This is a genomic window from Methylobacterium sp. Leaf93, from assembly GCF_001422345.1.
Taxonomy (GTDB): Bacteria; Pseudomonadota; Alphaproteobacteria; order Rhizobiales; family Beijerinckiaceae; genus Methylobacterium; species Methylobacterium bullatum.
Window position 1 is genome coordinate 281096 of record NZ_LMMS01000026.1, and the last position, 114114, is coordinate 395209.

The following is a 114114-nucleotide window of genomic DNA, read 5'->3' on the forward strand; positions in this document are numbered from 1 at the left end:
CCAAAGAATACTCAGCTTGTTCTTTCAAACCGTCACCTCATCCTGAGTACCGCGCAGCGGCCTCGAAGGAGGTTTCCAGGTATCGGTTTGCGGCTGGAGGGCGCCTTCGAGGCCTCCGCGACGCTCCGGCACCTCAATATGAGGTCGTCTGTCGGGAGGGTCCACTTTGGCGTGAATATCCGCTGAAAGACCCGGTCGAGCAGGCTCTCCGGGACACCTCAGGCGATGCAGCGCCCCGGGATCATGCGGCGCGCTTCGGGACCTGCCAGCGAACTGATCGCTCCCTCGCAGCCGTCGCGCATCGTCCGGCGCGGTTTCATCACCGGCTTGTCGGTCATAGCCGAATTCTGATCCGACGCCGCTGCAGGAGTCCGACGCTCGACGGAGAGCGCTGTCGAGACACGGAGTGTCGTACCCCCGGCCTTCGTAGCCCCCACTGGAGCGAGGAAGATCGCCCGAGCGACGCTCGCGGGCGCCTGCTGCGTGACGGTGGTGACGGGAAGTGACCGAAGGTCGGCCTCGCGCTGTAGGATGGGATGCACCAGCATCGTCATGAGTGCTGCAGGTCCACCGACACTCAGGATGAAACCGGACCGAAGCATTGTCGTAATCTCCAAACGGAGCTTGACAGGATGCTCGATAACCGGACTAGCCCGTTCCGGGTTCCTCGACTGGTCTAAAAACTTTATGACTAGTGAACAGGTCCCTCTTTGTTGCTAAAAATTTTCGGTCAACGACAAATGGTCCACAAGGCGGCGTTGCAAAAAAATCACGTCAATCCATGAAATGGCGGTCGAGGCATTTTGTGGAACCGTGTGGCATCCGGCTCGTTGTCAGATCACCCGGCCGCCTGGTCCTCCCCCGCATTCCCCTTGTGCATTGGCCGGAAACTTTTTTACGGGTCGGACTCAGTCCGGCCCGTTTTTTCATGGCCGAAGGGTTCGATCACCAAAAGAAAAGCCCCGGTGCGAGACCGGGGCTGCTTGCTTAGTTCGCGGCTTTCGCGGCGCCTTGGTCAGGCCGTCTTCTCGCGCCGCCGGGCGCTCTGCTGGAAGAACAGTGCCTGGCTGATCACCGCCGACACATTGGCGGGCTGGAACGGCTTGGCGATGAGGAAGGCCGGCTCCGGACGTTCTCCGGTGAGGAACCGCTCGGGATAGGCGGTGATGAAGATCACCGGGACCTCGAAGGTCTTCAACAAGTCGTTCACGGCATCGAGGCCCGACGAGCCATCAGCGAGCTGGATGTCCGCCAGGATCAGACCGGGGCGCGAGCCCTCCGACGCGATCTTGATCGCCTCGGACCGTGTGCGCGCCACGCCGATCACATTGTGGCCGAGGCCTTCCACGAGTGCTTCGAGATCCATGGCGATCAGCGGCTCGTCCTCGATGATGAGGATTTCCGTCGCCATGTCGGCGGCCAGCTCCCGACCCGCTTCGTCGACGAGGTCGCGCACCTGGCTGACGTCGACCTCGAGGATCACGGCGGCATCCTCCTCGGAGAAGCCTTCGAGGCACGACAGCAGGAACGCCTGACGAGGCAGCGGCGTGATCTGGCCGAGGCGCACTTCGGCGGGCAGATCATGCTGTACATGATCGCTCTGGCCGTTCACCGAGAGGGAGTTCCAGATGCGCGTATAGACGCGGAACAGGTCGGCCTTGACGTTGGTGCTGCGCCCCAACGTGTCCGGCTCGTTCACAAGCGTTTCCAGGGTGGCGGCCACATAGGCATCGCCGGCGACCTGGCTGCCGGTAAGCGCCCGCGCGTAGCGGCGCAGGTACGGCAGATGTTGCACGACGAGTTGAGCTGTCGACATTAGATCCCCTTAGGCTCTGCCGTTCTTTATGGTCGCCACCGCCACAACGCGGATCGATGGGCTGTGTTCCGCTAGGCCCGGAACCGATTGTATGGCGCTGCGTTGCAGGTGCAGCCATGACTTATGTCAAGCCGCAAAACAATCGCGGCGATGCCACCGAGTGGCATCAAGGGGATAACCGAATGGACGATGACGAGACGGACCGCATCTCCGTACCGGAGACGCGATCGGAGCAGGTACATGAGCCGAGACCAGAAGGCCCTGATTCTCACCGCTTGAGTGACCTCACTCAGAAGCGGATCGGCATGCACTTGCGAGCCATGTACGACACCATCGTTCAGCAGCCGGTCCCGGATCGCTTTCGCGACCTGATCGCCCGGATGGACGAATCCTCGGTTCAAACCCTCGACGACGTTTAGGCTACAATACGCATCATTCGTCTGACGTGTGCACCGGCACGATGGCAGTCGTCAGACTGGGCGACGATTGAAGAAAAGCCGCCGGATCATCCGGCGGCTTTCTCGTTTCGGTGCCTATTCGACGCCGTTGCGCCGACACGTCCGCCCGTTAGAGGGTCGGCGAGCGACCGCGCATCAAGCCGATCACGGCCGATATGGCGAACAGGACGATGGCGACGAAGAAGACGAGCTTCGCGGCTTCCATGGCGGTGCCGGCAATACCACCAAAGCCAAGCAGAGCGGCCACGAGAGCGACGACGAGGAATGTTACAGCCCAACCAAGCATGGTCCGGATCCTTTTGAAGCTGGCGCGACCTGTGCCGCAACCTCATGACAGCAATAACGCCAAGTTCTCCGGCCGGTTCCTCACTTTGACATAAAGCGGTCACGATTGATTTTCGGCCGTCGCTCGTCGTGGTCGCGGCTTGCGGGACTCCGGGTTTTCCCATTTGGACTCACGCCCTTCCTGCGTCTGTCTGGGGCGGATGTGACGTCCGTCCGGCCGCGCGTGCATCGCAGACATGCGTCATATCGACGGGTCTCTTGTCGGCGCCCGGAGGACAGACCCACATAGTTGTTGACGTCAGAGTGGAACCCGGTGTCCCATGTGGCGTTCGTCACCTGTTCCCGAACACGGATACAATCTGATGAGAGAGTCGCTGGCCGCATCAATCGCACGACGCTTCCTCGATGCGGTCGCCGCTGCCGCTCGCGGATTCGTACAGGTCGTTGAGGGCTCTTCACCCACTCCCCAACTGGTGCCGGTTCGGGTGCGTGGCGCGCGTCGGCGCTGATCAGTAGGTGAGCGTCGAGCGGAGGCCGAACACGGCGCCGCCCTTTATGCGCTGACCCGGGCGGTTCGGATCGGCGGCACCGCCGCCGGGGTTGAAGACGTATTGGATGTCCGGTTGGATCGTCCAACCGGGCGCTACCGCGAAAAGATAAGTCGCTTCGATCGTGGCTTCGTAGCTGCGCGGAACGTGGAACTCGGTGCCGAATGAGAGCCGGTCCAGGTCGTAGCGCCGGGCGTTCTCGCCGATCCGCGCGTAAATGACGCTCAGGCCGAAGGCGTCTTTCGGACGGCCGGGTGTCAGGCCCGTGACCACGATGCCCCCATCAGCCCAGAGATCGATGAGGTTCCGGTCCGAAGGGCTCGTCGAAAGGCGGGCATAGGCGGAGATTCCATCCGTCTCGCTTCCGCCCGCAGGCCGATAGAGCTGCGCGTCGACGACCGCATAGGCGCCGCTGGTGCCGGCGTGGCGCCGTGCCGAGCCGCCGCTGCGTGGGTTTGCCAGGGGGAGTCCCGTCCGGTCGTAGCGGTAATCGTCGAAACGTCCGAAATGCCGGTACCCGCCGAGCTTCAGACTCCGGCCGAACCCATCGCGGCCGGGCGCCGCGCGAAACTGGACCTCTCCCATCACCAGGGGCGCATCGTTGAGCCGAAAATTCAATCCGGTCCGGTTGACGCTGGCCTGATCGCCGGGATCGCCGTTGAAGATGGCAACGAGCCCGCTCACCGAAGCATCGGGCGTCCAGCGCAGCCTCATGCCGGGGGTCGAGATCGGATAGGCGGGGCCGCCGCTCGGAAGATTTGCCCCAGTGATGGTCGGCCAGTCGTTGCTCAGGAAGATCTTGCCGGTCTCGGACGAGAAGAACTCTCCATCCGCCACCAGTTGCCCGAAGCGCAGGCTCAGGTTCCGGTCCTCGGAGGCCCGCTCCAGCCAGAGTTCCGAGAGCCGCGTCGAGGGATAGGCTTCGATGTTGCTGACCGTGATGAGCCGCTGGAAACTCCGGTCGCGCAGGCCGCCGGTATCGTGGATCTGGAAGACGTTGGCGAAGCCGTGCCATCCGGTCCACCCGGCGAGACGATCGAAATCGACCGTGACGGCGGTCTCGAATTTGCCGGCATGGATCGCGCCCTGCCTCACCCCGCCGGACACATTGCCGAGGATTTCGTTCGTATAGAGCAGGTTGTAGTCGATGCCCCGCGCCGCCAGCATGCTGCGGAAGCCGCCCGGATCCCCGAATGCACCGAGTGACGTCTGGATGGAGGGGGGACGATCGGGCTCCAGCGGAGCCGATTGCGCCGGACGATCGTCCACGGCGCCCGTCTCGCCGGGGTCCGACCATGCGGGATCGGCCGCCAAGAGGGCGAAAACGGCGGCGGCGATACAAACCGGCGCCACGTGCCGCCGTGCGATCATCCTCATGCTGATCATCGACGCCTCATCTCGATAGTATAGCATATGCTATATAATTGGGCAAAGCTTCACCGTCCGGTGCCGCGGCGCGGCCCGGTGGGGGCTGTGTGGTGTCCGCTCGCCGCCCGTTGGGCCAGCGGGCGTCGGACCCTATGCGTCAGGCGCCCGTGACGGTGTCCACCAGGAGCTTGACGTTCAGGACGACGATGATGGCGGCGATGACCCAGGCGAGGAGCTTCAGCCAGGCGGGAATCACCAGAGCGCCCATCTTTCGCTTGTCCGACACGAAGCGCACGAGCGGGATCACCGCAAAGGGCAATTGCATGGACAGGACGACTTGGCTGAGCACGAGAAGGCGCGCAGTGCCATCCTCCCCGTAGAGCCCCGTCACGACGACCACGGGGACGATGGCGATGCCGCGCGTGATGAGGCGCCGCGCCCAATCGGGTATGCGCAGGCGCAGGAAGCCTTCCATGATGATCTGGCCGGCCAGCGTCGCGGTGACGGTGGAGTTGAGCCCCGAGGCCAGGAGCGCCACGGCGAACAAGGTGGAGGCGATGCCGGCTCCCAGGAGCGGCGACAGCAACTCGTAGGCCTGCTCGATCTCCTGCACGTCGGTGCGCCCGGTGGAATGGAACACCGAGGCGGCCATGATGAGGATCGCGGCATTGACGAAGAGCGCCAGCATTAGGGCGATGGTCGAATCCGTCACCGCGAAGCGCAGGGCGCCCCGCCGTCCTTCCTCGGTGCGGGGATAGGCCCGCGTCTGCACGATGGAGGAGTGCAGGTAGAGGTTATGCGGCATGACGGTGGCGCCGATGATGCCGATGGCGATGTAAAGGGCGGCCGGGTTGGTGACGATCTGCGACGAGGGGATGAAGCCCGCGAGCACCGCCTGAATTGGAGGCGCGGCGAGCGCGATCTGGATGCCGAAGCACACGAAGATCACCAGCAGCAGCGCGATGACGAAGGCTTCGAGTGCCCGGAAGCCGCGCCGCATCAGCAGCAGGATCAGGAACACGTCGAGGGCGGTGATGATCGCCCCGATGACGAGGGGGATGCCGAAGAGCAGCTTGAGGGCGATGGCGGTGCCGATGACCTCGGCGAGGTCGCAGGCGATGATCGCCGCCTCACAGGCGATCCACAGGATGAAGCTGACGGGCCGGGGATAATGATCGCGGCAGGCCTGGGCGAGGTCGCGGCCGGTGGCGATGCCGAGCCGGGCCGAGAGGGCCTGCAGCACGATCGCCATGAGGTTCGAGAGCAGGATGACGGCGAGCAGCGTGTAGCCGAATTGCGAGCCGCCCGCGATGTCCGTGGCCCAGTTGCCCGGGTCCATGTAGCCGACGGAGATCATGTAGCCCGGCCCGATGAAAGCCAGCAGCCGCCGCAGCCAGGATCCATGAGACAGCACGGGGACGCTGGCATTCATGCGACCGAGACTCGGCTGTTCGTTCGTTTCGCGGCTGAAGCGCCACCCCCGGTCTTCGTCGAGCCTGTCCATGCCGCGTCTTCCGTCGAGCTGAGTCGTGGGTACCGCACTGCACCCAGGACGGCATATAGCATCGGCTATAATGGAAAACAAAGGCTAAGATAGGGGCCGGCGGCGAGCGTCGTCTCCGTCCCGCGAGCGTTGTGGCGCGGGCATGAAACGCCCGCTGGCGAGGGCGGGCAGGTCCGCTCCCCAGTTCCCCCTGTCGGGCCTCCGGCCGGATGCGCGGACCGATACAGGGTGGGATCGGCCCTTCACCGATGAGCAAAGCTCGGTGGTCTACCCCCGTTGCGAAGGCATTCGCCTGGGCCTTAGGCAGGACGGGCGTCCTGGCGGATGGTTGCCGAAGGGTTAAGAGAACGATGCGGTCAACGAACCCCGGCAGGAGACGGACGAGTTTCGCGGCGCAGACGCGCGTTGTCGCCCCGGTCATGGCCGGGCTGGTCCTTGGACTCGGCGGTGTCGTTGCCGGATCGAGCCTGGTCCAGGCCTCCGAGCAGGGAGGCATCTTCAGTTTCTTCGAGGAGATTTTTCGCGGTCCGGCGGTGAAGCCGCAGCCCGCGCCCGCTTCGATGCCGCGTCCTGCCCGGCCCCGCTACGCCTCCCTTCCCACCACGAGCCGCATCGCGGCGGTGCAGGCGCCGCGCCAGACGCCACGCCTTGCGCGTCTCACGCGCCCCTCCCCCGCCCGTGCGAGCCGCGCCGCCTCCGCCGCGCTGACCGCCTCGGCACTCGGAGCCCGCACGGTCTGCGTCCGGGCCTGTGACGGCTACCTGTTCCCCCTTGGGCGCCTGGCGTCCCACGCCGACATTCCTCTGCACGAGGCGGCCTGTGCCGCTTCATGCCCCAACGCCGCCACCAGCCTCTACACGCTGGGTGCGAGGCAGAACGATCTCGACCGGGCCGTCGGTCTCGACGGGCGTCCCTACCGGGCCCTTCAGGTCGCCAACCTGTACCGCATCAAGCGTGTCGAGCAGTGCTCCTGCCAGCCCGAAGGCGTGGCGGCGGCGCCTCTGCCGATCGAGCGCGACCTGACCGCGCGGGTGGGCGACGTGGTCGCCACCCCATCGAGCGCCCGCGTGGTCGTCTCCACCCGGCCCGGCGGTTTCACGGTGGTGGATTTCCGCGAGGCCGGTCTCCTCTCACCGCGCGAGCGCCGCAGCATCGACCGCAAGATCGACGTCGTCCGGCGCGAGGCCGATGCCCGCGCCGCCGAGCAGGATATCCGTCAGGCCAGCCGAACGGTCGACCGTGCCCCCCGCATCCGTGTTGCGCAGATGAACTCCGGCGATGGCAACGGAGGCTTCGGCAGCGTCCAGCGCAGCCAGGACGTCAATGCGGGTTTCGCCATCGTCCGCGTCGTGGTGTCCTCACCCTTCACCCGCTGACGTCACTCATGGCGGGGCTTCCGTTGTGGCTCGCCCCGCGATGGCTTAGGGGCGGACACGAGTGTGATCGTTCCAGGTACCGCATGACCAAGACCAGCGACGACGGCGACACCGCGGCGGATCCGAACTTCGATGGGGCGGCCCCGGCCAACGGCGAGACGGTGAGCCTGTCGCCGCTGGTGCGCCGGCGGATCTGTCCCAACGCCAGTCCGTTCACGTCGAGCGGCACCTGCAGCTACATCGTCGGACAGGGCGAGGTGGCGATCATCGATCCCGGTCCCGCCGATGCCGCTCACGTGGCGGCGCTGATCGCGGCCATTGCCGGCGAGCGGCTCACCGCCATCGTCGTCACCCACACCCACCGCGATCACTCGCCGGGCGCCCGGCTGCTGCAGGCGGAGACGGGCGCGCCCATCGTCGGCTGCGGCCCGCATCGCGCCGCCAGAAACCTGGCGGAGGGCGAGTTTCCGCATCTCGACGCCAGCGCCGACCGGAACCACCGGCCCGACCGCCAGATGAACGAGGGCGACACGCTGGAGGGGCCGGGCTGGACCCTGCGCGCGGTGGAAACGCCGGGTCACACCATGAACCACCTCGCCTTCGCCCTGCCGGAAGAAGCGGCCCTTTTCTCGGGCGATCACGTGATGGCGTGGTCCACTACCATCGTGGCGCCGCCCGACGGTTCGATGCGGGCCTACATGGCGTCGCTCGAGGCGTTGCGCGGGCGCGACGAGACGATCTACTGGCCGGGACATGGTGGCCCGGTGCGCGATCCGCGCCGCTTCGTCCGGGGCCTCGCCGCCCACCGGCGCCAGCGCGAGAGCGCGATCCGCACGCGGATCGAGGCCGGGGACGGCGACATCCGCTCCATCGTCGGGGTGATCTATCAGGGCTTGAGCGCCCCCCTTCAGGGTGCGGCGGCGCTCTCGGTCTTCGCCCATCTGGAGGATCTGGTGGAGCGCGGGTTCGTCGTCACCGATGGCCCGCCGCGCCTCGACGGCGTCTACAGGCCGGCCTGAAACCGACATCGTATGATGGCCGCGGATCGAGCGGTCGCTCCAGGCCCCCTCTCCTTCCGACTATTGGATCTATCCGTTTCGCAGGAGGCGCCGCTCTCCTCTCCCTTGTGGGGAGGAGTTGGAGGTGGGGGTGGTTGGGCGACCCTCAGGTTACGGAGGCTGGCGGAGCCACCCCCACTCCTGACCTCTCCCCACAAGGGGGAGAGGGATGCGCTCTGACGGAAAGAGCGGGGGTGAATGTTGCAGCCTTCTGGAAGTGGAAGTGCGCGCTTCCCCTGCAGCCGAACCTGACCGAGCCGACAGCCTCGGCTCGACCGCTTATTTGACGGCGATGGCGAGGTTGGCGACCTCGTCGAGATAGCCCCGGATGGTGTCGGCATTGGCGCCGAAGTCTCGGTCGCCGATACGGGAGGCGGAGCGCACGTCGATTCGGGCTCCGTCCGCCCTCGGTCGGACACGGACCGTGATGTCGCTGGCGAGGTTCAGGATGAGGCCGCGCGTCACCGCTTCGATCCGGCCGTTGCCGACGCGGCCTCCGGGGCGGATCGCCTCCACGATCTGCCATTTGCGGTTCACCGCGGCCTTCCGGGCGAGTTCGAACGCGGCGTTGGCGTCGAGATCCAGGGTGAGCGGGGCGACCTGCAGATAGGAGGCGCGCTGCGCGATCCGTGCCTCGGGGCCGGGATCGGGGGGATAATGTCCTTCGCGCGCCGTGAAGGCGGCATGCGAGCGCGAGAAGGCGGGCGGGTTGTCGGTATCGGTGGTGACGTCGGTGATGGCGGGAAGGCGCAGGCCGCGCAGCCCGACGAAGGCCGGATAGCCGAGGACGATCGCCGCGAGCAACAGGCCAACGATTGCGCCGCCCAGTCCGCGCTCACCCTCGCGCCACACCCGGACGAAGGCGAAGACGGCAAAGGCGATCGCGATCACCGCCAGGACGAGGCCGGACGCCAGCGTCACCAGGGCGGGACCCTCTTCCGCCCGTGGGTCGCGCACCAGAACGAGGGCGAACAGGGTGGCGAGGACCGACAGGATGGCGGTGCCGCGCGAGAGCGGACCGGCGCGGGTGATGGGCTCCTCGATAGGCGAACGACGCATGATACGGATGGAATCGCTGTCCGGGAGATCGCTGCGCCATCGGGAGGTGGTGCCCGCGCGCCTGAGCCCAAAGCTTTACCGGGCCTGGCATTCCGACGCCACCCGCGAGTTGGCCGCGCTTTCGATGCCGCCCGCTTCTGCTATAGCGGCCTCCACATGAGTCTCACCGCAGCGCCCAGCACGCCCATGCCCGATGGAGGATCGGACGACCCGCTGAGGGTCTGGTTCCGCTTCATCCGCCTCAACCGGAGAGTGACCGCCGCGATGGCGGCCGAACTGCGCGGCCTCGGTTTGTCGATTCCGCAATTCGACGTGCTCTCGACGCTCACCGAACGCGAGGGATTGACGCAGCAGGATCTCGCCGCGCGCCTCTACGTCACCAAGGGCAACGTGTCAGGGTTGATCGACCGGCTCGTGCAGGCCGGCTTCGTCGAGCGCCACGCCATCCCCGGCGACCGGCGCTCGCACGCCCTCCGCCTCACTCCGGCCGGGACCGAGATCGCGGCCCGCGGCATCGCCACGCAGAAGGCCTATGTCGCCCGCACCCTCGGCACCCTGCCCCGGGACGACATCGCTGCCTTTGAGCAGCTCGTTCTCAAGTGGCGCGACGTGGCGCGTGCCGATTCTGAGACCTGATGCCGGATGGGGGTGGGGAGCCTTCATCCTCGTTCCCTCGTACGATGGCGGAGATTCGCCGCACGCGCCCATTTCCCGAATGGTCAGAGTGATTGACGGATCACCGGTCGTCCTTCGGCCTCCACCAGCGGGTCGATCTGGCGGGCGGCCCGCAGCCCCGCCTCGATCGCGCCCTCGACCCAGCCGGTCTTCAGGCTGGTGAAGTCCCCGGCGAAATGGATGCGATCTTCGGGCGTCGTCCATTCCCGGATCATCCAGCCGCCGCCCAACGGAGGCGAACCGAACGAGCCCCTGATCCAGGGCTGCTCGGTCCAGGCGAAGTCCTTCACCGTGATCACCTCGTCGAACAGGTCGGGCATGTCGGCGCGGAACTGATCGACGGTCACCTGAGCCCGCGTCTCGCGGGGGCGGGCCAGGATGGCCTCTGCATTGGCGCCGTTCAGGTAAAAGAAGACGTTTCCATGCGAACCGGTCTCGTTGCCGGTGATGTCGATGACCCGCTCCCAGGGGCGGTCACCGCCGGCCATCGGCCAGCCATGGACGTTCTTCGAGAGCCACGATGGTGTCTTGGTCTGGACGATGACCTTCACGGTCTTGTCCCATTCCATCTCCGCGAACATGCGCCGCTTGGCCTCCGACCAGCCGGGTTTCACGTCGATGCCGCCGAGGACGCTGAACGGGATCGTGGACACGATGGCGTCGCCGGAGAAGTCGCGGCCGTCGCGGGTGCCGACGCGGACGCCTCCGTCGGTCTGCTCGATGCTGACCACCTCCGCCTTCAGGACGATGTTTGCCGGGCCGATGGCCCCCGCCAGGGCCATGGGCAGGCGGTTGTTGCCGCCTTCGATGCGAAATACGTTCTGGTCGCCGAAATGATAGGCGAGGTCGGGAATGGCACCCAGGGCCTGCGAGCGACTGGTGAAGGTGCCGCCATGGGCATCGAGGAGCTGGCAGAAGGCATCTGATGCGCCGACGCCCTTCACGAGGTCGCCCACCGTCACGTTGTCGTAGCGCGCCAGGGAATCCGGGTCGGGCCAGCGGGAATCGAGCACAGAATCGGTGTCGAGCCCCGCCCTATAGAGATAGCGGTTGAGGCTCGTCGCGACGCTGACGTTGCGCTCCTCCCGTGAAACGGCCCAGGGCCAGTTGGCGAGGTCGGCGCCCGTGCCGGTCTGCCCGCCGACCATGTAGCGGGGAAGGCCGTCGTTGAGGCTGAGGAGCGGCAGGTTGAAGCGCCGGACGTAGCTCAGCACATACGGCATGTTGGATCGGAAATGCCCGCCGCCGGCCTCCGTGAACTGTCCGTTCTTGAGCGGAAGGGAGAGGAGCCTGCCGCCGATGCGGTCCTGATACTCGATGACCGTGACGCGGTGTCCACGGCGCAGGAGTGCCAGCGCCGCCGTCAGCCCGGACATGCCGGCACCGAGGACGAGCACGTGTTTTTGGGCCTTACCGGTCTGCGCGAGGGCGGGTGAGGCGATGATCGGTAACACGGCGGTAAAGGCCGTGCCGACGGCGCCACGGAGAATGTCCCGCTTCGTTGGGGCGTTCGGCTTGCTGCTATCGAGGCCGGCGCGGTCGTGGGGAGGCATCGTCGGAAACTCACGCAGTCAAGGTGATGATCGGGGAGGACGCGCGGGCGAGACATGCCTACACGACAGCGTCCTGCCGCCATCGCCGAACTGGCCGGATAGGCCTGGCCTGTCGTCGGGAAGCGACACGGTCAGATGTGACGTTTCCGGGTAAATATTCCCCTTCCATCAGGGGCGGCCGGATCGGTGAAGGCCTCACTTACCGTCCCGGTTGCGACCCGTCTGCACTCACTCGTGCCTGATTGGCGATCCCGGCGAGCAAGTCGGCGAGATCGCCGATCGAGGCGACCACATGGTCGGCGAGCGGCGTCATGATCTCGCGGGCTCCCTCACCCATGGGTCCGCTCAGAACGGCGATGGTCATGGCACCGGCCGCGCGCCCGGCGACGAGGTCGTAAGGCGAATCGCCGATCATGGCGATGTGTGTCGGGGCGACGCCGAGTTGCGCGGCGAAGGCGCTGACCATGCCGGGTTCCGGCTTGGACCCATGCCCTGAATCGTAACCCGCGACGTAGGAGAGATGGGGCGTCAGACCGAGGGCATCAGCCTGTGCCCGCGCCGAGGCTTCTGCATCGTTGGTGGCGATGCCGAGCGCGTAACCGGCACCGACGAGATGGCGTGCCATTCCGGCCGGATCACCGATCGGGCATAAATGCGCCAGACCTTCGCGGCGAAACAGCCGGTCCATCTCCCCGTAGAGGTCCGGTCCCGCCGGGCGGCCGAGCACCTTTGCCCAGATCGGGCCATAAGCGGCCGAAGAGCCCGCGATGAGGGGGGACGTCGGCAGGAAGCGGCGCTCCTCTTCGACGTAATGGCTCACTGCCATCAAGTCTTCCAGTCGGACGCGGTCGCCCCCGGCAAGGTCATCCATGACCGCATACGCTGCCGGACCCCAGGTCCGGTCGAAATCGATGAGGGTGCCGTCTTTGTCGAACAGGATGCCGGCGAGACGGCGTGGCGTCGTCACGGTCAAGCGCCGGCCCTCACCTTCTCGACATCGAAGACGCCGGCGCGATCTCGCCGCACGATCCTGTCGCCGGGCTCGAACACGCCCAAGGCCACGTCACGGTCCGGCAGGATGACGGTGGTGGATGTGTTGAGATGGACGAGGACGAGCCTGTCCTGCGGCAGCGATGCGGTGGCCCAGCGCCGCAACTGTCCGTAATACGGCTCGCGCCGCCAGGCGTTAGGCTGGCCGGGGTCTACCTGGACATTCATGTTCTTCGTCACCGGGTCGAGGGCGAGCACCATCTTGGCCTTCTCCGGCTTCCACTCGGCGCCGAGCCAGGCTTCCGTCATCCAGAGGCAGTGGAAGGCGCGGCAATGGTCCGGCCGTGTCGGATGGATGGCGCAGCCCCTGCCCTGCCTGGTGTGGCGGCACCATTGACCGGCGACGCTCTCCACCGCCGGGACGTCGTAGACCTTGCAGCACAGGGTGCAGGTTCCGCAGGAGCGGCCGGGCGCCGGATGGGCCACGAAGGTTGCGGGATCGAGCATGGTCCTGACATTCCGTGCGAGGCGCTGCGGTGACGGGATGGGTTTGTGAAGGCGCGCCGGGTCGCTAATGTGGCATCGCATGAACACGGGGCCGAACCGGCCCGCTTCCACAGGTAACGGCAGGCCCATGCTCTCGAACCTCGCGACCCGCGACGTCGAAACGCTGATCCATCCCTACACCAACCTCTCCACCTTCCGCGAGACCGGCCCCCTGGTGCTGGAGCGCGGCCATGGGGTCTGGGTCTACGACAGCGACGGCCGGCCCTATCTCGAAGGGATGGCCGGCCTGTGGTGCACGGCGCTGGGCTACTCCAACGAGGAACTGGTGGAGGCGGCGAGCGAGCAGATGTCGCGCCTGCCCTTCACTCACCTGTTCTCGGGCCGCAGCCACGATCCGGCCATCGAGCTCGCGGAGACCCTCAAGGAGCTGATGCCGATCCCGACATCGAAGATCTTCTTCACCTCGTCGGGCTCTGAGGCCAACGACACCCAGGTGAAGCTGACTTGGTATCTCAACAATGCGCTTGGACGCCCGGCGAAGAAGAAGATCATCTCGCGGATCAAGGGCTACCACGGCGTCACGGTCGCCACCGCCTCCATGACCGGCCTCACGGCCAACCATGCCGATTGGGACCTGCCGTTGCCGGGCTTCCTGCATGTGGGCTGCCCGCATCATTACCGCTTCGCCGAGGCCGGCGAGACGGAGGAAGCGTTCTCGCAGCGTTTGGCCGACGAACTCGAGGCCCTGATCCTGCGCGAGGGGCCGGATACCGTCGCGGCATTCGTGGCCGAGCCGGTCATGGGTGCGGGCGGCGCCATCGCCCCGCCGGCCGGCTACTTCGCCAAGATCCAGGCCGTGCTCGACCGCTACGACGTGCGCTTCATCGCCGACGAGGTGATCTGCGGCTTCGGGCGCCTCGGCACTTGGTTCGGCTCGGAAGCCCTGGGAATGCGGCCCGACAGCCTGTCCTTCGCCAAGGCCGTGACATCGGGCTACATGCCGCTGGGTGGCATCAGCATCGACGAGCCGCTTTACAAGGCGCTGGTGACGCAGAGCGCCAAGCTCGGCACGTTCGGCCACGGCACCACCTATTCCGGTCATCCCGTCGCCTGCGCCGTCGCACTCAAGACCATCGAGATCTACAAGCGCGACCGCATCGTCGAAGGCGTGGCGGAGAAGGCTCCTCATTTCCAGGCCCGGCTCTCGGCTCTGGCCGACCACCCCATCGTCGGCGAGGCGCGCGGACTCGGTCTCATCGGCGGCCTGGAGATCGTCGCCGACAAGCGATCCAAGCGTCAGTACGAGCCGAAGGCCGGTGTGGCGGCCCACTGCGTCGCCTTCGCGCAGGCCGAGGGTCTGATCGTCCGGTTCCTCGCCGGTGACCGGGTCGCGGTCTGCCCTCCCCTGGTCATCTCGCACGACGAGATCGACACACTGTTCGACCGCCTCTCTCGCGCTCTCGACCGGACCGAGGCCTGGATCGCGTCGGAAGGTCTGAACGCAGCGCTTTAAAGTGCCTCACAAAACTCCCGATCACGGTCGGTTCTCGCTCCACCCACGACAGCGCAGCGGGAGTTTTGTGAGAGACACTCAGAGCGGCGCTGCCACAGAAAAGTCCAGATCTTCCGCGTCGCAATGAAGGTCAGATTGCGTTGCGGAATGGTATTTTTTATTTTTCCAATATTGCTTGTGTGTGTCACAAGACACGCAGCGTGGCGAGATGAAACTCTACCCTGGTAAAGTCTCGCCTATCCTTAAGCTCCCGTTCATGATCCTTCGCCGCATATGGATCTCGTGCCGCACAGCGCCGGTCCGGGTCGAACCTCTTGCGGGTGCCCGAGAGACTGGCGTGATCGTCAACCAGACAAACGAGGATCTGGTGGCGTTCCGACACCGTGAAACAGGACCCGTTCCCATGTCCCGCCCCGAACAGAACCAGCGCGCAGCCATGTCGTCGACGCCCCGTGCGTCCGGTCTGGTAACCGATCGCGAAGGTTTCCGCCCCGTGGCACTGCCCGCCCTTGCCGCAGCGGTTCACGTCTCGGCGTCCGCTGCGAAAGAGGCGGCCCGGAAGATTGCCGCCCGCCGGCAGCTCTCCCGCTTCCAGCACGAGGATGCGCCCCTCGTCTGAGGCTTTTTCCTCCCGACCGAACGCCTCATGGCCAAATCGTGCGACCAAGCCTTTACGGGCTTGGTCACCGAGACTCGATCATCGGAAGCTCGATCACTGGAACTTGGCTACACCGGTTTCGTGATCCCAGGGCGATGAAGCCGCATCGGCTCTGCGGTCGAGGGGGATGACATGTTGATCCTGCCGACGAGACGGCAGTTCCTGACCGGGATCGGTGCGAGTACGAGCCTCGTGGCCGCCACGGGCGCTTATGGCTTCGTAATCGAGCCACGCCATCGACTTGTGGTGACGCGCTACGCTCCCTCTCTCCCAGGCTGGACAGAGGGGTTGACGCTACGAGTCGCCGTCCTCGCGGATTTCCACGTGGGCGAGCCAACCATGCCGCTCGACCGCATCGCCGAGATCGTCGATGCGACGAACCGGCTCGAACCCGATTTCATCCTGCTTCTGGGTGACTATCCATCCGGCCCCAGCGTGACCACGCGCAAGGTGCCGCTCGTCGAGTTTGCACGGGTGATCGGAGGCCTGCGAGCCCCGCTCGGTGTCCATGCCGTCCTCGGCAACCATGATTGGTGGGATGACGAAGTCGCGCAGGCGAGACGGCGCGGGCCTGTGGAGTCGCAACGCGCGCTGGAGGCACGCGGCATTCCAGTAATGGAGAATACGGTTCGCAGGCTGGAGAAGGACGGTCGCCCATTCTGGATTGCCGGGCTCGGAGATCAGGAGCCGTTCCTGCCGCGGGGCGATCGGCGCGGCCGCGACGATCTGCCCGGCACCCTGGCGCAGGTGACCGACGAGGCTCCGATCCTCCTTATGGCGCACGAGCCCTACATCTTTCCTACCGTTCCGGGGCGTGTCTCGCTGACCCTGTCCGGGCATACGCATGGTGGCCAAGTTCGGATCTTCGGCCTGTCGCCGCTGAGCCCATTCGCGCGCGGCAAAGATCTGACCTACGGCCATGTCGTCGTCGGCGGACGGCATATGATCGTCTCCGGCGGCTTCGGCGTCAGCCGTGTCCCGATCCGGATCGGGGTGCCGCCGGAAATCGTCCTTCTCGAACTCGGGAGCGTGGCGCCGCCGACGTCGGTCGAGGCAGCGCCGCCCGCCTGACGGAGCGCTACTTCTTGGCGCCGATGCTCACGGTGCCCTTGGTCGAGGGGGCCGCGGCGATAGTCTTGACGACGGGCTTTTTCGGCTTCTTCGCTTCGCGGCCACCGCGTGGTTTTTCAGTCGCCATGTTCGTCTCCTTGCGTCGTCGGGACACGAGCATGCCACGGATTCGGCCGCACGCGCCATGAAATCGCGCGACGTCGGCTAGGGTGCCTCAGGTACCCGCGCGATTGGGTGACACGACCGGGATCGCGTCGGCGATGGTGATCCCGGTCGGATCGATGCGGCAGCGATGGGCATGGATCTCGACCCCGCCCGCCGCCGCCCTGGCAAAGGCCCGGTCGAAGGCCGGATCGAGGTCCCGCGCCACGTCGAACCGCTCGGCCCGCATCTGCACCACGATGATCAGCATCGCCCGGCCGCCCTGGGCGACGACCTCCGTCAGGTCGTCCATGTGCCGCGCGCTGCGGGCGGCGACGCAATCGGGAAACTCGGCGAGGCCCGGCTGGCGCAAGAGGTGACAATTCTTCACCTCCACGTGGCAGGGCGGCACGCCCTCGCCCGTGGCCAGGAAATCGACCCGGCTGGCACGGCCGTAGCGCACCTCCGGACGCAGCGAACCGTATCCCGCCAACGGCGGGAGACTCCCCTCGGCGAAGGCCTCGGCGACGAGGGCATTGGGCCGTAGGGTGTTGATGCCCACCCATTGCGGACCGCCGGGGAGGTCCGCCTCCACCAGTTCCCATGAAAAGCCGAGCTTGCGCGCAGGGTTGGTTGAGGCGGAGAGCAGGACGCGCGATCCGGGCACGACGAGGCCGAGCATGGTGCCCGGATTGGCGCAATGCGCGGTGACGAGGCTGCCATCCGCCAGCTCGATATCGGCGAGGAACCGCTTGTAGCGCCGGACGAGCCGGCCCTCGATCAGCGGCGCTGCGAACTTCATTTGGTGAAACTCCACATCCGAGCGGGTGCCCCGCCCCTATCAGCAGCCTGCCGGCCGGACCAGGGAGCCGCCATGGTCAGGTGGGCATCGCCGCGCTACGTCGTGGTCCATCACCTCGCGACCGCCACGGATTCCGATGACAGACCCCGCTCCCTCCCCCATCACCGCCGCGATCCTCGTCATCGGCGACGAGATTCTGTCTGGGCGGACCAAGGACAAGAATATCGGCACCATTGCCGATTACTGCACGGCCATCGGCATCGATTTACGGCAGGTCCGCATCGTCCCCGACGAGGCCTCAGAGATCGTCGATGCGGTGAACGCATTGCGGACCCGCTACACCTATCTCTTCACCACCGGGGGCATCGGTCCCACCCATGACGACATCACTGCCGATTGCGTGGCGGCCGCCTTCGGCGTGACCATCGATGTCGATCCACGAGCGAAGGCCATGCTGCTCGAGCGGCACAAGCCGGAAGACCTCAACGAGGCCCGGCTCCGCATGGCGCGTATTCCGGCCGGTGCCGATCTCATCGCCAACCCGATTTCCAAGGCGCCTGGCTTTCGCATCGGCAACGTCTTCGTCATGGCCGGTGTGCCGGCGATCATGCAGGCCATGCTGGATGAGATCGGCCCCACCCTCGAGACGGGAGCGCGCGTCCTGTCGGAGACGATCGAAGCCGGAAACCTGCCCGAAGGCAATTATGCATCGGGCCTGGGTGAGATCGCGAAGGCCCATCCCGGCGTCTCCATCGGCTCCTATCCTTCGATGACGCAGCAGGGTTTCGCCAATCGGATCGTTGTGCGCGGCAAGGATTCGGATGCGGTGGCCCGAGCCCGGGTCGAGATCGCCGACCTCGTGGCGCAATTGAAGGCCGCCGCCGGCAAGGCATGACCGTATCGGGGTGGGGACCGCCGGCACCGAGACCGCGCGCACGGAGATGAATACTGCCCGACCGGTCGCGTACGCTTCGGTTCAGCGGCTCGATGGCAGGATGATCCCGTGCCGCAACCCCATGACGGGAGCGGTCCTCTCTCCGGAGACGTTCCGTGCCCGTGAAACCGCTATCACTCCTCGCTAGGCTTCGTATGCCGTCGATCCTGTCCGGATTCGTGGTCCTCGGCCTCGGCAGCGTACCCGCCCTCGCCGCCGATTTCCCCGATCCTTATGGACCGCCGCGCGATTTCCCCGCCGAGCGGCGGCTCCCGCCCTCGGTCGAGGAGTTCGGCCCCGAGCGCGGGGCGGCGCGGCTCATCGAGCCGTGCCGGGTCGTGGTCCGGCGCCGGATCACGCCCGACGGGGAAGAGATCGTGAAGCGGGTGACGATCTGTGAGGAGCGTTCGGACCGCTTCCGGCACGAGCCGGATCGCGGATACGGCGAGGTGAGGCCATTGCGCCGGCCCCCGCTGCCGCCTCGCGACCTTCCTTTCGCGGATGAAACTCGCCCCGGGCGGGGAGCCGATCACGGGGAAGATCGCCTGGAAGAGCGCCCAGCGGACGGGCTCGCCGGCGACGAGCGCCTGTCCGACGAGCCGCCGTTGGAAGAGCGCGGACGCGGCCCGCGCTACTGAGGCAGTCGCATCGGGCTTTGAGGTATCAGGCCCGTACGACGGGCCGGGCCTTCACGGCTGCGGCCAGCGCCTTGAGCTGGCGGTTCAGATCCGCCAGTTCGTTGAGGGCGATGGTCCGGTGGCCGTCCTTGACCGCACGCTCGATGTCGGCGACCTGCGCTGTGGCCATGCGCTTCAGTTCGGCGGCGAGTTGGTCCCGGGTCATCGGCGCTCCTGTCACGGCTCGGGGTGGTGGGACCGTGATAGGACCCGCATGCTTAACCGACGGTGTTCATCGGGTGCGGCGCACCCAATGAACCGTGTCCGTCACGCGGTCTTACGTCCGCCAGGGATGCGCGGGCAGCGCGGTGGCGCCGACCGTGCTGGCCCCGGCGAGAGCCACGGCGTGGTCGTTCTCCACGCTGGAGCCGCTGACGCCGATGGCGCCGGACATCTCGCCGTCCTTGTCGACGATCGGGATGCCGCCGGGGAAGGTGATGAGGCCCTCGTTGGAATGCTCGATGCCGAAGAGCGGGCCGCCCGGCTGCGACAGCTGGCCGATCTGCCCCGTCATCATGCCGAAGAACACGGAGGTCTTGGCCTTCTTCTGGGCGATGTCGATGGAACCGACCCAGGCCCCGTCCATGCGGTAGAACGCTTTGAGGTTGCCGCCGGAATCGACAACGGCGATACACATCTGGGTGTCGAGCTCCACCGCCTTGGCGCGGGCGGCCTCGATGGCCTTGTGGGCGTCTTCGATGGTCACATGCATGATGGTTTCTCCCTTGTCGGTCGACGAGATCGGAGCCGTGTGGCCGTCTTCGCGTAGCGGAAGCGAGTGGCCCCGGCGCCTGTTCTCACGGCGACACACCGTGAACGATAGGACATTCTGGGCTTAAAGCGAGGACGGCCGCCCCTTTCGGAAGCGGCCGTCCTGCCAAGCGAGGTCTACGAAGCGAGCGGATCAGCTGGCAGACATCGCGTTGGCCTTCTCGATCAGCGCCTCGGCCATGCGGATCGAGGCGATGTCGATGAGGCGGCCGTCCAGCGAGACGGCGCCCTTGCCGGCCTTGGCGGCTTCTTCCATGGCTTCGAGGATGCGGCGGGCCTTGGTGACTTCGGCTTCCGAGGGGGTGAACACCTCGTTGGCGAGATCGATCTGCGAGGGGTGGATCGCCCACTTGCCCTCGAAGCCGAGAGCGGCGCAGCGGCGGGCGGCGGAGGTGTAGCCGTCCGGATCGGAGAAGTCGCCGAACGGACCGTCGATCGGACGCAGGCCGTAGGCGCGGCAGGCGATCAGCATGCGGTTCTGGGCGAACAGCCAGGGATCCTGCCAATGGGTCTCGCGCTTGCCGGCCTCGTCCTTGTCGGTGAGCACCGAGAAGTCCTTGTTCACACCGCCGATGACGGTGGAACGGGCGCGGGTCGAGGCGGCGTAGTCGGCCACACCGAAGGACATGGCTTCCAGGCGCTTCGACGAGGTGGCGATCGCCTCCACGTTGGCCATACCCAGAGCGGTCTCGATCAGCACCTCGAAGCCGATCTTCTTCTCGCGCTTCTTGGCCTGCTCGATCTGGGTCGTCAGCACGTCGATGGCGTAGACGTCGGCCGGCACGCCGACCTTGGGGATCAGGATCATGTCGAGACGCGGACAGGCTTCGACGATGTCGACCACGTCGCGGTACATGTAGTGGGTGTCGAGACCGTTGATGCGGATCATCATGGTCTTGGTGCCCCAATCCAGGTCGTTGAGCGCCTGGATGATGTTCTTGCGGGCCTGCTCCTTGTCGTCGGGAGCGACGGCATCTTCGAGGTCGAGGAAGATCACGTCGGCCTTCGAGGAGGCGGACTTCTCCATGAAGGTCGGGTTGGAGCCGGGAACGGCGAGTTCCGAGCGGTGCAGGCGCGGGGTGGCCTGCTGGATCAGGGTAAAGCTCATCGGGAAATCCTTCCTTGTTTGGTTTCGTTGTGGGTGGTGAGGCCGCAAGACGCGGTCCACCATACCGGTCGTGGGGCGCTCGCGCGCCAGCCCCAGGGCCGTTTCCGACCCTCGGTATCCTTACAAATGCCTCAGCCCGTCGCGCCGAAGCCGACGGCGATGCAGTTGATCGACAGCAGCAACGCGGATTTCACCGCCTCGCGTTTGTCCTCGTCTTCCTCGCCCCGGAAGCGGCGGAGCAGCTCCACCTGCTCGCGGCTGACCTGATTGATCGTTGGCAGCCGGCCGTTGAGGCGGTCCCGGAACTGCGGGTAGCGCTCGGCCAGTTCGCGGTCGCCGCTGACACGCAGGGCCATCTCTCGAGTCAGATCGTACTCGGCCTCGATCAGTGGGAAGATGCTGTTGCGGGCGGCCTCGTCGGGCACGAGACCGGCATAGTCCTTCGCGATAGCCAGATCGACCATCAGCAGTGTCTTCTCGACCTCGTCGAGGATGAGGCGGAACGGCTTCGATTCGGCAAAGAGCCGCTTCAGCTGCGCTTCGCCCTGCGCCCCGCGCACGTCGAGGAAACTCTTCAGGCCGGAGCCGACGCCGTACCAGCCGGTAATGACGTGACGGTTCTGCGACCAGGCGAAGACCCAGGGAATTGCGCGCAGATCCGCTAGAGAGCGGGCGCCGAAGCGCCGCGCCGGGCGCGAGCCGATGTTGAGGAGCGCGATCTCGTCGAGGGGGCTCGCGGCCTGGAAATAGGTCACGAGATCGGGGTGCTGGATCAGGTTGACGTAGGCCGCGCGCGAGGCGCCCGACAGCGCTTCCAGCGTGTCGTCGAACTCATTACGCGGGATGTTGGCCACCTCGCGCTCCGATTTCAGCGCGTGGTCGAACACCGACGAGGCCAGGAGCTCCATCTGATAAGCCGCGGTGCCGCGGTTGGCGTATTTGAAGGAGACGACTTCTCCCTGCTCGGTGGTGCGGAAGCGGCCGTTGATCGATCCTGGCGGCTGGGCGGCGATGGCCCGGGCAGTCGGCGCCCCGCCACGGCTCACCGAACCGCCGCGACCGTGGAAGAAGGCGATCGGCACGCCCGACGACTTGCCGAGCTGGGTCAGCTTGTCCTGCGCCTTGTACAATTCCCAGTTCGAGGCGACGAAGCCGCCATCCTTATTCGAATCCGAGTAGCCGATCATCACCTCCTGCATCCCGCCTTGCCAGCGAGTGGAGCGGCGCACGACGGGAATCGAGAACAGCTCCTTCATGATGGCGGGCGCGGCGCGCAGGTCGTCGATGGTCTCGAACAGGGGCACGATCGGCAGGCAGCAGATCTCGGTGCCGGCGGCATCGAGGAAGTTGCCGGCTTCCTTGGCGAGGAGATAGGCGCCGAGAATGTCGGGGACCGAACGGGTCATCGACAGGATGAACGAGCCGAAAGCCTCGCGGTCGAGCTGCTCGCGCATCTCGCCGACGAGCGCGAACGTCTCGAGCGTCTCGCGGGCATCGTCGGGCAGGTTCTCGAACGAGCGCTCCCCGTGCATCGGCTTCGCCAGTTCGGAGAGCAGCCAGTTCTTCCACTCTGGGGATTCGAGGGCGGGCGGCGTCTTGTTCTGGCCGTGGCTCTGCTGCCACAGGGCGTGGAGCGTCTTCGTGGTGCGCGTGGTGTTCTCGCGCAGGTCGAGGCGCACGGTGGAGAAGCGGAAGATCTCGACCATGCGACGCACCGGCCGGACGAGGTCGATGGCCAGCGACGGGCAATTCGCGTCGCTGAGGCCGGCTTCGAGGTGGCGCAGATCGTTGATGAGGCCGTCGGCGCTCGGATAGTCGGGGCCGCTCGTGCGCTGCCCCTTGTTGCGCGCGATGGTGGCTTCGAGCTTGCGCAGGATGCAGGTGAGGAACTGGCGATAGGCCTCGCCCGGATTGCGGCTGGCGATGGCGCGGCCGTCGCCGCTCTCCGCGAGAAGCTGCGCGAGTTCGGACTTGAACGTCGCCGGCACAGGCAGCGAGCGCTCGGTGAGGGAAAGCGTGCGGCCAAGCGCCGTGACCCCGTCGCGGTAGCGCCGCAGGGAGGCCAGCGCGTTGCGCTGGAGCGTGGCACGGGTCACCGACGAGGTGACGTAGGGATTGCCGTCCCGGTCGCCGCCGATCCAGGAGCCGAACTGGAAGAAAGCCGGCACCTCGAACTTTTCGTCCGGGTAATATTCGGCGAGCGATTCCTCGAGCGAGTAAAGCACCTCGGGGAGCATCTCGAACAAAGTCTCGTCGAAGAAGTGCAGGCCCCAGGCGACCTCGCGCTCCACGGTGGCCTTTTCCAGATGGAGTTCGCCGGTCATCCAGACGAGCTCGATCTGGTCGCGCAGCTCGTTCATCAGGCCGTTGCGCTCGCGCTCGGTCCAGCGCGGCAATTCGAGCTCGCGCAGGACGAGGTAGATGCGGCGGAACTTCTCCAACACCGTCACGCGCTTGCCCTCGGTAGGATGCGCCGTGATCGTCGGGCGGATGCGCAGATCCTTCAGCAGGGCGTGAATCTCGGGCGCTTTGATGCCGTTCTTCACCGCTTCCGCCAGGACCGCGCTGAAGCTGCCGCCGAGCTCCGCACGTCCCTTCGTGCGTTCCAGGTGCCGGCGCCGGCGCATGGCGGCGTTCTGCTCGGCGATGGAGAGCAGCTGGAACCAGATGCCCTGCACCTGGAGGGCACGGGCGAGAAGCTCGGGCGAGAATTCCGAGATGTTGGCTTGGCCCAGAAGAACGGCCTCCAGTTCCGGCTCATGCCGGCGGGCGACTTCGAGCAGGGCGTGGAACAGGATGTCGACCGCCTCCTTCGACGACGTACCGGTGATGACCGGCGGCGCGAAGGGATGGTCAAGGGTTCCGACCGGGGCGTGGAGGGTATCGGTCATCGGATGGCCACCTCGAACAGAGTTGAGCCGATGGCCGCCGGGGACGCGCGGGCAACGGTGATGAAGCGGCCGCCCCAACAGCATGGAACGCAGCGTCGGGGCGATCAAGGGGTGGTTTCTGCGGCTGGGTCCGTCGGCGGCCGGGCGGCGCTGCCCCTTTCCCTGTCGCTCCGCGACCACCCTCCCCCGCTGAGGGGGAGGGTTTGCGCGATTCAGGCAGCGAGTTTGCGCATCACCTGCTCGACCGTGGACCCGAAATCGCCGGGGCTGGGGGCCACGGTCAGGCCATAGGACCGCATGATCTCGGCCTTCTCGGCGGCACTGTCGCCGGTGGCGGAGATGATGGCGCCGGCATGGCCCATGCGGCGACCCTTCGGAGCAGTGAGACCGGCGACGAAGCCGATGACGGGCTTCGACATGTTCTCCTTGATCCAGGCGGAGGCCTCGGCCTCCTGCGGACCGCCGATCTCGCCGATCATCAGCACGGCCTTGGTGTCGGGGTCCTGCTCGAACAGAGCGAGATGGTCGAGGAAGGACGACCCGTTGATCGGGTCACCGCCGATGCCCACCGAGGTGGTGATGCCGATACCCTTCTCCTGCATCTGCGCCGCCGCCTCGTAGCCGAGGGTGCCCGAGCGCGAGATCACGCCGACATTGCCCTTGAGGTAGATGTGGCCAGGCATGATGCCGAGCATCGACTTGCCGGGCGAGATGATGCCGGCGCAGTTCGGGCCCACCACCATGGTGCGCTTGTCCTTGGGGTAGCGGCGCAGATACCGCTTCACCCGCATCATGTCCTGGGCCGGGATGCCGTCGGTGATCGAGCAGATCAGCGCGAGGCCGGCATCGGCCCCTTCCATGATCGCGTCGGCCGCGAAGGGCGGGGCGACGAAGGTGATCGAGGTGGTGGCTCCGGTGGCCTCTACGGCCTCCTTGACGGTGTTGAACACCGGCACGCCGAGATGGGTCTTGCCGCCCTTGCCCGGTGTGACGCCGCCGACGATGTTCGAGCCGTACTCGATCATCTCCTTGGCGTGGAACGTACCCTTATCGCCGGTGATGCCCTGGACGATGATCGGGGTCTTCTCGTCGATCAGAATGCTCATGACGTATCCTCCCCTCGTCTCAGTGGTTGCGCTTGGCGGCGTCGCAGGCCGCGACGGCCTTGGTGGCGGCATCCGACAGGCTGTCGGCGGTGATGAGGTCGAGGCCGCTCTCGGCCAGGATCTTCTTGCCCGCCTCGACATTCGTTCCTGCGAGCCGGACGATGAGCGGCACGTCGATCTTCACTTCCTTCGCCGCCTGAATCACGCCCTGGGCGACCCAATCGCAGCGGTTGATGCCGGCGAAGATGTTGACGAGGATCGCCTTGACGTTGCGGTCCGAGAGGACGAGCCGGAAGGCCGTCGCCACGCGGTCGGGGCTGGCGCCGCCGCCGACATCGAGGAAGTTCGCCGGCTCGCCGCCCGCATGCTTGATCATGTCCATGGTGGCCATCGCCAATCCTGCGCCGTTGACGATGCAGCCGATCTCGCCGTCGAGGCCGATATAGCTGAGATTGTGTTCGGCGGCCTGGGCCTCGCGCGGGTCGCCCTGCGAGGGATCGTGCATGTCGGCAATGTTGCGCCGGCGGAACATGGCGTTGTCGTCGAAGGACATCTTGGCGTCGAGCGCCAGGACGCGGTCGTCCTTAGTGACGACGAGAGGGTTGATTTCCAGCATGGTGCCGTCGCAATCACGGAACGCCCGGTACGCGTTCATGATCGTCTTCACGGCCGCCGAGACCTGCTTGATGTTCAGGCCGAGCTGGAACGCGATCTCGCGGGCCTGGAACTGCTGCAGTCCGACGGCCGGCTCGACCACCACCTGGATCAGGGCCTCGGGCTCGTTGGCGGCGATCTCTTCGATATCCATGCCGCCGCGCTGCGAGGCGATGACGCGGACGCGCTCGGCCTTACGGTCGAGGACGTAACCGAGATAGAGTTCGCGCTCGAATGGATCGGCGGTCTCGATGTAGACGCGCTGAACCGGCTTGCCCTCGGGGCCGGTCTGGAGGGTCACGAGGCGCTTGCCGAGGAGGTCTTTGGCCGCGTCGCGGACCTCGTTGTAGGTCCGGCACAGCTTGATGCCGCCGGCCTTGCCGCGCGCACCGGCATGGATCTGGGCTTTCACCGCCCAGAACGAGCCACCGAGCTCGGTGGCGGCATAGACCGCCTGGTCGGGGCTGAAGGCCACCGCGCCCTTGGGAACCGCGACGCCGAACCCGGCGAGCAGCTCCTTGGCTTGATACTCATGCACGTCCATGTGCGTTCTCCTCGGCGTTTTTCCCTGGGACAGACACTCTCGTAAATTTCACTTCACGGAAAGAGCTTCTGCTGTAATATTTTTTTACATTCTCTTTCACTCCGCCTTTAACAGCGGCCGGAATGTATTTTTTAGACGAAAAGGCCGGCTGAGTTGGTTCTCGCCGGCCCTTCGTTGGTCTTAGTTCACCTTGGCCTTCACGACCTCGTAGATCTTCTCGTTCAATGGTCCTGCCGGCCTGAGCAACTCTTCGAGTTGTTTCAGGCGCTCATCGGCAAATCCGCGATCGTCCAGGCCCTTGGCGTTGACATAGACGTTGAGCGCGGCGCTGCGCAGGCCGGCATGAGCGGAGAGAACCGCGACACCCGCATCGGAGATGACGTTGAGGTTGCCCTTGTCGGCCACGGCCTCGGCGAGGTCGATGACCTCGCGGCAGGCACGGCAGCAGGCGAGGGGCACGTCGGTGGCGACCTTGAGGGCCTCCTGGATCCTGGCGGCACGGGCCGCCTTCTCCTCGTCGGTAACCTTCGGCAGGCCGTAAGCTCCCATCACCGCGTCGAAAGCCTCGACATCGTCCGCGATCATGCCGGTGAGTTCGGCCCGGAGCGCTTCAGACTTGCCGAGGATCTCCTTGAGCTCGCCCTCGACCTCGACGTACTTCTTCTTTCCGATGGTGAGGTTGCACACCATGCTGAGGAGCGCGGCGCCCATGGCACCGGAGATGGCGGCGGCTCCGCCGCCTCCGGGGGTCGGTGCCGAGCTTGCGAGCCCGTCGAGGAAGCTCTGGATGGTTTCGTGGGCCGGTGACGTCTTCTCGCTCATGGGTCAGGCCATCGTCTTGGCGAGGGCATAGATCTCCTCGGCGTCGAACACCTTCTCGGCACTGTCGAAGAGCTGGCCGACGCAGGCGCGGTGCAGCTTCAGCTTCAGGCCGCCGATGCCGAGGGCGCCGAACACCTTCTTGCCGTGGCGCTCCTTGCCCTTGTCCATGGCATCGATGCCGCCGAAGCCGAGCGGCGGCTGGGCATTGTAATCGGCGATGAACTCGATGCTGGCCTCGTCCTTCCAGTCGGCTTCGGCGAGAAGCTCAAGTCCGATGGCGCCTGCCGAGAAAACGAGGTTCTGGCCCTTGACGATGGCGGCGCGCGAAGCGGCATCCGGCGTCGCGGCGGCGCTGATCTGGACGTTGAAGCGCTTGTTGATGGCATCGGCGGCGGCCTGGGCCTTGTCCAGCGAACGACCGCAGAGGACGACGGTGGCACCCTCCTGCGCGAGGAGCGCGGCCGAGCGCATACCCACCGGGCCGGTGCCGGCGAGCACGACGGCCTTCTTGCCCTGGAGCGATCCAGCGGCCTTCTGAACCAGTGCGACGCCAGCGGCGGCGGTGGTGTTCGAGCCGTTCGAATCGAGCATGATCGACACGCGGAAGGGGCCGAAGAAACGCTTCTTCACGGCCTCGAACACCGCCTCGCCGGCCGCCATGCTGCCGCCGCCGACGAAGATCGCCGTGGACTTCTTCTCGGAACCGCCGCGGGTGTAGATCGTGCCGTCCACTAGCGCACCGACATTGTCGGGCGTCACGTTGCCGTAGCCGGTGATGCGATCGGCCCCGCCGTCATAACCGACGACCACATCGAACACGCTCGGAACGGTATCGGTATCGAATTGGAACAGCAGCTTCTTCGTCATGTCGTTTCCTCTGCCCGCGTCGCTGCGCGGTTATCATATGATTGGCGAGACTGCATTGAGTCGCGCGATGGTGTGCTCCGGCAACCCGGAGTGTCGGCGAGCTCACCATCCGAACACCTCGTCGGCACAGCCTCGATCGGCGCCCGACGATTTGGATCCCGGCCTCCGCTTCATGGACCCGTAAGGACGTCGGCGTCTCTCAGCCGGTTCTTCAGGTATGAAGCCCGTGCCTCACACCACGTTCTGCGGCTTGCCCGCAACATAGGCCTCGACGTTGTCCACGAGCTGGTCGGCCAGGATCTGCATGGCTTCCTTGCTCGCCCAGGCCACATGCGGTGTGACGATGAGGTTGGGCAGGTCGAGCTCGCACAGGATGTTGCCGTTCTTGGGCGGCTCGGTCATCACCACGTCGAAGCCGGCGCCACCGATCGTGCCGGCCTTCAGCGCCTCGGCAAGGGCTTCCTCGTCGACCAGGCCGCCACGGGCGGTGTTGATGAGGATGGCGTGCTTCTTCATCTTCGCAAGCTGCTCGGCGCCGATCATGTTCCGGGTCTCCGGCGTCAGCGGCGCATGCAGGGTGATGACGTCGGATTCGGTGAGGATCGTCTCGAAATCCACGAGGCCGTCCTGCGGGAACACGTCGTAGGCGATGACCTTCATGCCGAGCGCTTCCGCCCGCTTGGCGATGGACTTGCCGAGCGCCCCGTAGCCGACGATGCCCAGCGTCGAGCCGGCGATGTCGTGGATCGGATAGTCGAAATAGCAGAACTGCGTGGATTTCGCCCAATCGCCCCGGCGCACGGAGTTCGCGTAAGGCACGATGGCGCGCCGCAGGGCGAACATCAGGCCGATCACGTGCTCGGGCACGGTGTTGAAGGCGTAGTTACGGATGTTGACGACGGTGATGCCGAGTTCCTTGGCGGCGGCCTTGTCGACGACGTCGGTGCCGGTGGCGGCCACGGCGATGAGCTTGAGGTCGGGCAATTGCTTCAACGTCTCGGCCCGCATGGGCACCTTGTTGATCAGCGCGATCTCGGCCCCCTTCAGGCGCTCGACGATCTCCTCCGGCGTCCAAGTGGATTCGTATTCGGTATATTCGTGCGGGAAATTGAACTCACGCAACTTGGCGTCGAGGGATTCACGATCGAGGAAGACGATTCTGTGCGCCATTGGAACCCTCAAGCGACGTTCCGCGCCGAGCGCGACGTTACGCGATACACGCTTCTATAGACGATGCCCCGGGGCCGGCGAGATGCCGGCCCCGGGAAACAGCTTGAATCAGGACTTCGCGAGGGGATTTTCGCGCAAGTAGCTGGAGGCCGCGGCGACGCCGGAGCCCGGCTGCACCTTCACGCCGTTGTCGAGCATGGCCATTTCCGCGCCGGCGATGGCGCCGAGAAGCGAGAGCTCGTTCAGGTCACCCACGTGGCCGATGCGGAACACCTTGCCGGCCACCTGGCTGAGACCTGCGCCGAGGGCGAGGTTGTAGCGCACGAAGGCGTGCTTGATGATCGCGGCGGCGTCGACACCCTCGGGGACGAGGATGGCGGTCACCGTGTCCGAGTTCCACTTGGCTTCCTTGGCGCAGGTCTTGAGACCCCAGGCCGCGACGGCCTGGCGGGTCGCCTCGCCGAGCACGGCATGGCGGTGGTAGACGTTCTCGAGACCTTCTTCCCGCAGGCAGGCGAGCGCCTCGCGCAGGCCGTAGAGAAGCGGCAGGGCGGGCGTGTATGGGAAGTAGCCGGCGCCGTTCTGCTTCTGGTGGTCGGCCCAGTCGAAGTAGACATGCGCGAGCCGGTCGTTCGGACCCGACGACGATTCGGCGGCCTTGAGCGCCTTCTGGCTGACGCAGATCACGCCGAGGCCAGCGGGGAGCATCAGGCCCTTCTGCGAGCCGGCGATGGCGCAATCGACCTTCCACTCGTCGGCGTAGAACGGCAGCGAGCCGATCGAGGACACGCCGTCCACGAAGAGAAGCGCCGGGTGGCCGGCCGCGTCGATCGCCTTGCGCACGGCACCGATGTCGCTGGTGACGCCGGTGGCGGTCTCGTTATGGACCGTCATGACGGCCTTGATCTCGTGGTTCGTGTCGGCGCGCAGCGCCTCCTCGATCCGCTGGGGATTCGCACCCGTGCCCCACTCTTCTTCCTGAACGATCACGTTCAGGCCGAGGCGCTGGGCCATGTCGATCCAGAGGTGGCTGAACTGGCCGAAGCGCGAGGTCAGAACCGTGTCGCCGCGATGCAGGGTGTTGGTCAGTGCCGATTCCCAGATGCCGGTACCCGAGGCCGGGAACAGGAAGATCGTGCCCTCGGTCGAGCCGAACACGGCCTTGGTCTCTTCGAACAGGGGCTTGGTCAGCGTCGGGAAATCCACCGAACGGTGATCCTCGGAGGGAACGATCATCGCCCGCTGGACGCGGTCGGGGATGTTCGTCGGGCCCGGAACGAACAGATGGTTCCGACCCGGCCGTCTCGTTGCCGCCATGTTGTGTCTCCGGTTCTTCTTCGGTTCGCGCGCACGCATCGTGCGACGCTGGGATCGAATACGGTGGTCCGAGGTCGCGATCCGGCCTGATGGGCAGCCGGGACGGTTCCTAAGCTTTGGGAAAGAAACGGCGGCGCTGCCGGTAGGCCCGGCTGCCGCGCGTCCGTCTGGAGACGAAGGCACAGTCCACGATCGTCGGCAGAAGGCGCGAGGCCTGCCTCGTGCCATCACCGATGACTGCGAGTTCCGTAGCGCTCGATGTGACTGCCTTCGACTGGATCAAGCCTCTCTCCGTTGGCCGGGGCGCGCGAATACCGCACACTCCCAGGGCCTTCGACGTCGTTTCTCACCTCGTCGGCAACCTTGATTTGGCCTCGCATGGGCTCCGGACACGCGCTTTCCAGTGCGATCCGGTGGGTCACCTTGATCGGGACTATGCCGGGGTTCGCCACCGAAGGAAAACGCAAAAAACTTCCCGGCCACTCAAAAAATTTGTCGCGCAGCGCAACATCCGCGCGATGCGGTTGAAGTAGTCGCGGCAGAAGGCGAGCCTTAAGGCGAGACGGCGCACGTCATCAAACTGATACGGGAATCCGGTTTGGCTCAACGCACCGAAGCCGTTCGGAGTGGGTCGTGGGCGAAGATACAGAGAAGACGATCCGCGTGAGGACGCTCTTCCTGTCCGATATGCATCTGGGCACGAAGGGCTGTCAGGCGGGGTTGCTGCTGGAATTCCTGCGGGATTACGACGCCGACGAGATCTACCTCGTCGGCGACATCGTGGACGGCTGGCAGCTCAAATCGGGCTGGTTCTGGCCGCAGAGCCACAACGACGTGGTGCAGAAACTGCTGCGCAAAGTGCGCAAGGGCTCGACGCTGATCTACATCCCCGGCAACCACGACGAGTTCCTGCGCGATTATCTCGGCATGACCTTCGGTGGGATCGAGGTGGTGGACGATCGGATCCACATCGCCGCGGACGGCAAGCGTTACCTCGTCATCCACGGCGATCAGTTCGACATGGTCGTGCGGCATGCCAAATGGATCGCCTTCCTGGGTGACGGGGCCTACACGTTCGCGCTTTTTATCAACACGCATCTGAACACGATCCGGCGTCGCCTCGGCCTCGCCTACTGGTCGCTCTCGGCCTGGGCGAAGCTGAAGGTGAAGAACGCCGTCAACTTCATCGGAAAGTTCGAGGAGCTGCTCAGCGCGGAGGCCAAGCGCGTGGGCGCAGACGGCGTCATCTGCGGACACATCCACCATGCCGCGCACCGGCAGATCGCCGGGCTGACCTATCTGAATACCGGGGATTGGGTGGAATCCTGCACCGCCATCGTCGAGCATTACGACGGCACCATGGAGGTTCTGCATTACCCGAGCGTGTTGCGGGCGCGGGCCGCCGCGGAAGACGCGGAGCGCAGCGCGGTCACCGTCGGTCCGGCGCGGGCTGTCGCGTGAGGCTGCTGATCGCCACCGATGCGTGGCACCCGCAGGTCAACGGGGTCGTCCGCTCTCTCGAGAACATGGCGGCGGCGGGCCAGGAGCTCGGCTTCGAGACCGTGTTCCTGACACATCAGGACTTCGCCTCGGTGCCGCTGCCGGGATACCCGGAGATTCGGCTGTCCTATGCCACCAAGGGCAAGGTCGCGCGCCTATGGTCGGATCTCGCCCCGACCCATGTCCATGTGGCCACCGAGGGGACCGTCGGCTACGCGACCCGGCGCTATTGTCTCGCCCATGGCCGCCCGTTCACCACGAGCTATCACACGCGCTTTCCCGAGTACCTCGCCGCCCGCGCCCCCGTCCCCGAAAGCTGGAGCTACGCCTGGCTGCGGCGCTTCCATGGCGCCGCGAGCGGGACGATGGTCTCGACCCCTTCCCTGGAGCGTGACCTCGCCTCTCGCGGCTTCGGCAACCTGATGCGCTGGACGCGGGGGGTCGATACGGACGTCTTTCGCCCCGCCGGGCCGGATGACGTCCCGCCCGATGCCCTGGTCGGATTGTCCGGACCCTTCTTTCTCTTCGTCGGCCGGCTGGCGGTGGAGAAGAACGTCTCGGCCTTCCTCGATCTGGACTTGCCGGGCACCAAAATCGTGGTCGGAGACGGCCCTGACCGGGCACGCCTCGCCGGCCTGTATCCGAAGGCCCGCTTCCTCGGCACCCTGACCGGCGCGGCGCTCGCCCGCATCTACGCGGCGGCGGACGTCTTCGTGTTCCCTAGCCTCACCGACACGTTCGGCATCGTCCTGCTCGAAGCCCTCGCCTGCGGCGTTCCGGTGGCGGCCTATCCGGTGACCGGCCCCCTCGACGTCATCGGCGGGACCGGCGCCGGAATCCTCGGACCCGACCTGCGCGAGGCGGCGCTCGCCGCCCTGTCGATCCCCCGCGAGCGCTGCCGCTCAGAGGCCCTGCGCTACACCTGGGGCGAGAGCGCGCGCCAGTTCTTCACCAACATTTCGCTGGCTCACGGCACAGGTCTTCCCACGCCGAAGCGCCGGGCATTCAGGACAGCACCGGCAGTGTAGCGTGGGACAGTGGGGATGACCTTCCGGCCTCTTCGCTTGGGGGTACACGCCCACACATTTCTGGCGCCAAGCCCGGTGACCCGTCTTTGGCCGAAGTGTAATCCATCGGGCCGATGACCAGACCGTTCGCCGACCCCGTCGCCAGCACCCTCCCCGCTCTCATCGGCTGCGACGAGGTCGGTCGCGGTGCGCTGTGCGGCCCCGTGGTCGTGGCGGCGGTCTGGTTCGATCCAGCCGTGTTCCCGGCCTCCGTGCTGGCCCGCCTCGACGACAGCAAGAAGCTCGACCGGGCGACGCGCGAGCGCCTGACGCCACTCATTCGCGAACATGCCGAGGTGGCGGTGGCGGCCGGGTCACGGCAGCTCGTGGACCGGATCAACGTCCGCGCGGCGACCCTCGACGCGATGCGGCGAGCGGTGGAGAAGCTCGGTCTCGAAGCGCCGGTGGCCGTGGATGGGCGCGATGCCATCCCCGGCCTGTCCCTGCCGTGCCGGGCGGTGATCGGCGGCGATCGGCTGGTACCCCAGATCGCGGCGGCCTCCATCGTCGCCAAGACCTTGCGGGACGATCTCATGCGGGTTCTGGCCGGCCGTCATCCGGCCTATGCCTGGGATCGCAATGTCGGCTATGGCACCGCGGCTCATCTCGCCGGTTTGGCGAGCCTCGGCCGCTCCGCGCATCACCGGGTGAGCTTCACCAAGCGTTTCGCGTCCTCGCCCTCTGTTGTCACAACAGGCGCAGCTGTGCCCCGGACGCCGCTGTAGGATCGAAGAGATCCGTGCGCAGGGAGATGCGCTCATCGGCGTAGCCGAGGCGTTGCTTTGCCAGCCGCATGCGTTGGCCGATGAGATCGGCATAGGCCCCGCTGCCGGTCATCCGCCGGCCGAAAGTCGCATCGTAGGCCTTGCCGCCACGGGCCTCGCGCACGAGCGACATGACGTGCCGCCGGCGCCCCGGATAATGCTCGGCGAACCAGTCGTTCACGAGGTCGTCGAGTTCGAGCGGCAGCCGCAGCAGGACATGGCGCGCTTCGACGGCACCGCATTCCCGCGCTCGCTCCAGTACCGCTTCGATCTCGTGGTCGTTCAGCGATGGAATGACCGGAGCCATCATCACCATGACCGGGATGCCCGCGCGGCTGAGCTGACGGATCGCTTCGAGGCGCCGGTCGGGATGGGGAGCGCGCGGCTCCATCCGGCGGGCCAGGACAGGGTCGAGGGTCGTCACCGACATCGCCACCTTGACGAGGCCTAGCTCCGCCATTGGCGCCAGGATGTCGATGTCCCGGGCGACGAGGTTCGATTTCGTGACGATCCCCACGGGATGGCGGAAGCGCGCCAAGACGCCGAGCACGGCGCGGGTGATACCATGGTCTCGCTCGATCGGCTGATACGGGTCCGTGGCCGTCCCGAGGGCGATCGTCCGCGGCAGGTAGCCCTTCGCGGAAAGCTCACGCTCCAGCAACCCGGCCGCATTGGCTTTGTGGAACAGCTTCGTTTCGAAATCGAGGCCGGGGGACAAGCCGACATAGGCGTGGTTGGGCCGGGCGAAACAGTAGACGCAACCGTGCTCGCAGCCGCGATAGGGATTGATCGAGCGATCGAACGGAAGGTCCGGTGACGTATTCCGCGTCAGGATGGTGCGTGCGTGCTCGGGCCGGTCTTCGGTACGCAGGCGCTGGGCGGCATCATCCGAAACCCAACCGTCGTCGAAGGCCTCCCGCCGTGCCGGTTCATAGCGACCGCAGGGATTGGCCGTGGCCCCACGCCCCTTTCTCGCATCCGCCGACAGGGTGCTCCCCCCAAGCCGCCGGTCGGGCGCGCCGAACGCCTCGTCACCCTCGTCCCCGGCGGCCTTCACCGCTCGGACCACACAGCCAGTTCCGTTCCCGCCGGGTCCTTGAAATGGAAGCGGCGACCGCCGGGAAAAGCGAAGATCGTCGCCACGATCGTGCCCCCCGCCGCCTCGACCCGTGCCTGCATCGCTTCGAGATCTTGCGCATAGAGTACGGGCAAGGGCACCGCCTTCGCCGCGTCGGCATCGAACCCGCCATCGAGTCCCTCATCGAAGGCGGCATAGCGCGGGCCGTAATCGACGAAGCTCCAGCCGAAAGCGTTCCCGTAGAAGGCTTTCACCCGGTCGATGTCGCCGCCCGGCAACTCGAGGTAATCGATCTTGCCATCCTGCCGCATGCCTTGCTCCCCATTCGTTTCGACGACGTGACGCAGGGACGCCCGGCGCGTCGCGCGATGCCCCTCCGTTCGGGTCGCGAACATATCAGGAACACGAACGGCATCCCTGCCCTTTTTTAGAGCAATCGACGGGTTATGCCTGCGAGGCGCGGGTTCTCGTCGTTGTTTCGGCGCCATCCGGCTTTCTCCGGGCCGAAAATACGGTATGCGCGCGCATGATTTCGGCTCTGATCCATGTAGCGATGCCGGTCGGCCCCGATGCGGTCGACCAGCTCGCCGATACTCTGGGGGCTCTCGTCGAGGGCGTCGCCGCCGGGCTCGTCGGCGACGCGGTCATCATCGCCCCCGCCCATGATGCTGCGATCGATGCCGTGGCCGAGGCCACCGGCGCGACCTTCGTCGTCCGTTCGGGCGGTACGCCGCCCTGGTCGGAGGGGGCGAGGGCCGCGCGGCGGGAATGGGTCCTGTGCCTCGAGGCCGGTGACGTGCCGGCCGAGGGCTGGATCCGCACCATCGATCGGTTCATCGGGACGGCCCGGCCGGAGATGGTCCTCGGGCGCCTGCGCCGACCCCATGCGGGATTGCCGTCGCGCCTTGCGGCACAGGGCGAGTCCGTCATCGGCGTGCGCACGCCGCGCGCCGGAGACCTTGTACGCCGGGACCGCCTCATCGCGAGCGCCGTCTTCTCGACCCGCCTGCATCCCCGGCGGGTGAACGTGCGGCTGAACCGAGGGTAATCAGACCGGGATCGAGGCGCCCCGCCGCAGGTGTTCGTCCAGGCGCGGCATGATCTCTACGAAGTTGCAGGGCCGGTGCCGATAGTCGAGTTGCGCGGCGAGGATGCCGTCCCACGCATCGCGGCACGCGCCCGGTGAACCGGGCAGGACGAACACGAAGGTGGCGTTCGCGAGCCCCGCCGTGGCTCGTGACTGCAGGGTGGACGTCCCGATCTTGTCGTAGGAGATGCGGTGGAAGACCGCCGAGAATCCGTCCATCCGCTTCTCGAAGAGCGGCTCGATCGCTTCGGGTGTCACATCGCGTCCGGTGAAGCCCGTGCCGCCCGTGGTGATCACCACGTCGACAGCCGGGTCCCGCGTCCAGGATTCCACCTGTGCGCGGATCGCGACGACCTCGTCTGGGACGATGGTGCGGCCGGCGAGGCTATGCCCGGCCGCGACGAGCCGTTCGCACAGCGTGTCGCCGGAGCGATCGTCCTCGGCGACACGGGTGTCGGAGACGGTCAGCACCGCGATGGAGAGCGGGATGAAGCTACGGGTCTTGTCTGCGGCGACCATGGCTTACGGCTCTCGGCTCGGCGGTACCGACCGGTTCTAGCCGCGAATGGGGCGGCAGGTCGATCCCGCCACCCCTTGGGTGCTCCACCGTTCCGGCTGACGCGCGATGGCCTTCGTCCGAAGTCGGTCGGGAGGGACGCGATGCCGCGTCTGGTTGCTTTACCGGCGCTGGGTCAGTTCCGGGCCGCCCTGAAAGTGTCGCAGGACTTGGTCTGGCCGCTCTTGTAACCTGTCATGAACCACCGCATCCGCTGGTCGGACGAACCGTGCGTGAAGGAATCCGGCACGGCGTAGCCCTGGGACTGCTTCTGAAGTTTGTCGTCGCCGATGGCGCTGGCCGCCTGCATGGCTTCCTCGATGTCGCCCGGCTCCAGGGAGTTGTACTTGTCGTTGGAGTTCTTGGCCCAGACACCAGCGAGGCAATCGGCCATCAGCTCGACGCGAACGGAGAGCTGGTTCGACTCGACCTTGCTGGATGCGGCCTGTTGACGACCCTGAACCTTGCCCAGGATGCCAAGTTCGTCCTGCACGTGGTGGCCGACCTCATGGGCGATGACGTAGGCATAGGCGAAATCGCCCTTCACCCCGAACTTCTGCTCCATCTCCTTGAAGAACGACGTGTCGAGGTAAATCTTTTTGTCGAGCGGGCAATAGAACGGCCCCATGGCCGCCTGCGCCGAGCCGCAGCCGCTGCGCGTACCGCCCTTGTAGAGCACCATGCCGGTGGGGCGGTACTGCTTGCCGGTCTGGTTGGGCAGAATCTCCTTCCACACATCCTCGGTGTTGCCGAGGATCGCGGCCGCGAAGCGTCCGCTTTCGTCCGTAGGTTTGGTGTTGCGCTGCGCCTGTGTCTGCGGGTCGACTCGCTCCTGGCGCGGCTGTCCGCCGCCGCTCATCTGCTCGGCGCCGCCGATCAGGATGGCGGGGTTGATGCCGGTGACCCAGCCGATGATGCAGAGGATGACGATCGTGCCGATGCCGAGCCCACCGGCACCGCCGCCGGGAAAGCCGCTGCCGCCTCCGCCACCCTCGCCCCGGCGGTCCTCGACATTGTCCGAAGAGCGGAAATCTTCCCAGCGCATGATCTCGTCACCCTTCGTGGCGTGGACTCAACCCGAACCCGGCCGCCCAACGCATCTCTGTCTTGAGCCTCGTGTGCCCGAACTAATACGGCGGTGAAAGATACGGTTCCGCTTGGCCCACGCCTTTCGCCCTACGCCTTGCCGTCCAGTGTCGCCCGCAACAGGCGGAAATCGCGCCAGGCCAAGCGCTTCTGCAGGGGCTGACGCAGGAGATAGGCCGGGTGAAGGGTGGCCAGCGCCTTCACCTCCCTGTCGCCCACCCGATAGGGATAAAACCGTCCGCGCGCCTTCAGAATGCCGTCCTTCGTGCCGGTGATCGCCTGCGTCGCCGGGCTGCCGAGGCAGACGATGACGTCCGGATCGGCGAGCTCGATCTGGCGTTCGATGAACGGCTTGCAGATCGACACCTCCTGCGGGGTCGGATTGCGGTTTCCCGGCGGCCGCCACGGCACGATGTTGGTCACGTAGGCTTTCGTCCGGTCGAGGCCGATCGCCGCCATCATCCGGTCGAGAAGCTGGCCCGAGCGGCCCATGAACGGCTTGCCGACGCGGTCCTCGTCGGCGCCAGGGGCCTCGCCGATGAACATCAGTTTCGACGCCGGGTTGCCGTCGGCGAAGACGAGGTTCTTGGCGGTGAACTTCAGAGGGCATCCGTCGAAATCGGCGAGCAGCGCTTCCAGCTCTTCGAGGGTGGCGACATCCCTCGCCCTCGCCCTCGCATCGCCCGCAGCCTCGCCGGGCTTGGACGCCGCGGATTGCCCGTAAGTTCGTGCCGGCGATGTGGCGAGCGCCTCGCCGCGTGGCGGCAATTCGCGACGGGGGGGCACGGGATCCGCCTGCGGCCGCTCCCGAGGGGCGGAGATTTGTGAGGGACGATCAAGGGGGGGCAGGTCGTGCGTCGGCAAGCCGTTCCGCGCCGGTGCCGGGCGCCAGGGTGACGCCTCCTCGACTTCGGAGAAGCGGTCGTGCGGCCGTTCGTCGAGACAGAGATCGACACCGGCTTCCACGTGGAAGTCCAGTTCGGCGATCACGTCGCGCTGATGGTCGGGACCTTGGCTCATGGTTCTCGATGTGGACCCTGGCGAGCCTGTGGACAACACTTCGCCGGACACGTTACGCGGCCATTGGTACGGCGGCGAGACGGCTCAGACTATGCTGAGACCATTGGCAGGCTTGCGTTCCCAGCTTGGAATCGGTTGAGAGTGTTCGCAATCATAACATCGCGCACGCGCTGACCGGTCTCGATCGGTCCAGGCTGGGGCGGCAGGAGGAGTTCACAGGATGGCGTTGCCGGAACGCGAGGGTATGGATTTCGACGTGGTGATCGTCGGCGCGGGGCCCGCCGGCCTCGCCGCTGCGATCCGCCTCAAGCAGATAGCCGCCGATCTTGCCGTCGTGGTGGTCGAGAAGGGGTCCGAAGTCGGCGCGCACATCCTCTCCGGCGCGGTGATCGATCCGCTCGGGCTGGACCGCCTGCTTCCCGAGTGGCGCCAGGACGAAGCCCGGCCGCTCAAGACCGAGGTCGAGCGTGACGAGTTCCTGTTCCTCACCAAGAACAGCGGCATCTCGCTGCCGAACTTCGCCTTCCCGAAATTCATGTCGAACCACGGCAATTTCGTCGGCTCGCTCTCGAACGTGACGAAGTATCTCGGTGTCAAGGCCGAGGAGCTCGGCGTCGAAATCTATCCCGGTTTCCCGGCCTCGGAAGTGCTCTACGACGATGCCGGCACGGTCATCGGCGTGGCCACCGGCGATCTCGGCATCGGAAAATCCGGTGAGCCGCGCGACGATTACACCCGCGGCATGGAGTTGCGCGGAAAGTACACGATCTTCGGCGAGGGAGCGCGCGGCTCGCTCACCAAGATGCTGATCGACCGCTTCCAGCTCAACCGGGACAGCGACCACCAGAAATACGGATTGGGCGTCAAGGAGCTCTGGCAGCTGAAGCCCGAGACCTTCGAGCCCGGTCTCGTGCGCCATACCATGGGCTGGCCGCTCTCCAACAAGACCGGCGGCGGTTCCTGGCTCTATCATTTCGACGACCACCTGCTCTCGGTCGGCTTCGTCACGCACCTGAACTACGAGAACCCGACCCTGTCGCCGTTCGACGAGTTCCAGCGTTTCAAGACCCACCCGATGATCCGCGACGTGTTCGAGGGCGCCAAGCGCATCGGCTACGGCGCCCGCGCCATCATGGAGGGCGGCTGGCAATCGGTGCCGAAGCTCGTCTTCCCCGGCGGCTGCCTCGTCGGCTGCTCGGCCGGCTTCGTCAACGTGCCGCGCATCAAGGGGTCGCACAACGCCGTTCTCTCCGGCATGCAGGCGGCCGAGGCCATCGCCGCCGCCCTCGCCGCCGGCCGACAGGGCGACGAGCTGACCGATTACGAGGCCGGTTGGCGCGACAGCGACATCGGTCGCGATCTCAAGCGCGTGCGCAACGTCAAGCCGCTCTGGTCGAAATACGGCACGCTCGTGGGTGTGGGTCTGGGCGGCCTCGACATGTGGTCGCAGACGATCCTCGATGCCTCACCCTTCGGCACGCTGAAACATGGCAAGCCGGATCATGCCGCCACGAAGCCGATCTCGGAGGTGACGCCGATCGTCTATCCGAAGCCCGACGGCAAATTGACCTTCGACCGGCTCTCCTCGGTCTATCTCTCGAACACCAATCACGAGGAGGACCAGCCGCCGCATCTGAACGTCAAGGACGCGGCGCTCCAGAAGTCCTCGGAGCACGACGTCTACGGCGGCCCCTCGGCGCGGTACTGCCCGGCGGGCGTCTACGAATGGGTGCAGGAGGGCAATGGCGTCCGCTACCAGATCAACGCGCAGAACTGCGTCCACTGCAAGACCTGCGATATCAAGGATCCCAACCAGAACATCAACTGGGTGACGCCGGAGGGTCCGGGCGGGCCGAACTACCCCAACATGTGAGGACGCACCGGACCCTAAGTGCCCGCCATCCTTTCGCCTTGCGAGGATGGCGGGAAGAGTTCAGTGTCCCCGCCCGATCGGCATCGGTCCCTGACGGACGATGCGCTACAAACGCGACTGGTGCCCATGAACGGAAACGCCGCGACCCGCCGGACCCTCTCGGCTCTCGCCCTGTGCCTCGCCGCCTCAGTGGCGACGTCGGTCACGGCCCTGGCCGCCCAGCCTCGGGAATCCGCCCCGGTGACGGAATACGAGCCGGCCGAGTCGCTGGAAGGCAACTTCCTGTCCGCTTATATCGCCGGCGCCTCCAAGGACACCTCCGCCGCGGCGAGCTTCTACCGCGAGGCGGTGAAGGCCGACCCACGCAATGCCGAATTGCTCGAGCGCGCCTTCGTGTCGCTGCTCGCGGACGGCGCTCTGCCCGACGCCTTCCGCGCGGCCGAGCGCCTCACCGCCCGCGATGGGTCGAACGGCCTCGCCCAGCTGAGCCTCGGGGTCCGCCAGATCAAGGCCGGCCAGTTCGCGCAGGCCCGCCAGAACTTCGCTCGCAGCGGACGGGGTGCTGCTGCCGATCTCACCAGCACCCTCCTGACCGCCTGGGCCTATGCCGGTGCCAATGACGGCAAGCGCGCCCTCGAAGTGGTGAACAAGCTGAAGGGCGAGCGCTCCTACAACACCTTCCGCGACTTCCATGCCGGGTTGATCGCCAACCTCGTCGGCGATCAGGCGGAGGCGGAGCGCCGGCTCAAGGCTGCGTACGACGCGGACCCGAACACGCTGCGCATCGTCGATGCCTATGCCCGGTTCGAAGCGCAGGCCGGTCGGACGGACCTGGCGATCCAGGCCTACACGACCTTCGATCAACTGCTGCCGCGTCACCCCATCGTGCGTGACGCCCTCGACAAGCTCAAGGCCGGCAAGCCCCTGACCCGCCTGGTCAACACGGCACAGGAAGGCGCAGGCGAGGTGCTCTACGGGCTCGGCTCGGCCGGATCGACCCAGGGCGACGAGTTGCCCGCCGTGGTCTATCTGCGCCTCGCCCTCTATCTTGCCCCCGAACACGCCCTCGCCCGCCTCACCCTCGCCGATACGCTCGACCGGATGAAGCAGACCGAGCGTGCCAACGACGCCTATGCGCAGATGCCGGCATCTTCGCCGCTGAAGCTCAACGCCGATATCCAGATCGGCCTCAATCTGGAGCAGATGGGCAAGGGCGAGGAGGCGACACAGCTCCTCGACGCCGCTATGAAAGAGCATCCCGACAGCATCGACGTCGTGACCGCACTCGGCAACGTGCAGCGCTCGCGCAAGAAGTACGAGGAGGCGGCGGCCACCTACAGCCGGGCCATCGAACTCATCGGCAAGCAGCCGGCCTCCAATTACTGGACGACGTTCTACTTCCGCGGCACCGCCTACGAGCGGGCCAAGCAGTGGCCGAAGGCGGAAGCCGACCTCAAGAAGGCCTTGGAGCTCGTGCCGCCGAACCAGCCGGCGGCCCGGGCGCAGGTGCTCAACTACCTCGCCTATTCCTGGGTCGACCAGAACATGAATATCGACGAGGCCTTCACCATGCTGAAGCAGGCCGTCGATGCGAGCCCACGCGACGGCATGATCATCGACAGCCTCGGCTGGGCCTATTTCCGCCTCGGCCGCTACGACGACGCAGTGCGCGAGCTGGAGAAGGCGATCGAGCTCAAGCCCGGCGACCCGACCATCAACGACCATCTCGGCGATGCCTATTGGCGTTCGGGCCGGCGGCTTGAAGGCAAGTTCCAGTGGCAGCACGCCAAGGACTTGAATCCTGAGCCCGACGATCTCGTGAAGATCAACGCCAAGCTTAAGGACGGCCTGCCGGAACTCGAGAAGCCCGCCGCCACCGCCGAGAATCCTCCCGAGGTGGAGAAGGTGAATCCCGATCTGCCGAAGGGGGCTCCGGCTCCGAGCGAGCCTCCCGGCGCTGCCGACAAGAAGACCGGCGGCTGAGACCCGGCTTGACGGGCGGGGGATCGCGGGGCCAGACCGGCCGCGCATTCCCGCGGTCGACAGACCCGCCCCTCTCCGACAGAGCAAGCCGTGCCCATCCTCGTCACCCGCGCTCCGGCGAAGATCAACCTGACCCTTCACGTCCTCGGCCGTCGTGAGGGGGATGGGTATCACGAGCTCGAAAGCCTCGTGGCCTTCACCGGTTCGGGGGATACGCTGAGCCTGATGCCCGGCGGTGACCTGACCCTCGACGTTTCAGGACCCACCGCCGGTCCCGCCGGACCGCTGGACGACAACCTCGTGATCCGCGCCGCCCGAGGGCTGGCCAAGGCGATTCCCGGCCTTCGTATCGGTGGCTTCCACCTCATCAAGCGCCTGCCCGTGGCGGCAGGGATCGGCGGCGGTTCGTCGGATGCGGCCGCCGCCCTGCGGCTGCTGGCGCGCCTCAACGACCTTTCCCTCGATCACCCCGCTGTCGTCGAGGCCGCCCGCGCCACCGGGGCGGACGTTCCCGTCTGCCTCGATCCGCGCGGCCGGATGATGCGTGGTGCCGGCGAGGATGTCGGGCCGGCGCTGGGTTTCGCGCCTTTGCCGGCCGTGCTGATCAATCCCGGCGTGCCGGTCGCCACCGCGCCGGTCTTCAAGGCGCTGGGACTGACGGTGGGGCAGCGCCATGCCGGCGAGGCCCATCCAATCCTCGCGCGAGGTCTCGGCTTCGACGAGATCCTGGCGGCAATGACGCCGGCTCGCAACGATCTGGAAGCGCCGGCGCTCACGGTCGCCCCCGTCATCGCCGATACGCTCACGGCCCTGCGCGACCAACCGGGATGCCGGCTCGCCCGCATGTCCGGCTCCGGTGCTACGGTGTTCGGCTTGTTCGCCACCCGATCCGATGCGGTTCGGGCGGCTGCCGCCATCCGCGCGATGCAGCCATCCTGGTGGGTCCGAGCCGCCTTACTACGGTGACGGCCTTCCCTGCCCGGCTCGCGTGACAAGCCGGGATCGGATCAGTGAGCCCGGGCGATGCAGAAATCGACGACCTGCAGCAGCGCCGACTTCATCGGCCCGTTGGGGAACAGCGCCAGGGCATCGCGGGCGATGGCGCCGTAATGGCGCGCCCGGTCGATCGTGTCCTCCAGGGCCCGGTGTTTCCGCAGGATGGCGAGGGCCGTGTCGAGATCGGACTCTTCGACCCGACCGTCCTGGAGCGTACGACGCCAGAAGGTCCGCTCCTCCTCGCTGCCCCGCCGGAAGGCCAGGACGATCGGCAGGGTGATCTTCCCCTCGCGAAAGTCGTCGCCGACATTCTTCCCCATGGAGGCACTGGTGCCGCCGTAGTCGAGAACGTCGTCGATCAACTGGAAGGCGATCCCGAGATTCATGCCATAGGAGCGGCACGCCGCCTGCTCCGCCCTCGGGCGGTCGGCGATTACCGGGCCGACCTCGCAGGCGGCGGCGAACAATTCCGCGGTCTTGGCCCGGATCACGGCGAGATACTCGTCCTCGGAGGTCTCGGTGTTCTTGGCGGCGGTGAGCTGCATCACCTCGCCCTCGGCGATGACGGTCGCGGCGGCCGAGAGGATGTCGAGGGCGCGCAGCGAACCGACCTCCACCATCATGCGGAAGGCCTGGCCGAGGAGAAAATCACCGACGAGTACGCTCGCCTCGTTGCCCCACTTGATCCGCGCCGCGACGCGGCCGCGCCGCATGTCGCTCTCGTCAACCACGTCGTCATGCAGAAGGGTCGCCGTGTGCATGAACTCGACGCTGGCGGCGAGCTTCACCGCGCCATCTCCGGCCCCGTATCCGCAGAGATCGGCGGTGGCGAGGGTGAGGATGGGGCGCAGGCGCTTGCCCCCGGAGGCGATCAGGTGATTGGCCACCTCCGGAATCATCGCGACGTCGGACCCGGTCCGCGACAGGATGGTCGCGTTCACGCGTTCCATCCCCTTGGCGACCAGGGCCACAAGATCGTTCAGGCTCGACTCCGGATCGGAGCGGCCCTCATCGAAGGAAACGACGACACCCAAACGCGATGCCTCCCGAGCTTTTCACACCGGGCAGATTCCGGCGGCGTACCCGCCGCTCGGGCCGATCCGCTCGACCGGGCAATCTCCCGTGACCAACATCTACTCGGGCACCCCTTCGCATGCGCGCCGAGGCGCTGCAACATCCCGCGTTTCTCCCTGTATACAAAGGGCGGCGGCAGGGAGCTGCCGATGGGGCGGGTGGACGCATGATTGAGCTGATCCGGAGCAACGACATCGTCCTCATGGGCTTTGCCGAGTCGCTGCTGCAGGGGGCGGAAATCCCGGTTCTGATCGCCGACACACATATGAGCCTGCTCGAAGGCTCGATCGGCGCTTTCGCCCGCCGGCTGCTCGTGCCCGACGATCATGCGACCGATGCGCGACGTCTGCTGGCGGATGCAGGTCTGGCGCACGAACTGCGCGATGCGTGACGTGAGCGCCAAGGAGGCGCTCCCCGAGGCTGCGACCGCCGATCTGTGGCTCGGCGGTCGTCTTCGCCTGTATCAGCCGCCGCGCGGGGACCATCGTGCCGGCACCGACGCGGTGCTCCTGAGCCGAGCCGTACGGCCGCCACCGGGGGCGGTCGTCATCGATATCGGTGCGGCCACCGGGGCGGTGGGGCTGGCTGTGGCCACCTACGAGTCGGCGGCAAAGGTCGTCCTGGTGGAGCGTGACCCGGACCTCGCCGCCCTCGCAAGGAGGAACATCCAAGGGAATGGCCTCGATGGGCGGGTCGGAGTGATCGCCGCCGACATTCTCTCGGTCGAGATCCGGAGGGCGGCCGGGCTATCGTCGAACATGGCGGATCTCGTCCTCACCAATCCGCCCTTCTTCGAATTGCGGCGCCACAGGCCTTCGCCGATCCCGGGAAAGGCTTCGGCCCATACGTTTTCCGGCGGCGATCTCGAATCCTGGCTCAAAGCCTGTCTCGACCTCCTGAAGCCGGGCGGGACGCTCGGCCTCGTACATCGCGCCGATGCCTTGCCGGATTGCTTCGCCGCCCTGCAGAGGCGTTTCGGAGGGATCGTCGTGAGGCCGGTCCAGGCTCGAATCGAGCGCGCCGCGATCCGGGTATTGGTGACGGGCATCAAGGGCAGCCGAGCGCCGTTCACTCTGGCGCCCCCCCTCATCCTGCAGGAGGCCGACGGCGCGATGACGCCGGAGGCGGATGCGCTCCATCGCGGGCTGCCCTGGCCACCTTGACGATTTTCGCGGCGAGGAAGGGTTTCCTCACCGCGAACCGGAGGCGATCTCGGTTGGACCCCTCAGTAGAACCGGCGCCAGTGATGATGGCGGCGGTGCCAGTGATGGCGATGCCAGTGATGACGCCGGTGCCAATAGGGCCGGCGCCATCCATAGGCTGGACGGTGGTAGCCATAGATCGGGCGGTAGTAGCGCGGCCGCCAGTAGTGCCGGCGGTAGCCGTAATGAGGACGGTGCCAGTAATGGCGCCGATGCCAGTGATGCCGGCGGCGCCAGTGGTGCCGACGCCAATGCGCCTTCTCCACGAGTTCCGTTCCCGCGACGGCAGCGACGGGTAGCGGCGCCGCGCGTGCCTGGGAGAGAGACCCGTAGGCCCCTCCTAGCACCCCGACCAGAACGATCATCCACGTCACGATACGCATGATGGTCAGTCTCCCTGTTTCGACGGTCCGCATCTCGGTGGCCGTCGGCCTGCGGCCGAGTGCTGCGATACCGGACGAGTGAAACAGCGAAGCCTGTAAAATGGTTCGATCGTCGCCATTTCGAGATGTCTGGACCGGACGCGAGGGCCGTCCCACGCTTCCGCGCTGTTGACCTCACCGTTCAACCGAGACGAAACCGATGCCCCTGGCCCTACCGCGCTTCCTTCACCCGCTCGTCCCGGAGGCATGGCGTGGCCGCAAGCCCACCGTGGCGGTGATCCGCCTCAATGGTGTCATCGGCGCTGCGTCACCCCTGCGGTCCGGCCTCTCCATGGCGACGGTAGCGTCCAGCCTGGAAAGCGGTTTCGGAATGGCGGGAGTGTCGGCGGTGGCGCTGGTCATCAACTCGCCCGGCGGATCGCCGGCGCAATCGCACCTCATCCACCGGCGCATCCGCGCGCTCGCCGTTGAGAAGAAGCTGCCCGTCTATGCCTTCGTCGAGGATGTGGCCGCCTCAGGCGGGTACATGATCGCCTGCGCGGCTGACGAGATCGTCGCCGATCCGACATCGCTGATCGGGTCGATCGGGGTGGTCTCGGCCGGTTTCGGCTTCGACAAGCTCATCGAACGGATCGGCATTGAGCGCCGTGTCCATACCCAGGGCGAGGCCAAGGCCATGCTCGATCCGTTCCGCCCTGAGAATCCAGAGGACATCGTGCGCCTCAAGGCGATCCAGGCCGACGTGCAGGATATGTTCACCTCGCTCGTCAGCGAACGCAGACCCGCCGTGAGGGCGGGCGGCGAGAACCTTTTCACCGGTGCCGTCTGGACGGGGCGCCAAGCCTTGCCCCTGGGGTTGGTCGATTCGTTGGGAGACGTGCGAACCACACTGAGGGCCAGATTCGGAGATGATGTCGTCCTGAAGCTGATCGCCGAGAAGCAGGGCTCGTTCATCGGCCGGCTTCTGCGCCGCGCCGTGCCGGGCTCGACCATGAGTGGCCTCACCGGCAATGGTCTTGCCGCCGACGCCCTCGCCGTGATCGAGGAGCGCGCCGCCTGGGCGCGCTACGGACTGTGAGCATTCAGCGGAGCGCGACCGTGCAGGCCGAAGACGGTGCACCGTAGCCCGAATAGACCACCCGGACCTTGCGGGTGCAGGTCTCGGTCGCAGCGGGGGCCGGCACGGAGGAAACCTCGATTGCCGTCACGGGCGCCGGCATGGCGACGATGTCGGTCTTGTCGGTGGTCGCCAGCGCGTTCGAGGCTCCGACGACGAAGGGCGTAGCGGCCAAGGATGCTGCAAAGAGGGCGGCGAATACAGTGATCGACTTGCGCATGGTCCGACTTCCGCAATGCTCGCCGCTCTTTGTGAGCCGGCTGATCCCTTGATTTGTGCTAAGAACTAGCGACAAGCGGGACAGTTCCGGCGATAAACCCGATCGTGGCGAAAATGTGTGCCGCCGCGCACCCGCATTCGCGGAAGGCCTTGGCTTGACTCCGCAAGCCCGCCTCTTAAACGCTGCCGCCCTTTCCCGCTGACCGGAAGCTTCCCCATGTCGAGCGCACAAGCCCTGCCGAGCGCTGTCGATCTCGCACCCAGGACCTCGTTCCAGGGTCTGATCCTGACGCTGCAGAATTTCTGGGCGGCCCAGGGCTGCGTGATCCTCCAGCCCTACGACATGGAAGTGGGAGCGGGCACGTTCCATCCCGCCACCACCCTGCGGGCACTCGGCCCCAAGCCCTGGAAGGCGGCTTATGTCCAGCCCTCGCGACGCCCGAAGGACGGCCGCTACGGCGAGAACCCCAATCGGCTGCAGCACTACTACCAGTTCCAGGTCATCCTGAAGCCGAACCCGCCGAACCTGCAGGAACTCTACCTCGCTTCCCTCGACGCCATTGGCGTCGATCTCAAGCTCCACGACATCCGCTTCGTCGAGGACGATTGGGAGAGCCCGACATTGGGCGCGTGGGGCCTCGGCTGGGAATGCTGGTGCGACGGCATGGAGGTGAGCCAGTTCACCTATTTCCAGCAGGTCGCCGGGATCGAGTGCGCGCCCGTCGCCGGTGAACTCACCTACGGTCTCGAGCGCCTCGCCATGTACGTCCAGGGTGTGGAGAACGTCTACGATCTGAACTTCAACGGCGGTACGGGCGACGACAAGGTCACCTACGGCGATGTCTTCCTCCAGGCCGAGCAGGAATATTCGCGCCACAATTTCGAGGCGGCGGACACCGCGATGCTGTTCCGCCAGTTCACCGACGCGGAGAAGGCCTGCCGCACCTATCTCGATGCCGGCGCGCCGGAGGATGACGCGGGGCGGCACAGGATGGCGCAGCCGGCCTACGACCAGTGCATCAAGGCGAGCCACGTCTTCAATTTGCTCGATGCCCGCGGCGTCATCTCGGTGACCGAGCGCCAGAGCTACATCCTGCGGGTGCGGGAATTGGCCAAGGCCTGCGGCGCAGCGTGGCTGAAGACGGCGGGTGGCGGCGTGGCGTGAAAGGATAGGCAATCTACTTTCATCGGTCACTGCTTATAAAATGATCGCTGACTTTTGTATCCTCACATGAAAATCGATGGCTGCCACAGTCGCGCCAACGACATCCTGACTATCATTTCGGACGCGACCTGACCCCATGCCTGATCTCCTCCTCGAACTGCGCTCCGAAGAGATTCCCGCCCGCATGCAGCGGCGCGCCGCTGAGGACCTGCGGAAGCTCGTTACCGACGCCCTGGTGGAGCGCGGCTTTCTCTACGAGGGCGCCAAGGCCTTCTCCACCCCGCGTCGCTTGGCCCTGCACGTGGCCGGGCTGCCGCCGCGCGGGAAAGACGTGCGCGAGGAGCGCAAGGGGCCTCGCGTCGGCGCGCCGGACGGAGCGATCCAGGGATTTTTGAAGAGCGCGGGCCTGACGAGCCTCGATCAGGCGACCACCGTCACCGACCCGAAGAAGGGCGAGTTTTACGTGGCCGTGATCGAGCGTCCCGGCCGGGACACGATCGACGTGCTGGCCGAGATCCTGCCGGCGATCATCAAGAGCTTCCCCTGGCCGAAATCCATGCGCTGGGGGGCGGCCTCGGCCCAGCCGGGCTCCTTACGCTGGGTGCGCCCTCTGCAATCCATCGTGGCGACCTTCGGCCCCGAGACCGAGACACCCGAGATCGTGCCTTTCTCCGTCGACGGGATCGCGGCCGGCACCACCACCTACGGACACCGCTTCCTGGCCCCGGACGCCATCGAAGTGCGGCGGTTCGACGATTACATCCAGGCTCTCGAGCGCGCCAAAGTGGTGCTCGATCCGGAGCGGCGCAAGGACATCATCCTGCACGATGCCCGCGACCTCGCTTTCGCGCGCGGCCTCGAACTCGTGGAGGACGAGGGACTGCTCGACGAGGTCGCCGGCCTCGTGGAATGGCCGGTGGTCCTCCTCGGGACCTTCGATCCGAGCTTCCTCGACATCCCGGCCGAGGCGATCCGCGCGACCATCCGGGCCAACCAGAAGTGCTTCGTGCTGCGCGAGTCCGGCTCCGACACGCTGGCTCCCGCCTTCATCCTGGTCTCGAACCTCGTCGCCAGCGACGGCGGCATCGCGATCACGGGCGGCAACGAGCGCGTGGTCCGCGCCCGCCTCTCGGACGCGAAGTTCTTCTGGGAGACCGACAAGGCGATCAGGCTCGAAGACCGGCTGGCGAAACTCGACAGCATCGTCTTCCACGAGAAGCTCGGGACACAGGGCGAGCGGGTGACACGCATTGCGTCGCTGGCGCGTGGCATCGCACCCCTCATCGGCGCCGACGTCCAACTCGCCAGTCGCGGCGCTCAGCTCGCGAAAGCCGATCTCGTCACCGAGATGGTCGGCGAGTTTCCGGAGCTTCAGGGCCTCATGGGCCGTAAATATGCGGCCCTCCAAGGCGAGCATCCTAGTGTCTGTGCGGCGGTGGAAGAGCATTACAAGCCCGTTGGTCCATCCGACCGAGTGCCGACCGATCCTGTCTCGATCGCCGTGGCCTTGGCCGACAAGTTCGATACTCTCGCCGGCTTCTGGTCGATCGATGAGAAGCCCACCGGCAGCAAGGACCCCTACGCCCTCCGCAGGGCGGCCCTCGGTGTGGTCCGGCTGATCCTGGAGAACGGATTGCGTCTGAAGCTCCGAGAGGATGTGCTGGAGGACGCCTTCTACGTTCAGAAGAACCGGCACGTCGTCGTCATATCTCTTTCCGGGGACGACGAGCGCGATATGGCCGCGCTGGACAACCACGGAAACCTCGAAGATCCCCTTCCGGGCGATCTCCTCGCCTTCTTCGCAGATCGTCTCAAGGTCTATCTCCGCGACCAGGGCGCCCGCCACGACCTGATCGACGCCGTCTTCGCCCTGCCCGGACAGGACGACCTCCTCATGGTCGTCCGCCGCGTCGAGGCGCTTGGCCAGTTCCTCGAGACGGACGACGGCAAGAACCTGCTCGCCGGCTACAAGCGCGCGGCCAACATCCTCCGCATTGAGGAGAAGAAGGACAGGCGCTCCTACGAGGCCGAGCCGGATCGCGCCGCCATCGCCGCCTCCGGCGAGCCGGAGGAGCAGGCCCTGTCCGAGGCGCTTGTGGCCGCGCGTGACTCCGCCTCCGCGGCCGTGGCGGCGGAGGATTTTTCGGGAGCCATGCGGGCGCTCTCGATCCTGCGCGCGCCGGTGGATGCCTTCTTCGAGAAGGTCATCGTCAACGCGGACGATCCGGCCTTGCGCGAGAACCGCCTCGCTTTGCTCAACGCCTTGCGGGCGGCGACCCGGGAAGTCGCAGACTTCTCGAAGATCGAAGGATAGTGTCCGACCCTACCTGCAATGGGAGAATATGGCAGGTTGGGGTGGGAAATGGGAACGGTCTAGCTCGCATCGCCGTTGGGCGCATGGTTTTGAAGGAGATTGCCATGCGTCATTCCATGCTTGCCACTGCTGCCCTGCTGACGCTCCTCGGAGTTTCGGCGGTTCAGGCCCAGACCACGATCATCGAGCGCGAGGTGCCTGAGCGCGTTATTGTCGAGCGGCCGGAATCGGAGTCCCGTACCGTGGAGACGCGCGAGACCCGTGACGGCTGCCGCGTGAAGTCGGTGACCCGCGAGAACGAAGTCGGTGACCGCAAGACCGTTACCCGCGAGAACTGCGACTAATACCAAGTCTTCCTGACCCTGACCCATAGTTCAGGGTCAGTGAGGTACGGCGGACGACTGCCGCCGCGGAGTCGCGCGGGCAGACCTCGATCAGTCAGACTCGTCGAGGTCTGGTATAAACTCTTCCCGCTCCCTCCCCGATACCGGAGAGGGGCAACGGCCTACAGGGCCTTCTCGTAGCGCCAAGCTTCCATGCCATCCTCGTAATACTCTTCGAGGATAGCGAAGCGCGCGTAGCCGTGACGCTCGTAGAGTCGGATACCGGCGCCGTTATCGGCTCTCACTTCGAGGCGCAGTTTCGTGCATCCATGCGCTCGCGCGTCGTCTTCCGCGGCATCGAGCATGATGCCACCAAGGCCCTGACCAGCGCGTCCGGGAGACACCGCGATGGAGGAAAGCCGGCAGCTGCGGCTTCCCTTGCGGCGCTCCAGCGTGGCCGCCGCCACCAGAATGGATTTGTCATCGGCGTCCAGCGCCACCAGCAGCGACATCGACGCGGAGCCGATGGCATGGCGGATCGCCCGCCGTTCCGCCCGGTCTCCCGAAAACGCCGCGTGTTCCAGGGCGACCAGGGCGTCGAGATCGCCCAACGTCGCCGGGCGGATGGTGACAGGAGCAACCGTCTGCCGTTTATGGGCTTGGACGCTCACGCTGCGGTCCAGGGATAGACCCAGGTTTCCGACAACGCTCGACCGCCGGCGCGCAGGAAGGCGCGGAGATCGGTGGATTGATCTGCGACGTCGAGGGTGATGTCGATCGCCGCCCGCAACCCGCCAATATGAGGATTCGGGGTGATCGAAGTGGCGGTGATCCGTCCCCGCGAGGCATCGGCCACCACCTCCACCTTGCTCGGGTCGGGGAGATAATAAGGCAGTTCGCCTCCGGCGAAATCGATGAGGAAGCGGCGGCTCAGCGTCCCTTTCGCCTCCTCCCCCTTGGCGGCACCGCTGGCGCTGGTGGCGGCCAGGAAGGTATTCGCCACATACCCGCCCGTATGCAGCCTGCTGTTCGAACTCCTGGCGCGCACGCGGTACGACATGCGGACCGGTTCGCCGGCCGGATAAGGCTGCTTCGGACGCCAATAGGCGACGATGTTATCGTTCACCTCGGTGTCGGTCGGGAGTTCCATCAGGGTCACGGCGCCCTCGCCCCAGCCGCCTTCGGGTTCGACGAAGTAGCTCGGCCTCCGTCCATAGGATGCTTCGAGATCCTGATAAGACTCGAAGGCGCGGTCCCGTTGCATCAGTCCGAACCCCTTCGGATCGCGATCGACGAAGGACGAGATGCGTCGCGCCTTCGGATTGTCCAGTGGGCGCCAGAGCCATTCGCCCGATCCGGCCGCGATCTGAAGACCATCGGAATCGTGGAGCTCGGGCCGGTAATCGTCGGAGTGGTGCCGGTCGTTCTCGCCGATGAAGAACATCGAGGTCAGCGGCGCGACGCCCACCGATGGGAGCGCGACCCTTGGGATCAGCGTCGAGCGAACGGCGACGCTGGTCTCGTCGCCGGGCTTGACGGTGAAGGCGAAGGCCCCGGTCACCGAGGGGCTATCGAGGAGGGCATGGACCAGCAGGGCGTCGGCGTTGGTCTCCGGCATCGTCACCCAGAATTCGCGGAAGACCGGGAATTCCTCCGGGGCGCCCTCCCCCTCCACATTGAGGGCGAGGCCCCGCGCCGAGAGGCCGTAGAGCTGATCGCGCCCGAGGAAGCGGTAATAGCTGGCGCCGAGAAACACGATGAGTTCGTCGAGCAGGTTCGGCTTGTTGAGGTAGCTGTGGAAGCGGAGGCCGGCAAAGCCGAGATCGACGGGCAGAGGCTTGTCGAGCTTCGTCCGACCCATGTCGAACAGGCTCGACTGATAGGCGATAGGAGTCGCGATTCCACGCCGCACGAGGTTCACGGTGACGGGGCGCGTGTATAGAAAGCCGACATGGAAAAGCTGCAGCCGGAATGGGCTGTTCTCTCCCCCGAGAAAGGCCTTGTCGGGCTTGAAACGGATGTCACGCCAGGCGTCGTAATCGAGCTTTGCGATGGGAGCCGGAAGGGGCGGTACGCGGGCATCGTAGGCGACCTTGGCGAGTTCCTCGGCCCGCCGTTCCACCTCCTCGAAATCGAAGGGTTTGGGTGCGCGTCCCTCCTGCGCCGTCGACGCGGTGCCGGCGACGGACAGGGCGGCGATCCCGGTGAGAAGCGCGCGGCGGGTGGGCTCGGTCATGATCCTGCGGCTCTGGTCGGTGGTGAGAGACGATCGGGCTTCCCCGCACGGTCCCATCCAGCCGCCTCATCCTGAGGTGCCCGTCTCGGCGGGCCTCGAAGGAACCCTCCAGAGGCCGCCATGCGTGCTGGAGCCCTCCTTCGAGGCCTGCGCAGCACTCCGGGACCTCAGGATGAGGTAGTGGATTGGAATGGTTCGATCAGCATGAAAACCGCTTGCTCAATGACCCGTTCGCGGCGCCTTGAAAAGAGCTCGCGCGATGGAGTGAGCCTTCGCGGCCACAATGCCGGGGAACGGCGGTGTTTTTGCGGGCTCGGGACCGTTTTTCCTTGTTGCGGAGTCGCATGAGACGTATATGCGCCTTGCCCAATTTCGCACGTGCCTGTGGCCGCGTGTCGGTTGGTGGGCATCCGGCCAACTGCCGGACAGCCGCCAGGGGTCTTAAAGGATCGATGGTCGACAGGGTGGATTCCCTCCGGCCGGCATCCAGGTGGCAACACCGGACCCCGACAACAACCGGCAGCCGGAGGCGAAACCGGCGAACCCCGCTCTCCACGGGGGACGCAGCTTAAAGCAACGACGAACGGGCTTTTTTGGTCTCGTCGGCCCTCCAAAGGCCGGCACCGAAGAGGCTTGTTTCTCTTTGCCCGGCGTGCGGTGGGGATCCCCCTTCCAATCCACGGCAGCTTCCGGGTGCTGATGCGCCCGCGGTCGACGACGTGTCTCCAAAGCACGCCGCCCATCGCGTTGCATCGCCCCCCGACGCCGGACGGCTGATCGCCGTCCCGATTTCGACAGCGCGCCCCACGAACGGGCGCTCGCGAACCTGTGGGTTGGAACGACCATGACCGATCGTATCCGCGATTTTCTGCGCGCTCGCCGTGACATGGGCCAGGACGAAGGCCCGGTGATGGTGCTCGACCTTGATGTCGTGCGCGACAACTTCACGGCCTTCGCCCGCGCGCTGCCCGATACCCGCGTCTTCTACGCGGTGAAGGCGAACCCGGCTCCGGAAGTGCTGCGTCTGCTCGCCGAGATGGGCTCCTGCTTCGACACGGCCTCCGTGGTCGAGGTGGAGATGGCGCTTGCCTCCGGCGCCACGGCCGACCGGATTTCCTTCGGCAACACCATCAAGAAGGAGCGCTGCATCGGTCGCGCGCTCAAACTCGGCGTGCGCCTGTTCGCCGTCGATTGCGAGGCCGAGGTCGAGAAGATTTCCCGCGCCGCCGATGCGGTCGGTATCGAAGCCGGCGAGGTCCAGGTGTTCTGCCGCATCCTCTGCGACGGTGCAGGCGCCGAATGGCCCCTGTCGCGTAAGTTCGGCTGCGTGCCGGAGATGGCCGTCGACGTGCTCGAGCATGCCTGCCGCCAGGGCCTGCACGCCTATGGCGTGTCGTTCCATGTAGGCTCGCAGCAGGGCAACATCGAAGCCTGGGACGGGGCGCTCGCCTCCGCCTCCACGATCTTCCGCGAATGCGCCGATCGCGGCATCGCCTTGTCCATGGTCAATCTCGGCGGCGGCTTTCCCACCAAGTATCTCAAGGCCGTGCCGGGGGTCGAATCCTACGGAGACGCGATCTTCCGCGCGCTCACCAAGCATTTCGGCAACCAGCTGCCCGAAACCATCATCGAGCCCGGTCGCGGCATGGTCGGCAATGCCGGCATGATCGAGGCCGAGGTGATCCTGGTCTCGAAGAAGTCCGATGCCGAGGACGAGATCCGCTGGGTCTATCTCGACATCGGCAAGTTCGGCGGGCTCGCCGAGACCATGGACGAGTCGATCCGCTACGCGATCCGCACCGAGCACGACGAGGATCGCATGTCTCCCTGCGTGCTCGCCGGGCCGACCTGCGATTCCGCGGATGTGCTCTACGAGAAGGTGCCCTACCCGCTCCCCGTCTCGCTTTCCATCGGCGACAAGGTGCTGATCGAAGGAGCCGGGGCCTACACCACCACCTATGCGGCGGTGGCGTTCAATGGGTTCCCGCCCCTTCAGCAATACGTCATCTGACCGCGATATCATCGTCGGCCGAACGGCTCCATGGTCGTTCGGTAGCGGACGCGGACGGTTCCGTCGCCCATCTCCGGCGCAGAACCGCCCGCCGTCACGTCAGTTGGGTTACCCGGCAGGATCTGGGAAAGGGCATGGCCTTGATCGAAATTCGCGACGAACGGCCGACCGATCTATCGGCTCGGGAGCAGCTGCTCGATACCTGTTTCGGCCCGGCGCGATTCCTCAAGACGTCCGAGCGTCTGCGCGAAGGACGCATGCCTGCCAACGGTCTGGCACTGACCGCGGAACTGAGCGGCCGTGTCGTCGGCACCGTTCGTTTGTGGCACGTGGAGGCAGGGCTTGGGCGGCCTGCCCTGCTGTTGGGGCCGCTCGCCGTCGATCCCTCGCTTCGGGGCCACGGCCTCGGCAGCGCCCTGATGTGGGCCTCCATCGGCAGGGCGCGCGCCCTCGGTCACAGCGCCATCGTCCTCATGGGCGATGCGCCGTATTACGCCCGTTTTGGTTTTACCGGTGATCTGATGACCGGGCTGTCCATGCCCGGCCCGTTCGAACGGGCACGGTTCCTCGGTCTCAATCTCCGCAAGGGCGCACTCGACGGGGCGAGCGGCATTCTCTCCGCCTCAGGCACCCTCGAAGAGGCTGCCTGTCCGGAGGGATTGGATGCACGACGACAGGCGGCGTGAGCGCTAGATGGCGGTGGTGGTCGTCGCCTGGTCGCAACGGCGGCGGAAGGCTGCATCGTGCTGGCGGCGCACGGCGCGGATCAGGGCCGCAGCGAGGGTGATGACGCCGGGATCGCGATCGATCGGCTCTTCGGCCGGCGCGGGGGTGTTTGCGATAAACAAGGATAACATCGGAACTCCGTCATTTGGCGTTCTGGCGTTTTCCGTCCCTTCAGGTGTGTCTATGCCGTGTTTGTTGCATCGCAATATCGGTGCGGCGCCGACCATTCGCAACGGCATCCAACGGGACGGCGACCCGCGTCTGAATCATGTGCCGACGTAACGTCATGTTAATGATCTTCCCGCTTGGGCCTCTCGTGGTCCACGAGGCGGTAGGCGACGACGTGGTTGACCGCACGCCCTCGACCGGCCACTAGCCCGTCGCCTGACCGTCATTTCCGCCGACTAAGGACGTGCCTTGCTCGTGAGTTCGAGCGGGGCCGAGAAGAAGGATTGCCTGCATGACCGAAGCCGCCACCTCCTGGCCCGTCCACGGCCGCATCAGCGGTCCCATCGTGATGATCGGCTTCGGCTCGATCGGTCGCGGGACCCTTCCGCTCATCGAGCGTCACTTCGAATACGACAAGGCGCGCTTCACTGTCGTCGAGCCCTCGGATGCGCACAAGTCCCTGGCCGATCAGCATGGCCTGCGCTTCGAGCACGTGGCGCTGACCAAGGACAATTACCGCGAGGTCCTCACGCCCCTCCTCACCGAGGGCGGCGGGCAGGGCTTCTGCGTGAACGTGTCCGTGGACACCTATTCCCGCGCCATCATGGAATTGTGCCGTGAACTCGGCGCCTTCTACATCGACACCGTCGCCGAGCCCTGGCCCGGATTCTATTTCGACAAGTCCAAGGGCCAGGGCGACCGCACCAACTACGCCCTGCGCCAGGATATCCTCGATGCGCGCGCCGCCAACCCCGGTGGCACCACCGCCGTCTCGTGCTGTGGCGCCAATCCGGGCATGGTTTCCTGGTTCGTGAAGCAGGGGCTCCTCAACGTCGCGTCCGATCTCGGCCTGACCACGCCGGAACCGAAGACCCGTGACCAGTGGGCCGCCCTCATGCGCGAGGTCGGCATCAAGGGCATCCATATCGCCGAGCGCGACACCCAGCGCGCCAAGGGCCCGAAGCCCATGGGAGTCTTCGTCAACACCTGGTCGGTGGAGGGCTTCGTCTCCGAGGGCAACCAGCCGGCCGAGCTCGGCTGGGGCACCCACGAGACCTGGCGTCCTGACAATGCCCGCGACCAGGAGAAGGGCTCGCGCTGCGCCATCTACCTGCTCCAGCCCGGCGCCGACACGCGCGTTCGCTCGTGGACTCCGACGGCCCAGAGCCAGTTCGGCTTCCTCGTGACGCATAACGAGGCCGTGTCGATCTCCGATTACTACACGGTGCTGGAGGGCGAGCGCGCCGCCTACCGCCCAACCTGTCACTACGCTTACCACCCCTGCAACGACGCCGTGCTCTCGCTTCACGAGATGTTCGGCAAGGCCGCCGAAGTGCAGGAGAAGCACCACATCCTCGACGAGAACGAGATCGTCGATGGGATCGACGAACTCGGCGTGCTCCTCTACGGCCACGAGAAGAACGCCTATTGGTTCGGCTCGCAGCTCTCCATTGAGGAGACCCGCCGCATCGCGCCCTACCAGAACGCCACCGGCCTTCAGGTGACCTCGGCCGTGCTCGCCGGCATGGTCTGGGCGCTGGAGAACCCGGAAGCCGGCATCGTCGAGGCCGACGAGATGGACTTCCGCCGCTGCCTCGAAGTGCAGATGCCGTATCTCGGCCCTGTCGTTGGCGTGTACACGGACTGGACGCCGCTCACCGGCCGTCCGGGCCTGTTCCCCGAGAACATCGACGAGACCGACCCCTGGCAGTTCCGGAACGTCCTCGTTCAGAGCTGAATGGACGAACGGAGCGCGGGATCGTACTCCCCGCGCTCCGTACCTTCTGCTTGGCGCCAAGTGTCAGGCCATGATGGGCGAGCACCAACGCTACGTCTTTCTCCGGGCCGCGCTGTGGGGGCCGGGATCCTGCCCGATCACGACTGCATAGCGGCTTCCTCTGCACGGATGTTGCAGGGTTCCGGCGGGATGCTACCATCCCGTATCCGATCGGGAGCCCCCGCCATGGCCGTCGCCGCGCGCCGCGATACCCGCATGACCGTCGCCGAGTTCCGCCCCTGGGCCGAGCCCCGGCCCGACGAGGAACGCTGGGAACTGATCGACGGCATAGCCCTGCTGATGTCGCCGCCTTCCGCGCGCCACCAGCGCATCGTTTCCAACCTGATCCGTCGCCTCGACGAGCTCGCAGAACGCCGGGGCTGCAACGCGCTTCCCGGCCTCGGCGTGCTCAGCGCGGCGATGGACGATTTCGCGCCGATCCCCGACATCGTCGTCACCTGCGGCCCCCTGGGTCAGGATGGCTATACCAGCGACCCCTTGCTGGTGGCCGAGGTCCTGTCCCCGAGCACGATGAGTCTGGATCGCGGTCGCAAGACCGATTTCTACCGCTCTGTGCCGAGCCTACGGACCTTCCTCATCGTTTCGCAGGACGAGGTCAGGGTCGAGGCCTGGCGCCGGACCGAGGCGGGGAGCTGGACGGTCGAGGCCCTGTACCGTGACGACAGCCTCGACCTTCCCGAACTCGGTGGCGCCGTGCCGGTCGGCGCCCTCTATACCGGACTGCCCCTCTGAGCCTCTCATCGCCCTCGCCGCGTCAGGTCCCGCCCTTGCCCCATTTTGAAGATTTCTACGCCGACAAGCTGCGCGGTTCTCTGGGAGTCACCGATGCGGAATCCGTTCTCGACCTTCGCGGGACGAATCGTCCGACGGCCGAAGCATCCTTGAATGACATGCTGGAGCGCAGTCGCTTCGGCAAAGGCAAGACCGTGGCGATCCGCTTCGATCCCCCGCCGGAAGGAGGCGGAGAGACCCTGTTCCAGCCCGTTGGGCGGCTGTTGCTCGACGCGAAGCGCAAGGGGATCGTCGACAGGCTCCAGACCCTTCCGGCAGGAGACGGCCTCGGATTCTATGTGGCCCTCGCCGGGAAGACGACGCGTTCGAACGAGTAGGAGGAGCGGGTCTCGCGCCGGCAATGAAGTGAGGGCCATGCCGGAGCGGTCCGAGCCCGATCGGCGTTGGGGATGGTACGGCACATCCAGCCGTCTCCGAAGCACGCCATCGTGAAGGTCACCTCGTGAATCGACTGGGCCGCAATACCATCGAGCGTCTGGCGCGCATGGGGTTCGGTGCGCGAGGCATCGTCTACTGCATCGTCGGCGGGCTGGCGCTCCTCGCGGCACTAGGCCAAGGCGGTCGAGCGGGCGACAGCGAGAGTGCGATCCGCTGGGTCTTCCTCGGCCCGTTCGGGGTGATCCTCGTCGGCCTCATCGCTTTGGGTCTGTTCGGCTTCGCGACCTGGCGCCTCGTCGAATCCGTTACCGACGCCGACCGCCATGGGACTTCGGCGAAGGGGATCGTGGTTCGTCTGGCCCATTTTGGCAGTGGCATCGTCGCGGCCGGCCTCGGCATCACGGCGGCGAGCCTTGCACTCGGCCTGGGCCGAAGCGCGGGTGGCGGCGATGGCTTGCAGGACTGGACCGCCTGGCTCTTGGCGAAGCCGTTCGGTCCCTGGCTCGTCGGCCTGATCGGCCTCGGAATCATCGGCGGCGGGATCGCCTTTCTGGTGAAGGCCTGGAAGGGCGATGTCACGGACCGCCTCGCCCTTGACGAAGCCCATTGCCGATGGGTCAAGCCGCTCGGCCAGTTCGGTTATGGCGCTCGCGGGATCGCGTTCCTCATCATCGGCGGCTTCGTCATCGTCGCTGCCTGGTACCAGGCCTCCTCGGAGGTAAAGGGTCTGGCCGGTGCCTTCTCGGCCCTGCGGTCCCAACCCTATGGTACGGCTCTCCTCGGCGTCGTTGCGGCGGGGCATCTCGCTTTCGGCGTGTTTGGTCTCATCCAGGCACGGTATCGCCACATCGATGCGCCGGACCTTGACGAAACCGACGATGCGGTCAGGCGTGCGGTGCAGTCCTTGACGTGATGGGCGGCTTCTCGGTTCGCGGATGCGTTGACAGAGAGGCATCCCGTCGCCGATACCGCGCCCGGCCCGGAGCCCATGAAGCAGCGCATCTACAAGTCGGCGGTGATGGTGGTCCACGATTGCGTGGCGACCGTCCTGGCCGTGACCCTCACCTTCGTCTTTCGGTTCAACGGTGAGTTGCTCTCCGAACGCTTGCACGCGCTTCCGATTCTTCTGCCGCCTTTCGTCGGCTTCGCCGCGCTGGTCTACAGCTGGTTCAAGCTCTACCGAACCAAGTGGCGCTTCGCCTCGCTCCCTGATCTTGCCGGGATCGTACGTGCGGCGAGCGTGCTTGCCCTGACTCTTCTCGTGGTCGATTACGTGCTCGTTTCCGCGAGCATGTACGGTTTCTACTTCTTCGGAAAGATCGCCATCGCCCTGTATTGGGTGCTGCAGATCTTCCTGTTAGGCGGCACCCGGCTCGCCTTCCGCTACCTGAAATATTCTCGCTCGCGGCAGAGCCAGGCTCGCGGCGCCACGACCCCGACGCTGCTGCTGGGACGCGGCAGGGATATCGAGCTTCTCCTTCGGGCCATCGAAGCGGGCTCGGTGCGACACCTGTCCCCCAAGGGCATCCTGTCGCCGCGCAGCAACGAGACCGGACAGATCATGCGCGGCATCCCCGTGCTGGGTGGATTTTCGGACCTCGAACGCGTCGTCGCGAACCTCGCCGCCGAGGGATCTCCCGTGCGCCGCCTCGTCGCCGTGCCCAACGCCCTGACGCCCGAGGCCGGCCCCGACGACCTGATCGCCCGCGCCCGGCGCCTCGGCGTCCCGCTCTCTCGGGTCACGAGTCTCGGCGAGGGGATGCGCGATGCCGAACTGGCGCCCCTGGAGATCGAGGACCTGCTCCTTCGGCCCACCGTGTCCATCGACCGGCCGCGCCTGGAACGATTCCTCAAGGGAACGCGCGTCATCGTCACCGGAGGCGGCGGCTCGATCGGCTCGGAGATCGTCGCCCGGGCCGTCGCCTTCGGCGCGGCTTCGGTCCTGGTCTTGGAAAATTCCGAGCCGGCCCTCCACGGCATCCTGAGCCAGCCAGCCATTGCGGCGGCGGACGTGACCGGCGCTCTGTGCGACGTCCGCGACCGGGAGCGTCTGCACGGCGTCTTCGCCGACTTCCGGCCGGATTACGTGTTCCACGCCGCTGCCCTGAAGCAGGTGCCGTATTTGGAGCGGGACTGGCCCGAGGGCATCAAGACCAACGTCCTCGGTTCCATCAACGTGGCGGATGCGACGGTCGCCGCCGGCGCCCGCGCCATGGTGATGATCTCCACCGACAAGGCCATCGAGCCGGTCTCCCAACTCGGCGTCACCAAGCGTCTGGCGGAGATGGTGGCTCAGGCTCTCGATGCCGAGCAGGCCGTCGCGCCGCAGGAAAAGCCGACCCGGCTGATCGCGGTGCGGTTCGGCAACGTGCTGGGCTCCGTTGGGTCGGTGGTCCCGGTGTTCAAGGCGCAGATCGCTCGGGGCGGCCCGGTCACCGTCACCGATGCGGAGATGGTGCGCTATTTCATGACCGTGCGCGAGGCCGCCGACCTCGTTCTCACCGCCGCTTCCCACGGCGACCGCGAGGGACGCTGCCTCTCCCTGACCACCCCCGAATCCGACCAGCGTGCGGCGGTCTACGTGCTGAAGATGGGCCAGCCCGTGCGCATTCTCGATCTCGCCGAGCGCATGATCCGGCTCGCCGGATTCGAGCCCGGCGAGGATATCGAGGTGGTCTTCACCGGATCGCGGCCGGGAGAGCGCTTGAACGAGATCCTGTTCGCCCGCGAGGAGCCGCGTGTCGCCCTCGACGGGATCGACGGCGTCATGGCGGCCAAGCCCGTCTTCGCCGACAGGTCCGTGTTGGAAAGCTGGATCGCGGCGTTGAAGCGGGCGGTGGAGACCCATGACAGGGCCGCCGCCGACCTGGTGTTCGAGACCGCCATTCCGGATTATCGCAACCGGCCGAAATGCGTCCCCGAGCCGAAGCCGGCCCCGGTGACCGTGCCGGCTTAAGCTGCCGTATCGCCGCGGGACAGGGCGGCGAGCCCTTCGGAGGAGGTCTGAGCGGGCGTCCACCCCAGCGCCGACAGCCTGTCGGAACGCGCTACGAGATCCCCCGACAGGCGCTCGAAGACCTCTCCCCGACCCGTCACCCGGCAGGCCAGGCCGAGCAGGCTCGGCGGACAGGGAACGAGGCCGGCGCGCCGGCCCAGGCCCGCCCTCAACGCAGCGATCATCTCGGGCAATCTGAGCGCGTCGGGTTCGGCCGCCACCAGGGCACGGCCGAGCGGCCCTTGGTGATGCAAGACCGTGACGATGGCGGCCGACAGGTTTTCCACCGAGATCAGCGACCGGCGCCCCGTCAGGTTCGCGAACGGCAGGGGATAGGGTGTGCGTGCGAGCCGCAGGAGTGCTGCCATGTTGCCCTTCACCCCCGCGCCGTAGACGAGGACCGGACGCAGGGCGACCCAGTCGATCCCGATCTCGGCCAAGGCTTCCTCGGCGGCGAGTTTCGAGCGGCCATAGGCATCCGTGGGATGGGGCCGGTCATTTTCAGTGATGGTTCCCGTCGCGCTGATTCCGCTCTGTGCTCTGATCGAGGAGAGAAACACGAAGCGCCCGACCCGCGCCTTGGCCGCGGCTTCGGCGAGACGTCGCGTCGCCTCGATGTTCGAAGAGCGGTAATCGTCCTCCGGCGTGCCGGACATGGCATGGGCGAGGCCGGCGGAATGAACGATGGCATCGACGCCGGACAACGCCGCCGCCATGTTCATGGGACGGCTCAAATCGCCCACCACGGCCCCACTGGCACCGGGCGGCAGCTCGACCGGTCGTCGCAGCAGCACCCGGACCCGGTAGCCCTGATCGGACAGCGAGCGCAGCAGGTGGCGGCCGATGAAGCCGGTGGCACCGGTGAGCGCGATGACGTTTCCGCTCAAGGGGCTTTTCCTCTTTGCATCGTCGAGAACTGCCGCAGCACCAGGGCGACGAGGGCCGTGCCCGCGCCCATCGCAATGAGCGTGACGAGCGGGGACGGCCAAAGCAAGGTCGCCCCCGCAAGGATCGCCAGGGCGACGTCGAGCAGGAAGACCCGGGTGACGACCTCCATCACCGAGAAGCCGTTCGTGGTGGCGCGCTGGTAGAAATGGCTGCGATGCGCCTGCCAGACTGGCTCGCCCTTGGTGGCACGGCGCAGCAGCGTCAGCGTGGCATCGGCGAGGTAGTAGAGCGGAAGCAGGATGGCGGCCGCCAGCCCGCCCTGCAGGCTCAACCGATACAGAAGCCACGCCACGAGAAGGCCGATGGGAAGGGAGCCGACATCGCCCAGGAACAGGCGGGCCACCGGGCGATTGAAGGGCGCGAATCCGATCAACGCACCGAGGAGGGATGCGGCGACGAGGGTCGGCAACGGCGGCAGACCGCCGACGAGTCCGAGGAGCATGAGCGCGCCGGTGACCGGCACCATGGCCGAGACCGTCATCCAGTCGAGACCGTCCATGAAGTTCGTCAGGTTCACGAACCACACCCCGGCCAGGACCGCGAAAGCCCGTTCGGCGGCGAGCGGCACGTCCGGGATCAGCCGGCCATCCACGGACAGGACGAGAGCTGCCACGACGAGCGTCTGGAGACCGAGCCGGAGGGAGGCCGGCAGCGGCCGAATGTCGTCCACGGCGCCGACCACGGCGAGGATCAGGGTCGCGTGAGCCAGGACCAGCGCTTCCATCGCGTCCCGCATCGGCGGCGTCAGCGATGCCAGGAGCCCGCAGGCGGCAAGGATCGCGAGGACGATGGCGATGCCCGCACCCTGGGGCGTCGGGACGCTATGGCTCGACCGAGCGATCGGACGCGCAAGGGCGTATCGCTGCAGGAGTGGTTTCAGAAGGACAATCAGGACCGCGCTGAGGCCGGCAGCCAGCGGTACGGCGACGAGCGGCGCGAAGGGCATTGTCGTGTGAGGTTCCGCTGGTGTCGACGGGTCGTGCGCACGCCGTACCTCGCCTCACCTCGGGAGAGAAGTGCCCCGTGCTCGGGACCGGCACCTCTCCCCCGCCCGTTCCGCAGACGCCCTCCCCCGAATCGGAGAGGGATATGCGGCGCTAGAATACCGTCTCACCACCCCTGACGGAGGAGCCGCCGATTCCGGCGGCGGCATCCGCCTTCTCGGCGGCGCGCTTGTCGAGGGCGCGGCCCACCACCTTGGCGATGCCGATCATGATCGTGTCGAGGATGTAGTCCTTCGGCGTGTAGACCGCCGTGACGCCCATGTTCTTGAGCACGAGTTCGTCCTCCGGCGAGATGATGCCGCCCACGACGAGGGGGACGTGGTCGAGGCCGGCTTCCCGCATCTTCGCCTTCACGTCGCGCACCAGCGGAACGTGGCTGCCGGACAGGATCGACAGGCCGACCACGTGGGCGCCGGTCTCCTTGGCTTTCGCCACGATCTCGGCCGGGGTCTGGCGGATGCCGTCATAGGTTACGTCGAACCCGACGTCGCGGGCACGGAGCGCGATTTGCTCGGCGCCGTTCGAATGGCCGTCGAGGCCGGGCTTGCCGACGACGAGCTTGGGCGTCTCGCCCAGGCGCTCGCCGAGATCGGCGATGAGGAGCTTGGCGTCCTCGGCGGCACCCGAGGAGATCGTCTCGAGGCTGACGCCGGTGGGGGCACGGTATTCGCCGAAGACCTGGCGCAGGCGCGTGCCCCATTCGCCGGTGGTGACGCCGGCCTTCGCCGCCGCGATCGAGACCGGCATGATGTTGGCGCCCGAGCGCGCGGCGGCTTCGAGCTCGTCGAGGGCCTTCTCCACGGCCTTGCCGTCACGCTTGGCCCGCCAGTCGCGGATGCGCTGCTCGGCTTCCATCTCCACCGTCTCGGAGACCGTGAAGATGGCGCCCTCCCCGGCCGTGAGGGGTGAGGGCTCACCGGCCTGGAACTTGTTGACGCCGACGACGACCTGATCGCCCGCCTCGATGGCCGAGATGCGCTTGGCGTTGGATTCCACGAGGGCGCGCTTCAGCGCCCCGGTCTCGACCGCCGCCACCGCGCCGCCGATGCCGCCGATCTCCTTGAGCGCCGCGCGGGTCTCTTCCTTGAGGGATTCGACCTTGGCGTCGATGACCTTCGACCCGTCGAAGATGTCGTCGTATTCGAGGAGGTCGGTCTCGAAGGCGAGGATCTGCTGCATGCGCATGGACCATTGCTGGTCCCAGGGGCGCGGCAGGCCGAGAGCCTCGTTCCAGGCCGGCAACTGCACGGCACGGGCGCGGGCGCGTTTCGACAGGGTGACGGCCAGCATCTCGATGAGGATGCGGTGGACGTTGTTCTCGGGCTGCTGCTCGGTGAGACCGAGGCTGTTGACCTGAACGCCATAGCGAAAAATGCGCTTCTTCGGGTCGGTGATGCCGTAGCGCTCCTGGGCGATCTCGTCCCACAGTTCCGAGAACGCCCGCATCTTGCAGATCTCGGTCACGAACCGCATGCCGGCATTCACGAAGAACGAGATGCGGCTGAACACGTCGGCGAAGCTCGCCTCGTCGAAATCGGGGTCGTCGCGCACCGTGTCGAGCACTGCGATGGCGATGGCCAGCGCGTAGGAGAGCTCCTGCACCGGCGTCGCTCCGGCCTCCTGCAGGTGGTAGGAACACACGTTCATCGGGTTCCACTTCGGCACTTCCTTGGTCGTGAACAGGATCACGTCCTTGGTCAGGCGAAGCGAGGGCGCGGGCGGGAACACATAGGTGCCGCGCGAGAGATACTCCTTGATGATGTCGTTCTGAGTGGTGCCCTGGAGGCCGGCGAAGGGCACGCCCTGCTCCTCGGCCACCGCGAGATAGAGCGACAGCAGCCACGGCGCCGTGGCGTTGATCGTCATCGAGGTGTTCATCTGCGAGAGCGGGATCTGATCGAACAACGCCCGCATGTCGCCGAGATGCGCGATCGACACGCCGACCTTGCCGACCTCGCCGCGCGCCAGTTCGTGGTCGGGATCGTAGCCGGTCTGGGTCGGCAGATCGAAGGCCACCGACAGGCCGGTCTGACCCTTGGCGAGGTTGCCCCGGTAGAGGGCGTTCGATTCCTTGGCGTTGGAATGGCCGGCATAGGTCCTGATGATCCAGGGCTTGTCGCGCTTGACCTCGGCGACGGTCGCACTCGCGCTCATTCCACTGACTCCACTCGATTCCAACGGCCGCGCCATCTCGCGCTTATTGTGCGGCACCCTATCCAAGCCTCGGGCGTCCGTCATCTGGCCGAAGGTCGGACTTCTCGGCTCATGGCTCAGAATGTTTCGAAAAATTCTAGACGCCAGGATCAAGCGAATTAAAGGACGTCGCACGACAAGGCAGATGCGAAGTCGCTCTAAAGCATTGATTTCGATGCGGAATGCGCCGACTTTGCCAGTCTGTTGAAGCAACAATATTTTGAATACACAAATTGGCCCGGCCGACGGCTCCGGTGCGGAAGCGTGGTGACGGGTCATGGCCATTTAGGGGGCCTTGGAGCAGTTCAGGTTCGTCGATATAGGGTCGCTCAGAAGAATAACCGGGAGAGCCAAGATGTCGGCGAGTGCGGCCTTGAATACGAGCGAGGGCAAGGACCTCTACGAGTTGGGCGAGATCCCGCCCCTCGGCCACGTTCCTGCGAAGATGTATGCCTGGGCGATCCGGCGTGAGCGTCACGGTCCGCCGGAAGAATCGATGCAGGTCGAGGTGGTGCCGACCTGGGAGATCGGTGACGACGAAGTGCTGGTCTACGTCATGGCCGCCGGCATCAATTACAACGGCGTGTGGGCCGGGCTCGGCGAGCCGATCTCCCCCTTCGACGTTCACAAGGCCGACTACCACATCGCCGGTTCGGATGCCTCGGGCATCGTCTGGGCCGTGGGTGCCAAGGTGAAGCGCTGGAAGGTCGGCGACGAGGTCATCGTCCATTGTAACCGCGATGACGGCGATGACGAGGAGTGCAACGGCGGCGACCCGATGTTCTCGCCCTCGCAGCGGATCTGGGGCTACGAGACGCCCGACGGCTCGTTCGCGCAGTTCTGCCGGGTGCAGTCGCGCCAGCTGATGAAGCGGCCGCAGCACCTCACCTGGGAGGAAGGCGCCTGCTACACACTGACCCTCGCAACCGCCTACCGCATGCTGTTCGGCCACGCTCCCCACACGGTGAAGCCGGGCCAGAACGTGCTCATCTGGGGCGCCTCGGGCGGTCTCGGCGTGTTCGGCGTCCAGCTCTGCGCGGCGTCCGGTGCGAACGCCATCGCGGTCATCTCGGACGAGTCGAAGCGCGACTACGTGATGAGCCTCGGCGCCAAGGGCGTCATCAACCGCAAGGACTTCGATTGCTGGGGCCAGCTGCCCAAGGTGAACTCGCCGGAATTCCACGCCTGGACCAAGGAAGCCCGGAAGTTCGGTAAGGCGATCTGGGACATCACCGGCAAGGGCAACGACGTCGACATCGTCTTCGAGCATCCCGGCGAGGCGACCTTCCCGGTCTCGGCGCTCGTCGTGAAGCGTGGCGGCATGGTGGTGTTCTGCGCCGGCACCACCGGCTTCAACATCACCTTCGATGCTCGCTACGTCTGGATGCGCCAGAAGCGCATTCAGGGCTCGCACTTCGCCCATCTGAAGCAAGCCTCGGCCGCCAACCAGTTCGTTCTGGACCAGCGCATCGACCCGTGCATGAGCGAGGTGTTCCCGTGGGACAAGATCCCCCAGGCGCACACCAAGATGTGGAAGAACCAGCACCCGCCCGGCAACATGGCCTGCCTCGTCAACGCTCCCCGCGCCGGGCTGCGGACGCTGGAAGACGTGATCGAGGCCGGTCCCCTGAAGCGCTGAGGTCGAGAAGCGTGCTCAGCGCTTGCCGCCTTCGGCGGGCAGGTGCTGGGCATAGGCCTCGCGCTCTTCGCGCTCCTTGATCAGATCGGCATAGGCCTGGCGCATTTCCGGTGACACGGAAACGCTCCGGGCCTTTTCCTTTTTGCGCTTGGGCGCCTTCTTGAACTGATTGGCGGTCTCGTTCATCGCGTCATCCCGGTCATTGATCGCAGCTACCATAAGCGGCTTCGACGACTGCGGCGAGACAGGCTTACAGCCAACCACACGCGGTGCTAAACATCTCTCTGGATTCTTTTCGGCCGACGAAAGCACCGTGTGCCCTGCCCTTCCACCTCAGGATGAGGTTCATAGCCGGGGAGACGAGCGCGGAACTCTCAACCACCCGGACTTCGAGCATCATGGAAAAGTTCACGACCCTGACCGGCGTTGCCGCGCCGATGCGCATCACCAACGTCGATACCGACCGGATCATCCCGAAGCAGTATCTCAAGACGATCAAGCGCACCGGGCTGGGCAAGGGCCTGTTCTCCGAGATGCGCTACAACGACGACGGCTCCGAGAACCCGGATTTCGTCCTCAACCAGCCGGCCTATCGCAACGCCAAGGTGTTGGTGGCCGGCGACAATTTCGGCTGCGGCTCGTCGCGGGAGCACGCGCCCTGGGCGCTCGCCGATTTTGGCATCCGCTGCATCATCTCCACGAGCTTCGCCGACATCTTCTTCAACAACTGCGCCAAGAACGGCATCCTCGCCATCATCGTCTCGCCTGAGGATCTGGAGAAGCTGTTTGACGATGCCGAGCGCGGCGCCAACGCCACCCTGACGATCGATCTGGAAAGCCAGACCATCAAGGGGCCGGATGGCGGCACCCTGCATTTCGACATCGATTCCGGGCGCAAGGAGAGCCTGCTCAATGGGCTCGACGAGATCGGCCTGACCCTCAAGCGCGCGCCCAAGATCGACGCCTACGAGGAGAAGCTCGCCGCGCGCGGATTTGCCTGAGCGCCAGCATCATCACGGTTCGTTTACCATGCGCGCGGCTTAAAGGTCGGGAAACGCCGAAACCCGCCGGGAGACCGCCCATGACGTCGCGCGCGAAGCTGACCGCCCTCCTCTGCCTCGCGAGTGCGGCAGCATCCGTACCGGCCAAGGCCGACTTCCGCTCCTGCCTCGCCTCGCTTCAGGCGGAGGCGGCCTCGCAGGGGATCTCGGCCCAGACCTTCCGCGCGGCGACCGACGGCATCGCCTTCGACGACAAGGTCATCGAACTCTCCCAGGCGCAGCCCGAGTTCAAGACACCGATCTGGGACTACATGGCCGCCCTCGTCGACGAGGAGCGGGTGGATGACGGCAAGGCGGCGATGAAGCAGCATGGCCAGGCCCTCGCCAATGCGGAGGCGCGCTATGGCGTCGACCGTTACACCATTGCCGCCGTATGGGGCGTCGAATCGAACTTCGGCAAGAATCTCGGCAAGATGCCGCTGGTTCAATCCTTCGCCACCCTGATCTGCTCGAATCACCGCCGCGCGGGCTTCTTCAAGGGCGAGCTGATGGCGACCCTGAAGATCATCGAGCGCGGCGACATCGACCCGTCCCGCCTCACGGGGTCATGGGCCGGCGCCTTCGGCCAGACCCAGTTCATGCCCACCACCTACCAGCGCCTCGCCGTCGATGGCGACGGTGACGGGCGCCGCGACCTCGTGGATTCGGTGCCCGACGCGGTGGCCTCCACCGCCAACTTCCTGCGCGTGGCCAAATGGTCGAACGGCCAGCCCTGGGGCTACGAGGTGCGTGTGCCGAAAGGCTTCAATGCCGGGGCCGCCGGGCGCAAGAACAAGCACGCCGTGGCGCATTGGGCCTCCATGGGTGTCACCCGGATCGACGGACGCCCGCTTTCCGGAGACGGCCCTGCCGGCATCCTGCTCCCGGCCGGCATCAACGGCCCGGCTTTCCTAGTGACCCGGAATTTCGACGCCCTCTATTCCTACAATGCCGCCGAATCCTATGGTCTCGCCATCGCGGTGCTGTCCGACCGCCTGCGCGGTCGCTCGGGCGTCCAGGCGGAATGGCCCACCGACGATCCGCCCCTGTCGCGCGCCGAGCGCCGCGACCTTCAGACCAGATTAGCGGCCCAGGGCTACGATGTCGGCGAACCGGACGGTAAGGTCGGCGCCAAGACCCGCGACGCGATCAAGGCCATCGAGCGCAAGCTCGGCATGCCGCAGACCGGGCGACCGGGCGGCAAGGTGCTCGAGGCCCTGCGCCGGGGATAGTGGTGTGACGGGGTCGGGACGTCCTCGTTCTGTCGGCCGCCCCGAACTTCGATGCGCTCTTTCTGGGACGCTGATGAAGCTGACCCCTCATCCGAGGCAGCGCCGGTTGCTGCCTCGGGCTGTGACGCCCAAGGCTTCGGCCGGAAGTAATGTTTCCGACGACATCTTCTCATCACTTGAACTCGAGCGGCGTGATTTCTTTTGTAAGATGACGCCGATATCTATCGTTATTTATCGAGATCGCTTCCGGAAGTAAAAACTCGATTTAATTTGCTGTGTGCCGTCATCTTACCGATGATCTTTTTCATTGTGCTTTGGCGGGACCACGTTCGAATCGAGTCATGCGGTTAATCCGTCTCTCCGAACGCAATGTCTCGCATTTCCTCATGGCCCGTGTGACGCCGCACCCTGTTCGCGGACTGGGCTGTTTGGCGTAGGATTAGGCATTATTGGACGCTCGTTGATCCTTATGTAGCTGAAACATGCACTAAGGAAAATCATGTTGTATAAAAATGTAGCAATTGCCGCCGTGCTCATTCTAGCGACGGCTTCCTCGGCCGCGGTTGCCCAGACGGCGGGGAAGCGCGGCGTTCAACAGCGTCACCAAGATATCGACGCGACTCATGCGATCGACCAGCGCTATGAGCCGTCGCGGATGTTGAGCCCTGCGCCGAAGCAGGAAATGAAAATGATCCCCTTCCCCCGTGGCGGGCGGATGGAAATGATCCTCGTGCCGGCCAATCCGTCTTCGTAACTGTTGCAATCGAGGATGGGGTGGGTCGAGCATGTCTCGGGATACGAGACTGCTTTGGGATAGACGCCGACGCGGCGTCCATCCGCCAACGAAAAAGGCCGGGCATTGCCCGGCCTTTCGCAATTCTAACGAGCCGCGTCGGAAAGCCTACTCGGCGGCGGTCTTTGCAGCAGACTTCGCGGCCTTCTCGGCCTTACGGGCGTCCTTGTTGGCCTTCGAGGCATCGGCCTTGGCGGCCTTCTCGGCGGGACGGTCGGCGCGCTCGACGATACGGGCCGACTTACCGCGACGATCGCGCAGGTAGTACAGCTTGGCCCGACGCACCTTGCCGCGGCGCACGACGGCGATCGAATCGATCATCGGCGAGTAGACCGGGAAGACGCGCTCGACGCCTTCGCCGTAGGAAATCTTGCGGACGGTGAAGCTCTCGTTGAGGCCGCCACCGGAGCGCGCGATGCACACGCCTTCATAGGCCTGCACGCGGGTACGCTCGCCTTCCTTCACCTTCACGTTCACGGTCACCGTGTCGCCGGGCTGGAAGTCGGGAATGGTCTTGCCGAGCGCAGCGATCTGCTCCTGCTCGAGCTGCTGGATGATGTTCATGGTCAAGTTCCTGCCGGTGCGCGCCCGCGATCCCAGGAGGGGAATGCGTGCGTCAGGATTTCGGCATCCTGTTTTGAGTTGCCGCGGGCCATACAGGAAGCATCGACGCTTGTCGACATCCTGCACAGTGAAAGCGCGTCGGGGGTATGACCGCGGAGGTGTGCCGGTTGAGAAAATCCCGCGCGCGGTCCACATGAATACAGAGGCGCGGGCCATTCCCGGCGCCCTTCCCGGCCGGCCTTGAACCGGCGCAGCGGACGAGGATACATCAAAGCCATGTTCATCCAGACCGAAGCCACCCCGAACCCCGCCACCCTGAAGTTCCTTCCCGGCCGCGTGGTTCTGCCCGAATCGACCTTCGAGGCGCGCGATGTCGAATCCGCCGCGCGCTCTCCCCTGGCGCAGCGCCTGTTCGACGTACCCGGCGTCGCGGGCGTGTATTTCGGCCACGACTTCATCTCGGTGACCAAGATCGAGAACGAGCATGGCTGGCCGCAGGTGAAGCCCGCGATCCTCGGTGCGATCATGGAGCACTTCCAGTCGGGCGCCCCGGTCCTGGCCGAGGGCGTCGTCCTCGGCGGAGACGATGCGGAGGAGTTCTACGACGAGGCGGACCACGACACCGTCGTCACCATCAAGGACCTGCTCGAGACCCGCGTGCGCCCGGCCGTGGCCAGCGATGGCGGCGACATCACCTTCCGCGGGTTCAAGGAGGGCGTGGTCTACCTGGAAATGAAGGGTGCCTGTTCCGGCTGCCCGTCCTCCACCGCCACCCTCCGGCACGGCGTGCAGAACCTGTTCAAGCACTTCCTCCCCGAGGTGCGCGAGGTCCAGGCGGTCTGATCGCCGTCGCAAGCGCGCAACACCCCGCCTCCTTCGTCGCTTTAGAGGCCGCTCCGCACTGACGGGGCGGCCTTTTCCGTCCTAAACTCCCATGCCCGACGGGCATCCCGATCTGGAGTGACGTTGCGTATCCTGGCTATCGACACGGCGCTCGACGCCTGCTCCGTCTGCATCGCGACGGATCTCTCCGACGATCTCCTCGCCGAAGAATCCATGACGCTGGCCCGTGGCCATGCCGAGGCGCTGCTTCCCATGCTCGAACGCGTGATGGCGCGGGTGGAGGGCGGGTTCGAGAGCCTCGACCGGGTCGCCGTCACCGTCGGTCCCGGGAGCTATACCGGTCTGCGCGTCGGCCTGTCGGCCGCCAGGGCCGTCGGGCTCGCCGCACAGATTCCGGTGGTCGGCGTCACCACCCTCTCGGGGCTCCTGGCCCCGCTCCTCGCCACGAACGGCCAGGGCCTGATCGCAGCCGCGATCGATGCCCGGCACGGCTCGGTGTATTTTCAGGCCATGAACATGGCGGAAGGCATCGTCGTGCCTCCGAGCCTGTTGCGGCTGGAGGAAGCGGCCGATCACGTCGGCCGCGACACCGTCACCCTCGTCGGGTCAGGCGCACCCGCCCTAGCGAGCCTGCTCAGGTCCCGCGGCATCGCCGCGACGGTCAGCGATGCCGGGCCGCCGCAGATCGCCTGGATCGCCTCCCTCGGCATGCTGGCCGACCCCGCCCAAGCCCTGGCACGCCCCCTCTACCTGCGCGGACCGGACGCCACTCCCCAGGATCACGCGAGGCTGGCCCGTCGATGAATCGTCCCGTCTCTCCGCTCTGGGCTCTCGATTGGTGGCTGGCCTGGTGGGACGCCTGGGGTGGCGAGCCCTATGTCACGCCCCTGCGCGATTCCTCCTCCGCTGCCGCCCTCGCCCGCCTCCATGCCACCGCCTTCGCACGGCCGTGGGACGCCCATGAATTCGAGCGGATGCTGTGCGAGCGCTCCACCGAGGCCCATGCCCTGTGGCGCGCCGGTGCGATCCAAGGCTTCATCCTCTCGCGCCGCGTGGCCGACGAGGCCGAGATTCTCACCGTCGTCCTGGCGCCTGCCGTGCGCGGAGGGGGCCTGAGCCACAAGCTCGTGCGCGAGCATCTCGGGCATCTGGCATTGAACGGCGTGCGCAACGTCCATCTCGAAGTCGACGAGGGCAATGCCGCCGCCCTGAAGCTCTATGCCCGTCACGGGTTCAAGCAGGTCGGCGAGCGGACGGGGTATTATGCCCGCCCCGATGGCAGCCGCGCGACAGCCTTCACCATGACGTCGTCCCTGTCGTGAGCCGCGATTCGTGATCGGCGGCGGGCGATGACGCGTCTCGGCACCGTCTTCCGGCTCCTGATCTGCGTCCTCGCCTTCGGGGTACTGGTCGGGCCGCACCTTCTCAGCTTGAGATTCGGGCGGGGGCGCATCGCCGCGCATACGCCGACCTACTTCCACCGGATCTTCCTGGCGCTGTTCTCGGTGAGGGTGACGCAGAGTGGCACGCCGCCGGCCCTGGGCGAGCCGGCCCTCGTCCTGTCCAACCATATCTCCTGGCTCGATATCCTCGTCCTCGGGTCGCTGCGACCGCTCTCCTTCGTGGCGAAATCGGAGATTTCCGGCTGGCCCGTGGTGGGAACCCTGGCCCGTCTCCAGCGCACCGTCTTCATCGACCGGGCGCGCCGTGCGGCCACCGCCAGCGTCAACGCCACGGTGGCGGGCCGGTTGACCGACGGCGATCTCATCGTCCTCTTCGCCGAGGGCACGACGGGGGACGGAACGCGGCTGCTGCCGTTCCGCTCTTCCCTGGTGGGCGCCGCCCGCGCCGCCATCGATGCCGAGGGCGGTTCGCGCGACAGGGTGCGGCTCCAGCCCCTCGCCCTCACCTATCCGCGCCGCAACGGCCTGCCCGTGGTCCGCTCGGAGCGGCCGGGCATCGCCTGGTACGGCGACATGGAACTCGCGCCGCATCTCGCGGTGTTCCTCCGGGACGGTCCGATCGACGTCCACGTGGTCTGGGGCGATCCCATCGCCTTCGAGGCCGGGACGGACCGCAAGCGCGCCACAGCCATGGCCGAGGCCTCGGTGCGCAGGGCAATGCAGGCCTCGGTGACGGGGCGGTGGGAGACCGGGACGGCGGTTCAATCGGCTCCGCCACGCGCCGCCGAGGCGTTGCCTGCCTCGGATATCGCCGCCTGACTCCCTTCAGGCGCCCATGATCCGCGGCTCGATGGCCGCAAAAGCGTCGATCTCCCGAGTTCGTTGGAACAACGATGTTCGTTGTCGCCCTGCGTGATTGCGGTGCAGCAAGACGTCACGGCGTTCGGTGAAGGTCAGTCTTTGTCGCGGTCGCGCGTAGAGTGTCGTGAGGAAGCGACGGGCCGGGTGAAACGTGGTAGCACCGCCGACAGCAATGGGCGTCCGAGCGACGCCTGAGGTTCATAAGGTGCTGGAACGGTCGCGTTGAAGAAAGCCTTCGTCAAATCCTACGGCTGCCAGATGAACGCCTACGATGCAGGCCGCATGTCGGACCTGCTCGCCAGCCAAGGCTATGCCGCCACGGAAAGCGTCGAGGAGGCGGATGTCGTCGTCCTCAACACCTGCCACATCCGCGAGAAGGCCGCCGACAAGGTCTACTCCGAACTCGGGCGCCTGCGCGTTCTGAAGACGGCCCGAGCCGAGGCCGGCCTGGACACCCGGATCGTGGTCGCTGGCTGCGTTGCGCAGGCCGAAGGCAAGGAGATCCTGGCGCGGGCGCCCTCGGTCGATGTGGTCGTCGGCCCACAGAACTACCATCGCCTGCCCGATCTCCTCACCCGTTCCGCCTCGACGCGCGTGGTCGATACGGAGTTTCCCGTCGAGGACAAGTTCGACCATCTGCCCATCCGCCGGACGGCGGCCGTATCCTCCTTCCTCACCGTACAGGAAGGCTGCGACAAATTCTGTGCCTTCTGCGTCGTGCCCTACACGCGCGGCGCCGAAGTCTCGCGCTCTGTGGAGGCGATCCTGGACGAGGCGCGCAAACTTGTTCGGGGCGGCGCGCGCGAACTCACGCTGATCGGGCAGAACGTTAACGCCTATCACGGGGCCGGGGCCGACGGCGTTCCGGTGACGCTTCCCACGCTGATGCGCGCTCTCGAGTCGATCCCCGGCCTCCTGCGCCTGCGCTATACCACGAGTCACCCCAACGACATGGCCGATGACTTGGTCCGGGCACATGGGGAAATCGCCGCTTTGATGCCCTATCTGCATCTCCCGGTGCAGTCGGGCTCCACCCGCGTACTGCAGGCGATGAACCGCAAGCATACGGGCGACCAGTATCGACGGCTCATTGAGCGCGTGCGCCGGGTCCGGCCGGATATCGCCCTGTCCTCCGACTTCATCGTTGGGTTTCCCGGCGAGACCGACGTGGAGTTCGACGAGACGATGCGCCTCGTGGCCGAGATCGGCTTCGCGTCGGCCTATTCATTCAAGTACAGCCCGCGCCCCGGTACGCCGGCCGCCGAGCGCGAGGACGCCGTGCCCCAGGTCGTGAAGTCCGAGCGCCTCGCAGCCCTCCAGGCCTTGCTCGATAACCAGCGCCACGCCTTCAACGCGTCCGCCGTGGGCCATGTCGTGGAGGTGCTGGTGGAGAAGGCCGGCCGCCATCCGGGGCAGGTCGCCGGCAAGACGCCGCATCTTCTGCCCGTCCAATTCGACGCTCCGGCCGCCACCATCGGTACGGTCGTGCCCGTGCGCGTGGTCCGTGCCGGCTCGAACAGCCTGTTCGGCGAAGCCGTCACCGACGAGGCGGCGGCCGCTTGAAAGCGCGCATGCCACGGAATCGCACCTCCGCCCCGGGCGACGGGCCGGCCGCGTCATGCCGTTCTCAAATCACTCGCAACGTTCGCGAGACCCACAGCAAGGAGACTCTGCGTGCCGGCATCTGACGGTCTGAGTGGACGGGGGGGGGCCTTGCGGGGGCGTGGGCCAGCGGCGCGGATAGGTGAGATCGTGGAGACGGTGGACGTATCACTGACCTTCGACGACAACCGGCTCGCGAGCCTCGTCTTCGGCCAGTACGACCAGAACGTGGCCCATATCGAGCGACGCCTCGCCGTCACCGCCACGGCTTTGGGCAACCACCTCGTGGTGAAGGGGCCGCCGGATTCCGCCGAGAAGGCGCGCAAAGTCTTCGAGCGGCTCTATGCCCGCGTGACGGCGAGCGGCACCGCTCTGACCCTCGGCGATGTCGACGGCGCGATCCAGGAGACGACGCTTCAGGGCAACCTCTTCCCCACCGCCGAAGTGAGTGCCGAGCCGGACCGTCCGCATTTCGACCAGATCGCCACGCGCAAGCGCGGCGCCGTGCGAGCCAGGAACGCGGCGCAGGACACCTACATCAAGCTCCTTCGCAACCACGAACTCGTCTTCGCCGAAGGCCCCGCCGGCACCGGCAAGACCTGGCTCGCGGTGGGCTACGCGGTGTCCCTGCTGGAACAGGGCCATGTGGAACGTCTGATCCTGTCGCGCCCCGCCGTCGAGGCCGGCGAGCGTCTCGGCTTCCTGCCCGGCGACATGCGCGAGAAGGTCGATCCCTACCTGCGCCCGATCTACGACGCGCTCTACGACTTCATGGAGGCACGGCACGTGGACCGCAGCCTGCAGACCGGCGTCATCGAGATCGCGCCCCTGGCCTTCATGCGCGGGCGGACCTTGACCAACGCGGTGGTCCTTCTCGACGAGGCCCAGAACACCACCTCGATGCAGATGAAGATGTTCCTTACGCGTCTCGGCGAGAACTCGCGGATGATCATCACCGGTGATCCGAGCCAGGTCGATCTCCCGCCCGGCCAGAAATCCGGCCTCGTCGAGGCCGTGAACATCCTCGACGGCGTCGAGGGGATCGGCCGGGTCACCTTCCGCGACGTCGACGTGGTGCGCCACGACCTCGTTCGCCGCATCGTGACGGCCTATGAAACCGCCGCCCATGGCGAGGGCGGTGCGGATCGCTCGCCCACGTCACGCCGCCGTCCCCTGGCCTGACGTCGATGCCCGAGATCGAATCCGAGATCGACGTCGCCGTGGAGGACCCCCGCTGGGGATCGGTGGTGCCGGATCTCGAAGCCTTCGTCGTCCGTGCTGTCGAGGCGGGGATCGCCATCGCCCCGGACGTGCCGGATCATCCGGTGGAGGTGAGCGTGCTTCTCACCACCGATGCCGTGGTCCAGGACCTGAACCGGACCTGGCGCGGCAAGGACAAGCCCACCAACGTCCTGTCCTTTCCTGCTCCGCCGCAACCCGCCCATGCGGGTGTTGCGGTGCCCCTCGGCGATGTCGTTCTTGCGTATGACACGATGCTGCGCGAGAGTGCCGAGCAGGGAAAACCGCTTCAAGATCACCTCGCGCACCTTTTGATCCATGGCACTCTTCATCTTCTCGGCCAGGACCACGAGACCGGCGACGCGGATGCGAACGCCATGGAGGCCTTGGAGACCGAAGCCCTGCACGGCCTCGGTATTCCAGACCCTTATGCCGACTGAGGGGCGATTCCGCCCGCAATCCCAGATCAGAGAGACATGACGAACGATCGAAGTCGCGGCGCGGCTCTGGCTGCGCCTAGTAGCGGTGACGGTGAGGCGCAGGCGCGCGAGCCCTGGTACGACCGCCTGCTGCACGCCTTCCATCTCCGGCCGCGCGATTCGTTGCGCGACGACATCGAGGATGCGCTGGCCGAACCCGATTCGGGCGAGAACGTGTTCTCCCCCCTCGAGCGGGCCATGCTCAAGAACGTCCTCGGACTGCACAAGGTGCGGGTGGACGACGTGATGATCCCGCGCGCGGACATCGTCGCCGTCTCCATGGAGACGAGCCTCGGTGATCTGCTCAAGCTCTTCCGCACAGCCGGCCATTCGCGGCTCCCGGTCTACGGCGAGACCCTCGACGACCCGCGCGGCATGGTCCACATCCGCGATTTCGTCGATCACATCGCAGCGAAGGCCGAAGCGACCCCCCGTCGTCCGAGCGCCGCCGTGGCCAGCGCCCTCCCCGACACGTCGGGCGATGTCGCCGCCGTCGTGCCCCCACGCCCGCGCCGGAGTACCCGCGCGTTGAAGGCGCTGAACCTCGGCAACGTCGATCTCTCGGCGACCCTGGCATCGACCCGGATCCAGCGTCCCGTCCTGTTCGTTCCGCCGTCCATGCCCGCCATCGATCTTTTGGTGCGGATGCAGGCGACGCGCACGCACATGGCCCTCGTCATCGACGAATATGGCGGGACAGACGGGCTCATCTCCATCGAAGACCTCATCGAGATGGTGGTCGGTGATATCGAGGATGAGCACGACGTGGCCGAAGGGCACCTGGTTCAGCGCGTCGAGGGCGATGCCGACATGTTCATCGCCGATGCCCGCGCCGGACTGGCCGAGGTATCCGAGGTGAGCGGTGTCGATCTCGTCGCCGCGGTGGGCGAGATGGCCGAGGAGATCGACACGATCGGCGGCCTCATCGTCACGCTCGCCGGACGCGTTCCCTCGCGCGGCGAACTCATCACCGGGCCGGGCGACCTCGAATTTGAGGTGCTCGACGCCGACCCGCGCCGGGTGAAGCGGTTGCGGCTGCATCGCGGCCCGATGAAGATCGCCCCGCTCATACCCCTGGCCCTGCCGCCTCCGAGCAGCGGTCCGATCGCCGAAGCCTCGTAGCGCCTCGTTCCGGATCGAACGCCCCGGATCCTGCACAGGTTTTCGTCTCACATCAGCTTTTCCCGAAACGTGACGGTCGCGTCTCGGGCTGATGCCTCAGCCGGGATGACCCGAAGATGAGCTACGCCTTCGACGGTGCCGGGTCGCCCCAAGCGCCCGTGCGCGGAAGCGCGACGGGGCCGCTCGCTCACCTCGCGCAATGGATCATGCTCACCTCCGGCTGGCGCCGCCTGCTCGTAGCGGCCGCCGCGGGCGCCGTCGGCGCATTGGCGATGCCGCCCTTCGGCGCCCTGCCCGCCCTCGTCGTTTCGCTGAGCATCGCCGTCTGGCTGATAGACGGGGCGGCGACGGGGCGGCGGGGCAATCGCGGTGCCGTTATCGCCTGCGCGGTCATCGGCTGGGCCTGGGGCTTCGGCTATCTCACCGCGGGCCTATGGTGGCTCGGCTCCGCCTTCCTGGTGGAAGCCGACGAGTTCCTGTGGGCGCTGCCCCTCGGTGTCATCGGCCTGCCGGCCGTACTGGCGCTGTTCTATGCGGTGGGATTCGCGCTGGCGCGGCTCCTCTGGTCGCCTGGACTTTCGCGGATCGCCGCCCTCGCCATCGGCCTTTCCGCTTGCGAATGGTTGCGCGGCCACCTCTTCACCGGGTTTCCCTGGAACACGCTCGGCATGGCTCTGGGGCAGAACCTGTGGCTGATGCAATCCGCGTCGGCGATCGGGCTCTATGGACTCACGCTTCTGGCCGTCCTGATCGCAGCCGCGCCCGCCACCCTCGCCACGGGCGAGACGGCGCGCGGACGCTACGCTCCGGCGTTGGTCGCCTGTGCCGGACTCGCGGTGATGGCTCTCATCGGCGCCGCGCGCCTGCCCGCGACCCCCACGCCCACGGTGACGGGGGTACGTCTGCGGCTGGTGCAGCCGAACCTCAACCAGGACGCCAAGTTCCGGCCCGAGAACCGGGCGGACATCATCGACTGGTACATCGGCCTCAGTGACCGCGCCGCCGCCCCGGACCGGACCGGGATCGCCGACGTCACCCATGTGATCTGGCCGGAATCGGCGTTTCCCTTCCTGATCCAGCGCGATCCGGAATCCCTGGCCAGAATCGCCGCCGCCTTTCCGGCCGGGCGGCAACTCATCACCGGCGCCGCCCGCGCCGAGGAGACGTTGCCCAACGAACGCCCGCGCTTCTTCAACTCGATCCTGACGATTTCGTCCGGTCCGAAGCTCGGCGACATCTACGACAAGGTTCATCTCGTCCCGTTCGGCGAGTATCTGCCGGGTCCCCTCGACGCCGCCTTGAGGGCAGTGGGCCTGCGCCAGTTCGTATCGATCCCCGGCGGATTCACGCCTGGCAGCCGCTCCGGCCAGCGTCTCCTCGACGTGACGGGGCTCCCCCCCGTCGTCGCCACCATCTGCTACGAGGCGATCTTTCCCGGCGAGATCCTGCCCGGACACGCGCCCGACGGCCTGACGCCCGTTCCGGGGCTGATCCTGAACCTCACCAACGACGCCTGGTTCGGCGATACGCCGGGGCCGCGCCAGCACTTCGCCCAGGCCCGGCTGCGGGCCGTAGAGGAAGGATTGCCGCTGGTGCGCGACGCCAATACCGGCATCTCGGCGGTGGTCGATTCGTATGGGCGCATCACAGCGCGCCTGCCCGTGGGTGTCGAGGGCATCCTCGACGCGGATCTCCCCATCCGGTTGCCCGGCCGCACCCCCTATGCCGTTCTACGTGACCTGCCCTTCGCCGGGATGCTCGCCGGCCTCGGCCTCATCGCCCTCCTGGTAAGGCGCCGCATCGCGTGACCGATCCCACATTGCGCAACGCCCGCCCGGTCCTCGTCGGGCTCGGGATGATGCTGGTCGCGTTCAACATGCGCCCCGCTCTCACCAGCGTCGGCCCCCTGCTTGATTCCATCCGCGCCGAGACTGGCCTGACCGCCACGGGGGCGGCGTTCCTGACGACCTTGCCGGTCCTGTGCCTCGGTCTCGCCTGCGTGCTCGGCCCGGTCATGGTCCGCCGAACGGGGGCGGAGCGTGGTGTGCTGGTTGCGATCCTGGTCATCGCCCTCGGCTCGGCCCTGCGCGGGCTCGGAGGGCTCCCTCCCCTGTTTGCCGGGGCCTGTCTCGCGGCCGTCGGGATCGGCCTTGCCGGCGTTCTGTTGCCCGGATTGGTGAAGCGCGACTTTTCTGGGCAGGCCGGGTCGATGACCGGACTCTACACGATGGTCCTCTGCCTCGGCGCGGCGACGGGCGCCGGATCGGCGGTGCCCCTGGCCGATGCCTTCGGAGGCTGGACGCGGGCGATGGCGGTCTGGGCCGTGCCGGCCGTGGCGGCGGCCATCGCCTGGATCGTCTTCGTGCCCCACCGCGAGAAGGGGCCGCCGCCCACCCGCCGCCGCCCGCTCTGGCACGATTCCCTCGCCTGGCAGGTCACCGGTTTCATGGGCCTGCAATCGTCCCTTGCCTACATCACCTTCGGCTGGCTCCCGGTCGTGCTGCAGAGTCGTGGCCTGTCGGCGGTGGAGGCCGGATTTGTCACCTCGATCATGAGCATCGGACAGGCGCCGAGTGCCCTCCTCGTGCCGGCTTTCGCCGCGCGGCTGCGGGACCAGCGCGGCATTGCGATCGCCCTCCTCGCCCTCTCGGCAGCGAGTTTTATCGCCCTCGTCGATGGCCCTGTCGCCTTCGTTCTTCCCTTCGGCATCGGGCTGGGGCTGGGGATCGGCGGCCTGTTCGGTCTCGCCCTCACCATCGTGGTGCTGCGCGCTCGCGACGTGGTCGGCGCGGCCGATCTCTCGGCCATGTCCCAGGCGGTGGGCTATTCCATCGCCGCCCTCGGCCCATTGGGTTTTGGCTTGGTGCACGACCTGTTCGGAGGCTGGCGCGTCTCGGCCGGCCTGTTCTGCGCCATTGCCGTGGCGTCCGGAATTTTCGCCCTCGGCGCGGGCCGTGACCGGAAGGTCGGAGCGCCTCCCGCCGCGGAATGATCCCATAAAAAATCCCCGCGATCACGAGGATCGCGGGGAGGTCATGGCTCAGTCCGAATGACCGGAGCTTACTCGGCTGCGACGCGGTGGGCGTGGCTGCCGTCCGTGTAGGTCTCGGCCTGGAGACGCTTGCCCGGAGCCGCGCGGCCCGGAAGCGGCGGCAGGGCCTTGGCCTTCTCCAGATCGATGCCGGCACCTTCGGCGACGCGACGTCCGTAATCCTCGTCGGCATGCCAGAAGTGCCAGACCATCCGCAGCTGGATGGGCTCCGGGCACTGCTTCATGTCGCCGACGAGATTGGCGATCAGGTCGTCACGCTCCCAATCCTGGAATGAACGGTAGCGGACGCCGGCCTGGGCGTAATCGTCCTCGGTGCGCGAGGTCTGGTAGCGGCCGAGCTGGCCCTGGACCGGCTGGTGATAGTCCTTGGCGGGCTTCGGAGCTTCGCGCAGGCCCTCGACCAGGGTCGAGGGCTCGTAGTTGATGTGCCGGTTCGGACCGGTGCCGTCGACCGAATAGGTCATCTGGCCATCACGCTGGTTCGAATAGACCTTAACACCGGGCTGCGGCGCATTGATCGGCAGCTGCAGGTAGTTGGCACCGACGCGGTAACGTTGGGTGTCCGAGTAGGACAGCGTCCGGCCCTGGAGCATCTTGTCGTCCGAGAAGTCGATGCCGTCCACGAGCACACCGGTGCCGAAGGCCGACTGCTCGACTTCCGCGAAGAAGTTGTCCGGCACGCGGTCCAGCACCATGCGGCCCACGGGCAGAAGCGGGAAGTCCTCGACCGGCCAAAGCTTGGTGTCGTCGAGGGGATCGAACGACAGGTGGTCGTTCGGGCCGTCCGGCATGATCTGCACGCAGAATTCCCACTCGGGGAAGTTACCCTTGGAGATGTTGTCGTAGAGGTCGCGGGTCGCGTGACCGACATCCTTGGCCTGGATCTCGGAGGCCTGGGCCGAGGTCAGGTTGCGGATGCCCTGCTTGGGCTCCCAATGGAACTTGCAGAGCACGGCTTCGCCCTGGTCGTTGACCAGCTTGTAGGTGTTGACGCCCGAGCCCTCCATCTCGCGATAGTTGGCGGGAATGCCCCAGGGCGACTTCAGATGCGTCACCATGTGGATGGCTTCGGGGTGCTGGGCCACGAAGTCGAAGAAGCGCCATGGCTCCTGGCGGTTCGTCACCGGATCCGGCTTGAACGCATGGATCATGTCAGGGAACTTGATCGCGTCGCGGATGAAGAAGACCTTGAGGTTGTTACCCACGAGATCCCAATTGCCATCGACGGTCTTGAACTTAACCGCGAAGCCGCGCGGGTCGCGCTCGGTCTCGGGGCTCTCCTTGGCGCCGGCCACGGTGGAGAAGCGCACGAACATCGGCGTCTTCACGCCGGTCTCGTTCAGCACGCGAGCACGGGTATACTTGGAAGCCGGCTCGTTGCCAATCTTGCCATAGGCCTCGAAATAGCCATGGGCGCCGGCGCCGCGGGCATGGACGACGCGCTCGGGAATACGCTCACGGTCGAAATGAGTGATCTTCTCGATGAACTGATAGTTCTCGAGGGTCGCCGGTCCCCGCTCGCCGACCGTGCGCGTGCTCTGGTTGTCACGGACCGGATGGCCCTGGCGGGTGGTCAGTATCGGGCGTTGATCGCTCATGCGGGACTCTCTCCTGAAATGTCGGGACGATCCGGATCGGGCATGCGGCGCCGCTACGCCATCCTGGAATCGTTCTGAGACACCCTTATGAACCGCGCCGGATCGTTTGGCTAATGCATCGTCGCAAAGGCTGCGATAGATAGAGCCTATGAACGTATCGGGTCTGTCCCTCCGGGATCTGGAATATGCCGTGGCTGTGGCCGACGAGAGCCACTTCGGCCGGGCGGCCGAACGCTGCAACGTCAGTCAGCCCACGTTGAGTGTGCAGGTGCGCAAGCTCGAAGAGGCCCTGGGCGTCGTCCTGTTCGAGCGCGGCAACCGGCGGGTCATGCTGACACCGGCGGGACAGAGCATCGTCCGGCAGGCGCGCACGGTTCTGGCGGAGGCGCAACGCCTGCTGGCCCTGGCGAGCGAAGGGCGCGGCGCGCCGCTCACCGGCCGCCTCGTCCTCGCGGCGATCCAGACCCTTGGCCCCTACCTGTTCCCGCTCGTACTTCGGACGCTGCGACAGGAATTTCCCGTCCTGTCCCTGGCGCTGAGCGAGGCCAGGACCGCGGAGATCCTGGAAGGCCTGCGTGACGGGCGGATCGATGCCGCGTTGATCTCCCTGCCGGTACCGACCTCCGGGCTCACCGTCTCGCCGCTGTTCATCGAGCCGTTCCTGCTGGCCTGCCCCGCCGACCATGCCCTCGCACAGGGTGGGGCGTTGCGGGCGACGGATATCGCCGGGCCGGACCTGCTTCTCCTCGACGAAGGCAACTGCCTGCGCGATCAGGCGGTCGCCGCGTGCGGCGCCGGCTCGGCGGCCGGGCGCCACGCCACCTCCCTCGAGACTCTGCGCTCCATGGTGGCCGCCGGCGCAGGCTACACCCTCCTCCCCGCCCTCGCCGTACCGGCCGGGGCGGATGCCAGCGGCCTCACCGTGACGCGCAGCTTCGATGTGGATGGACCGGGCCGGACCATCGCCCTCGCTTGGCGGTCCAGCGATCCGCGCGCCGCCGGCCTGTCGCATCTGGCGGGCTTCTTCAGGGCGCATGCCCCCGCCGGGACCGCGGCGTTTCGCGACGATGCCGGGGCGAACCGTGACAGTGGCGCCGATCCGGTGTAACGGCGGGCACTTCCCAACTATCGGTTTCCCGTGCTCAGCCCGCGCTCCCTCGGCCTCTGGACGGCGCTCGTCGCCGCCTCGGCCGCCATCGCCTACGGCCTCACGCTGGCACAGTTCCCGGCGGCGCTCCTCCTGGGGCCGATGCTCGTGGCCATCGCCTTCGGGGTCGGCGGGGCGAGCCTGTCGCTGGCGCGGCCCGGGTTCCAGGCGGCGCAGGCCATCATCGGCTGCCTCGTCGCCAAGGCGGTCACCGCCGACATCGTCGGGACGCTCCTCGATGACGGATTGCTGATCCTCGCCGTGGTGCTCGTCACCGTGATGGCCGGCGCCCTCGTGGGCTGGGTATTGACCCGCCTGCGGATCCTTCCCGGCAGCACCGCCGCCTGGGGCTCCTCCCCCGGTGGGGCCGCCGCCATGACGGCCATGGCCGAGGAATACGGCGCGGACCCGCGCCTCGTCGCCTTCATGCAATACGTCCGCGTCGCCGCCGTCGTCCTCTCGGCCTCCGTGGTCGCCCGCATCCTTACCGATACGTCGAGCACCGCGAAGGCCGCTGCCCTGGCCGATACCGGCATCCTGCCCGTTCTCGCCACTCTCGCGGTCGCCGGGATCGGCGTCGCGCTGGCCCGGCTCCTGCGCCTGCCGGCGAGCGCCCTCGTCGGGCCGATGATCCTGGGCGCCGTCCTCCATGCCACGGGCCTCGTCTCGATGGCCCTGCCCGAACCGCTCCTCGACCTCGCCTATGCCTGTATCGGCTGGTATGTCGGTCTGCGCTTCACGGCGCAGACCTTGCGCGAGACATTCGCCGCCCTGCCGGGCATCCTCGTCGCCACTTTCGCCGTCATCGCCCTGTGCGGCGGCTGGGCGTACGGCCTCACCTTCCTGCTGCCGGTGGACTTCCTCACGGCGTTTCTCGCCACCAGTCCGGGCGGGCTCGATTCCGTGGCGATCATCGCGGTGGGCTCCAAGGCCGACGTGTCCTTCGTCCTGGCCGTGCAGACCCTGCGCCTGTTCGTGGTGCTCCTCACCGGCCCGCTTCTCGCGAAATGGATCGCCCGCGGCGCTCCCGCGGATCGCTGACCCCATGCACGCGCTCTATCTCGCCTTCCTCAATTCCTGGCGCGGCCTCGTCTTCGGCGCCCGGACCGAACGGGCACTGCGCCTTGAACTCGTCCTGCTGGTGATCGGAATTCCCGCCGCGTTGCTGATGGGGTCGACGCTCTGGGTTCGCGTGGCACTGCTGGCGAGCCTGCTCGCGATGCTGGCGGCGGAGTTTCTGAATACGGCGATCGAGAAGCTCTGCGACCACCTCCACCCCGATCGCCATGTCAGGATCGGCGTCGTGAAGGACCTCGCCTCCGCGGGCGCCTTCATGGCGCAGGCTCTGGTGGCCCTGGTGTGGCTGGCGGCCGCCATCGACAGGTTCTGCTAAAGCCGTCGCTCCCTCGCCATCTCCGCGACGGGCGGCGCCTTGTCCCACCGGGCCGGGGGATCGCCCCTCGCTTCTTCCGTCCCACGGGCGTATCCCGAAGCTCATCCGACACCGATCCCAGACCTGCGACGGAGCACGCGTCTCCTTGACCGACTACATCCGCAAGATCCTCACCGCCCGCGTCTACGACGTCGCCATCGAGAGCCCGCTCGATCCCATGCCGCGCATGTCCGCGCGTCTGGGGCGCCCGGTCCTGCTCAAGCGCGAGGACCTGCAGCCGGTCTTCTCGTTCAAGCTGCGCGGCGCCTACAACAAGATGTCGGGTCTCTCGTCCGAGGTGCTGGCGCGCGGGGTCGTCTGCGCCTCGGCGGGAAACCATGCCCAGGGCGTTGCTCTCGCGGCGGCTCGGCTCACCGTGCGTGCCGTCATCGTGATGCCGCGCACGACCCCCGCCATCAAGGTCGATGCCTGCCGCGCGCGCGGGGCCGAGGTCGTGCTGTTCGGCGATACGTTCGACGAGGCGCTCGGCCATGCCCGCCAGTTGGAAGGCGAGCAGGGGCTCACCTTCCTCCACCCGTTCGACGATCCCGATGTGATCGCCGGCCAGGGCACCATCGGCATGGAGATCCTGACCCAGCATTCCGGACCGATCGAGGCGATCTTCGTGCCGGTCGGGGGCGGCGGTCTCGCCGCCGGCATCGCGACCTTCGTGAAGTACCTGCGGCCCGAGACCAAGGTCATCGGCGTCGAGCCGGACGATGCCGCCTGCATGGCGGCGGCCCTGGCCGCCGACGAGCGTGTCGTGCTGCCGACCGTAGGATTGTTCGCCGACGGCGTCGCCGTGCGCCAGGCCGGCGAGGAGACCTTCCGCCTCTGCCGCGAGCATCTCGACGGGGTCATCACCGTGGATACCGACGCCATGTGCGCGGCGGTCAAGGACATCTTCGACGATACCCGCGCGGTCTCCGAGCCCTCCGGCGCGCTGGCTCTGGCCGGTGCGAAGGTCTACGCGGCGCGCGAGGGCGGCTCGGCCGGGACGCTGGTGGCGATCTCGTCGGGAGCCAACCTCAATTTCGATCGTCTGCGCCACATTGCCGAGCGTGCCGAGATCGGCGAGCAGCGCGAGGCGCTCCTCGGCGTTACGATCCCCGAGCGCGCGGGCGCCTATCGCGCGTTCATCCGCCATCTCGGCCCGCGTGCGATCACCGAGTTCAACTACCGCTACGCGCCCTCCGCCGAGGCGCAGATTTTCGTGGGCATCAACCTGCCCGGCGGGATCCCGGAAAAGCGCGATCTCATCGCCGGCCTTCGGGCCGACGGCTACAGCGTGGTCGATCTCAGCGACAACGAGATGGCCAAGGTTCACATCCGCTACATGGTCGGCGGCCGTTCGGCCGAACTCGCCGACGAGCGCATCTACCGGTTCCAGTTTCCGGAGCGGCCGGGCGCCCTCCTGCGATTCCTCGACGGCCTCGCGGACGGGTTCAACATCACCCTGTTCCACTACCGTAACCACGGAGCCGATTACGGCCGGGTGCTCGCCGGGATCAGCGTGCCCGCCGAAGAGCGCCAGCGTTTCGACGCCGCCCTGGATGCTCTCGGATACCCCTGCGTCGATGAGACGGACAATCTCGCGTACCGCCTGTTCCTGGCGACAGGAGAGGTCGCCCGGCCGGAAATCGCTGCCTCCGAGGCCGCTTCCGCCCATTGAGCATTGTCGGTGATGCTTGTCCCGGCCTTCCCTCATGGAGGCCGGGCAATGCCGAAACAGCATTTTTCGAGCATGAAAAGTACGCAGCCCCGCCCCAAAGGAACGTTTTCTAAATTTGTCATAGGATAATTTGCACCCCAGTTTATCGAGGGGCTTCCGTTCTTATGTCTATCGTTAGCAGTCTCAATGTCCGCCTGCCCGTCATCATCGTGGGGTTGGCGATGGTCAGCACCGCCGTCATGGGCAGCCTGAGCTGGTACTCAGCCAAGTCCGGCTTGATCTCCGCCGTGCAGGAACGGCTGGAATTCGCCGCCACGGCCCGCAAGATCGGCCTGGAACTGATCGCCGATCGGGCACGCGGCGATCTGGTGGCCACCGCCGGCAACAATCAGGTTTCGAGCAATGTCGGCGATCTGGTCGAGTCTCTCGATCCGGCGAAGGCCGATTATGCCGGCCTCGTGCAGGCCTTCACCAGCCCGACGACCGCGCAGGAACGCATGGCGGTCGAGGGCACCGGCACCATGTATGGCCGTCGCCATGCGAAAGTGCAGGAAGTGGCGCGCAAGCTCGTGGAGCGTCCCGGCTATGCCGACCTTCTCTTCGTCGATGAAGAAGGGCGCATCGTCTACACCACCACGAAGGGTGCGGATTTCACCCATAACCTGTCGGAGCCGGAGCTTCAGAAGACCGGCCTCGCCAAACTCATCGAGCGCCTGAAGACCGCTGAGCCCGATACGGTTCTGACGCAGGACTTCACTGCCTATCCCGCCGATTCCGGTCCCTCCGCCTTCCTCGGTCGCGGCATCTACCGTCGCGCCAACGTCGCCATGGGAACCGGGCAGGCCGCCTCGCGGATCGGCTTTCTCGTGCTGCGCGTGACGCCCGCCCTGTTCGACGCCTCGCTGTCCGAGCGAAACGGCCTGGGTGCCACCGGACAGGTGATGGCCGTCGGCTCCGATGGCCTGCTGCGCGGCAACCCGCCCCTGAACGCATCCGCGAAGGCGGGCATGCCCGTCGCGACGACGGGTCTCGATGCCGAGAACCTGAAGTCCGGCAAGCCCTTCGTCTACGGCAGCGGCGACAAGGCCCGCCTGGCCGCCACCGCCTCGATCTCGATGCTGGGTTCGCCCTGGACCATCGTCGCCGAGCAGGCCCAGGGCGAGGCGCTCCATTCCGTGGATAGCCTGACGAAGTCGCTGCTCATGTCGGCTCTCGCGGTTCTCGCTGCCACCGCTCTTCTCGGCCTGCTCTTCGCCCGCAGCATCGTCCGGCCCCTCGGCGCCCTCGCTCGTGCCCTCCAGGCCTTGGCTCGCCGCGAGATCCTCGAAGAGGTTCCCGGCAGCCGTCGTGCCGACGAGATCGGCGACATCGCCCGCGCCGTCGTCACCATCCGCGACATTTCGCTGGAAGATGCGGCTCAGCAGCTTCGCACCACCGAGGCCTCCCGCATGCGCGCGGAGATCGAGCGCCGCGCCCTGCTCAACGAACTCGCCGACAATTTCGAGCGCTCCGTCGGCCGTATCGTGGATGGCGTGTCGTCCGCCTCGGCGAGCCTGCACGATGCGTCGAACAGCATGACCATGACGGTGGACGGCACGGTCAGCCGTTCGACGTCGGTCGCCGCCACCGCCCACCAGACCGCCGGCAACGTCAACGCGGTGGCCGCCGCCGCCGAGGAGCTCGGCGCGACGGTGCAGGAGATCGGACGTCAGGTCGAGCAGGCCGCCGACATGTCCCGCTCCGCCGTCGAGGAAGCAAGCCGTACCGCGGAGACCATGCGCACGCTGTCGGTCGCCGCAACGCGCATCGGTGACGTGGTCGGCATGGTCCAGCAGATCGCATCGCAGACCAACCTGCTGGCCCTCAACGCGACCATCGAAGCCGCGCGTGCGGGCGAAGCCGGACGCGGGTTCGCCGTCGTGGCGGCCGAGGTGAAGAGCCTCGCCGAGCAGACCTCCCGCGCCACGGCCGAAATCCACCAGCAGGTGGAGGCGATCCAGGGCGCGACCAACGGCGCGTCGGGCGCGATCCAGGGCATCGTCTCGCGGATCGAGAGCATGAGCATGGTCACCAGCAGCATCGCCGCGGCCGTGGAGGAGCAGAGCCTCACGACGCAGGAGATCGTCCGCAACATGGGGCAGGCTTCGGCCGGTACCGGCGCCATGACCACGGATATCGAGGAGGTCGCCCGCTCGGCGGCCGAGGCCGGCACCTCCGCCGGCCGGGTCCTGACGGCCTCGGAAGATCTGTCGACCCAGTCCGACAGCCTGCGTTCGGAAGTCGGTCAATTCCTCGCGACGGTGCGGGCCGCCTGACCCGTCATGGGCCTCCCGCGTCGCCCGAGGGTTGACGCGGGAGGCCCGGCACGTCCAAAGCCGGCCCCATTCCTGGAGGCCAGCCGATGCCGCCGTTGCTCGCCCTGCCCTTTCCCGCCATCGATCCGGTGGCGGTGGCGATCGGCCCGATCACGATCAAGTGGTACGCCCTGTCCTACATCGCCGGCCTCGTCGGCGGTTGGTTCTATGCCCGCCGGCTGGTGGCGGCGGACCGGTTCTGGGGTGTCGTGCGGCGGCCGAGCCTCAACGATATCGACGACCTCATCGTCTGGGTCGCCCTCGGCGTCGTCCTCGGCGGCCGCATCGGCTACGTCCTGTTCTACAATTTGCCGCTCTATCTCGACGATCCCCTCGAGATCCTGGCGATCCGCAACGGCGGCATGTCCTTCCACGGCGGCTTTCTCGGTGCCGTCCTGGCCATGGTGCTGTTCGCCCGCTCGCGAAAACTGTCTCCCTATACCCTTCTCGATCTCGCCGCCGTCGTCGTTCCCATCGGCCTGTTCTTCGGTCGCATCGCCAATTTCGTGAACGGCGAGCTGTGGGGGCGGATCGCCCCGGATTTCGCCTACGCGGTGGTGTTTCCCTCGGGCGGCCCGCTGGCGCGGCACCCGAGCCAGCTCTACGAGGCGGCCACGGAGGGGGCTCTCCTGTTCGTGGTGATGGCCATCGCCGTCCGCGCCTTCGGCTTCCGCAAGCCGGGCCTCCTCGGCGGACTCTTCGTCCTCGGCTACGCGCTCGCCCGCACGTTCTGCGAGTTTTTTCGTGAACCCGACCGGCAGCTTGGATACCTCTTCGGTACCGGGGACTGGCGCTATGGCGGTATCACCATGGGGATGCTGCTCTGCGTGCCGATGGCCCTGATCGGCATCGCCTATATCGTCCTCGCCGCCCGCGGCGTGACGCAGCCGCGCCCTGAACAGGCGGAGACCGTACGGGCCGACGCAGCGTGACCACGCCGCTCTTCGCCGAGATCCGCGACGAAATCGTCGAGACCGGCCCCATCGGCATCGCCCGTTACATGGCGCTCTGCCTCGGACATCCGGTCCACGGCTATTACCGCAGCCGCGATCCGCTCGGCGCCCGTGGCGATTTCGTCACCGCGCCCGAGATCAGCCAGATGTTCGGCGAGTTGATCGGTATCTGGATCGCCCTGACATGGGCTGCCATGGGCGGACCGAGCCACCTCGTCCTGGCGGAACTCGGCCCCGGTCGCGGCACGCTGATGGCCGACGCCCTGCGGGCCTTGAACCGCGCGGCACCCGATTGGAAGCCCGCCATTCACCTCGTCGAGACCAGCCCCGTTCTTCGGGCGGCGCAGGCGTCCCGCCTCGCCGTCGTTTCACCCACGTGGCACGATGGCATCGAGACCCTGCCCGATGGGCCGATGATCGTCATCGCCAACGAGTTCTTCGACGCCCTCCCCGTTCGCCAGTTCCTGAGGACGGAGCGCGGCTGGTGCGAACGCCTCGTCGGCCTCTCTCCGGATGGCGGTCGCCTCGCCTTCGGTCTCGCGGCGGAGCCCGACCGGGAAATCGCGGTCCAGGCGCCGGTCGGGGCGCTGATGACCGTTCCCGGACCGGCCCTCGACATCGTGCGGAGCTTGAGCCGCCGGATCGTCACTCAGGGCGGCGCGCTCCTGGCCATCGATTACGGCCATGTGCGGCCTGGATTCGGCGATACGCTCCAGGCGGTATCCGCCCATCGCTTCACCGATCCGCTGCTGGCTCCCGGCGAGGCGGATCTGACGACCCATGTCGATTTCGCTGCCCTCGGGAGGGCCGCGATCGGCGAGGGAGCCCGAGTCGATGGTCCCTTGGACCAGCGGGGGTTCCTCCTGAACCTGGGCCTGCGTGAGCGCGCGGATCGCCTGAAGGGCGTGGCGAGCCAAGCACAGGCCGAAGCGGTCGACGCCGCCTTCCATCGCCTGACCGCGTCGGAAAAAAGAGGAATGGGCAGCCTGTTCCAGGCCATCGGGATCGCTGATCCAAGACTGGCCGCTCTCAGCGGTTTCGCCTCGGCCTAAGACCGCGATCTTCATGGCTTGGCCGCCGGGATCGAGGCGCTGAGCACGGCGACCCGGAAGGTCGCGCGCACGGTCCCATAAGGCCGTTCAGGGTACGCAATTGATCGGCGATACGATCTCGGCGTTGCGCGACCACGCTCGGGGTGCCGGCGACGCGGTCGCGCAGGTGCTCGACGCAACGAGGACCTCGAACAGATGCGGCGGGAGGTGGCGGTGGTCATCGCGCCTATCCGTCCCGGTCGAACGGCTTCGCTCTCTCGCGCCGAACCTCCTCCGGCTCGTATTGCCGAACGCTCGCGATGGCATTTGCCCGGCCGAGGATTTGCCGTGATGACGCCTGACGCATAAGAACATTCGCCACGACGCACCGTGTGGCGACGAAGCGAGGGCCAAGCGCATGAAGGTTGTCGATCTCGACCGGGAGACGATCAAGCGGGGACTCGACGATCGCTCGATCCTGCTCATCGACGTGCGGGAGCCTCACGAATATGCGGCGGGGCACATTCCGGGTTCCGTCCCCCACCCCCTGTCGACCTTCGACACGCGCACCTTGTCGGCTCTGATCGCCGAGGACGGGCGTCGGCCGGTCTTCTCCTGCGCGGCCGGTGTCCGTTCGGTCCACGCTCTGGCCGCTGCCCAATCCGCCGGGATCCCGGTGGAGGAGCATTACGTCGGTGGGTTCAAGGACTGGTATCTTGCCGGGGAAACAGTCGAATCCTGAACATTCCACGTCTCAATCCCATAGCTCCACGGGCTATGTGCGGCAGCGCACGACATCACGGGAACGGTGCCTTTAGCTCGCAGGGCGCAGGGAAAAGCAACATGATCAAGCGTCCGCTATCCGGATGGTCGTCCGCGATCCTCCTGTCCGCCGTCTTTCTGTCCTTCGCCTCTCCGGTTTCCGCCCAGGCGCCCGGCGGTCCGCCTCCGAAGGTGACCACGGCCAAGCCGGTGGTGCGCGAGATCGTCGAGACCGATGTCTATACGGGCCGGTTCGATCCCGTTGAGATCGTCGACGTCCGAGCGCGGGTCACAGGCTACCTCGAGAAGGTCAATTTCGTGGACGGCGCCACGGTGAAGAAGGGCGACTTACTCTTCGTCATCGACCGTCGCCCCTACAAGGCCGCCCTCGACCAGGCCAAAGCCGCCCTCACCTCCGCCCAGGCCGGACTGACCTTCTCCCAGACCGACCTCGAACGCGCTCAGACCCTGAGCCGTTCCGGCAACATCTCCGAGCAGGTGACGGACCAGCGCCGCCAGGCCTCGCAGACTGCGCAGGCCAATGTGGACAGCGCCGATGCGCAGTTGCGCCAGGCGCAGCTCAATTACGACTTCACCGAAGTCCGCGCGCCGATCTCGGGCCGTATCAGCCAGCGCCTCGTCACCGAGGGCAACATCGTCATCACCGACCAGACCCAGCTGACGACCATCGTCTCCCTGGATCCCATCTATTTCGGCTTCACCGTGGATGAGCGCTCTTTCCTGAAGTACCAGGGCAGCCTCGGCATCGGCATGGGCCAGACCCAGAAGGGCAAGGGCGTTCCGATCCTGATCGCCCTGACCAACGAGACCAAGCCGACCCGCAAGGGCACCCTCGACTTCGTGGACAACCGCGTCGACAACGCCACCGGTACGGTGCTGCTGCGCGCCACCGTCGAGAACCCGGACGGCTTCATCAAGCCGGGCCTGTTCGGCATCGTCTCGCTCCCGGCGACGAAGCCCTTCCAGGGCATCCTCCTCCCCGACGAGGCCATCTCTGCGAACCAGGACAAGCGCATCGTCTACATCGTCGCCGACGATGGCTCGGTGAGCACCCGCGACGTGAAGCTCGGGCCGAAGGTCGATGGTTACCGGGTGATCCGCGAAGGCCTGAAAGGCGACGAGAACGTCGTCGTCAACGGCCTGTCCCGCGTCCGCCCAGGCGCCAAGGTGACGGCCGAGGCGAGCACGCTGCCGCCGAGCCGCAGCTGACGCACAACCCATTCTAGACCGGACCCGCCGGTTTCCGCCTTCCGTTTCAGGGGCGTGACATCCGGCGGGTCCGTGACGGCGAACGAAGAAACATTCCCGCAGAGGTGGCCCAGGGCGCCTATGTGGCGAGAGGTTTGACCGATGCGCTTTGCCCACTTCTTCGTAGATCGGCCGATCTTCGCGTCGGTGACGTCGATCATCTTCCTGATCCTCGGCTACGTCTCCTACGAGTCGCTGCCCGTCGCGCAATATCCGGAAATCGTTCCGCCGACTGTCGTCGTGCGCGCCTCCTATCCGGGCGCCAACGCCGAAACGGTGGCGGCGACGATCGCGACGCCGATCGAGCAGGAGGTGAACGGCGTCGACAACATGCTCTACATGACGTCGTTGTCGACCAACGACGGCAACATGCAGCTGACCGTTACCTTCAAGGTCGGCACCAACCTCGATATCGCCAACGTGCTGGTGCAGAACCGTCTCTCGGTGGCACAGCCGCGCCTGCCGCCCGACGTGCGCAACCTCGGCGTCACCGTGCGCAAGTCATCGCCCGATCTGATGATGGTCGTGCACCTGCTGTCCCCGGACAACACCTACGACCAGAACTACCTTTCGAACTACATCTACCTGCGTATTCGCGACGAGCTGCTGCGCCTTGATGGCGTCGGCGACATCACGGTGTTCGGCGGTAGTGAATACGCTCTCCGTATCTGGCTCGATCCGAACAAGCTGTCCGCCTACGGGCTCTCGACCACCGATGTCATATCGGCCCTGCAAGAGCAGAACGTCCAGGTCGCCTCGGGCGCCCTCGGCGCCCCGCCGGCGCCGAAGGACAATGCCTTCCAGCTCGTCGTTCAGTCCCAGGGTCGCTTCCAAACCCCGGAAGAGTTCACCGAGGTCATCGTCAAGGCCAGCGACGGCCGCCTCGTGCGGGTGAAGGATATCGCCCGCACCGAGATGGGCCAGAAGGACTACACCACGCAGTCCTTCCTGAACGGGACCCCCGCCGTCGGCGTCGGCGTGTTCCAGCGTCCGGGCACCAACGCCCTCGAAGCCGCCACACAGGTGCGGGCGACGATGGAGACGATCAAGAAGAGCTTCCCACCAGGGGTCCAGTACCGGATCGCGTACAACCCCACGGAGTTCATCGAGGAATCGGTCCACGAGGTCTACAAGACCCTGTTCGAAGCCGTGGCCCTCGTGGTCATCGTGGTCATCGTCTTTCTGCAGAGCTGGCGCACGGCGCTGATCCCGGTGATCGCGATCCCGGTCTCGCTGATCGGCACCTTCGCGGCGATGGAAGCCTTCGGCTTCTCCATCAACAATCTCACCCTGTTCGGACTCGTTCTCGCCATCGGCATCGTCGTCGACGACGCGATCGTGGTGGTGGAGAATGTCGAGCGGAACATGGCGGAGGGGCTCTCGCCCGGAGACGCCGCGCACAAGACCATGGACGAGGTGGGCGGCGCGGTGCTGGCCATCGCCCTCGTCCTGTCGGCGGTGTTCATCCCCACCGCCTTCATCCCCGGCATCTCGGGGCAGTTCTACAAGCAGTTCGCGCTCACCATTGCGGCATCGACCATCATCTCGATGTTCAACTCGCTGACGCTGTCACCGGCGCTCTGCAAGCTGCTGCTCAAGCCCCACCACGAACACGCCAAGCCGAAGTTCTTCCTGACCCGGTTCGTCGCCTGGCTCGCCGACTTGTTCAATCGGGGCTTCGACAAGCTGTCGCATGGCTACGCCGCCACGATCCAATTCCTGACTGGCCGCATGATCGGCCTGCTCGGCATGATGGTGGTCTACGCCGCGATCATCGCCGGCACGCTGCATGTGGCCACGACGACGCCCACGGGCTTCATCCCGCAGCAGGACCAGGGTTACCTCATCGGCGTCGTGCAGCTGCCGGCAGGCTCGGCCTTGGAGCGCACCACCGCCGTTGTGCGGCGGGCCGCCGACATGGCCCTAAAGGTCGATGGCGTCGCCGATGCTGTCATCATCTCGGGCTTCGACGGGGCGACCTTCACCAACACCACGAACGGCGCCGTGATGTTCCTGGTCCTGAAGGGGGCAAAGGAGCGCGCTACGACGGGCAGAACGGCGGCTGCGATCACCGGCGATGTGTTCAAGGCCACCGCCTCGATCCAGGAGGCCCGCGTCCTGTTCATCCCACCACCACCGGTCCGCGGCCTCGGCACCGGCGGTGGCTTCAAGATGCAGATCGAGAACCGCCAAAGCTCCGCCATCGCTCCGCTGCTGGCCGCCACGAACGAGATCCTCGGTCAGGCGAACCAGAGCAGCGACGTCCAGCGGGTGTTCACGACCTTCGGCAACGACACGCCTCAGCTCTTCATCGACATCGATCGCACGATGGCGCGGATGCTGAACGTGCCGCTGGCTTCGGTCTTCGCCACCCTTCAGACCAATCTCGGCGGCGCATACATCAACGACTTCAACACGTTCGGCCGCATCTACCAGGTGCGCGCGCAGGCCGATGCCGCCTTCCGCCTGGAGAAGCGCGACATCGAGCAGCTCAAGGTCCGTTCCTCCACCGGCGCTCTGGTGCCCATGGGGACACTGGCCTCGATCCGCGAGATCAGCGGGCCGCAGATCGTGCAGCGGTTCAACCTGTTCTATTCGGTGCCGATCCAGGGCGATGCCAAGCCCGGCGTGTCGACCGGCCAGGCGCTCACGGCGATGGAGAAGATCGCCCAGTCCCTGCCGGAGGGCTACGCCTACGATTGGACCGAGATCGCCTTCCAGCAGAAGGCGACGGGCAACACTGCGATCTACGTCTTCGGTCTCGGCGTGCTCCTCGTCTTCCTGGTGCTGGCGGCGCAGTACGAATCCTGGGCGCTGCCGCTGGCGATCATCCTCGTCGTCCCGACGGGCGTGCTCTCGGCCCTGGGCGCGGTCCAGTTCAGGGGGCAGGACAACAACATCCTGACCCAGATCGGACTGATCGTGCTCATCGGTCTGGCGGCGAAGAACGCGATCCTGATCGTGGAGTTCGCTCACCAGCTCGAAGAGACGGAGAGGAAGGGGCCGGTCGCCGCCGCTGTGGAAGCCTGTCGCCTTCGCCTGCGCCCCATCCTGATGACGGCCTTCGCCTTCATCCTCGGTACGGTGCCCCTCGTCATCGCCACCGGTCCCGGCGCGGAGATGCGTCAGGCCCTGGGCACCGCGGTCTGTTTCGGCATGATCGGCGCGACCTTCTTCGGCCTGTTCCTGACCCCGGTCTTCTACGTGGCGATCCGCAACATCCTGATCTGGTTCGCCAAGAAGCGCGGCAAGGATCCGCATGGCGGCACACCCGACAAGCACGATCCCCACGCGACGCCGACGCACGCGTGACGACGACAGGCTCCGGCGCGAGATGTCCGCGCCGGAGCCACGGAAAAGGGGTTGCACATGGGGGACCGTGAAGCTAAGACCCCTCAGCCCTTCACGGGGCGTCGAAGCGTAGCGCGGCCCGGTCAGCGCATCGGTCTCAGGACCGGTAACCGGAGCGGCATCCTACGTGATCGACGAGTTCAGAGCGGTTCTTGACGGAGTATAGCGCAGCCCGGTAGCGCACCTGTCTGGGGGACAGGGGGTCGCAGGTTCAAGTCCTGCTACTCCGACCATTAAAACGCGGTGACATCGGCATATCAGCAGATGTCCTCCGCTCTGACGTTCAAGGCCGGGGCGCGCTGTCCCCGGCCTTTTTCGTTTTTCCGGGCTGACCTCGGTGCAGTCGGCGACCGTCCCGCTCCGCGGCGTGCGTCAGGCCGCCGTCCTGCTGAAGGTCGCGCCGATGGTCTCGTCGCTCCGCCAGACGACGCGGCAGACCTCGATGCCTTCGATACACGCCGAATGCAGGATGAAGGTGTCGGGGACCAGGGCTGTTTCCGGAAGGATGAGCCGAACGCCGGAGGCGGAGATATCGTAGATGATGCAGGGAAGCGTCGTGTGTTCGTCTATGGCGATGAGGCCGGCCTCGTCCTTACGCCGCCGCTCATCGATCCGACGTTCATTCATGACCACCTCGCATCTTCCGTTATCCCGAGAATGGTCAGGGGTCTGCGAAAGAACCGGGAGCGAGATCCGTCAAATGCAACGGATCGGGCTTCGAATCGGCATATCCGCGGCTTCAGAAGAAGATCGGCCGCGCTGCCGCGTGATGTTCCGCCAGGATCGAATCCGTGGCCGGATCGATCTCCATGAGCACCGCGTCGTAGCCCCAGAGATCGGCCAGATGCTGCAGGACGTGGCGGGCATCCTCCGCCTGAAGCGTGATCCGGTTCAGCGCCTTGTGGTGGACGATGAGGCGGCGATCGCCTTCCAGATCGACGTCGACCACCTCGATATCGGGATCGAGCCAGGCGACGTCGTACTGCCTCGCGAATGAGCGGCGCAGCTTCCGATAGCCGCGCTCGTCATGGATCGCCTCCACGCGCAACTCCGCCTCGTCGGGATTGTCCACCACGTGGAAGAGCCGCATGTCGCGCATGAGCTTGGGGCTGAGGAACTGGGCGATGAAGCTCTCGTCGCGGTAGTTCGCCCAGATGTCGCGCAGGGTCGCCATGGCATCGCCCGTGCCGGCGATCTCGGGGAACCATTCGCGATCCTCCTGCGTCGGTTGCTCCACGATGCGGGCGATGTCCTGCATCATGGCGAAGCCGATGGCATAGGGATTGTGCCCGCCATAGCCGCGCTCGTTGTAGTTCGGCTGGCGAACGACATTGGTGTGCGACTGCAGGAATTCGAGATAGGCCGCCTCGCCGATCAGCCCCTTCTCCGAGAGCGAGTTCATGATCCGGTAGTGGCAATAGGTGGCGCAGCCCTCGTTCATCACCTTGGTCTGGCGCTGGGGATAGAAATACTGCGCCACAAGGCGGACGATCCGCAGGATCTCGCGCTGCCACGGACGCAGGCGCGGGGCTGCCTTTTCGAGGAAGTAGAGCAGGTTCTCCTGGGGCAGTTCGAGCAGGGCTTTGCGCCGCTCCAGGGCGGCGTCCGGCCGGAGTCCCGCACTCTTCTGCGGCAGGGTGCGCCACAGGTCGTTGTAGATCTGCTCGCCATGCTCGGCCCGCTCGCGTTCGCGCCGCTGCTCCGAGGCGAGGTCCGGCCGCTTCTTGCGCGGATAGCGGTGGACGCCCTGACTCATCAGGGCGTGGGCGGCGTCGAGCACCTGCTCCACCGCCTGATGACCGTAGCGTTCCTCGCAGCGGGTGATGAAACCCTTGGCGAAATCGAGGTAATCGAGGATGCCCTCGGCATCGGTCCATTGCTTGAACAGGTAGTTGTTCTTGAAGAAATGGTTGTGACCGAAGGCGGCGTGCGCGATCACCAGGGTCTGCATCGTCGCCGTGTTCTCCTCCATGATGTAGGAGATGCACGGATCCGAGTTGATGACGATCTCGTAGGCGAGGCCCATCATCCCGCGGCGATAGCCGGCCTCGTGCTGCGCGAAGTGCTTCCCGAACGACCAGTGCTTGTAGAATAGCGGCATGCCGATGGAGGCATAGGCGTCGAGCATCTGCTCCGCCGTGATGATCTCGATCTGGTTCGGATACCAGGACAGGCCGAGTTCCTCGCCAGCGATCTTTTCGCAGGCATCGTGGATGCGGCGGATCGTGTCGAAATCCCAGTCGTTGCCGGAAAACAGAGGTGTCTGGCCGCCCGACATCGTCGGCGATGCGGGGAAATGGAGGTTCGTGACCATCGTCGTCCTTCTCTCCGAGCGTTCCGGCTCTCCTCCCCTCCCCCTCGCGCGCGGGAGGAAGGGTTCACCTCATCGTGCCAACTCGTCCCAAAACCGGCTCCCCGGCTTCGGGCCGATGCCGGAGCGTCAAGCCTCCGCTTCGGCGCGCGCGTCCTTGCGCCCGAACAATTCGCGGAAGACCGGGTAGATGTCGCGGCGATGGTTGACCTTGCGCATGGCGATGGCGCCGCCGGATTTGGCCAGAGCCTCGTAGGTGCGCCACAGGGTGGTGCGGTGCTCGACGAAGCCGGCGCGGGGGCCGTTCTCGTCGCCGACTTCGAGATAGGCGAAGTGCTGGCAGGCGGGCAGGATATGGGCGCGCAGGAGTTCGGTGGAGGTCGGGCCATCGCTCGACACATTGTCCCCGTCCGAGGCCTGGGCCGCGTAAATGTTCCAGTCGTTGGGGTCGTAGCGCTCGGTGATGACGCGCTTCATCTCCACCAGCGCCGACGACACCAGGGTGCCGCCCGTCTCGCGCGAGCCGAAGAACGTCTCCTCGTCCACCTCCGTCGCCTTGTCGGTGTGGCGAATGAAGACGATCTCCACGTGCCGGTAGCGCCGCGTCAGGAAGATGTGGAGCAGGATGTAGAAGCGCTTGGCGAGATCCTTCATGTGCTCGGTCATCGAGCCCGACACGTCCATGAGGCAGAACATCACCGCCTGGGCGATGGGGCGCGGATAGGGCTCGAAGCGGCGATAGCGCAGGTCGATCGGATCGACATAGGGAATTCGCCTGGTGCGTTCGCGCAGGGCCTCCAGGGCGAGCCTCATGTCGGGGAGGCGGGGGTCGCCGAGATCGGCCTCGGCGATGCGGCCTTCGAGTTCCGCGATCTCCTCCGGCTTTGGGCGTTTGAGCGCGATGCGCCGCGACATGGAATTGCGCAGGGTGCGGGTGAGCGCGAGGTTGGCGGGCGAGCCTGACACTGTGTAGCCGGCGCGCCGCAGGCCTTCGGTCTCCACGATCGAGAGGCGGCGCTTGGCCAGATCCGGCAGTTCGAGGTCTTCGAGGAACAGTTCGAGGAACTCCTCCCGCGTCAGCACGAAGTGGAACGCATCCTCGCTGTTCTCGGAGCCCTCCCCGCCCTGGCCGGAGCCCTTGCCCCCGCCGCCGCCCTGCGGGCGCTCGATACGGTCCCCTTCCACATAGGTCTTGTTGCCGGGCAGGATGTAGTCCTGCAGGCCGGTGCCGGATTGGCGGCTGAAGCGGGGCTCGCGCACGCCGTCTCCGGGAACCGTGACGCGCCCGTCCTTGCCGAGATCCTTGATATCCTTCTCGCGAGCGGATTCGCGCACGGCGCGCTGGGCCATGTCCTTGACCCGGCGCAGGAAGCGCTGGCGATTTGGAAGGCTCTTGCCTCCGGGATTCAACCGACGGTCAACGATGTGCATCCGGTGCTTTCGTCCTCGCCCTCAAGACCCTGGCCCCTGAGACCCTGGCAGGTTCGACGGTCGTGTCCGGCAGGCACCGCAATGCCCGCCGGCCCTCAGCAGGTTTCGCAGAAGTGGCCCCGGTTCTGCGATCAAAACCTGCGACACATCAAAGAGCTGAGCAGGGCGAAGCGTTGGCTTGCCAACGCGAACCTGCTTAGCCCGCGACCGGACGTGTCGCCGTCCTAACCCGCCTGCTTCACCCGCATGTACCATTCCACCAGACGGCGAACTTGCCGCTCGGTATAGCCTCGCGCGATCATGCGATCGACGAACTCACCGTGCTTCTTCTCCGTCTCGCCGTCCTTCTTGGAACCAAAGGAGATGACCGGAAGCAGTTCCTCCACTTGGCTGAACATCCGCCGCTCGATCACCTCGCGCAGTTTCTCGTAGGACGTCCAGGACGGGTTGCGCCCGCCATGCTGAGCCCGCGAGCGAAGGGCGAACTTGACGACCTCGTTGCGGAAATCCTTCGGGTTGGCGATGCCGGCCGGCTTCTCGATCTTGGTGAGCTCCTGGTTCAGGAGTTCACGGTTGAGGAGCTGCCCGGTCTCGGAATCCTTGAAGTCCTGATCCTCGATCCAGGCATCGGCGTAGTCGATGTAACGGTCGAACAGGTTCTGGCCGTAATCGTGATAGGATTCGAGATAGGCCTTCTGGATCTCATGGCCGATGAACTCGGCATAGCGCGGCGCGAGTTCGGTCTTGATGAACTCGATATAGCGCTTCTCGGTCTCCGGCGGCAGCTGCTCGCGGCGCAGGGACTGTTCCAGCGTGTACATGAGATGGACGGGGTCGGCCGAGACTTCCGTCGTGTCGTGGTTGAACGTGGCCGCCATCACCTTGAAGGCGAAGCGGGTGGAGATACCGTCCATCCCCTCGTCGACGCCGGCGGCGTCCTTGTATTCCTGCATCGAGCGGGCGCGGGGATCGACCTCGCGCAGGGACTCGCCGTCATAGACGCGCATCTTCGAGAACGCGTTGGAATTGGCGTGCTCGCGCAGGCGGGAGAGCACGGAGAAGCGCGCCAGCATTTCGAGCGTGCCGGGGGCGCAGGCCGCGTCCGCGAGTTCGGAGCCCGAGACCAGCTTCTCGTAGATCCGCTGCTCTTCGGTCACCCGCAAGCAGTAGGGCACCTTGATGACGTAGATACGGTCGATGAACGCTTCGTTGTTCTTATTGGTCTTGAAGGTCTGCCACTCGGATTCGTTCGAGTGCGCCAGAATGATGCCGGTGAACGGGATCGCGCCGATGTTCTCGGTGCCGACGTAATTGCCCTCCTGCGTCGCCGTGAGCAGGGGGTGGAGCATCTTGATCGGCGCCTTGAACATCTCGACGAATTCGAGGACGCCCTGGTTCGCCCGGTTGAGGCCGCCGGAATAGGAGTAGGCGTCCGGATCCGCCTGGGACAGGGTCTCGAGGCGGCGGATGTCGACCTTGCCGACGAGGGACGAGATGTCCTGGTTGTTCTCGTCGCCGGGCTCGGTCTTGGCGATGCCGATCTGGCGCAGGCGCGAGGGCCGGACCTTGATCACCTTGAACTGCGAGATGTCGCCGTTGAACTCGTCGAGACGCTTCAAGGCCCAGGGGCTCATCAGGCCGGTGAGGCGACGGCGCGGAATGCCGTAGCGTTCCTGGATCTCGGCGCCCATCACCTCGGGGTCGAACAATCCGAGGGGGCTCTCGAAGACCGGCGAGACCTCGTTGCCGGCCTTCAGGACGTAGATGGGGTGGACCTCCATCAGGGCCTTGAGGCGTTCGGCGAGGGACGACTTGCCGCCGCCGACGGGGCCGAGGAGGTAGAGGATCTGCTTGCGCTCCTCCAAGCCCTGAGCCGCGTGGCGGAAGAACGAGACGATCCGCTCGATCGTCTCCTCCATGCCGTAGAACTCGGAGAAGGCGGGATAAACCCGGATCGTCCGGTTCATGAACACCCGGCCGAGACGGGCGTCCTTGGCGGTGTCCACGAATTCCGGCTTGCCGATCGCGTCGAGGATACGCTCGGCCGCGGTGGCATACATGAGGGGCTCGTCCCGGCACGCCTCCATGAACTCGGAAAGGCTCATCTCCGTATCGCGGCGGGCCTCGTAACCGCGGGCAAAGCTCTGGAACAGGTCGTTCGTCGATGGCATTGGCATCCCGATCCCTTCACGACTGACGCAGCTTCATCCTGTCTCGGCTCGGATGCAACTGACAGGCCCAGTTTTGTCGCAGTGCGGTCGCGACAGCAATCGAGCGTGGGAAGCTTGCCACAGTACGGTGCCCGGCGGTGAGAATCGCAGCCGCCGGGCCCGTGATGTCGAAGGGGCTCAGGGCCGGCTCACAGGTCCGTGGCGCCCTTCTTCGTGTCGTCCCCGCCCTTCACGGCCGAGCCGCCGACGGTGATGGTGATGGTCTGGGTGCTGGTTTTCCCGTCGGCTTTCTTGACCTCGACCACGACCTCGTCCGTGCCGGTGAAGCCGTCCTTGCTCTGATAGAAGACGCCCGTGGCGGCGGTCTTCTTGTTGGGGCATTTGTGGCTCGACGGGGTGGTGACGCTGCCGGTCTTGGTGATGAGTGAGCCGTTCTTGGGCGAGGTGCTGATGCGGATCTCCGGCATCGAGCCCGGCTTGCAATCGTCCTTCAGGTTCGAGGCGATGAGGATGCGGACGCTCTTTCCGGGGGCCGCGGTCTCGGTGCGGGTCGCCGTGTCCTGGGCCATGGCCGGGGCGCTGGCGAGCGCGAGAAACAGGCCGGCTGCGAGAAAGGCATTCGATTTGGCGGCGTACATCGGGCGGTCTCCGGTGATGCCTGGCGACCTTACGGGCTGACGTGTGTGTGACCGCCGTGGCCCGCTGCATGTGGGAAGGGGGGAGCCCGCCGTCGAGGGTATCGAGGCGTTTCCTTCGACACTCAAGCCGCGCGATCGTCCTGTCAGGAGCGGATCACGAGATCCGACGGGTCGCTCAGGGTCCGCAACGCCTCGCGGCATGCATGGAGGTCGTCGAGGACGGCCTGCAGGGCCAGCCGGTCGTCACCGAACCGATCCTCTTCGCTTGCCGCGCCGGGAGTGACCTCATCGTCGGCCTCGTATTCCCCGGTGTCCAGATCCCGCTGGGTTGGGGCCGCCACCTCGGCCTCGCCGCGCCCAACCGACTGGACGAAGCGGATGCCGTTCTCCTTCAGGACGCGCTGAGCACCACGAATGGTGTAGCCCTGCTCATGGAGCAGGCGCCGGATGCCCCTGATCAAGTCCACGTCTTCCGGCCGGTAATAGCGCCGACCACCCGCGCGCTTCACCGGCCTGACCTGGGCGAACTTCGTCTCCCAGAACCGGAGAACGTGCTGCGGCACGTCGAGCTCGTCGGCCACTTCGCTGATCGTGCGAAATGCCCCCGGGCGTTTTTCCACAGTGTCACGATTGTCCATGGAGCCGGGAATGCTCCCCCCGAAGGAGCTGTCCCCGCCCTGTGCCTTATCGGCAGGAACCTTGACTGCCAGCGACATGGAAGACCTCAATCGTCGTCTTGTTCCACAACGCCGTTGACGCCGTTGATCCGGGACTTGAGCACGTTGGACGGCTTGAACACCATGACCTGGCGCGGCTCGATGGCCACTTCGACGCCGGTCTTCGGGTTGCGGCCCACGCGCCGCCCCTTGCCGCGAACGACGAAGGACCCGAACGACGACAGCTTCACCGTTTCACCTGATGCGAGGCAGGTGCAGATCTCGGACAGCACGGTTTCGACGAGCGCTGCCGATTCCGTCCGCGACAGCCCGACCTGCTGATAGACGGCCTCGCTCAGATCGGCGCGTGTGACCGTCTTCCCTGCCATGCGTCATTCCCCAAACGATTCGTATTTTCTAACGTATCTCTATGATCGGACACGCTAATCTGCGTTTGACCCGCGGTCAACCGCGCTCGCGATCCGAAGCTTTGCCGAGGCGGTGAACCCTGACGCGTCCTACCAGCGGATCAGGGCGGCACCCCAGGTGAAACCGCCGCCGATGGCCTCGATCATGACGAGGTCGCGGCGCTTGATCCGACCATCCTTGCGGGCCGCATCCAGGGCGAGCGGGATGGACGCCGCCGAGGTGTTGCCGTGCCGGTCGACGGTGAGGACGACCTTGCTGCGGTCTATACCGAGCTTGTCGGCGGAGGCCTCGATGATGCGACGGTTCGCCTGATGCGGCACGAACCATGTCAGGTCGTCGGCGCTCGTCCCCGTAGCCGCGAAAGCGTCGGCGATCACATCCGTCACGGAGCCCACGGCGAAGCGGAAGACCTCCTTGCCCTCCATCCGCAGATGACCGGTCGTACCGGTGGAGCCGGGTCCGCCATCGACATAAAGCTTCTCGCGGTGCCGTCCGTCGGAACGCAGATGGCTCGTGAGCACGCCGCGATCCTCGCTCGTCCCCTCCCCGTCCTGGGCTTCGAGGACGATCGCTCCTGCCCCATCGCCGAACAGCACGCAGGTCGTGCGGTCCTCCCAGTCGAGGATGCGCGAGAAGGTCTCGGCACCGACGACGAGGGCGCGCCGCACGCTTCCGCTCGCGATGAACTTGTCGGCGGTGGAAACCCCGTAGACGAAGCCCGCACAGACCGCCTGGATGTCGAAGGCGAAGCCGGCGCGGATGCCCAGCCCCGCCTGGATCTGGGTCGCCACCGAGGGGAACGTGTGGTCCGGAGTCGAGGTGGCGCAGAGGACGAGGTCGATATCCTCCGGCCCGAGCCCCGCATCGTCCAGGGCTGCCTTGGCGGCAGCGATCCCCAAGGTCGACGTGGTTTCGCCGGCACCCGCCAGATAGCGCTGGCGGATGCCCGTGCGCTGCACGATCCATTCGTCGGACGTGTCGACGGTCTTCGTCAACTCGTCGTTCGTCACGAGACGTGCGGGCAGGGCCGAGCCCGTTCCCACCACTACGGAGCGTGTAACCGCCATGTCAGATCCGATCCGGCATCGACCACCTCATGCGGAGGCGGCCATGGGCGTGAGTTCGAGCATGTCGCGAATGGTCCGCATCAGGTCGTGACGCGCCATATCGTGCGCGAGGTCGACGGCGGCCGCGAAACCATGGGCGTCTTCCGAGCCGTGGCTCTTGATGACGATGCCCTCGAGGCCGAGGAACACGCCACCATTGGCCCGGCTCGGGTTCATCTTGTCGCGCAGTGCCTTGAAGGCCTGCCGGGCGAAGAAGTAGCCGATCTTGGCCGAGAGGGTCCGGCTCATGGCCGCGCGCAGGTAGCTGCCGATCTGCTTGGCCGTGCCCTCCGCGGTCTTCAGCGCGATATTGCCGGTGAAGCCTTCGGTGACCACCACGTCCACGGTGCCCTTGCCGAGATCGTTGCCTTCCACGAAGCCGTGATAGGTCAGGTTCGGCAGATCGCTTTCGCGCAGGCGCCGGGCGGCTTCCTTCACCGCCTCGTTGCCCTTCATCTCCTCGGTCCCGACATTGAGCAGGCCCACCGTCGGCTTATCCAGATCGAACACGATCCGGGCCATGGCGGCGCCCATCAGCGCCATCTCCACGAGATGCTCCGCATCGGTGCCGATGGTCGCCCCCACATCAAGAACGACGCTCTCGCCGCGCACGGTAGGCCAGAGGCAGGCGATCGCCGGCCGCTCGATGCCCGCCAAGGTCTTCAGGCAGATCTTCGACATCGCCATGAGCGCGCCGGTATTACCGGCGGAGACGGCCGCATCGGCTTCCCCGTCCTTGACCGCCTGGATCGCGCGCCACATCGAGGACTTGCCGCGCCCCGAGCGCACGGCCTGACTCGGCTTCTCGTCCATGGAGATCGCCACGGTGGTGTGCCTGATCTCCACCGCCCCCTTCAGGCGCGGTTCGGCCGCCACCAGCGGGGCGAGAATGGCCTCGTCCCCGAACATCAGGAAAGTCATCTCGGGATGGCGCTCGCGCGCGATGGCGGCGCCCGGCACCACGGTCGTGGGACCGTGATCGCCGCCCATGGCGTCGAGCGAGATGCACACTCTTTGGGACATGAGGTTCGGCCGGAGGCCTCTTTCAGGATGGACAGACCCTTCTCGAGCGAAGGATCGACGGAACGCCCTTCGGCGAGACGGGATCGACGAGAGGCCTGGACCCGCATGGGCGGACCCCTCCTCGGCGCGGCGGAAAATAGCGGTTCGAGCCCGGCGGGCAAACGAAATCTCAGCTTTTGCGGAATCCGTGGTTCGACCCGTGCTCCGTCACCCCGCAAATCCGTTGCCGGGGCCGGGACTCAAGCGTCGTCGTGCTTCAGCGTCTTGAGGATGGCCAGCGGCGATTCCCGCTCCTCGGCCACCGGCTCGAAGGCGATGCCGGGCTTGCGCGGATAGGGATCGAGGCCGAGCGCCAGGAATTCGGCGGTGACCTGTCCGAGGTCGATCGTACCGTTGACGATCGGATCGGGAATATCGGCCTCCTCGTCGCCGGCATCCTTCTCTGGCTCGCGATCGCTGAACACGATCTCGACGGGCTCGGAAACCTCCGCCTCGAACGGCTCCAGGCTGATCGTGCAGACCTGCGTGACGACGGCCGAGACCGTGCCGGTGATGACGAGATGCGCGGACGTCCCGCTCCATTGCAACTGGCCCACCAGGTCGCGGATGGCCGGGATTCGGAAATCCGCCGCCAGGGCCGCCTCCTCCTCCGGTGTCGCCTTGATGACGATTCCCGCCCTGTCCCTGGGCAGGCGGTCGACCCGGAAGGGCCGCGACAAGGGCGAAGCCGCCGACTTTGCCGTCATGTCAGATATCTCCCGATTGGTTGAGGTTCAGCGGGGATGGGAAGCCCGGCCCGTGCGATATGAGGTGATCGAGGTCGCGTCCATCGAGCAGGTCGACGCTTCTCAGCACGTAGCGCGCGAGGCCGGCACCCGCCTCGGGCATCTCGGTGCCGATGACGTTGCGCGCCAGGGCGGCCTTCAGGCCGTCTTCGTCCCTCGCATCAAGGGCGCCGTCGTAACCCGCCGCGCGTCCGTAGAAGGCCGCACCCAGTTTCTTCATGCGCTTGGGCACGCCGAAATCGCCGACACCGAGTTCGCGCAGCGAGGAATCCAGCTGGAGGAAGACCGCGTTGACCAGATCCTGGGCGATGTCCGCCGCAGGCTGCGGTAACTGATTCATCCGCCGCAGCACCAGGATGACGTGGAGCGTCAGGCACTCGAAACGGCCCTCCACGGTGTCGGGGACGCCGAGATGGGTATAGAGGGCCGGCACCCGCGAGGCTTCGTTGATCCGCAGATGCAACGCCTCGACGACGCTGGCGCGCGCGGAACTTCGCTTGAAGAATCGCGAAATCATGCCGTCCACCGGAGGCGGGAGGGGTGTGGCCGAGCTTGCCTTGTCAAAACCATAACCTCGCGGTACGGCAACCGACAGCCAGGGCGCAAGCTCCACCGGAACGTCCAGGTGGAGATCGGCACCGGCTATGACGCTCACGCGTCGTGTTGTCTCTACGGATCAAGGGTGGCTGATGTCGCGCCGTTTCGTCTCGTCGATCAGCCGTCTCGCCGTCATCGGCCTTGTCGGCGTTGGAATCTCCGGCTGCATCGGTGAGGATCTCCGGCACGGATACCAGATCGATCAAGCCGCTCTCGCCACGGTGAAGCCGGGCATGAGCGCCGAGCAGGTGCTCCAGATCCTCGGTACGCCCTCCACGGTGTCCACCGTCGGCAACAAGACGTGGTACTACATCACCCAGAACTCGCGCCGCACGGTGCTGTTCCTCGGGGAGCAGGTGGAGGACCAGAAGGTCACCACCATTTATTTCAACGCCGGCTTCAAGGTGGAGCGTATCGCCCTCTACGGCCTGCAGGACGGCAAGGTGTTCGACTTCATCGAGCGCACCACGCCGACCAGCGGCGCGGATCGCGCCTTCCTCGGCCAGCTGTTCCGCGGTCTCACCAAGTACGAGCCGTTCGGCAGTGGCTCGGGCACGAGCATCGTGCCGGGTGCCAAGAGCGGCCTTTGATAAGAGCGGCCTCTGACGAGAGCGGCCTCTGGCGCCGCCCTCCGCGGGAAACGAAAAAGCCGCGCGCCCCATGGGACGCGCGGCTTTTTTCACGTCTATTGCGACGGTGGCACGACGAAAGCCTACCCGGCCGCCTTGCGGGCGATGGCGGCCAGGGCCTCGCGCGGGTCGATGCGGCCGTCATAGAGCGCCCGCCCGGTGATCGCGCCGGCCAGCATCGCGCAATCCGGCTCCAGCAGACGATGGACGTCCTCGATGGAGGCCAGGCCGCCTGAGGCGATGACCGGGATCGTCACGGCCTCGGCGAGGGCGAGGGTCATCTCGATATTGAGGCCCTTGAGGATGCCGTCGCGGGCGATATCGGTGTAGATGATGGCGGCGACGCCCGCATCCTCGAACCGGCGCCCCAGTTCCTCGGCCGTGGTGCTCGAGGTCTTGGCCCAGCCTTCCACCGCCACGCGGCCGTCCTTGGCATCGACGCCGACGGCGATCTTGCCCGGGTACAGGCGCGCGGCCTCGCGCACGAAGGCCGGGTCACGCACGGCGGCAGTGCCGATGATGACCCGGCTCACGCCCTTCTCGATCCAGGCCTCGACGGTGCGCATCTCGCGGATGCCGCCGCCGAGTTGGACCGGAAGGTTCGTGCGGGCGAGAATGGCATCGACGGCGGAGGCGTTCATCGGCGCGCCGGCAAAGGCGCCGTCGAGATCGACCACGTGAAGCCACGAGAAGCCCTGCTCCTCGAACACGCTCGCCTGGGCGGCCGGATCGTCGCTGAAGACGATGGCCTGTGCCATGTCCCCCTGGACGAGGCGAACGCAACGCCCTTCCTTGAGATCGATCGCCGGAAACAGGATCACTGTGGATGTCGCTTTCTGAATGTCGATGAGCCGATGGGCCGTTACGGGCGCCAACGCAGGAAGTTCGCGAGCAATGCCAGACCGAGATGCTGGCTCTTCTCGGGGTGGAACTGGGTCCCGGCGACGTTGTCCCGGGCCACGAGGGCGGTGACCGGTCCGCCATACTCGCTCTCGGCGACCACATCCGTCCGGTCCACCGGATCGAGGGCATAGCTGTGGACGAAATAGGCGTGCAGCCCATCTTCCCCCGTGGGGATGCCGTCGAGAAGCGCGTGCGGGCGCTCGGGCCGCAGAGTGTTCCACCCCATATGCGGGATTTTGAGGTCGGGGTCGGACGGGCGGATCGGCTGGACGTCGCCGGCGATCCAGCCGAGCCCCGGCGTGATCTCGTATTCGAGACCCCGGCTGGCGAGGAGCTGCATGCCGACGCATATGCCGAGGAACGGGCGGCCCCGGTCATGCGCCGCATGCGTCATCGCCTCGACCATGCCGTCGACGGAATCGAGGCCTTTGCGGCAATCGGCATAGGCGCCGACGCCGGGCAGCACCACGCGGTCTGCGGACGACACCGTGTCGGGATCGCTGGTGACGACGATGCGGGTCGCGCTCAGTCCCGCTTCGCGGGCGGCGCGCTCGAACGCCTTGGCGGCCGAATGTAGGTTCCCCGACCCGTAATCGATGATCGCGACGGTCTCGGACATCATGAACGACGGGGTTCGGCGAAGGGGAACATACCGAGGGCGGTATCGACCGGACGCACAGAGGCCCCAGGATAGGCGCTCGGACCCGGGCGGACCACGGGGGAAGCCATCAGCCAGCGGTTCACGGCCTTGATCTCAGCCTCTTCGGCGGAATGAGCGACGATGGCGTCACGGGTGGGACGACCACGCCGGGCATAGGTCCAGCGGCGCAGGCTGGATGCCTCCATCCCCACCAGAAGGAGGAGGAGAATGGTGATGAGGAAGCCCGCGAAGGTGCCGAGCCCTAGGAAACGGCCGGCCAAACCGGCTGTCGCGAGCAGGGCCAGCACACCGAGACCGGCCAGCCAGAGCCGATGGAAGAAGAACCACAGCGGACCGAAGACGAACGCCCGGAGCGAGAAGCCGTCCGGAACCAGGACGGCACTCTCTAGGCCGTGGGATTCGCCAGCGATGGCGTCCGATGGCAGATGGAACGTGTAGGTGCGCATGCGTGTGTCCGCCTCTTCCCGCCCGTGAAAGCCCTACAGAGAACCCTTCGTCGAGGGGATGCGACCTTCCTCGCGCGGATCGACCGCAACGGCTTTCCGCAAGGCGCGGGCCAAGCCCTTGAAGCAGCTCTCCGCGATATGGTGAGCATTGTCGCCGTACAAGGTCTCGACGTGAAGGGTGATCCCGGCATTCATGGCGAAGGCCTGGAACCACTCGCGCACCAGTTCGGTGTCGAACTGCCCGATCTTCTCCGCCTTGAACGCGGTGCGGAAGACGAGGAACGGCCGCCCGGAAATGTCGATGGAGACCCGTGTCAGCGCTTCGTCCATGGGCAGGTGGATGTCGGCGTAGCGGGCGATGCCCCGCTTGTCGCCCAGTGCCTGGGCAAAGGCCTGGCCGAGGGCGATGCCGGTATCCTCCACGGTATGGTGGTGATCCACATGGAGGTCGCCGGTGACCTTGGCCTCCACGTCGAACAGCCCGTGCCGGGCGAAGAGCTCCAGCATATGGTCGAAGAACCCGACCCCCGTCGAAATCGCCGCTTTGCCGGTTCCATCGAGGCCGATGGACACATGGACGTCGGTCTCCGCCGTGCGGCGGCTGATGCTCGCGGAACGCATCGTCGAAGGGTCGCTCATGGTTTGACCGTCACGTAAAGGGCCGTCTTCGGAAGCATCGGCGGGGATGATCGATGCAACGTGCCGGCTCGATGCCGAACGCGTACACCGGATCATCGATCCGGATGGGATATCGGGATCAACGCTCTAAGCAGGTTTGAGTTGGCACGCCAACGCTTCACGCTGCTTCGCTCCTTGATAGGTCGCAGGTTTTCATCGCAGAACCGGGGACCGTTTCTGCGAACCCTGCTTAGAGGCAAATGCCTTCTCGTGGGAAGGCCTTGCCATCGCATGCCTGCATGGTCAGGCGGCGAGGACCCGGCCCGCCACCGCGTCGAGCTTGGCCAGCAAGTCGGGATCGCGGTGGGACGGAGCCGTCATGATCGCGCCGTCGAGGGCGCGATGCGAGCCGGCGGGGCATTCCTCCCGCTCCGTGGGGAAATCGCGGGCGATCCGCGAGACGAGGCGGGCGGCCTTGTCCGCATTCGCGCGGGCGACGGCGACGACGGAGGCCACGTCGACATCGGCATGGCCCGGATGCCAGCAATCGAAATCCGTCACCATGGCGATGGTAGCGAAGGTGATCTCCGCCTCACGGGCGAGCTTGGCCTCCGGCATGTTGGTCATGCCGATCACGTCGTAGCCCAGACCCTTGTAGGTGCGGGACTCGGCGAAGGACGAGAATTGTGGGCCTTCCATGCAGACATACGTGCCGCCGCGATGGATCGGCAGATCCTCGGCCGCGGCCGCTGTGGCGATGCGAGCCTGGAGGGCCGGCCCGACGGGGTGGGCGAAGGGCACGTGGGCGACGCACCCATTGCCGAAGAAAGAAGATTCCCGGCCATGGGTGCGGTCGACGAACTGGTCGACGAGGACGAACAGGCCCGGATGCAGCTCGCTCCTGAACGACCCACAGGCGGAGATCGACACGAGGTCGGTAACGCCGGCCCGTTTCATGACGTCGATATTGGCGCGGTAGTTGATACCGGACGGAGAAAGGCGGTGGCCGCGTCCGTGACGCGTCAGAAACACGACCTTGGTCGCGCCGATCCGGCCGATCCGCAGCGAATCGGAGGGCTCTCCCCAGGGAGAGTTGATCGCCTCCTCGCGAATGTCTTCGAGGCCCGGCAGATCGTAGACACCGGATCCGCCCATCACGCCGAGCACTGCTGCGGTCATGCCGAATCTCCTGTCGTCGTCGCGATGGCGCGTCGGGCGCGCCGTCATGGTGGAAACGAAAACGGGCCCGCGACAGCGAGCCCGTTCGTCGTGATCCGCCTTTAAGGGGCTCAGCTCGTCTTGTGAAGCTCCGGCTGCAGGCCGTGGACCTCGCCGCCGACATCCGCCCAGACCTTCTTCTTCACGTAGTAGAGAAGGCCCGACAGAATGAGCAGGAACAGGATCACGCGGAAGCCGAGGGCCTTGCGCGCCTCCATATGCGGCTCGGCAGCCCAGGACATGAACGCCGCCACGTCGTGGGAATATTGTTCCACCGTCTCGGGAACGACGGAATTGCCCTCGGCGCCCTTGGCGTAAGTCACCTGGCCGTCGCTGAGGGGCTTGGCCATCGCGATGAGGTGGCCGGGATAGTACTTGTTGTAGTTCGTGCCAGCCGGGACATCCATTCCCTTGGGCGCGTCCTCATAGCCGTTCAGGAGCGCGTGGATGTAGTCCACGCCCTGCTCCGAATAGCCGATAAAGGGCATCGCATCGAAGATGAAATACGGGAAACCACGCTCGTAGGTGCGGGCCTTGGCCAACACCGAGAAATCCGGCGGGGCCTTGCCACCATTGGCGGCAGCGGCAGCCTTCTCGTTCGGAAAGGGCGACGGGAAAGCGTCGGCCGGGCGGCCGGGCCGCTCGAACATATCACCCGCGTCGTTGGGGCCGTCCTTGATCTTGTACTCGGCGGCCAGCGCCTTCACCTGACCGGCGGTGAAGCCCGGCCCGCCCTTCTCGGCGAGGTTGCGGAA

At 66.3% G+C, this 114114-nt stretch carries 107 protein-coding genes and 1 tRNA gene (1 of these 108 running past the window's edge); 55 read left to right on the top strand and 53 right to left on the bottom strand.

Annotated elements, in window-relative coordinates; genetic code table 11:
- Positions 1-1015: 1015 nt before the first annotated feature.
- Entirely contained in the window at positions 1016-1816 is an 801-nt protein-coding gene (locus ASF26_RS15070; protein WP_018042423.1) for a response regulator, read from the bottom strand.
- 116 nt (positions 1817-1932) lie between these two features.
- Here ASF26_RS15070 and ASF26_RS23495 point away from each other — a divergent pair, with 116 nt between their 5' ends.
- Complete coding sequence (locus ASF26_RS23495) at positions 1933-2235, top strand: NepR family anti-sigma factor (protein ID WP_156463002.1); 303 nt, start codon at positions 1933-1935, stop codon at positions 2233-2235.
- A gap of 148 nt (positions 2236-2383) precedes the next feature.
- Here the strand turns inward: ASF26_RS23495 and ASF26_RS22160 are convergent, their stop codons facing one another.
- The 3 genes from ASF26_RS22160 to ASF26_RS15085 all read right to left on the bottom strand — a co-directional run bounded on the left by ASF26_RS22160 (position 2384) and on the right by ASF26_RS15085 (position 5979).
- Positions 2384-2560 carry a DUF1328 domain-containing protein gene (locus ASF26_RS22160; RefSeq protein WP_003599466.1) on the bottom strand — a complete coding sequence of 59 codons (177 nt, stop codon included), beginning with the start codon at positions 2558-2560 and terminating at the stop codon, positions 2384-2386.
- A 508-nt stretch (positions 2561-3068) separates the two neighbouring features.
- Entirely contained in the window at positions 3069-4493 is a 1425-nt protein-coding gene (locus ASF26_RS15080; protein ID WP_244475944.1) for a carbohydrate porin, read from the bottom strand.
- 139 nt (positions 4494-4632) lie between these two features.
- Positions 4633-5979 carry an Nramp family divalent metal transporter gene (locus ASF26_RS15085; RefSeq protein WP_056255513.1) on the bottom strand — a complete coding sequence of 449 codons (1347 nt, stop codon included), beginning with the start codon at positions 5977-5979 and terminating at the stop codon, positions 4633-4635.
- A 350-nt stretch (positions 5980-6329) separates the two neighbouring features.
- Between ASF26_RS15085 and ASF26_RS15090 the strand changes: the two genes are divergently transcribed.
- Together ASF26_RS15090 and ASF26_RS15095 are read left to right on the top strand one after the other, a co-directional pair.
- Positions 6330-7355: a DUF2865 domain-containing protein gene (locus ASF26_RS15090; RefSeq protein ID WP_156463003.1), complete on the top strand. Its 1026-nt coding sequence runs from the start codon at positions 6330-6332 to the stop codon at positions 7353-7355.
- A gap of 83 nt (positions 7356-7438) precedes the next feature.
- On the top strand, positions 7439-8374 hold the full coding sequence (locus tag ASF26_RS15095; protein ID WP_056255517.1) for an MBL fold metallo-hydrolase: 936 nt from the start codon (positions 7439-7441) through the stop codon (positions 8372-8374).
- A gap of 318 nt (positions 8375-8692) precedes the next feature.
- On the opposite strand, the gene ASF26_RS15100 is transcribed toward ASF26_RS15095, so the two are convergent.
- Positions 8693-9472 carry a DUF1499 domain-containing protein gene (locus ASF26_RS15100; protein ID WP_056255519.1) on the bottom strand — a complete coding sequence of 260 codons (780 nt, stop codon included), beginning with the start codon at positions 9470-9472 and terminating at the stop codon, positions 8693-8695.
- A gap of 156 nt (positions 9473-9628) precedes the next feature.
- On the opposite strand from ASF26_RS15100, the gene ASF26_RS15105 reads away from it, so the two are divergent.
- On the top strand, positions 9629-10108 hold the full coding sequence (locus ASF26_RS15105; protein ID WP_244475945.1) for a MarR family transcriptional regulator: 480 nt from the start codon (positions 9629-9631) through the stop codon (positions 10106-10108).
- Between the two features lie 83 nt (positions 10109-10191).
- On the opposite strand, the gene ASF26_RS15110 is transcribed toward ASF26_RS15105, so the two are convergent.
- The 3 genes from ASF26_RS15110 to ASF26_RS15120 form a co-directional block, all read right to left on the bottom strand.
- Positions 10192-11700, bottom strand: coding sequence for an NAD(P)/FAD-dependent oxidoreductase (locus ASF26_RS15110; RefSeq protein ID WP_156463004.1), 1509 nt, complete (start codon positions 11698-11700; stop codon positions 10192-10194).
- Positions 11701-11899: 199 nt separating this feature from the next.
- On the bottom strand, positions 11900-12667 hold the full coding sequence (locus ASF26_RS15115) for an HAD family hydrolase (RefSeq protein ID WP_244475946.1): 768 nt from the start codon (positions 12665-12667) through the stop codon (positions 11900-11902).
- Positions 12668-12669: 2 nt separating this feature from the next.
- Complete coding sequence (locus ASF26_RS15120) at positions 12670-13197, bottom strand: hypothetical protein (RefSeq protein WP_056255525.1); 528 nt, start codon at positions 13195-13197, stop codon at positions 12670-12672.
- Positions 13198-13324: 127 nt separating this feature from the next.
- Between ASF26_RS15120 and ASF26_RS15125 the strand changes: the two genes are divergently transcribed.
- From ASF26_RS15125 to ASF26_RS15135, 3 genes are all read left to right on the top strand, one after another.
- Complete coding sequence (locus ASF26_RS15125) at positions 13325-14710, top strand: aminotransferase (protein ID WP_056255528.1); 1386 nt, start codon at positions 13325-13327, stop codon at positions 14708-14710.
- A gap of 337 nt (positions 14711-15047) precedes the next feature.
- Positions 15048-15329, top strand: a complete 282-nt coding sequence (locus tag ASF26_RS15130) for a hypothetical protein (RefSeq protein WP_147829250.1) — start codon at positions 15048-15050, stop codon at positions 15327-15329.
- Between the two features lie 171 nt (positions 15330-15500).
- Positions 15501-16439 (top strand): metallophosphoesterase, encoded by a 939-nt coding sequence (locus ASF26_RS15135; RefSeq protein WP_056255530.1) that lies wholly within the window; start codon positions 15501-15503, stop codon positions 16437-16439.
- A gap of 214 nt (positions 16440-16653) precedes the next feature.
- Here the strand turns inward: ASF26_RS15135 and sfsA are convergent, their stop codons facing one another.
- The gene (gene sfsA, locus ASF26_RS15140; protein WP_056255532.1) at positions 16654-17382 is read right to left on the bottom strand and encodes a DNA/RNA nuclease SfsA; all 729 of its coding nucleotides are present in this window, start codon (positions 17380-17382) and stop codon (positions 16654-16656) included.
- 136 nt (positions 17383-17518) lie between these two features.
- Here sfsA and ASF26_RS15145 point away from each other — a divergent pair, with 136 nt between their 5' ends.
- Both ASF26_RS15145 and ASF26_RS15150 read left to right on the top strand, forming a co-directional pair.
- Positions 17519-18277, top strand: coding sequence for a molybdopterin-binding protein (locus ASF26_RS15145; protein ID WP_056255535.1), 759 nt, complete (start codon positions 17519-17521; stop codon positions 18275-18277).
- 161 nt (positions 18278-18438) lie between these two features.
- Positions 18439-18954, top strand: a complete 516-nt coding sequence (locus ASF26_RS15150; RefSeq protein ID WP_162240227.1) for a hypothetical protein — start codon at positions 18439-18441, stop codon at positions 18952-18954.
- Positions 18955-18979: 25 nt separating this feature from the next.
- Here the strand turns inward: ASF26_RS15150 and ASF26_RS15155 are convergent, their stop codons facing one another.
- From ASF26_RS15155 to ASF26_RS15200, 10 genes are all read right to left on the bottom strand, one after another.
- The gene (locus ASF26_RS15155) at positions 18980-19159 is read right to left on the bottom strand and encodes a hypothetical protein (protein ID WP_018042405.1); all 180 of its coding nucleotides are present in this window, start codon (positions 19157-19159) and stop codon (positions 18980-18982) included.
- 111 nt (positions 19160-19270) lie between these two features.
- Entirely contained in the window at positions 19271-19705 is a 435-nt protein-coding gene (locus ASF26_RS15160; RefSeq protein ID WP_056255538.1) for a heme-binding protein, read from the bottom strand.
- 192 nt (positions 19706-19897) lie between these two features.
- Positions 19898-20872 carry a CoA ester lyase gene (locus tag ASF26_RS15165; protein ID WP_056255539.1) on the bottom strand — a complete coding sequence of 325 codons (975 nt, stop codon included), beginning with the start codon at positions 20870-20872 and terminating at the stop codon, positions 19898-19900.
- 131 nt (positions 20873-21003) lie between these two features.
- The gene (locus ASF26_RS15170; protein WP_056255540.1) at positions 21004-23763 is read right to left on the bottom strand and encodes a phosphoenolpyruvate carboxylase; all 2760 of its coding nucleotides are present in this window, start codon (positions 23761-23763) and stop codon (positions 21004-21006) included.
- A 212-nt stretch (positions 23764-23975) separates the two neighbouring features.
- Complete coding sequence (gene sucD, locus ASF26_RS15175) at positions 23976-24869, bottom strand: succinate--CoA ligase subunit alpha (protein ID WP_056255543.1); 894 nt, start codon at positions 24867-24869, stop codon at positions 23976-23978.
- Positions 24870-24888: 19 nt separating this feature from the next.
- Complete coding sequence (locus tag ASF26_RS15180) at positions 24889-26067, bottom strand: malate--CoA ligase subunit beta (protein ID WP_018042399.1); 1179 nt, start codon at positions 26065-26067, stop codon at positions 24889-24891.
- Positions 26068-26247: 180 nt separating this feature from the next.
- Positions 26248-26889 (bottom strand): methenyltetrahydrofolate cyclohydrolase, encoded by a 642-nt coding sequence (gene fchA, locus ASF26_RS15185; protein ID WP_056255546.1) that lies wholly within the window; start codon positions 26887-26889, stop codon positions 26248-26250.
- Positions 26890-26892: 3 nt separating this feature from the next.
- Positions 26893-27756: an NADP-dependent methylenetetrahydromethanopterin/methylenetetrahydrofolate dehydrogenase gene (locus ASF26_RS15190; RefSeq protein WP_056255548.1), complete on the bottom strand. Its 864-nt coding sequence runs from the start codon at positions 27754-27756 to the stop codon at positions 26893-26895.
- Between the two features lie 231 nt (positions 27757-27987).
- Positions 27988-28926 (bottom strand): D-2-hydroxyacid dehydrogenase, encoded by a 939-nt coding sequence (locus ASF26_RS15195; RefSeq protein WP_056255550.1) that lies wholly within the window; start codon positions 28924-28926, stop codon positions 27988-27990.
- Positions 28927-29034: 108 nt separating this feature from the next.
- The gene (locus ASF26_RS15200; RefSeq protein ID WP_027172630.1) at positions 29035-30243 is read right to left on the bottom strand and encodes an aminotransferase class V-fold PLP-dependent enzyme; all 1209 of its coding nucleotides are present in this window, start codon (positions 30241-30243) and stop codon (positions 29035-29037) included.
- Between the two features lie 633 nt (positions 30244-30876).
- Here ASF26_RS15200 and ASF26_RS15205 point away from each other — a divergent pair.
- From ASF26_RS15205 to ASF26_RS15215, 3 genes are all read left to right on the top strand, one after another.
- Complete coding sequence (locus ASF26_RS15205; protein WP_056255552.1) at positions 30877-31704, top strand: UDP-2,3-diacylglucosamine diphosphatase; 828 nt, start codon at positions 30877-30879, stop codon at positions 31702-31704.
- Positions 31701-32771, top strand: coding sequence for a glycosyltransferase family 1 protein (locus ASF26_RS15210; protein WP_056255555.1), 1071 nt, complete (start codon positions 31701-31703; stop codon positions 32769-32771). Before ASF26_RS15205 ends, ASF26_RS15210 begins: the two co-directional genes overlap by 4 nt.
- 113 nt (positions 32772-32884) lie before the next feature.
- A complete protein-coding gene (locus tag ASF26_RS15215) occupies positions 32885-33535 on the top strand; it encodes a ribonuclease HII (protein ID WP_056255557.1) in 651 nt (216 codons plus the stop codon).
- Here the strand turns inward: ASF26_RS15215 and ASF26_RS15220 are convergent.
- Both ASF26_RS15220 and ASF26_RS15225 read right to left on the bottom strand, forming a co-directional pair.
- The gene (locus tag ASF26_RS15220; RefSeq protein ID WP_056255829.1) at positions 33498-34631 is read right to left on the bottom strand and encodes a PA0069 family radical SAM protein; all 1134 of its coding nucleotides are present in this window, start codon (positions 34629-34631) and stop codon (positions 33498-33500) included. The genes ASF26_RS15215 and ASF26_RS15220 overlap by 38 nt on opposite strands.
- On the bottom strand, positions 34628-34963 hold the full coding sequence (locus ASF26_RS15225) for a VOC family protein (protein ID WP_056255560.1): 336 nt from the start codon (positions 34961-34963) through the stop codon (positions 34628-34630). Before ASF26_RS15225 ends, ASF26_RS15220 begins: the two co-directional genes overlap by 4 nt.
- Positions 34964-35178: 215 nt before the next feature.
- On the opposite strand from ASF26_RS15225, the gene ASF26_RS15230 reads away from it, so the two are divergent.
- Positions 35179-35700 carry a hypothetical protein gene (locus ASF26_RS15230; RefSeq protein WP_018042389.1) on the top strand — a complete coding sequence of 174 codons (522 nt, stop codon included), beginning with the start codon at positions 35179-35181 and terminating at the stop codon, positions 35698-35700.
- Here ASF26_RS15230 and moaB read toward each other — a convergent pair whose 3' ends face one another.
- The 3 genes from moaB to ASF26_RS15245 form a co-directional block, all read right to left on the bottom strand.
- Positions 35701-36258, bottom strand: coding sequence for a molybdenum cofactor biosynthesis protein B (gene moaB / locus ASF26_RS15235; RefSeq protein WP_056255562.1), 558 nt, complete (start codon positions 36256-36258; stop codon positions 35701-35703). It lies immediately after the preceding gene.
- A 173-nt stretch (positions 36259-36431) separates the two neighbouring features.
- On the bottom strand, positions 36432-37340 hold the full coding sequence (locus tag ASF26_RS15240; protein WP_056255564.1) for a neutral zinc metallopeptidase: 909 nt from the start codon (positions 37338-37340) through the stop codon (positions 36432-36434).
- A gap of 131 nt (positions 37341-37471) precedes the next feature.
- Complete coding sequence (locus tag ASF26_RS15245) at positions 37472-38401, bottom strand: uracil-DNA glycosylase (RefSeq protein ID WP_056255566.1); 930 nt, start codon at positions 38399-38401, stop codon at positions 37472-37474.
- A gap of 220 nt (positions 38402-38621) precedes the next feature.
- Between ASF26_RS15245 and ASF26_RS15250 the strand changes: the two genes are divergently transcribed.
- The 3 genes from ASF26_RS15250 (at position 38622) to ASF26_RS15260 (ending at position 43223) form a co-directional block, all read left to right on the top strand.
- The gene (locus ASF26_RS15250; RefSeq protein ID WP_056255567.1) at positions 38622-40274 is read left to right on the top strand and encodes an electron transfer flavoprotein-ubiquinone oxidoreductase; all 1653 of its coding nucleotides are present in this window, start codon (positions 38622-38624) and stop codon (positions 40272-40274) included.
- A 126-nt stretch (positions 40275-40400) separates the two neighbouring features.
- Positions 40401-42257: a tetratricopeptide repeat protein gene (locus ASF26_RS15255; protein ID WP_056255568.1), complete on the top strand. Its 1857-nt coding sequence runs from the start codon at positions 40401-40403 to the stop codon at positions 42255-42257.
- 90 nt (positions 42258-42347) lie between these two features.
- Positions 42348-43223 (top strand): 4-(cytidine 5'-diphospho)-2-C-methyl-D-erythritol kinase, encoded by an 876-nt coding sequence (locus ASF26_RS15260; RefSeq protein WP_056255569.1) that lies wholly within the window; start codon positions 42348-42350, stop codon positions 43221-43223.
- A 41-nt stretch (positions 43224-43264) separates the two neighbouring features.
- Here ASF26_RS15260 and ASF26_RS15265 read toward each other — a convergent pair whose 3' ends face one another.
- Entirely contained in the window at positions 43265-44287 is a 1023-nt protein-coding gene (locus ASF26_RS15265) for a polyprenyl synthetase family protein (RefSeq protein ID WP_018042382.1), read from the bottom strand.
- Between the two features lie 206 nt (positions 44288-44493).
- On the opposite strand from ASF26_RS15265, the gene ASF26_RS15270 reads away from it, so the two are divergent.
- Together ASF26_RS15270 and ASF26_RS15275 are read left to right on the top strand one after the other, a co-directional pair.
- A complete protein-coding gene (locus ASF26_RS15270; RefSeq protein WP_056255572.1) occupies positions 44494-44718 on the top strand; it encodes a DUF2007 domain-containing protein in 225 nt (74 codons plus the stop codon).
- The gene (locus tag ASF26_RS15275) at positions 44711-45490 is read left to right on the top strand and encodes a methyltransferase (RefSeq protein WP_056255575.1); all 780 of its coding nucleotides are present in this window, start codon (positions 44711-44713) and stop codon (positions 45488-45490) included. Before ASF26_RS15270 ends, ASF26_RS15275 begins: the two co-directional genes overlap by 8 nt.
- A 62-nt stretch (positions 45491-45552) precedes the next feature.
- On the opposite strand, the gene ASF26_RS22165 is transcribed toward ASF26_RS15275, so the two are convergent.
- Complete coding sequence (locus ASF26_RS22165) at positions 45553-45912, bottom strand: hypothetical protein (RefSeq protein WP_082477652.1); 360 nt, start codon at positions 45910-45912, stop codon at positions 45553-45555.
- A gap of 199 nt (positions 45913-46111) precedes the next feature.
- On the opposite strand from ASF26_RS22165, the gene ASF26_RS15280 reads away from it, so the two are divergent.
- Positions 46112-46990 carry a S49 family peptidase gene (locus tag ASF26_RS15280; RefSeq protein ID WP_056255577.1) on the top strand — a complete coding sequence of 293 codons (879 nt, stop codon included), beginning with the start codon at positions 46112-46114 and terminating at the stop codon, positions 46988-46990.
- A 4-nt stretch (positions 46991-46994) separates the two neighbouring features.
- Here the strand turns inward: ASF26_RS15280 and ASF26_RS15285 are convergent, their stop codons facing one another.
- Positions 46995-47249: a hypothetical protein gene (locus ASF26_RS15285; protein ID WP_056255579.1), complete on the bottom strand. Its 255-nt coding sequence runs from the start codon at positions 47247-47249 to the stop codon at positions 46995-46997.
- A 216-nt stretch (positions 47250-47465) separates the two neighbouring features.
- Between ASF26_RS15285 and ASF26_RS15290 the strand changes: the two genes are divergently transcribed.
- From ASF26_RS15290 to ASF26_RS15300, 3 genes are all read left to right on the top strand, one after another.
- Positions 47466-48413, top strand: coding sequence for a glycine--tRNA ligase subunit alpha (locus ASF26_RS15290; protein WP_018042376.1), 948 nt, complete (start codon positions 47466-47468; stop codon positions 48411-48413).
- 136 nt (positions 48414-48549) lie between these two features.
- A complete protein-coding gene (gene glyS / locus ASF26_RS15295) occupies positions 48550-50727 on the top strand; it encodes a glycine--tRNA ligase subunit beta (RefSeq protein WP_056255582.1) in 2178 nt (725 codons plus the stop codon).
- Positions 50728-50831: 104 nt separating this feature from the next.
- On the top strand, positions 50832-51071 hold the full coding sequence (locus ASF26_RS15300; RefSeq protein ID WP_056255832.1) for a hypothetical protein: 240 nt from the start codon (positions 50832-50834) through the stop codon (positions 51069-51071).
- A gap of 161 nt (positions 51072-51232) precedes the next feature.
- On the opposite strand, the gene ASF26_RS15305 is transcribed toward ASF26_RS15300, so the two are convergent.
- Positions 51233-51721 (bottom strand): N-acetyltransferase, encoded by a 489-nt coding sequence (locus ASF26_RS15305; protein WP_056255585.1) that lies wholly within the window; start codon positions 51719-51721, stop codon positions 51233-51235.
- A complete protein-coding gene (locus ASF26_RS15310) occupies positions 51718-53286 on the bottom strand; it encodes a glucan biosynthesis protein G (protein WP_082477653.1) in 1569 nt (522 codons plus the stop codon). The genes ASF26_RS15305 and ASF26_RS15310 overlap by 4 nt, the downstream gene beginning before the upstream one ends.
- A gap of 844 nt (positions 53287-54130) precedes the next feature.
- Between ASF26_RS15310 and ASF26_RS15315 the strand changes: the two genes are divergently transcribed.
- Entirely contained in the window at positions 54131-55297 is a 1167-nt protein-coding gene (locus ASF26_RS15315; protein ID WP_018042371.1) for a type III PLP-dependent enzyme, read from the top strand.
- Positions 55298-55437: 140 nt separating this feature from the next.
- Positions 55438-55983, top strand: a complete 546-nt coding sequence (locus ASF26_RS15320; RefSeq protein ID WP_056255835.1) for an N-acetyltransferase — start codon at positions 55438-55440, stop codon at positions 55981-55983.
- Positions 55984-55986: 3 nt separating this feature from the next.
- Here the strand turns inward: ASF26_RS15320 and ASF26_RS23165 are convergent, their stop codons facing one another.
- Entirely contained in the window at positions 55987-56145 is a 159-nt protein-coding gene (locus tag ASF26_RS23165; protein ID WP_162238958.1) for a hypothetical protein, read from the bottom strand.
- Between the two features lie 338 nt (positions 56146-56483).
- On the opposite strand from ASF26_RS23165, the gene ASF26_RS15325 reads away from it, so the two are divergent.
- The 5 genes from ASF26_RS15325 to ASF26_RS15345 all read left to right on the top strand — a co-directional run bounded on the left by ASF26_RS15325 (position 56484) and on the right by ASF26_RS15345 (position 62115).
- A complete protein-coding gene (locus ASF26_RS15325; RefSeq protein ID WP_056255591.1) occupies positions 56484-57929 on the top strand; it encodes a saccharopine dehydrogenase NADP-binding domain-containing protein in 1446 nt (481 codons plus the stop codon).
- 225 nt (positions 57930-58154) lie between these two features.
- Positions 58155-58721 carry a Uma2 family endonuclease gene (locus tag ASF26_RS15330; RefSeq protein ID WP_056255594.1) on the top strand — a complete coding sequence of 189 codons (567 nt, stop codon included), beginning with the start codon at positions 58155-58157 and terminating at the stop codon, positions 58719-58721.
- Positions 58722-58756: 35 nt separating this feature from the next.
- Entirely contained in the window at positions 58757-59098 is a 342-nt protein-coding gene (locus tag ASF26_RS15335; protein ID WP_056158688.1) for a hypothetical protein, read from the top strand.
- A gap of 167 nt (positions 59099-59265) precedes the next feature.
- On the top strand, positions 59266-60072 hold the full coding sequence (locus ASF26_RS15340) for a DUF1206 domain-containing protein (protein ID WP_056255837.1): 807 nt from the start codon (positions 59266-59268) through the stop codon (positions 60070-60072).
- A 75-nt stretch (positions 60073-60147) separates the two neighbouring features.
- Positions 60148-62115, top strand: a complete 1968-nt coding sequence (locus tag ASF26_RS15345; protein ID WP_056255596.1) for an SDR family NAD(P)-dependent oxidoreductase — start codon at positions 60148-60150, stop codon at positions 62113-62115.
- Here ASF26_RS15345 and ASF26_RS15350 read toward each other — a convergent pair.
- The 3 genes from ASF26_RS15350 to ASF26_RS15360 form a co-directional block, all read right to left on the bottom strand.
- Positions 62112-63041 carry an NAD-dependent epimerase/dehydratase family protein gene (locus ASF26_RS15350; RefSeq protein ID WP_056255598.1) on the bottom strand — a complete coding sequence of 310 codons (930 nt, stop codon included), beginning with the start codon at positions 63039-63041 and terminating at the stop codon, positions 62112-62114. The two genes, ASF26_RS15345 and ASF26_RS15350, sit on opposite strands and share 4 nt — an antisense overlap.
- Positions 63038-64048, bottom strand: a complete 1011-nt coding sequence (locus ASF26_RS15355; protein ID WP_056255601.1) for a glycosyltransferase family 4 protein — start codon at positions 64046-64048, stop codon at positions 63038-63040. Before ASF26_RS15355 ends, ASF26_RS15350 begins: the two co-directional genes overlap by 4 nt.
- 151 nt (positions 64049-64199) lie before the next feature.
- Positions 64200-66260 carry a protein meaA gene (locus ASF26_RS15360; RefSeq protein WP_056145927.1) on the bottom strand — a complete coding sequence of 687 codons (2061 nt, stop codon included), beginning with the start codon at positions 66258-66260 and terminating at the stop codon, positions 64200-64202.
- 394 nt (positions 66261-66654) lie between these two features.
- Here ASF26_RS15360 and ccrA point away from each other — a divergent pair, with 394 nt between their 5' ends.
- Positions 66655-67938 carry a crotonyl-CoA carboxylase/reductase gene (ccrA, locus tag ASF26_RS15365; protein WP_056255602.1) on the top strand — a complete coding sequence of 428 codons (1284 nt, stop codon included), beginning with the start codon at positions 66655-66657 and terminating at the stop codon, positions 67936-67938.
- Positions 67939-67953: 15 nt separating this feature from the next.
- On the opposite strand, the gene ASF26_RS23170 is transcribed toward ccrA, so the two are convergent.
- A complete protein-coding gene (locus tag ASF26_RS23170; protein ID WP_187273293.1) occupies positions 67954-68124 on the bottom strand; it encodes a hypothetical protein in 171 nt (56 codons plus the stop codon).
- 212 nt (positions 68125-68336) lie between these two features.
- Between ASF26_RS23170 and leuD the strand changes: the two genes are divergently transcribed.
- From leuD to ASF26_RS15385, 3 genes are all read left to right on the top strand, one after another.
- Entirely contained in the window at positions 68337-68939 is a 603-nt protein-coding gene (gene leuD / locus ASF26_RS15375; protein WP_056255605.1) for a 3-isopropylmalate dehydratase small subunit, read from the top strand.
- Positions 68940-69019: 80 nt separating this feature from the next.
- The gene (locus tag ASF26_RS15380) at positions 69020-70210 is read left to right on the top strand and encodes a lytic murein transglycosylase (protein ID WP_056255607.1); all 1191 of its coding nucleotides are present in this window, start codon (positions 69020-69022) and stop codon (positions 70208-70210) included.
- A gap of 499 nt (positions 70211-70709) precedes the next feature.
- On the top strand, positions 70710-70964 hold the full coding sequence (locus ASF26_RS15385) for a hypothetical protein (protein ID WP_056255610.1): 255 nt from the start codon (positions 70710-70712) through the stop codon (positions 70962-70964).
- Positions 70965-71111: 147 nt separating this feature from the next.
- On the opposite strand, the gene rplS is transcribed toward ASF26_RS15385, so the two are convergent.
- Complete coding sequence (gene rplS, locus ASF26_RS15390; RefSeq protein ID WP_018042354.1) at positions 71112-71567, bottom strand: 50S ribosomal protein L19; 456 nt, start codon at positions 71565-71567, stop codon at positions 71112-71114.
- Positions 71568-71843: 276 nt separating this feature from the next.
- Here rplS and ASF26_RS15395 point away from each other — a divergent pair, with 276 nt between their 5' ends.
- The 10 genes from ASF26_RS15395 to ASF26_RS15440 all read left to right on the top strand — a co-directional run bounded on the left by ASF26_RS15395 (position 71844) and on the right by ASF26_RS15440 (position 82108).
- Positions 71844-72410 carry a NifU family protein gene (locus tag ASF26_RS15395; RefSeq protein WP_056158707.1) on the top strand — a complete coding sequence of 189 codons (567 nt, stop codon included), beginning with the start codon at positions 71844-71846 and terminating at the stop codon, positions 72408-72410.
- Positions 72411-72533: 123 nt separating this feature from the next.
- Positions 72534-73214, top strand: coding sequence for a tRNA (adenosine(37)-N6)-threonylcarbamoyltransferase complex dimerization subunit type 1 TsaB (tsaB, locus tag ASF26_RS15400; protein ID WP_056255839.1), 681 nt, complete (start codon positions 72534-72536; stop codon positions 73212-73214).
- Complete coding sequence (locus ASF26_RS15405; RefSeq protein ID WP_056255612.1) at positions 73211-73732, top strand: GNAT family N-acetyltransferase; 522 nt, start codon at positions 73211-73213, stop codon at positions 73730-73732. The genes tsaB and ASF26_RS15405 overlap by 4 nt, the downstream gene beginning before the upstream one ends.
- Positions 73733-73759: 27 nt before the next feature.
- Entirely contained in the window at positions 73760-74632 is an 873-nt protein-coding gene (locus ASF26_RS15410; protein WP_056255614.1) for a lysophospholipid acyltransferase family protein, read from the top strand.
- A gap of 264 nt (positions 74633-74896) precedes the next feature.
- Entirely contained in the window at positions 74897-76237 is a 1341-nt protein-coding gene (gene miaB, locus ASF26_RS15415) for a tRNA (N6-isopentenyl adenosine(37)-C2)-methylthiotransferase MiaB (RefSeq protein WP_056255616.1), read from the top strand.
- Between the two features lie 150 nt (positions 76238-76387).
- A complete protein-coding gene (locus ASF26_RS15420; protein ID WP_187273295.1) occupies positions 76388-77458 on the top strand; it encodes a PhoH family protein in 1071 nt (356 codons plus the stop codon).
- Positions 77459-77463: 5 nt separating this feature from the next.
- Complete coding sequence (ybeY, locus tag ASF26_RS15425; protein WP_056255621.1) at positions 77464-77955, top strand: rRNA maturation RNase YbeY; 492 nt, start codon at positions 77464-77466, stop codon at positions 77953-77955.
- A 36-nt stretch (positions 77956-77991) separates the two neighbouring features.
- Positions 77992-79116, top strand: coding sequence for a hemolysin family protein (locus tag ASF26_RS15430; RefSeq protein WP_056255624.1), 1125 nt, complete (start codon positions 77992-77994; stop codon positions 79114-79116).
- A gap of 116 nt (positions 79117-79232) precedes the next feature.
- Positions 79233-80924 (top strand): apolipoprotein N-acyltransferase, encoded by a 1692-nt coding sequence (lnt, locus tag ASF26_RS15435; protein ID WP_156463005.1) that lies wholly within the window; start codon positions 79233-79235, stop codon positions 80922-80924.
- Positions 80921-82108, top strand: coding sequence for an MFS transporter (locus tag ASF26_RS15440; RefSeq protein WP_244475947.1), 1188 nt, complete (start codon positions 80921-80923; stop codon positions 82106-82108). Before lnt ends, ASF26_RS15440 begins: the two co-directional genes overlap by 4 nt.
- Positions 82109-82176: 68 nt before the next feature.
- Here the strand turns inward: ASF26_RS15440 and ASF26_RS15445 are convergent, their stop codons facing one another.
- A complete protein-coding gene (locus ASF26_RS15445) occupies positions 82177-83766 on the bottom strand; it encodes a catalase (protein WP_056255626.1) in 1590 nt (529 codons plus the stop codon).
- Positions 83767-83914: 148 nt separating this feature from the next.
- Between ASF26_RS15445 and ASF26_RS15450 the strand changes: the two genes are divergently transcribed.
- The 11 genes from ASF26_RS15450 (at position 83915) to ASF26_RS15500 (ending at position 97970) form a co-directional block, all read left to right on the top strand.
- The gene (locus ASF26_RS15450) at positions 83915-84874 is read left to right on the top strand and encodes a LysR substrate-binding domain-containing protein (RefSeq protein WP_056145884.1); all 960 of its coding nucleotides are present in this window, start codon (positions 83915-83917) and stop codon (positions 84872-84874) included.
- 30 nt (positions 84875-84904) lie between these two features.
- Complete coding sequence (locus ASF26_RS15455; RefSeq protein ID WP_056255628.1) at positions 84905-85954, top strand: AbrB family transcriptional regulator; 1050 nt, start codon at positions 84905-84907, stop codon at positions 85952-85954.
- Between the two features lie 4 nt (positions 85955-85958).
- Positions 85959-86306: a diacylglycerol kinase gene (locus ASF26_RS15460; RefSeq protein WP_056255630.1), complete on the top strand. Its 348-nt coding sequence runs from the start codon at positions 85959-85961 to the stop codon at positions 86304-86306.
- Positions 86307-86409: 103 nt separating this feature from the next.
- Positions 86410-88017 carry a threonine ammonia-lyase, biosynthetic gene (gene ilvA / locus ASF26_RS15465; protein WP_274534497.1) on the top strand — a complete coding sequence of 536 codons (1608 nt, stop codon included), beginning with the start codon at positions 86410-86412 and terminating at the stop codon, positions 88015-88017.
- Between the two features lie 164 nt (positions 88018-88181).
- Entirely contained in the window at positions 88182-90332 is a 2151-nt protein-coding gene (locus ASF26_RS15470; protein WP_056255633.1) for a methyl-accepting chemotaxis protein, read from the top strand.
- Between the two features lie 86 nt (positions 90333-90418).
- Entirely contained in the window at positions 90419-91303 is an 885-nt protein-coding gene (lgt, locus tag ASF26_RS15475) for a prolipoprotein diacylglyceryl transferase (RefSeq protein WP_018042337.1), read from the top strand.
- Positions 91300-92376: an SAM-dependent methyltransferase gene (locus ASF26_RS15480; RefSeq protein WP_056255635.1), complete on the top strand. Its 1077-nt coding sequence runs from the start codon at positions 91300-91302 to the stop codon at positions 92374-92376. The genes lgt and ASF26_RS15480 overlap by 4 nt, the downstream gene beginning before the upstream one ends.
- Before the next feature lie 397 nt (positions 92377-92773).
- Positions 92774-93097 (top strand): rhodanese-like domain-containing protein, encoded by a 324-nt coding sequence (locus ASF26_RS15485; RefSeq protein ID WP_056255638.1) that lies wholly within the window; start codon positions 92774-92776, stop codon positions 93095-93097.
- Between the two features lie 101 nt (positions 93098-93198).
- Positions 93199-94347: an efflux RND transporter periplasmic adaptor subunit gene (locus ASF26_RS15490; protein WP_056255640.1), complete on the top strand. Its 1149-nt coding sequence runs from the start codon at positions 93199-93201 to the stop codon at positions 94345-94347.
- 141 nt (positions 94348-94488) lie between these two features.
- Complete coding sequence (locus tag ASF26_RS15495; RefSeq protein ID WP_056255642.1) at positions 94489-97698, top strand: multidrug efflux RND transporter permease subunit; 3210 nt, start codon at positions 94489-94491, stop codon at positions 97696-97698.
- A 195-nt stretch (positions 97699-97893) separates the two neighbouring features.
- Positions 97894-97970 (top strand) — tRNA-Pro (locus tag ASF26_RS15500).
- Positions 97971-98109: 139 nt separating this feature from the next.
- On the opposite strand, the gene ASF26_RS15505 is transcribed toward ASF26_RS15500, so the two are convergent.
- From ASF26_RS15505 to ASF26_RS15555, 11 genes are all read right to left on the bottom strand, one after another.
- Positions 98110-98364, bottom strand: coding sequence for a PilZ domain-containing protein (locus ASF26_RS15505; RefSeq protein ID WP_056255644.1), 255 nt, complete (start codon positions 98362-98364; stop codon positions 98110-98112).
- A gap of 112 nt (positions 98365-98476) precedes the next feature.
- The gene (locus tag ASF26_RS15510; RefSeq protein ID WP_056145860.1) at positions 98477-100051 is read right to left on the bottom strand and encodes a SpoVR family protein; all 1575 of its coding nucleotides are present in this window, start codon (positions 100049-100051) and stop codon (positions 98477-98479) included.
- A 126-nt stretch (positions 100052-100177) separates the two neighbouring features.
- Entirely contained in the window at positions 100178-101479 is a 1302-nt protein-coding gene (locus tag ASF26_RS15515) for a YeaH/YhbH family protein (RefSeq protein WP_056255646.1), read from the bottom strand.
- Positions 101480-101703: 224 nt separating this feature from the next.
- Positions 101704-103656, bottom strand: a complete 1953-nt coding sequence (locus ASF26_RS15520) for a PrkA family serine protein kinase (protein ID WP_056255648.1) — start codon at positions 103654-103656, stop codon at positions 101704-101706.
- A gap of 182 nt (positions 103657-103838) precedes the next feature.
- Positions 103839-104288 carry a hypothetical protein gene (locus ASF26_RS15525; protein ID WP_056255650.1) on the bottom strand — a complete coding sequence of 150 codons (450 nt, stop codon included), beginning with the start codon at positions 104286-104288 and terminating at the stop codon, positions 103839-103841.
- Between the two features lie 143 nt (positions 104289-104431).
- Positions 104432-104926: a MerR family transcriptional regulator gene (locus tag ASF26_RS15530; RefSeq protein WP_156463016.1), complete on the bottom strand. Its 495-nt coding sequence runs from the start codon at positions 104924-104926 to the stop codon at positions 104432-104434.
- 86 nt (positions 104927-105012) lie between these two features.
- Positions 105013-105333: an integration host factor subunit alpha gene (locus ASF26_RS15535; RefSeq protein WP_056255654.1), complete on the bottom strand. Its 321-nt coding sequence runs from the start codon at positions 105331-105333 to the stop codon at positions 105013-105015.
- A 129-nt stretch (positions 105334-105462) separates the two neighbouring features.
- The gene (locus ASF26_RS15540) at positions 105463-106440 is read right to left on the bottom strand and encodes a beta-ketoacyl-ACP synthase III (RefSeq protein ID WP_056255656.1); all 978 of its coding nucleotides are present in this window, start codon (positions 106438-106440) and stop codon (positions 105463-105465) included.
- 27 nt (positions 106441-106467) lie between these two features.
- On the bottom strand, positions 106468-107502 hold the full coding sequence (gene plsX / locus ASF26_RS15545; RefSeq protein WP_056255658.1) for a phosphate acyltransferase PlsX: 1035 nt from the start codon (positions 107500-107502) through the stop codon (positions 106468-106470).
- Between the two features lie 239 nt (positions 107503-107741).
- Entirely contained in the window at positions 107742-108248 is a 507-nt protein-coding gene (locus tag ASF26_RS15550) for a DUF177 domain-containing protein (RefSeq protein ID WP_056255660.1), read from the bottom strand.
- 1 nt (position 108249) lies between these two features.
- Entirely contained in the window at positions 108250-108804 is a 555-nt protein-coding gene (locus tag ASF26_RS15555) for a ubiquinol-cytochrome C chaperone family protein (RefSeq protein WP_056255845.1), read from the bottom strand.
- A gap of 172 nt (positions 108805-108976) precedes the next feature.
- On the opposite strand from ASF26_RS15555, the gene ASF26_RS15560 reads away from it, so the two are divergent.
- The gene (locus ASF26_RS15560; protein ID WP_056255661.1) at positions 108977-109474 is read left to right on the top strand and encodes an outer membrane protein assembly factor BamE; all 498 of its coding nucleotides are present in this window, start codon (positions 108977-108979) and stop codon (positions 109472-109474) included.
- 122 nt (positions 109475-109596) lie between these two features.
- Here ASF26_RS15560 and hisA read toward each other — a convergent pair whose 3' ends face one another.
- From hisA to ASF26_RS15590, 6 genes are all read right to left on the bottom strand, one after another.
- On the bottom strand, positions 109597-110334 hold the full coding sequence (gene hisA / locus ASF26_RS15565; protein ID WP_056255847.1) for a 1-(5-phosphoribosyl)-5-[(5-phosphoribosylamino)methylideneamino]imidazole-4-carboxamide isomerase: 738 nt from the start codon (positions 110332-110334) through the stop codon (positions 109597-109599).
- 41 nt (positions 110335-110375) lie between these two features.
- On the bottom strand, positions 110376-111038 hold the full coding sequence (gene hisH / locus ASF26_RS15570) for an imidazole glycerol phosphate synthase subunit HisH (protein WP_056255663.1): 663 nt from the start codon (positions 111036-111038) through the stop codon (positions 110376-110378).
- Positions 111035-111523 carry a DUF2628 domain-containing protein gene (locus ASF26_RS15575; protein WP_056255666.1) on the bottom strand — a complete coding sequence of 163 codons (489 nt, stop codon included), beginning with the start codon at positions 111521-111523 and terminating at the stop codon, positions 111035-111037. The genes hisH and ASF26_RS15575 overlap by 4 nt, the downstream gene beginning before the upstream one ends.
- 33 nt (positions 111524-111556) lie before the next feature.
- A complete protein-coding gene (gene hisB / locus ASF26_RS15580) occupies positions 111557-112144 on the bottom strand; it encodes an imidazoleglycerol-phosphate dehydratase HisB (RefSeq protein ID WP_018042317.1) in 588 nt (195 codons plus the stop codon).
- A gap of 300 nt (positions 112145-112444) precedes the next feature.
- On the bottom strand, positions 112445-113320 hold the full coding sequence (locus tag ASF26_RS15585; protein ID WP_056255667.1) for an S-methyl-5'-thioadenosine phosphorylase: 876 nt from the start codon (positions 113318-113320) through the stop codon (positions 112445-112447).
- 110 nt (positions 113321-113430) lie between these two features.
- On the bottom strand, positions 113431-114114 hold the 3' portion of the coding sequence (locus tag ASF26_RS15590; RefSeq protein ID WP_056255848.1) for a cytochrome c1. 216 nt of this gene lie beyond the right edge of the window; 684 of the gene's 900 nt are visible here — the last part of the coding sequence; the start codon falls outside the window, past its right edge; its stop codon occupies positions 113431-113433.

Bases quoted from the DNA above. Each gene is read 5' to 3' on its own strand.
- ASF26_RS15070 (WP_018042423.1), bottom strand. From the start codon at position 1,816: ATGTCGACAGCTCAACTCGTCGTGCAACATCTGCCGTACCTGCGCCGC.
- ASF26_RS23495 (WP_156463002.1), top strand. From the start codon at position 1,933: ATGACTTATGTCAAGCCGCAAAACAATCGCGGCGATGCCACCGAGTGG.
- ASF26_RS22160 (WP_003599466.1), bottom strand. From the start codon at position 2,560: ATGCTTGGTTGGGCTGTAACATTCCTCGTCGTCGCTCTCGTGGCCGCT.
- ASF26_RS15080 (WP_244475944.1), bottom strand. From the start codon at position 4,493: ATGATCAGCATGAGGATGATCGCACGGCGGCACGTGGCGCCGGTTTGT.
- ASF26_RS15085 (WP_056255513.1), bottom strand. From the start codon at position 5,979: ATGGACAGGCTCGACGAAGACCGGGGGTGGCGCTTCAGCCGCGAAACG.
- ASF26_RS15090 (WP_156463003.1), top strand. From the start codon at position 6,330: ATGCGGTCAACGAACCCCGGCAGGAGACGGACGAGTTTCGCGGCGCAG.
- ASF26_RS15095 (WP_056255517.1), top strand. From the start codon at position 7,439: ATGACCAAGACCAGCGACGACGGCGACACCGCGGCGGATCCGAACTTC.
- ASF26_RS15100 (WP_056255519.1), bottom strand. From the start codon at position 9,472: ATGCGTCGTTCGCCTATCGAGGAGCCCATCACCCGCGCCGGTCCGCTC.
- ASF26_RS15105 (WP_244475945.1), top strand. From the start codon at position 9,629: ATGAGTCTCACCGCAGCGCCCAGCACGCCCATGCCCGATGGAGGATCG.
- ASF26_RS15110 (WP_156463004.1), bottom strand. From the start codon at position 11,700: ATGCCTCCCCACGACCGCGCCGGCCTCGATAGCAGCAAGCCGAACGCC.
- ASF26_RS15120 (WP_056255525.1), bottom strand. From the start codon at position 13,197: ATGCTCGATCCCGCAACCTTCGTGGCCCATCCGGCGCCCGGCCGCTCC.
- ASF26_RS15125 (WP_056255528.1), top strand. From the start codon at position 13,325: ATGCTCTCGAACCTCGCGACCCGCGACGTCGAAACGCTGATCCATCCC.
- ASF26_RS15135 (WP_056255530.1), top strand. From the start codon at position 15,501: ATGTTGATCCTGCCGACGAGACGGCAGTTCCTGACCGGGATCGGTGCG.
- sfsA (WP_056255532.1), bottom strand. From the start codon at position 17,382: ATGAAGTTCGCAGCGCCGCTGATCGAGGGCCGGCTCGTCCGGCGCTAC.
- ASF26_RS15145 (WP_056255535.1), top strand. From the start codon at position 17,519: ATGACAGACCCCGCTCCCTCCCCCATCACCGCCGCGATCCTCGTCATC.
- ASF26_RS15155 (WP_018042405.1), bottom strand. From the start codon at position 19,159: ATGACCCGGGACCAACTCGCCGCCGAACTGAAGCGCATGGCCACAGCG.
- ASF26_RS15160 (WP_056255538.1), bottom strand. From the start codon at position 19,705: ATGCATGTGACCATCGAAGACGCCCACAAGGCCATCGAGGCCGCCCGC.
- ASF26_RS15165 (WP_056255539.1), bottom strand. From the start codon at position 20,872: ATGAGCTTTACCCTGATCCAGCAGGCCACCCCGCGCCTGCACCGCTCG.
- ASF26_RS15170 (WP_056255540.1), bottom strand. From the start codon at position 23,763: ATGACCGATACCCTCCACGCCCCGGTCGGAACCCTTGACCATCCCTTC.
- sucD (WP_056255543.1), bottom strand. From the start codon at position 24,869: ATGAGCATTCTGATCGACGAGAAGACCCCGATCATCGTCCAGGGCATC.
- ASF26_RS15180 (WP_018042399.1), bottom strand. From the start codon at position 26,067: ATGGACGTGCATGAGTATCAAGCCAAGGAGCTGCTCGCCGGGTTCGGC.
- fchA (WP_056255546.1), bottom strand. From the start codon at position 26,889: ATGAGCGAGAAGACGTCACCGGCCCACGAAACCATCCAGAGCTTCCTC.
- ASF26_RS15190 (WP_056255548.1), bottom strand. From the start codon at position 27,756: ATGACGAAGAAGCTGCTGTTCCAATTCGATACCGATACCGTTCCGAGC.
- ASF26_RS15195 (WP_056255550.1), bottom strand. From the start codon at position 28,926: ATGGCGCACAGAATCGTCTTCCTCGATCGTGAATCCCTCGACGCCAAG.
- ASF26_RS15200 (WP_027172630.1), bottom strand. From the start codon at position 30,243: ATGGCGGCAACGAGACGGCCGGGTCGGAACCATCTGTTCGTTCCGGGC.
- ASF26_RS15215 (WP_056255557.1), top strand. From the start codon at position 32,885: ATGACCAGACCGTTCGCCGACCCCGTCGCCAGCACCCTCCCCGCTCTC.
- ASF26_RS15225 (WP_056255560.1), bottom strand. From the start codon at position 34,963: ATGCGGCAGGATGGCAAGATCGATTACCTCGAGTTGCCGGGCGGCGAC.
- ASF26_RS15230 (WP_018042389.1), top strand. From the start codon at position 35,179: ATGATTTCGGCTCTGATCCATGTAGCGATGCCGGTCGGCCCCGATGCG.
- moaB (WP_056255562.1), bottom strand. From the start codon at position 36,258: ATGGTCGCCGCAGACAAGACCCGTAGCTTCATCCCGCTCTCCATCGCG.
- ASF26_RS15240 (WP_056255564.1), bottom strand. From the start codon at position 37,340: ATGCGCTGGGAAGATTTCCGCTCTTCGGACAATGTCGAGGACCGCCGG.
- ASF26_RS15245 (WP_056255566.1), bottom strand. From the start codon at position 38,401: ATGAGCCAAGGTCCCGACCATCAGCGCGACGTGATCGCCGAACTGGAC.
- ASF26_RS15250 (WP_056255567.1), top strand. From the start codon at position 38,622: ATGGCGTTGCCGGAACGCGAGGGTATGGATTTCGACGTGGTGATCGTC.
- ASF26_RS15255 (WP_056255568.1), top strand. From the start codon at position 40,401: ATGAACGGAAACGCCGCGACCCGCCGGACCCTCTCGGCTCTCGCCCTG.
- ASF26_RS15270 (WP_056255572.1), top strand. From the start codon at position 44,494: ATGATTGAGCTGATCCGGAGCAACGACATCGTCCTCATGGGCTTTGCC.
- ASF26_RS15275 (WP_056255575.1), top strand. From the start codon at position 44,711: ATGCGTGACGTGAGCGCCAAGGAGGCGCTCCCCGAGGCTGCGACCGCC.
- ASF26_RS22165 (WP_082477652.1), bottom strand. From the start codon at position 45,912: ATGCGTATCGTGACGTGGATGATCGTTCTGGTCGGGGTGCTAGGAGGG.
- ASF26_RS15280 (WP_056255577.1), top strand. From the start codon at position 46,112: ATGCCCCTGGCCCTACCGCGCTTCCTTCACCCGCTCGTCCCGGAGGCA.
- ASF26_RS15285 (WP_056255579.1), bottom strand. From the start codon at position 47,249: ATGCGCAAGTCGATCACTGTATTCGCCGCCCTCTTTGCAGCATCCTTG.
- ASF26_RS15290 (WP_018042376.1), top strand. From the start codon at position 47,466: ATGTCGAGCGCACAAGCCCTGCCGAGCGCTGTCGATCTCGCACCCAGG.
- glyS (WP_056255582.1), top strand. From the start codon at position 48,550: ATGCCTGATCTCCTCCTCGAACTGCGCTCCGAAGAGATTCCCGCCCGC.
- ASF26_RS15300 (WP_056255832.1), top strand. From the start codon at position 50,832: ATGCGTCATTCCATGCTTGCCACTGCTGCCCTGCTGACGCTCCTCGGA.
- ASF26_RS15310 (WP_082477653.1), bottom strand. From the start codon at position 53,286: ATGACCGAGCCCACCCGCCGCGCGCTTCTCACCGGGATCGCCGCCCTG.
- ASF26_RS15315 (WP_018042371.1), top strand. From the start codon at position 54,131: ATGACCGATCGTATCCGCGATTTTCTGCGCGCTCGCCGTGACATGGGC.
- ASF26_RS15325 (WP_056255591.1), top strand. From the start codon at position 56,484: ATGACCGAAGCCGCCACCTCCTGGCCCGTCCACGGCCGCATCAGCGGT.
- ASF26_RS15330 (WP_056255594.1), top strand. From the start codon at position 58,155: ATGGCCGTCGCCGCGCGCCGCGATACCCGCATGACCGTCGCCGAGTTC.
- ASF26_RS15340 (WP_056255837.1), top strand. From the start codon at position 59,266: ATGGGGTTCGGTGCGCGAGGCATCGTCTACTGCATCGTCGGCGGGCTG.
- ASF26_RS15345 (WP_056255596.1), top strand. From the start codon at position 60,148: ATGAAGCAGCGCATCTACAAGTCGGCGGTGATGGTGGTCCACGATTGC.
- ASF26_RS15355 (WP_056255601.1), bottom strand. From the start codon at position 64,048: ATGCCCTTCGCGCCGCTCGTCGCCGTACCGCTGGCTGCCGGCCTCAGC.
- ASF26_RS15360 (WP_056145927.1), bottom strand. From the start codon at position 66,260: ATGAGCGCGAGTGCGACCGTCGCCGAGGTCAAGCGCGACAAGCCCTGG.
- ccrA (WP_056255602.1), top strand. From the start codon at position 66,655: ATGTCGGCGAGTGCGGCCTTGAATACGAGCGAGGGCAAGGACCTCTAC.
- ASF26_RS23170 (WP_187273293.1), bottom strand. From the start codon at position 68,124: ATGAACGAGACCGCCAATCAGTTCAAGAAGGCGCCCAAGCGCAAAAAG.
- leuD (WP_056255605.1), top strand. From the start codon at position 68,337: ATGGAAAAGTTCACGACCCTGACCGGCGTTGCCGCGCCGATGCGCATC.
- ASF26_RS15380 (WP_056255607.1), top strand. From the start codon at position 69,020: ATGACGTCGCGCGCGAAGCTGACCGCCCTCCTCTGCCTCGCGAGTGCG.
- ASF26_RS15385 (WP_056255610.1), top strand. From the start codon at position 70,710: ATGTTGTATAAAAATGTAGCAATTGCCGCCGTGCTCATTCTAGCGACG.
- rplS (WP_018042354.1), bottom strand. From the start codon at position 71,567: ATGAACATCATCCAGCAGCTCGAGCAGGAGCAGATCGCTGCGCTCGGC.
- ASF26_RS15395 (WP_056158707.1), top strand. From the start codon at position 71,844: ATGTTCATCCAGACCGAAGCCACCCCGAACCCCGCCACCCTGAAGTTC.
- ASF26_RS15405 (WP_056255612.1), top strand. From the start codon at position 73,211: ATGAATCGTCCCGTCTCTCCGCTCTGGGCTCTCGATTGGTGGCTGGCC.
- ASF26_RS15410 (WP_056255614.1), top strand. From the start codon at position 73,760: ATGACGCGTCTCGGCACCGTCTTCCGGCTCCTGATCTGCGTCCTCGCC.
- ybeY (WP_056255621.1), top strand. From the start codon at position 77,464: ATGCCCGAGATCGAATCCGAGATCGACGTCGCCGTGGAGGACCCCCGC.
- ASF26_RS15430 (WP_056255624.1), top strand. From the start codon at position 77,992: ATGACGAACGATCGAAGTCGCGGCGCGGCTCTGGCTGCGCCTAGTAGC.
- lnt (WP_156463005.1), top strand. From the start codon at position 79,233: ATGAGCTACGCCTTCGACGGTGCCGGGTCGCCCCAAGCGCCCGTGCGC.
- ASF26_RS15445 (WP_056255626.1), bottom strand. From the start codon at position 83,766: ATGAGCGATCAACGCCCGATACTGACCACCCGCCAGGGCCATCCGGTC.
- ASF26_RS15450 (WP_056145884.1), top strand. From the start codon at position 83,915: ATGAACGTATCGGGTCTGTCCCTCCGGGATCTGGAATATGCCGTGGCT.
- ASF26_RS15460 (WP_056255630.1), top strand. From the start codon at position 85,959: ATGCACGCGCTCTATCTCGCCTTCCTCAATTCCTGGCGCGGCCTCGTC.
- ASF26_RS15470 (WP_056255633.1), top strand. From the start codon at position 88,182: ATGTCTATCGTTAGCAGTCTCAATGTCCGCCTGCCCGTCATCATCGTG.
- lgt (WP_018042337.1), top strand. From the start codon at position 90,419: ATGCCGCCGTTGCTCGCCCTGCCCTTTCCCGCCATCGATCCGGTGGCG.
- ASF26_RS15485 (WP_056255638.1), top strand. From the start codon at position 92,774: ATGAAGGTTGTCGATCTCGACCGGGAGACGATCAAGCGGGGACTCGAC.
- ASF26_RS15490 (WP_056255640.1), top strand. From the start codon at position 93,199: ATGATCAAGCGTCCGCTATCCGGATGGTCGTCCGCGATCCTCCTGTCC.
- ASF26_RS15495 (WP_056255642.1), top strand. From the start codon at position 94,489: ATGCGCTTTGCCCACTTCTTCGTAGATCGGCCGATCTTCGCGTCGGTG.
- ASF26_RS15505 (WP_056255644.1), bottom strand. From the start codon at position 98,364: ATGAATGAACGTCGGATCGATGAGCGGCGGCGTAAGGACGAGGCCGGC.
- ASF26_RS15510 (WP_056145860.1), bottom strand. From the start codon at position 100,051: ATGGTCACGAACCTCCATTTCCCCGCATCGCCGACGATGTCGGGCGGC.
- ASF26_RS15515 (WP_056255646.1), bottom strand. From the start codon at position 101,479: ATGCACATCGTTGACCGTCGGTTGAATCCCGGAGGCAAGAGCCTTCCA.
- ASF26_RS15520 (WP_056255648.1), bottom strand. From the start codon at position 103,656: ATGCCAATGCCATCGACGAACGACCTGTTCCAGAGCTTTGCCCGCGGT.
- ASF26_RS15525 (WP_056255650.1), bottom strand. From the start codon at position 104,288: ATGTACGCCGCCAAATCGAATGCCTTTCTCGCAGCCGGCCTGTTTCTC.
- ASF26_RS15530 (WP_156463016.1), bottom strand. From the start codon at position 104,926: ATGGACAATCGTGACACTGTGGAAAAACGCCCGGGGGCATTTCGCACG.
- ASF26_RS15535 (WP_056255654.1), bottom strand. From the start codon at position 105,333: ATGGCAGGGAAGACGGTCACACGCGCCGATCTGAGCGAGGCCGTCTAT.
- ASF26_RS15540 (WP_056255656.1), bottom strand. From the start codon at position 106,440: ATGGCGGTTACACGCTCCGTAGTGGTGGGAACGGGCTCGGCCCTGCCC.
- plsX (WP_056255658.1), bottom strand. From the start codon at position 107,502: ATGTCCCAAAGAGTGTGCATCTCGCTCGACGCCATGGGCGGCGATCAC.
- ASF26_RS15550 (WP_056255660.1), bottom strand. From the start codon at position 108,248: ATGACGGCAAAGTCGGCGGCTTCGCCCTTGTCGCGGCCCTTCCGGGTC.
- ASF26_RS15555 (WP_056255845.1), bottom strand. From the start codon at position 108,804: ATGATTTCGCGATTCTTCAAGCGAAGTTCCGCGCGCGCCAGCGTCGTC.
- ASF26_RS15560 (WP_056255661.1), top strand. From the start codon at position 108,977: ATGTCGCGCCGTTTCGTCTCGTCGATCAGCCGTCTCGCCGTCATCGGC.
- hisH (WP_056255663.1), bottom strand. From the start codon at position 111,038: ATGATGTCCGAGACCGTCGCGATCATCGATTACGGGTCGGGGAACCTA.
- ASF26_RS15575 (WP_056255666.1), bottom strand. From the start codon at position 111,523: ATGCGCACCTACACGTTCCATCTGCCATCGGACGCCATCGCTGGCGAA.
- hisB (WP_018042317.1), bottom strand. From the start codon at position 112,144: ATGCGTTCCGCGAGCATCAGCCGCCGCACGGCGGAGACCGACGTCCAT.
- ASF26_RS15585 (WP_056255667.1), bottom strand. From the start codon at position 113,320: ATGACCGCAGCAGTGCTCGGCGTGATGGGCGGATCCGGTGTCTACGAT.